The 115343-nt window shown below is 42.9% G+C and carries 104 protein-coding genes, 1 pseudogene and 2 riboswitches (1 of these 107 running past the window's edge); of the genes and pseudogenes, 83 read left to right on the top strand and 22 right to left on the bottom strand.

Annotated elements, in window-relative coordinates; all coding sequences use genetic code 11:
* The 3 genes from recA to ACWODM_RS03915 form a co-directional block, all read left to right on the top strand.
* On the top strand, window positions 1-983 hold the 3' portion of the coding sequence (gene recA, locus ACWODM_RS03925) for a recombinase RecA (protein WP_455320068.1). The gene continues 58 nt to the left of window position 1, outside the view; only the last 983 of its 1041 coding nucleotides appear in the window; its start codon lies off the left edge, out of view; the stop codon is at window positions 981-983.
* A gap of 385 nt (window positions 984-1368) precedes the next feature.
* A complete protein-coding gene (gene rny, locus ACWODM_RS03920) occupies window positions 1369-2925 on the top strand; it encodes a ribonuclease Y (RefSeq protein WP_455320067.1) in 1557 nt (518 codons plus the stop codon).
* A 313-nt stretch (window positions 2926-3238) separates the two neighbouring features.
* Window positions 3239-3514: a hypothetical protein gene (locus ACWODM_RS03915; protein WP_455320066.1), complete on the top strand. Its 276-nt coding sequence runs from the start codon at window positions 3239-3241 to the stop codon at window positions 3512-3514.
* A gap of 58 nt (window positions 3515-3572) precedes the next feature.
* Here ACWODM_RS03915 and ACWODM_RS03910 read toward each other — a convergent pair whose 3' ends face one another.
* Window positions 3573-4016 carry an Lrp/AsnC family transcriptional regulator gene (locus tag ACWODM_RS03910; RefSeq protein ID WP_455320065.1) on the bottom strand — a complete coding sequence of 148 codons (444 nt, stop codon included), beginning with the start codon at window positions 4014-4016 and terminating at the stop codon, window positions 3573-3575.
* Between the two features lie 160 nt (window positions 4017-4176).
* Here ACWODM_RS03910 and ACWODM_RS03905 point away from each other — a divergent pair, with 160 nt between their 5' ends.
* A complete protein-coding gene (locus ACWODM_RS03905) occupies window positions 4177-5523 on the top strand; it encodes an aspartate ammonia-lyase (protein ID WP_455320064.1) in 1347 nt (448 codons plus the stop codon).
* 119 nt (window positions 5524-5642) lie between these two features.
* Here ACWODM_RS03905 and treR read toward each other — a convergent pair whose 3' ends face one another.
* From treR to ACWODM_RS03890, 3 genes are read right to left on the bottom strand one after another with little or no spacing between them, the layout of a single operon-like run.
* Window positions 5643-6359, bottom strand: a complete 717-nt coding sequence (gene treR / locus ACWODM_RS03900) for a trehalose operon repressor (RefSeq protein ID WP_455320063.1) — start codon at window positions 6357-6359, stop codon at window positions 5643-5645.
* A 53-nt stretch (window positions 6360-6412) separates the two neighbouring features.
* On the bottom strand, window positions 6413-7063 hold the full coding sequence (gene pgmB / locus ACWODM_RS03895; protein WP_455320062.1) for a beta-phosphoglucomutase: 651 nt from the start codon (window positions 7061-7063) through the stop codon (window positions 6413-6415).
* Window positions 7064-7078: 15 nt separating this feature from the next.
* Entirely contained in the window at window positions 7079-9697 is a 2619-nt protein-coding gene (locus tag ACWODM_RS03890; RefSeq protein WP_455320061.1) for a glycoside hydrolase family 65 protein, read from the bottom strand.
* Window positions 9698-9998: 301 nt separating this feature from the next.
* Between ACWODM_RS03890 and treP the strand changes: the two genes are divergently transcribed.
* From treP to ACWODM_RS03795, 19 genes are all read left to right on the top strand, one after another.
* Window positions 9999-12035, top strand: coding sequence for a PTS system trehalose-specific EIIBC component (gene treP / locus ACWODM_RS03885; RefSeq protein WP_455320060.1), 2037 nt, complete (start codon window positions 9999-10001; stop codon window positions 12033-12035).
* A 240-nt stretch (window positions 12036-12275) separates the two neighbouring features.
* Entirely contained in the window at window positions 12276-14132 is a 1857-nt protein-coding gene (locus ACWODM_RS03880) for a BglG family transcription antiterminator (protein WP_455320059.1), read from the top strand.
* A gap of 15 nt (window positions 14133-14147) precedes the next feature.
* The gene (locus ACWODM_RS03875; RefSeq protein ID WP_455320058.1) at window positions 14148-15014 is read left to right on the top strand and encodes a ketose-bisphosphate aldolase; all 867 of its coding nucleotides are present in this window, start codon (window positions 14148-14150) and stop codon (window positions 15012-15014) included.
* Between the two features lie 21 nt (window positions 15015-15035).
* A complete protein-coding gene (locus tag ACWODM_RS03870; RefSeq protein WP_455320057.1) occupies window positions 15036-16937 on the top strand; it encodes a PTS fructose transporter subunit IIABC in 1902 nt (633 codons plus the stop codon).
* A 148-nt stretch (window positions 16938-17085) separates the two neighbouring features.
* Window positions 17086-17892 carry a Cof-type HAD-IIB family hydrolase gene (locus ACWODM_RS03865; RefSeq protein WP_455320056.1) on the top strand — a complete coding sequence of 269 codons (807 nt, stop codon included), beginning with the start codon at window positions 17086-17088 and terminating at the stop codon, window positions 17890-17892.
* Window positions 17893-18019: 127 nt separating this feature from the next.
* Entirely contained in the window at window positions 18020-18871 is an 852-nt protein-coding gene (ispE, locus tag ACWODM_RS03860; RefSeq protein WP_455320055.1) for a 4-(cytidine 5'-diphospho)-2-C-methyl-D-erythritol kinase, read from the top strand.
* Window positions 18872-19012: 141 nt separating this feature from the next.
* Window positions 19013-19954, top strand: coding sequence for a metal ABC transporter solute-binding protein, Zn/Mn family (locus tag ACWODM_RS03855; protein WP_455320054.1), 942 nt, complete (start codon window positions 19013-19015; stop codon window positions 19952-19954).
* Window positions 19955-19987: 33 nt separating this feature from the next.
* Window positions 19988-20668, top strand: a complete 681-nt coding sequence (locus tag ACWODM_RS03850) for a metal ABC transporter ATP-binding protein (RefSeq protein WP_455320053.1) — start codon at window positions 19988-19990, stop codon at window positions 20666-20668.
* Window positions 20641-21483, top strand: coding sequence for a metal ABC transporter permease (locus ACWODM_RS03845; RefSeq protein ID WP_455320052.1), 843 nt, complete (start codon window positions 20641-20643; stop codon window positions 21481-21483). Before ACWODM_RS03850 ends, ACWODM_RS03845 begins: the two co-directional genes overlap by 28 nt.
* A gap of 141 nt (window positions 21484-21624) precedes the next feature.
* The gene (purR, locus tag ACWODM_RS03840) at window positions 21625-22446 is read left to right on the top strand and encodes a pur operon repressor (protein WP_455320051.1); all 822 of its coding nucleotides are present in this window, start codon (window positions 21625-21627) and stop codon (window positions 22444-22446) included.
* A 369-nt stretch (window positions 22447-22815) separates the two neighbouring features.
* A complete protein-coding gene (locus tag ACWODM_RS03835) occupies window positions 22816-23646 on the top strand; it encodes a transporter substrate-binding domain-containing protein (protein ID WP_455320050.1) in 831 nt (276 codons plus the stop codon).
* Between the two features lie 17 nt (window positions 23647-23663).
* Window positions 23664-25004, top strand: coding sequence for a CapA family protein (locus ACWODM_RS03830; protein ID WP_455320049.1), 1341 nt, complete (start codon window positions 23664-23666; stop codon window positions 25002-25004).
* Window positions 25005-25017: 13 nt separating this feature from the next.
* Complete coding sequence (locus ACWODM_RS03825; protein WP_455320048.1) at window positions 25018-25776, top strand: amino acid ABC transporter permease; 759 nt, start codon at window positions 25018-25020, stop codon at window positions 25774-25776.
* A 2-nt stretch (window positions 25777-25778) separates the two neighbouring features.
* Window positions 25779-26525 carry an amino acid ABC transporter ATP-binding protein gene (locus ACWODM_RS03820; RefSeq protein ID WP_455320047.1) on the top strand — a complete coding sequence of 249 codons (747 nt, stop codon included), beginning with the start codon at window positions 25779-25781 and terminating at the stop codon, window positions 26523-26525.
* A 201-nt stretch (window positions 26526-26726) separates the two neighbouring features.
* Window positions 26727-27131, top strand: a complete 405-nt coding sequence (ndk, locus tag ACWODM_RS03815) for a nucleoside-diphosphate kinase (protein ID WP_455320046.1) — start codon at window positions 26727-26729, stop codon at window positions 27129-27131.
* A gap of 18 nt (window positions 27132-27149) precedes the next feature.
* Window positions 27150-27956, top strand: coding sequence for an SDR family oxidoreductase (locus ACWODM_RS03810; RefSeq protein ID WP_455320045.1), 807 nt, complete (start codon window positions 27150-27152; stop codon window positions 27954-27956).
* A gap of 103 nt (window positions 27957-28059) precedes the next feature.
* Window positions 28060-29433: a bifunctional UDP-N-acetylglucosamine diphosphorylase/glucosamine-1-phosphate N-acetyltransferase GlmU gene (glmU, locus tag ACWODM_RS03805; RefSeq protein WP_455320044.1), complete on the top strand. Its 1374-nt coding sequence runs from the start codon at window positions 28060-28062 to the stop codon at window positions 29431-29433.
* Window positions 29434-29548: 115 nt separating this feature from the next.
* The gene (locus ACWODM_RS03800) at window positions 29549-30529 is read left to right on the top strand and encodes a ribose-phosphate diphosphokinase (protein ID WP_455320043.1); all 981 of its coding nucleotides are present in this window, start codon (window positions 29549-29551) and stop codon (window positions 30527-30529) included.
* A gap of 220 nt (window positions 30530-30749) precedes the next feature.
* The gene (locus tag ACWODM_RS03795) at window positions 30750-31739 is read left to right on the top strand and encodes a helix-turn-helix domain-containing protein (RefSeq protein WP_455320042.1); all 990 of its coding nucleotides are present in this window, start codon (window positions 30750-30752) and stop codon (window positions 31737-31739) included.
* A gap of 85 nt (window positions 31740-31824) precedes the next feature.
* On the opposite strand, the gene ACWODM_RS03790 is transcribed toward ACWODM_RS03795, so the two are convergent.
* Window positions 31825-33699, bottom strand: coding sequence for an ABC transporter ATP-binding protein (locus ACWODM_RS03790; RefSeq protein ID WP_455320041.1), 1875 nt, complete (start codon window positions 33697-33699; stop codon window positions 31825-31827).
* Window positions 33692-35428 carry an ABC transporter ATP-binding protein gene (locus tag ACWODM_RS03785; protein ID WP_455320040.1) on the bottom strand — a complete coding sequence of 579 codons (1737 nt, stop codon included), beginning with the start codon at window positions 35426-35428 and terminating at the stop codon, window positions 33692-33694. Before ACWODM_RS03785 ends, ACWODM_RS03790 begins: the two co-directional genes overlap by 8 nt.
* A 212-nt stretch (window positions 35429-35640) precedes the next feature.
* Window positions 35641-35742: riboswitch (TPP riboswitch) on the top strand.
* A gap of 52 nt (window positions 35743-35794) precedes the next feature.
* Between ACWODM_RS03785 and thiT the strand changes: the two genes are divergently transcribed.
* From thiT to ACWODM_RS03750, 7 genes are all read left to right on the top strand, one after another.
* Window positions 35795-36382, top strand: coding sequence for an energy-coupled thiamine transporter ThiT (thiT, locus tag ACWODM_RS03780; RefSeq protein ID WP_455320039.1), 588 nt, complete (start codon window positions 35795-35797; stop codon window positions 36380-36382).
* A 66-nt stretch (window positions 36383-36448) separates the two neighbouring features.
* Window positions 36449-37129, top strand: a complete 681-nt coding sequence (gene tenA / locus ACWODM_RS03775; protein WP_455320038.1) for a thiaminase II — start codon at window positions 36449-36451, stop codon at window positions 37127-37129.
* Window positions 37116-37631 carry an energy coupling factor transporter S component ThiW gene (gene thiW, locus ACWODM_RS03770; protein WP_455320037.1) on the top strand — a complete coding sequence of 172 codons (516 nt, stop codon included), beginning with the start codon at window positions 37116-37118 and terminating at the stop codon, window positions 37629-37631. The genes tenA and thiW overlap by 14 nt, the downstream gene beginning before the upstream one ends.
* Window positions 37628-38455 carry a hydroxyethylthiazole kinase gene (locus ACWODM_RS03765; protein WP_455320036.1) on the top strand — a complete coding sequence of 276 codons (828 nt, stop codon included), beginning with the start codon at window positions 37628-37630 and terminating at the stop codon, window positions 38453-38455. The genes thiW and ACWODM_RS03765 overlap by 4 nt, the downstream gene beginning before the upstream one ends.
* Entirely contained in the window at window positions 38452-39078 is a 627-nt protein-coding gene (gene thiE, locus ACWODM_RS03760; RefSeq protein WP_455320035.1) for a thiamine phosphate synthase, read from the top strand. The genes ACWODM_RS03765 and thiE overlap by 4 nt, the downstream gene beginning before the upstream one ends.
* A gap of 1 nt (window position 39079) precedes the next feature.
* Window positions 39080-39907: a bifunctional hydroxymethylpyrimidine kinase/phosphomethylpyrimidine kinase gene (gene thiD, locus ACWODM_RS03755; RefSeq protein ID WP_455320034.1), complete on the top strand. Its 828-nt coding sequence runs from the start codon at window positions 39080-39082 to the stop codon at window positions 39905-39907.
* A gap of 225 nt (window positions 39908-40132) precedes the next feature.
* Window positions 40133-42139, top strand: a complete 2007-nt coding sequence (locus ACWODM_RS03750) for an EAL domain-containing protein (protein WP_455320033.1) — start codon at window positions 40133-40135, stop codon at window positions 42137-42139.
* 63 nt (window positions 42140-42202) lie between these two features.
* Here ACWODM_RS03750 and ACWODM_RS03745 read toward each other — a convergent pair whose 3' ends face one another.
* Complete coding sequence (locus tag ACWODM_RS03745) at window positions 42203-42991, bottom strand: hypothetical protein (protein ID WP_455320032.1); 789 nt, start codon at window positions 42989-42991, stop codon at window positions 42203-42205.
* Between the two features lie 197 nt (window positions 42992-43188).
* On the opposite strand from ACWODM_RS03745, the gene ACWODM_RS03740 reads away from it, so the two are divergent.
* The 19 genes from ACWODM_RS03740 to ACWODM_RS03650 all read left to right on the top strand — a co-directional run bounded on the left by ACWODM_RS03740 (window position 43189) and on the right by ACWODM_RS03650 (window position 64460).
* A complete protein-coding gene (locus tag ACWODM_RS03740; protein ID WP_455320031.1) occupies window positions 43189-43902 on the top strand; it encodes a class A sortase in 714 nt (237 codons plus the stop codon).
* Between the two features lie 22 nt (window positions 43903-43924).
* Complete coding sequence (locus ACWODM_RS03735) at window positions 43925-45592, top strand: patatin-like phospholipase family protein (RefSeq protein ID WP_455320030.1); 1668 nt, start codon at window positions 43925-43927, stop codon at window positions 45590-45592.
* 15 nt (window positions 45593-45607) lie between these two features.
* Entirely contained in the window at window positions 45608-45826 is a 219-nt protein-coding gene (locus ACWODM_RS03730) for a YdbC family protein (RefSeq protein ID WP_455320029.1), read from the top strand.
* A gap of 13 nt (window positions 45827-45839) precedes the next feature.
* Window positions 45840-46721, top strand: a complete 882-nt coding sequence (locus tag ACWODM_RS03725) for a YicC/YloC family endoribonuclease (RefSeq protein ID WP_455320028.1) — start codon at window positions 45840-45842, stop codon at window positions 46719-46721.
* A 129-nt stretch (window positions 46722-46850) separates the two neighbouring features.
* Window positions 46851-47465: a guanylate kinase gene (gmk, locus tag ACWODM_RS03720; RefSeq protein WP_455320027.1), complete on the top strand. Its 615-nt coding sequence runs from the start codon at window positions 46851-46853 to the stop codon at window positions 47463-47465.
* 5 nt (window positions 47466-47470) lie between these two features.
* On the top strand, window positions 47471-47776 hold the full coding sequence (rpoZ, locus tag ACWODM_RS03715) for a DNA-directed RNA polymerase subunit omega (protein WP_455320026.1): 306 nt from the start codon (window positions 47471-47473) through the stop codon (window positions 47774-47776).
* Window positions 47777-48431: 655 nt separating this feature from the next.
* Entirely contained in the window at window positions 48432-50837 is a 2406-nt protein-coding gene (gene priA, locus ACWODM_RS03710; RefSeq protein WP_455320025.1) for a primosomal protein N', read from the top strand.
* A gap of 41 nt (window positions 50838-50878) precedes the next feature.
* The gene (gene def, locus ACWODM_RS03705) at window positions 50879-51370 is read left to right on the top strand and encodes a peptide deformylase (RefSeq protein WP_455320024.1); all 492 of its coding nucleotides are present in this window, start codon (window positions 50879-50881) and stop codon (window positions 51368-51370) included.
* On the top strand, window positions 51363-52304 hold the full coding sequence (gene fmt, locus ACWODM_RS03700) for a methionyl-tRNA formyltransferase (protein ID WP_455320023.1): 942 nt from the start codon (window positions 51363-51365) through the stop codon (window positions 52302-52304). The genes def and fmt overlap by 8 nt, the downstream gene beginning before the upstream one ends.
* 1 nt (window position 52305) lies before the next feature.
* The gene (gene rsmB / locus ACWODM_RS03695; protein WP_455320022.1) at window positions 52306-53655 is read left to right on the top strand and encodes a 16S rRNA (cytosine(967)-C(5))-methyltransferase RsmB; all 1350 of its coding nucleotides are present in this window, start codon (window positions 52306-52308) and stop codon (window positions 53653-53655) included.
* A 13-nt stretch (window positions 53656-53668) separates the two neighbouring features.
* Window positions 53669-54409 (top strand): Stp1/IreP family PP2C-type Ser/Thr phosphatase, encoded by a 741-nt coding sequence (locus ACWODM_RS03690; RefSeq protein WP_455320021.1) that lies wholly within the window; start codon window positions 53669-53671, stop codon window positions 54407-54409.
* Window positions 54406-56598: a Stk1 family PASTA domain-containing Ser/Thr kinase gene (gene pknB, locus ACWODM_RS03685; protein ID WP_455320020.1), complete on the top strand. Its 2193-nt coding sequence runs from the start codon at window positions 54406-54408 to the stop codon at window positions 56596-56598. The genes ACWODM_RS03690 and pknB overlap by 4 nt, the downstream gene beginning before the upstream one ends.
* A 143-nt stretch (window positions 56599-56741) precedes the next feature.
* Window positions 56742-57221: a CtsR family transcriptional regulator gene (locus ACWODM_RS03680; protein ID WP_455320019.1), complete on the top strand. Its 480-nt coding sequence runs from the start codon at window positions 56742-56744 to the stop codon at window positions 57219-57221.
* Window positions 57222-57280: 59 nt separating this feature from the next.
* Window positions 57281-59773: an ATP-dependent Clp protease ATP-binding subunit gene (locus tag ACWODM_RS03675; protein WP_455320018.1), complete on the top strand. Its 2493-nt coding sequence runs from the start codon at window positions 57281-57283 to the stop codon at window positions 59771-59773.
* A 975-nt stretch (window positions 59774-60748) separates the two neighbouring features.
* A complete protein-coding gene (locus ACWODM_RS03670; RefSeq protein ID WP_016173834.1) occupies window positions 60749-61771 on the top strand; it encodes a uroporphyrinogen decarboxylase family protein in 1023 nt (340 codons plus the stop codon).
* Window positions 61768-62592 (top strand): MetQ/NlpA family ABC transporter substrate-binding protein, encoded by an 825-nt coding sequence (locus ACWODM_RS03665; RefSeq protein ID WP_455320017.1) that lies wholly within the window; start codon window positions 61768-61770, stop codon window positions 62590-62592. The genes ACWODM_RS03670 and ACWODM_RS03665 overlap by 4 nt, the downstream gene beginning before the upstream one ends.
* A gap of 12 nt (window positions 62593-62604) precedes the next feature.
* A complete protein-coding gene (locus tag ACWODM_RS03660; protein ID WP_455320016.1) occupies window positions 62605-63405 on the top strand; it encodes a pyrroline-5-carboxylate reductase family protein in 801 nt (266 codons plus the stop codon).
* A gap of 13 nt (window positions 63406-63418) precedes the next feature.
* Complete coding sequence (locus ACWODM_RS03655; protein WP_455320015.1) at window positions 63419-64180, top strand: VOC family protein; 762 nt, start codon at window positions 63419-63421, stop codon at window positions 64178-64180.
* 88 nt (window positions 64181-64268) lie between these two features.
* A complete protein-coding gene (locus tag ACWODM_RS03650) occupies window positions 64269-64460 on the top strand; it encodes a hypothetical protein (protein ID WP_455320014.1) in 192 nt (63 codons plus the stop codon).
* Window positions 64461-64501: 41 nt separating this feature from the next.
* On the opposite strand, the gene ACWODM_RS03645 is transcribed toward ACWODM_RS03650, so the two are convergent.
* Window positions 64502-65428 (bottom strand): sugar-binding transcriptional regulator, encoded by a 927-nt coding sequence (locus ACWODM_RS03645; RefSeq protein ID WP_455320013.1) that lies wholly within the window; start codon window positions 65426-65428, stop codon window positions 64502-64504.
* Between the two features lie 177 nt (window positions 65429-65605).
* On the opposite strand from ACWODM_RS03645, the gene ACWODM_RS03640 reads away from it, so the two are divergent.
* Genes ACWODM_RS03640 through ACWODM_RS03630 form a run of 3 tightly spaced genes read left to right on the top strand, consistent with a single transcriptional unit; the run spans window position 65606 to window position 67671 of the window.
* Window positions 65606-66307, top strand: a complete 702-nt coding sequence (locus tag ACWODM_RS03640) for a triose-phosphate isomerase (protein ID WP_455320012.1) — start codon at window positions 65606-65608, stop codon at window positions 66305-66307.
* Window positions 66304-66822: a YjbQ family protein gene (locus ACWODM_RS03635; protein WP_455320011.1), complete on the top strand. Its 519-nt coding sequence runs from the start codon at window positions 66304-66306 to the stop codon at window positions 66820-66822. Before ACWODM_RS03640 ends, ACWODM_RS03635 begins: the two co-directional genes overlap by 4 nt.
* Before the next feature lie 12 nt (window positions 66823-66834).
* A complete protein-coding gene (locus ACWODM_RS03630) occupies window positions 66835-67671 on the top strand; it encodes a class II fructose-bisphosphate aldolase (protein WP_455320010.1) in 837 nt (278 codons plus the stop codon).
* Window positions 67672-67769: 98 nt separating this feature from the next.
* Here ACWODM_RS03630 and ACWODM_RS03625 read toward each other — a convergent pair whose 3' ends face one another.
* Window positions 67770-68225 carry a DUF2188 domain-containing protein gene (locus ACWODM_RS03625; protein WP_455320009.1) on the bottom strand — a complete coding sequence of 152 codons (456 nt, stop codon included), beginning with the start codon at window positions 68223-68225 and terminating at the stop codon, window positions 67770-67772.
* Between the two features lie 171 nt (window positions 68226-68396).
* On the opposite strand from ACWODM_RS03625, the gene ACWODM_RS03620 reads away from it, so the two are divergent.
* Both ACWODM_RS03620 and ACWODM_RS03615 read left to right on the top strand, forming a co-directional pair.
* On the top strand, window positions 68397-69443 hold the full coding sequence (locus ACWODM_RS03620; protein ID WP_455320008.1) for an LLM class flavin-dependent oxidoreductase: 1047 nt from the start codon (window positions 68397-68399) through the stop codon (window positions 69441-69443).
* A gap of 1 nt (window position 69444) precedes the next feature.
* The gene (locus tag ACWODM_RS03615) at window positions 69445-70125 is read left to right on the top strand and encodes an NADPH-dependent F420 reductase (RefSeq protein WP_455320007.1); all 681 of its coding nucleotides are present in this window, start codon (window positions 69445-69447) and stop codon (window positions 70123-70125) included.
* Window positions 70126-70156: 31 nt separating this feature from the next.
* Here ACWODM_RS03615 and ACWODM_RS03610 read toward each other — a convergent pair whose 3' ends face one another.
* Complete coding sequence (locus ACWODM_RS03610) at window positions 70157-71161, bottom strand: helix-turn-helix domain-containing protein (RefSeq protein WP_455320006.1); 1005 nt, start codon at window positions 71159-71161, stop codon at window positions 70157-70159.
* A 284-nt stretch (window positions 71162-71445) separates the two neighbouring features.
* The gene (locus ACWODM_RS03605; RefSeq protein WP_455320005.1) at window positions 71446-72453 is read right to left on the bottom strand and encodes an NAD(P)/FAD-dependent oxidoreductase; all 1008 of its coding nucleotides are present in this window, start codon (window positions 72451-72453) and stop codon (window positions 71446-71448) included.
* A gap of 190 nt (window positions 72454-72643) precedes the next feature.
* Between ACWODM_RS03605 and ACWODM_RS03600 the strand changes: the two genes are divergently transcribed.
* Both ACWODM_RS03600 and ACWODM_RS03595 read left to right on the top strand, forming a co-directional pair.
* Window positions 72644-73423, top strand: coding sequence for a sulfite exporter TauE/SafE family protein (locus ACWODM_RS03600; protein WP_455320004.1), 780 nt, complete (start codon window positions 72644-72646; stop codon window positions 73421-73423).
* Window positions 73424-73606: 183 nt separating this feature from the next.
* Window positions 73607-74167 carry a hypothetical protein gene (locus ACWODM_RS03595; RefSeq protein ID WP_455320003.1) on the top strand — a complete coding sequence of 187 codons (561 nt, stop codon included), beginning with the start codon at window positions 73607-73609 and terminating at the stop codon, window positions 74165-74167.
* A gap of 238 nt (window positions 74168-74405) precedes the next feature.
* On the opposite strand, the gene ACWODM_RS03590 is transcribed toward ACWODM_RS03595, so the two are convergent.
* The 4 genes from ACWODM_RS03590 to ACWODM_RS03575 all read right to left on the bottom strand — a co-directional run bounded on the left by ACWODM_RS03590 (window position 74406) and on the right by ACWODM_RS03575 (window position 76905).
* Window positions 74406-74567 (bottom strand): hypothetical protein, encoded by a 162-nt coding sequence (locus ACWODM_RS03590; protein ID WP_455320002.1) that lies wholly within the window; start codon window positions 74565-74567, stop codon window positions 74406-74408.
* Entirely contained in the window at window positions 74564-74776 is a 213-nt protein-coding gene (locus ACWODM_RS03585) for a hypothetical protein (protein WP_455320001.1), read from the bottom strand. The genes ACWODM_RS03590 and ACWODM_RS03585 overlap by 4 nt, the downstream gene beginning before the upstream one ends.
* 80 nt (window positions 74777-74856) lie before the next feature.
* Complete coding sequence (locus tag ACWODM_RS03580; protein WP_455320000.1) at window positions 74857-75597, bottom strand: LytR/AlgR family response regulator transcription factor; 741 nt, start codon at window positions 75595-75597, stop codon at window positions 74857-74859.
* 3 nt (window positions 75598-75600) lie between these two features.
* On the bottom strand, window positions 75601-76905 hold the full coding sequence (locus ACWODM_RS03575) for a sensor histidine kinase (RefSeq protein WP_455319999.1): 1305 nt from the start codon (window positions 76903-76905) through the stop codon (window positions 75601-75603).
* Window positions 76906-77198: 293 nt separating this feature from the next.
* Between ACWODM_RS03575 and ACWODM_RS03570 the strand changes: the two genes are divergently transcribed.
* The 7 genes from ACWODM_RS03570 to ACWODM_RS03540 all read left to right on the top strand — a co-directional run bounded on the left by ACWODM_RS03570 (window position 77199) and on the right by ACWODM_RS03540 (window position 84967).
* Entirely contained in the window at window positions 77199-78953 is a 1755-nt protein-coding gene (locus ACWODM_RS03570) for a LytS/YhcK type 5TM receptor domain-containing protein (RefSeq protein WP_455319998.1), read from the top strand.
* Between the two features lie 3 nt (window positions 78954-78956).
* On the top strand, window positions 78957-79673 hold the full coding sequence (locus ACWODM_RS03565) for a LytR/AlgR family response regulator transcription factor (RefSeq protein ID WP_455319997.1): 717 nt from the start codon (window positions 78957-78959) through the stop codon (window positions 79671-79673).
* A gap of 137 nt (window positions 79674-79810) precedes the next feature.
* Window positions 79811-80230, top strand: a complete 420-nt coding sequence (gene lrgA, locus ACWODM_RS03560; RefSeq protein WP_455319996.1) for an antiholin-like murein hydrolase modulator LrgA — start codon at window positions 79811-79813, stop codon at window positions 80228-80230.
* Window positions 80227-80910: an antiholin-like protein LrgB gene (lrgB, locus tag ACWODM_RS03555; RefSeq protein WP_455319995.1), complete on the top strand. Its 684-nt coding sequence runs from the start codon at window positions 80227-80229 to the stop codon at window positions 80908-80910. Before lrgA ends, lrgB begins: the two co-directional genes overlap by 4 nt.
* 227 nt (window positions 80911-81137) lie before the next feature.
* The gene (locus tag ACWODM_RS03550) at window positions 81138-81353 is read left to right on the top strand and encodes a hypothetical protein (protein WP_455319994.1); all 216 of its coding nucleotides are present in this window, start codon (window positions 81138-81140) and stop codon (window positions 81351-81353) included.
* Window positions 81354-81406: 53 nt separating this feature from the next.
* Window positions 81407-81496, top strand: a riboswitch (guanidine-I (ykkC/yxkD leader).
* Between the two features lie 56 nt (window positions 81497-81552).
* Entirely contained in the window at window positions 81553-82227 is a 675-nt protein-coding gene (locus ACWODM_RS03545; protein ID WP_455319993.1) for a GAP family protein, read from the top strand.
* A gap of 292 nt (window positions 82228-82519) precedes the next feature.
* Window positions 82520-84967 (top strand): heavy metal translocating P-type ATPase, encoded by a 2448-nt coding sequence (locus tag ACWODM_RS03540; RefSeq protein WP_455319992.1) that lies wholly within the window; start codon window positions 82520-82522, stop codon window positions 84965-84967.
* Window positions 84968-85035: 68 nt separating this feature from the next.
* Here ACWODM_RS03540 and ACWODM_RS03535 read toward each other — a convergent pair whose 3' ends face one another.
* From ACWODM_RS03535 to ACWODM_RS03520, 4 genes are all read right to left on the bottom strand, one after another.
* Window positions 85036-85638: a TetR/AcrR family transcriptional regulator gene (locus ACWODM_RS03535; protein ID WP_455319991.1), complete on the bottom strand. Its 603-nt coding sequence runs from the start codon at window positions 85636-85638 to the stop codon at window positions 85036-85038.
* A 76-nt stretch (window positions 85639-85714) separates the two neighbouring features.
* Entirely contained in the window at window positions 85715-86389 is a 675-nt protein-coding gene (locus ACWODM_RS03530) for an ABC transporter ATP-binding protein (protein ID WP_455319990.1), read from the bottom strand.
* A 5-nt stretch (window positions 86390-86394) separates the two neighbouring features.
* Entirely contained in the window at window positions 86395-87459 is a 1065-nt protein-coding gene (locus ACWODM_RS03525; RefSeq protein ID WP_455319989.1) for an ABC transporter permease, read from the bottom strand.
* A gap of 123 nt (window positions 87460-87582) precedes the next feature.
* Complete coding sequence (locus ACWODM_RS03520; RefSeq protein ID WP_455319988.1) at window positions 87583-88053, bottom strand: GNAT family N-acetyltransferase; 471 nt, start codon at window positions 88051-88053, stop codon at window positions 87583-87585.
* Window positions 88054-88196: 143 nt separating this feature from the next.
* Between ACWODM_RS03520 and ACWODM_RS03515 the strand changes: the two genes are divergently transcribed.
* The gene (locus ACWODM_RS03515; protein ID WP_455319987.1) at window positions 88197-88892 is read left to right on the top strand and encodes a DUF554 domain-containing protein; all 696 of its coding nucleotides are present in this window, start codon (window positions 88197-88199) and stop codon (window positions 88890-88892) included.
* 60 nt (window positions 88893-88952) lie between these two features.
* Window positions 88953-89414 (top strand): TspO/MBR family protein, encoded by a 462-nt coding sequence (locus ACWODM_RS03510; protein WP_455319986.1) that lies wholly within the window; start codon window positions 88953-88955, stop codon window positions 89412-89414.
* Between the two features lie 62 nt (window positions 89415-89476).
* Here ACWODM_RS03510 and ACWODM_RS03505 read toward each other — a convergent pair whose 3' ends face one another.
* Window positions 89477-91282, bottom strand: a complete 1806-nt coding sequence (locus ACWODM_RS03505) for a M3 family oligoendopeptidase (RefSeq protein WP_455319985.1) — start codon at window positions 91280-91282, stop codon at window positions 89477-89479.
* Window positions 91283-91476: 194 nt separating this feature from the next.
* On the opposite strand from ACWODM_RS03505, the gene ACWODM_RS03500 reads away from it, so the two are divergent.
* The 6 genes from ACWODM_RS03500 (at window position 91477) to ACWODM_RS03475 (ending at window position 96159) form a co-directional block, all read left to right on the top strand.
* Window positions 91477-91980 carry a VanZ family protein gene (locus ACWODM_RS03500; RefSeq protein ID WP_455320121.1) on the top strand — a complete coding sequence of 168 codons (504 nt, stop codon included), beginning with the start codon at window positions 91477-91479 and terminating at the stop codon, window positions 91978-91980.
* 54 nt (window positions 91981-92034) lie between these two features.
* Window positions 92035-92757: a YebC/PmpR family DNA-binding transcriptional regulator gene (locus ACWODM_RS03495; protein ID WP_455319984.1), complete on the top strand. Its 723-nt coding sequence runs from the start codon at window positions 92035-92037 to the stop codon at window positions 92755-92757.
* A gap of 396 nt (window positions 92758-93153) precedes the next feature.
* Complete coding sequence (locus ACWODM_RS03490) at window positions 93154-93615, top strand: cupin domain-containing protein (protein ID WP_455319983.1); 462 nt, start codon at window positions 93154-93156, stop codon at window positions 93613-93615.
* A gap of 130 nt (window positions 93616-93745) precedes the next feature.
* On the top strand, window positions 93746-94060 hold the full coding sequence (locus ACWODM_RS03485) for a helix-turn-helix domain-containing protein (protein WP_455319982.1): 315 nt from the start codon (window positions 93746-93748) through the stop codon (window positions 94058-94060).
* Between the two features lie 191 nt (window positions 94061-94251).
* Window positions 94252-95118: a GRP family sugar transporter gene (locus ACWODM_RS03480; protein WP_455319981.1), complete on the top strand. Its 867-nt coding sequence runs from the start codon at window positions 94252-94254 to the stop codon at window positions 95116-95118.
* A 21-nt stretch (window positions 95119-95139) separates the two neighbouring features.
* Window positions 95140-96159: a Gfo/Idh/MocA family oxidoreductase gene (locus ACWODM_RS03475; protein WP_455319980.1), complete on the top strand. Its 1020-nt coding sequence runs from the start codon at window positions 95140-95142 to the stop codon at window positions 96157-96159.
* A gap of 187 nt (window positions 96160-96346) precedes the next feature.
* On the opposite strand, the gene ACWODM_RS03470 is transcribed toward ACWODM_RS03475, so the two are convergent.
* On the bottom strand, window positions 96347-97756 hold the full coding sequence (locus tag ACWODM_RS03470; protein ID WP_455319979.1) for a L,D-transpeptidase family protein: 1410 nt from the start codon (window positions 97754-97756) through the stop codon (window positions 96347-96349).
* Between the two features lie 187 nt (window positions 97757-97943).
* Window positions 97944-98927, bottom strand: a complete 984-nt coding sequence (locus tag ACWODM_RS03465; protein WP_455319978.1) for an L-lactate dehydrogenase — start codon at window positions 98925-98927, stop codon at window positions 97944-97946.
* A 333-nt stretch (window positions 98928-99260) separates the two neighbouring features.
* On the opposite strand from ACWODM_RS03465, the gene pth reads away from it, so the two are divergent.
* The 12 genes and pseudogenes from pth (at window position 99261) to lysS (ending at window position 114591) form a co-directional block, all read left to right on the top strand.
* Window positions 99261-99821: an aminoacyl-tRNA hydrolase gene (pth, locus tag ACWODM_RS03460; protein ID WP_455319977.1), complete on the top strand. Its 561-nt coding sequence runs from the start codon at window positions 99261-99263 to the stop codon at window positions 99819-99821.
* Between the two features lie 53 nt (window positions 99822-99874).
* Window positions 99875-103408 carry a transcription-repair coupling factor gene (gene mfd, locus ACWODM_RS03455; protein ID WP_455319976.1) on the top strand — a complete coding sequence of 1178 codons (3534 nt, stop codon included), beginning with the start codon at window positions 99875-99877 and terminating at the stop codon, window positions 103406-103408.
* Window positions 103409-103423: 15 nt separating this feature from the next.
* A complete protein-coding gene (locus tag ACWODM_RS03450; RefSeq protein WP_455319975.1) occupies window positions 103424-105013 on the top strand; it encodes a putative polysaccharide biosynthesis protein in 1590 nt (529 codons plus the stop codon).
* Window positions 105014-105280 carry an RNA-binding S4 domain-containing protein gene (locus ACWODM_RS03445; protein ID WP_455319974.1) on the top strand — a complete coding sequence of 89 codons (267 nt, stop codon included), beginning with the start codon at window positions 105014-105016 and terminating at the stop codon, window positions 105278-105280.
* 72 nt (window positions 105281-105352) lie between these two features.
* A complete protein-coding gene (locus ACWODM_RS03440; RefSeq protein ID WP_455319973.1) occupies window positions 105353-105790 on the top strand; it encodes an FtsB family cell division protein in 438 nt (145 codons plus the stop codon).
* Between the two features lie 192 nt (window positions 105791-105982).
* Window positions 105983-106435 carry a S1 domain-containing RNA-binding protein gene (locus ACWODM_RS03435; protein WP_455319972.1) on the top strand — a complete coding sequence of 151 codons (453 nt, stop codon included), beginning with the start codon at window positions 105983-105985 and terminating at the stop codon, window positions 106433-106435.
* A gap of 87 nt (window positions 106436-106522) precedes the next feature.
* Window positions 106523-107893, top strand: coding sequence for a tRNA lysidine(34) synthetase TilS (gene tilS / locus ACWODM_RS03430; protein WP_455319971.1), 1371 nt, complete (start codon window positions 106523-106525; stop codon window positions 107891-107893).
* Window positions 107894-108062: 169 nt separating this feature from the next.
* Window positions 108063-108611, top strand: a complete 549-nt coding sequence (hpt, locus tag ACWODM_RS03425; RefSeq protein ID WP_455319970.1) for a hypoxanthine phosphoribosyltransferase — start codon at window positions 108063-108065, stop codon at window positions 108609-108611.
* 67 nt (window positions 108612-108678) lie between these two features.
* Window positions 108679-110683: pseudogene (gene ftsH, locus ACWODM_RS03420) on the top strand (ATP-dependent zinc metalloprotease FtsH); the annotation flags it as partial.
* A gap of 222 nt (window positions 110684-110905) precedes the next feature.
* Window positions 110906-111796 (top strand): Hsp33 family molecular chaperone HslO, encoded by an 891-nt coding sequence (gene hslO / locus ACWODM_RS03415; protein ID WP_455319969.1) that lies wholly within the window; start codon window positions 110906-110908, stop codon window positions 111794-111796.
* A 1-nt stretch (window position 111797) separates the two neighbouring features.
* Complete coding sequence (gene dusB / locus ACWODM_RS03410; RefSeq protein ID WP_455319968.1) at window positions 111798-112799, top strand: tRNA dihydrouridine synthase DusB; 1002 nt, start codon at window positions 111798-111800, stop codon at window positions 112797-112799.
* Window positions 112800-113097: 298 nt separating this feature from the next.
* The gene (lysS, locus tag ACWODM_RS03405; RefSeq protein WP_455319967.1) at window positions 113098-114591 is read left to right on the top strand and encodes a lysine--tRNA ligase; all 1494 of its coding nucleotides are present in this window, start codon (window positions 113098-113100) and stop codon (window positions 114589-114591) included.
* Window positions 114592-115343 lie beyond the last annotated feature (752 nt).

The raw sequence follows: 115343 nt of genomic DNA, 5'->3' as shown, positions 1-115343 counted from the left end.
TTGGTAAAGGTGCCGTGATGAAACTTGGAGAAAAAGCAGATCAGAAGATCTCGACGATCCCAAGTGGTTCATTGGCATTGGATGTTGCATTAGGTGTGGGTGGTTTCCCACGAGGACGTATCGTTGAGGTTTACGGACCGGAGAGTTCTGGTAAAACCACGGTCGCTTTACATGCCGTAGCAGAGGTTCAAAAACAAGGCGGAACGGCTGCATTTATCGATGCGGAGCATGCGTTAGATCCTCAGTATGCAGAAAAACTAGGTGTCAATATTGATGAATTATTGCTTTCACAGCCAGATACAGGAGAACAAGGACTGGAGATCGCAGAAGCATTGGTTTCAAGTGGTGCCGTTGATATCGTTGTTATCGACTCGGTGGCAGCCTTAGTTCCTCGTGCAGAGATCGATGGAGAGATGGGTGATTCTCACGTAGGATTGCAGGCTCGTTTGATGTCTCAAGCACTACGCAAGCTTTCAGGTACGATCAACAAAACCAAAACGATCGCCTTGTTCATCAACCAAATCCGTGAAAAAATCGGTGTGATGTTTGGGAACCCTGAAACAACACCAGGTGGACGTGCCTTGAAATTCTACGCGACGGTTCGTTTAGAAGTTCGTCGTGCTGAGCAATTAAAATCGGGAACAGATATTATCGGTAACCGTACAAAGATCAAAGTAGTGAAAAACAAAGTCGCGCCACCATTCAAGATTGCGGAAGTCGATATCATGTACGGAGAAGGAATTTCTCAAGTTGGGGAATTGTTAGATATGGCTGCCGACAAAGACATCATCAATAAAAGTGGTGCATGGTATTCATATAAAGAAGAAAGAATCGGCCAAGGTCGCGAAAATGTAAAAAATTATATGAAAGATCATCCAGAAATGGTCGCAGAGGTTTCTGCTCGTGTACGTGATGCTTACGGTATCGGTACAGGCGAGACTCTTGTTGAAGAAGGTCAGGAAGAACTGCCTTTAGGTGAATAGAACACAGAGGACTCGTAACGACGGGTCCTCTTTTCTATTTAGATTGAATTGAATACACCCTTTCAAACTCAAAACAGGGAACAGTAGATCAAAATTTTAGAGACAGACTCACTTAAAAAAAGTCTAAGAATCCTGCAAGAGGGACAGGACCGGTTTGACCGCTTACCACTAGCCAAATCCTTGTTCAAAAAACAATGATAGCGCATGCGATTTTGCTGGATACTTTCTTTTTTTAAGTTGACACTCTCACTCACAAACATTAGAATAAAAATGTGTGCTATACACACATATGCAAAAGTAGGCATATTGATAATTCTATGAAGATGTACGTTTATCAAAAACTACAAATTGAAAATAAGAAAGATAGTATGGAGGTGATTCATCAATGGGACTTAACATTCTCCTCGCTATCATCGGTTTAATTGTCGGTCTTTTCGCTGGAATGTTTCTTGCAAATTCTCGTCATCAAAAAGAAATAGACGGCGCGAAAAATTCAGCAGAAGGTATTTTGTCGACTGCTAAAAAAGAAGCAGAAACTCTACGAAAAGAAGCGTTGTTAGAAGCTAAGGAAGAAAATCAGAAGTATCGGTCAGAAATTGAAAGTGAGTTGAAAGAAAACAGACTTGAATTAAAATCACAGGAAAATCGCTTACTGCAAAGAGAACAATTACTGGATCGAAAAGATGATTCTTTGGAAAAACGTGAACATTCATTGACCAACAAAGAAAACAGAGTCAGCGAAAAACAACAATTAATAGACGAGCGAGAAAAAGAAGTAGAGCATTTAATCAATCAACATCAAACAGAATTAGAACGAATTGCAGCATTATCCAGAGACGAAGCAAGAAACATTATCATGAAATCAACCGAAGAAGAGTTGAATCATGAACTAACGATCATGGTGAAAGAATCAGAACAGCGTGCCAAGGAAGAAGCAGACCGCAAGGCGAAGAACTTGCTTTCACTAGCTATCCAGCGTTGTGCCGCTGACCAAGTATCCGAAACGACAGTCTCTGTCGTTACCCTGCCAAATGATGAAATGAAAGGTCGAATCATCGGTCGAGAAGGACGGAATATTCGAACACTGGAAACATTGACAGGAATCGACTTGATCATCGATGATACGCCGGAAGCGGTGGTATTGTCAGGATTTGATCCGATTCGTCGTGAGATTGCTCGTATGACGTTAGAAAAACTGATTCAGGATGGACGGATCCATCCAGCGAGAATCGAAGAAATGGTCGAAAAATCACGGAAAGAAATGGATGAACGTATTCGTGAATACGGAGAGCAGGCAGCCTTTGAGGTTGGTGCCCACACCTTACATCCTGATTTGATCAAGATCATGGGTCGTTTGCGATTCAGAACAAGTTATGGTCAAAATGTATTGAACCATTCCATTGAGGTCGCTAAATTGACTGGAGTCCTTGCCGCAGAGATCGGTGAAGACATCCAGTTGGCCAAACGTGCAGGTTTCCTACATGATATCGGGAAAGCTCTGGATCACGAGATTGAAGGTTCTCACGTACAAATCGGTGCAGAACTTGCTGCGAAGTACAAAGAGAACGGAACCGTGATCAACGCAATTGCTTCCCACCATGGAGATACAGAAGCAACTTCCGTTATCTCTGTTCTGGTTGCTGCCGCTGATGCACTGTCGGCTGCCCGTCCAGGTGCCCGCAGTGAATCATTGGAAAACTATATTCGACGTCTGGAAAATCTGGAAAATATTTCCAACAGTTTCTCAGGAGTTGACTCTAGCTTTGCTGTCCAAGCTGGACGTGAAGTACGTGTTATGGTAAAACCGGATGAGATTTCTGATCTGGATGCGGTTCGTTTAGTTCGTGATATTCGGAAGAAGATCGAAGACGAACTGGACTATCCAGGAAATATCAAGGTCATCGTTATCCGCGAAACTCGTGCAACCGATTATGCGAAATAAAAAGCAAAAGGCACTTTCCATTTTGGAAGGTGTCTTTTTTGTGGAAAAGTAAATATATGGATATATGGATCAAAATCGTAAATATTGCAGCTGTCATTAGCGCTGGTTTTGTTAGAGAGAATCTTACAGAAAAAAGAGTCATAGCTAGTGAAGGAAGAATTGAAGATTGAAAGCTAGTTAGTGTTGCAAGTTTTCAGAAAACGACCTTCTTTTATGAGAAGGTCGAGTTTTTTTAAAAAAGCCCTTGTGAAATTTTTAATGTTATAGTACACTATTTATTGTAGTATAACAGATGAAACAGGAGGTTCTTAAAATGAGCGAAAAATTTATGAAGTATGTTGGAGAATTGATTACAGATGTGGATTATGTAGCATCAGGCTACCCGAATGATTTTTTAGAAGTCAAGATGGAGCAAGAACTGCCGTTTCGTTTTTATTGCAGTATGCAAGATGGCGATTGGGAAGAAATCAGTCATGCAGCCAGAGAACAGTTAATTGGGGAACTAAAGGATCAGAAATCAACGTACTCGAGAAGCGATCATCGCTATTACATGCTTGATTTTCATTTGGCGAGTTTAGGTGGATTATAAAAATCAGTAAAGAGAAGTAGACTCCTCATAGATTGAGTCTGCTTCTCTTTTTTTGCATTTATCTGTCTTCCTCGAAATGATAGCCTCTAGAAGGCACAGGTGTAGAAAAGACGATTTGGGTGTTGGTTCTTCCAAATTTTTGTAGCTGATTAATAAAATCATCTAACTGTCTAGTGGAAGAAAATATCACTTTGAGTAGCATTGAGTAGGGACCAGTCACACAATCGCACTCGATCACGTTGGGAATACTTTGGATAAAAGGATAAAATTCTGGTTTCTGGTGAGGTTCAATGGAAAGATGGATATAGGCTTTGATTGGCAGACCGGCTTGTTCGTAATCGATCAATGCATGATAGGATTGGATCAATTTGGCTTCTTCCAAGTGACGTAAACGCTGAGAAACAGCTGGAGCAGTAATAAATAAGGCATCGCTTAATTTTTTAATAGAGATTCGACCATTTTGCTGCAACAGATTCAATAGTTTTTTATCTAGTTCGTCCAAGTGCTTTCCTCTTTTCTGAAAAATCATTGATTTTCTTTTCTTTTCAAAGGAGACATTGGAAATTCGTTTGTAAAACAAACAAGTCGCCTTTTGAGCTAGTATACCAATTTGTTATGTGATATTTTATCACATATAAAACAAAAAGGGGCGAATGAATTTGATGAGAATTGAAAAAGATGCAATTGGAAGTATACCAATCGATGAACAGAGATACTATGGTATCCATAGTCATCGAGCAAAGGAAAACTTTGATATCAGTGGGAACAAGGTGGACTTCCTATTGATCAAACAACTTGCCCGAATCAAAGCGGCTGCAGCTGTCGCAAATGAAAAATCCGGGGGACTGTCCATAAAAAAAATCCGAGCTATTTGCTTGGCAGCCCAAGAAATCATTGATGGAAAATGGCAAGAGGAATTTTTATTGGATGCTTTTCAAGGGGGAGCAGGAACCTCAACCAATATGAATGTGAATGAAGTAATCGCCAATCGTGGACTAGAGATCATGGGGTATACCAAAGGAGATTATGAGCATTTACATCCACTGGATGATGTCAACCGTGGCCAATCAACCAATGATGTGTATCCAAGTGCTGGACGTCTAACAACGATCCTTTATTTAGAAAAATTAGAGGTGGCTGTGGAACAATTAATGATTGAACTGCAGATCAAAGCACAAGCGTATGTCTCTACGCCCAAAATGGGTCGCACCCAGCTGCAAGAAGCTGTACCAACTACTTTTGGCGCAGGATTTGCAGCTTATGCGAGTAATCTTGCTCGTTGCAAAGAACGCATTCAAGCAGTCTCGAAAGAAATGCAGCAATTGAATCTAGGGGGTACCGCGATCGGTAATGGCTTAAATGCCAATCCCGTGTATCAAACAGCGATCTATCAAGAATTGAACCAACATTATTCTGTAGACTTGAGACCAGCAGATAATTTGATTGATGCCACACAAAATGCCGATGCTTTTGCAGCTGTTTCGGGTGTATTAAAGACAGTAGCGATTTCACTGACCAAGATTTCCCATGATCTGCGCTTGCTTTCAAGTGGTCCAAGAAGCGGATTTCGTGAGCTAAACCTTGCTCCTCGACAAGCAGGTTCCTCTATTATGCCGGGGAAGGTCAATCCGGTTATTCCTGAAGTGGTGAGTCAAATCGCTTTTCAAGTAGTCGGGAACGATGCTGCGATCAGTTTAGCGGCAGCTTCAGGTGAATTGGAGCTGAATGCTTTCGAACCGGTCATCTTTCATAATTTGTTTGAGTCTTGTCAGATTTTGACGCAGGCTTGTAGCACCTTAGCCACTAAATGTATTGCCGATTTGACAGTTAATGCAGAAAAGGCAGCCAAAGATGTCGAACAAAGTACCGGCGTCGTAACAGAATTAGCTCCACTGTTAGGCTATGAAGTTGCTTGTCAACTGGTGAAAGAGGCACTGGCTGAAAATGTTACGATCGATGAGATGCTGTATCGCAAAAATCTGAGTCATTTATTGGAAAAACAAGCGTAAAAAAACGCCTCGACTACTGAAAAAAGGGAGTCGAGGTATTTTCGGGATTTGTTTCAACCAATATCAAAAAAGTAGACCCAACATCAAATCATGAATGTCGAGTCTACTTTTTGGTTTGCTTATACCTTACGTCTTCTTGCAAAATCGACAAAGCGGAATTTATCCAGCCGATGAATCGATTCGGTATATTCAAAGCAACGGGTGTCTTCCAAATAAACGAGACTGCGAACGGTGACTACGTGCTGATCTTCTGGATGAAGATCCATCAGATCGCGCAATTCTTTGTTTACAGGATCAACGGTGATCTCTTTTTGTGCATAGGCGATCTCCAGACCCAGATCATTCTCAAAATAATCATAGATGGATACCTGTGCTTTGGTTTCTGGCAATTCCGGAACGATGTCGGCGATCAAATAATCCTTATCTAAAATCACGACTTCACCATCGATGCGACGTTGACGAATCAGACGCCAGGCTTCGGCAGCGACCGGCCAGTCTGTAATGTCGTGAAGCGATGGAGAAACAGCGATCTTGCGAATCTCGACGACCTTGGTCTCACTTGGGATTTGTTGGGCATTTTGGATCTCTTTGAAACTGGTCAAACCTGAGATCGGAAAGTCAAATCGGTTCAAGTCTAAAACGATCGAGCCTTTCCCTTGTTTTTTCTGGATATAGCCGGCATCACGCAATAAATTCAAGGCTTTACGAACGGTTTCCCGGGAAACACCGTAAACTTTGATCAGTTGATTTTCGCTAGGTAACAACGTGTGTGGCGGGTATTCTTTGGCTAGGATCTTTTGTTCCAAATCTAAAAAGATTTCTTTGAATTTATTCATCAGTCAGCCTCCTCCCATCCATTATAGCGACAGGTAAGAGGGAAAGCAAACGCTTATTTTTGAATCAATTCATCCACAGAAATATCTGTTAGTTTGTTGACGATCAGGTCAGCACCATGCAACTCTTCACCGGAGTAAACCCCAACTGCATACATGTTGGCTGCTTTGATGCCATCCAGACCAGCTTGCGCATCTTCAAAACCCACTGCTTCTTCTGGTGTGATGTTGATCGCTTCAGCTGCACGGACGAAGATTTCTGGATCTGGTTTGCCTTTTTTCAGCGTAGCAGGATCCACGATTGCCTCGAAGGCATTCTTTACACCTAATTTTTCCAAGATGAAAGGCGCATTTTTAGAGGCAGAGGCAATGGCACAAGGCACGTCTTTTGTTTGAGCTTCCTCTAAAAATTCTTTGACTCCCGGTAGCAGGTCTTCAGGTGTCAGATCTTGTAAAAGCTCGACATAGTGCGTATTTTTTTGAAGGGCCAAGGCGTCTTTTTCTTCAGCAGTATAGGTGTCTGCCTTGCCGCCATGGATCAAGATACGTTCAAGAGAGGTCATTCGGTCGATGCCCTTCAATTGTTCGTTGAATTTTAGGTCGATCTCGATCCCGATTGAATCAGCCAGATCTTTCCAAGCTAGATAGTGATATTTTGCTGTGTCAGTGATCACACCGTCTAAATCAAATACAAACCCTTTTTTCATGCGTTTTCTCTCCTCTTAATAAGTGATAGTAGCTGTGCTGTTGGCTTTTAGTTCAATGTTTTTACCTTGGACTGTGACAGTCGTGTCCTGATTTGCTGTCAGGATCAAGGCTTCTTTGGTAACGTTGACACTTAAATCTGTTTCGCGGATTGTCATGTTGAAACGAATCGATTCCCAGGCTTCTGGAAGATTTGGCTCAAAGACAAGTTGTTCTTCACGAATATCCAGCCCAGCAAATGTTGTTAGTGGAATGAATAGCGTGGCTGCCATCACACCGGCATGGATTCCTTCAGCCGTCGTTCCTCCCTGAATGTCCCGATAGTCTGAGTATAAAGCTTCTTGGTACAGTTTCCAAGCCAATTCCTGATCATCGACCATTGCAGCAAGCTGTGCGTGAACGACGCGAGACAAGGTTGAACCATGAGAGGTACGTTCCAAATAATAATGTAGGTTGCGTTCAACATAATCTTCCGGCAGATCGTAGTTCAAGTCTTCTAAAATCAGCGCGACCTGTTCTTTCGAGAAATTGTAGAAGATCATTAGGCTGTCTGCTTGCTTGGCTACTTTATAAGCATCCGCAGATTCACCTTCTGCATTTAAAATGCGGTCCATACGGTAGACATTGCCATATTTTTCCTTGTAAAATTCCCAGTCAAGATCTTTCAAATCAAAATAGCCTTCAAATTGAGCGATGATCCCCTCAGCGTTGATCTCTAATTCTAGCTGGTGTTTGATTTGTGCCATTTTTTCTAAATAGCTGTCTGTCACCTGTGTTTTTTCCTGCACGCTTTGGAAAACGGCTGGTAGCTGCTGACGGAGGGCATCGATTTCTTCAAATAGCCAAACGACCATCATGTTCGTGTAGGCATTGTTTTTCAGACCACCTGTTTCAGAACCGGGATAGTTTTCATGAAATTCATCAGGTCCCATGACACGATCGATGAAGTAGCGATTCGTTGTTTCATCAAAGATTGCAGCGCTTTGCCAGAAACGAGCGATCTCCAGCATCATCTCCAAGCCATAGTTTTCCATAAAGATTTGGTCTTTGGTATTGTGCCAGTATTGCCATACATTGTAGGCGATCGCCAGTGAAACGTGACGTTGCAGTCGGCTGTGGTCTTCTTTCCATTCACCACTGATCGGATTCAAATGTAGCTCTTGAGATTGTTCGGTTCCCTCCAAGCCGGATTGCCAAGGGAACATAGCGCCTTTGTAACCAGCTTTCAAGGCATCTTTTTTCGCCATTTCTAGACGACGGTAGCGATACATCAATAATTCTTTGGCTGTTTCTGGAAAATGAATGATATAGAAAGGTAAAATAAACAGTTCATCCCAGAAAATGTGTCCGCGATAGGCTTCGCCATGTAAGCCGCGGGCAGTGACGCTGGCATCCAGATCCTTATTGCCGTTTGGCGATGCAGAAGCTAGGATGTGGAATGTATGCAGGTTCAACATTTTTTGCGACATCAAGTCGCCATCTACTTCGATCCCAGCGGTCTCCCATAGGCTTGCCCAGGCCTTTGCAGATTGTTGGTAGCTTTCTTCAAAACCCGGAAATACTTCAGCCGCGAAGTCGATAGCTGGAACAGTTTCTTCTTGGCGGTATTGATGAACTAAGACCGTTTTTTCAAAGGTATAGCTTTCTTGTTCTTCCACAGTCAGAGGTACACATTGACTGATTTTTTTGTCGGTTTTTTCTGTTTTCAGAGTCAATCCGTCATTTACGTGTAATTTTGCCTGTTGGATCACAGTGATGTTTGAAGTGTCAGTGACAGCGGTCAAACTACTGAAGGATTCCTCTGCTTGTAGATCCGTCACCTGTAGATGATCACGAGTCAAACTGCGGTAACGAGCCACATTGTAATTGTATACCGCGCCGTCAGCTTCAGAAACAAACAGGAGCTCTCCGGAAAAGTTCAATGGGGTGATCGTGTAGGCCAAATTATATTGATGGACATTGGCCATGCTAGCGATTCGTTTGGTATGAATGGCTAGCTCCTTGCCAGTTTTACTTCGAACAACGACCCAGGCTTCAAACAAACCCGTTTTTAAATCCAGACGACGTTTCATGGAGACCAGTTCATTTTGCGCAATATCAATACGTTCGTCATCAATGATCACATACATTTTTTGCAGATTCGGTGCGTTGACAAAGTCCTCGTTGTAAATCGTGCGATCTGCTACTTGAGAAGCAGCGGTGTTGTACAAACTTGCTAGATAAAGGGCAGGATAATTTTCTTCTGCGATCTCCATTTCAGGAGTGGTTCCCCGCAAACCTAAAAATCCATTGCCGACAGTTAAAAGTGATTCGACAGAATACTCGTCTTTTCCTGGAGTATAGCCATTGTAGACCACTTCCCAGGGAATGTCCGCCACTTTTTCTGCAAAATCAGCTGCTCCTACGACGAAGGGACGATTGGTTTCTTCTGTCAGATATTGACCAATTTCGATGACTTGTCCATTCAGTTCAGTGACGAACTCTTTGCTGAGTGTTCCTCCTTGAACCTCTTGTGCAATGATGGCTTCTTTCAATTGTTCCAAACATGTCGAAAGTTCCCCCTCAAAAATTGTTTCTGTCCCATTTGGCCAGTGGGCGACCCATTGTTGATCAATTGTCAGGTGTACCGTCTTCATGTCAAAAATTCCCCTTTCATCTTGTCTATACATGTACTTAGATTATAACGAAAAATGAAAGCTATTACAATGAATAACGCCATTTTTTATTTTGTTTTCTAAATGAAAAGGGTTTAATTTAAAGATTTTTGGTAAAAATAGGATGGTGAAAATGCTTGATATTATTAGGTTTTTTGGGAATTTCAACAAAAGGATTTAAAAAGATGAAATTAAAACGCTTGCAATATGGTTAGGAGCAAGTTATTATAAGTCTGTAAATAAACATGTATATACAATTTTATTTCAGAAGGGAGTAATAGTTATGGGTAAGTATCAAACAGATGCTGAAAATCTTTTGAAGTTTGTTGGGGGCAAAGAAAACATCGCAGCTGTCACTCATTGTGCGACTCGGATGCGTTTTGTTTTGAACGATCCGTCCAAAGCTGATGAGAAAGCCATTGAAAACATTTCGGCAGTAAAAGGAATGTTTACTAATGCAGGTCAGTTCCAAGTCATTATCGGAAACGATGTGTCTACTTTCTACAATGATTTTACAGCGGTTTCAGGAATTGAAGGAGTCTCTAAAGAGCAGGGAAAGGTACTGGCAAAACAAAATCAAAACGTCTTACAGCGAGTGATCGCTGTTTTAGCTGAAATTTTTACGCCATTATTACCAGCCATTATTGTCGGGGGTTTGATTTTAGGTTTCCGTAATTTGCTTGAAGGCGTACAAATTCAGGCATTGGGAGAAAAAATTGTTGAAGGTGTGCTTGAGACCAATGCAGACGGAACGCCGATTTACAACACGATCGTTGATGTTTCGCAATTTTGGTCTGGTGTGAATCATTTCTTGTGGTTACCTGGTGAAGCGATTTTCCACTTCCTACCAGTCGGGATCACTTGGAGTGTGACTCGCAAAATGGGAACAACACAGATTTTGGGGATCATTTTGGGGATCACGCTGGTATCTCCACAGCTTTTAAATGCCTATGCAGTGAATAGTACCTCTGCTGCGGATATCGCTGCCAACTGGACATGGGATTTTGGTTTTATCCAAATTGACAGAATTGGTTATCAAGCACAGGTTATTCCTGCGATGATGGCTGGCTTTACGCTCGCTTATTTGGAAAAATTCTTTAGACCAAAGATTCCAGAAGCAGTTTCGATGATTTTTGTACCATTGTTCTCACTACTGCCAGCAATTTTCTTCGCCCATACGATTTTAGGACCGATCGGCTGGAGATTAGGGACAGGTATTTCTTATATAGTGAATGCAGGTTTGGAATCACCTATTTCATGGCTGTTTAGTGCGGTGTTTGGCGCAGTTTACGCACCACTGGTTATCACGGGGCTTCATCATACCGCCATTGCGATCGATACACAGTTGATCGCAGACTTTGGTACCACGAACTTATGGCCGATGATCGCGCTCTCCAATATTGCGCAAGGGGCGGCAGTATTTGCTGTCTTGTTCCTTCATCGTCAAGACACGAAAGAAAAAGAAATCTCCTTACCATCAGGGATCTCTTCTTGGTTAGGGGTAACAGAACCGGCAATGTTCGGTATCAACTTGAAATATGTTTACCCATTTGTTGCAGCCATGATCGGTTCTGGTTTGGCAGGCATGTTCAGCAACATCACGGGAGTTCGAGCGAATGCGATCGGTGTCGGTGGTCTGCCAGGTATCCTAGCAATCAACGGAAATATCGGTGGCGGTTGGTTGGCCTTTCTTGGAGCAATGGCGATTGCGATCGTCGTACCGTTCCTTCTGACGATCTTCTTCCGCCAGCAAGGAATCTTCAATAAAATCGACCGAGTGGGTGAACAAGCAGTCACAGCGGAAGGTTTGGTGGTTGAAGATACACCGGAAGCAGTTGAGTCGACTGTTTCTGCAGAGCCTGTGACAGAAGAACTGTTCGCCACTGCAAACGGTACTGTTGTAGCAATCACGGAAGTTTCTGATCCGGTCTTTTCTCAAAAAATGATGGGTGATGGCTTTGCGGTTCGTCCAACAGATAACCACGTTTATTCACCAGTTCATGGTACGGTAACGAGTGTGTTCGACACACAACACGCGATTGGTATTTTAACACCTGGCGGAGCAGAAGTATTGGTCCACATGGGATTAGATACGGTCGAATTGCAGGGCGCACCCTTTACAGTCAAAGTAAAAGCAGGCGATAAAGTGACACCTAATACAGAAATCGCTGAAATGGATCTGGAAGCAGTCAAAGCGGCAGGAAAACAAACAGATATCTTGACCGTGTGGACGAATGCAGATAAAGTGGCCCGCTTGGAGATCAGTCACCTAGGAGAGACTACAGCGAAAAAAGCAATCGGAGAAGCAGATATCAGCTAACTTCTTTGCGATTCTTTGCAAAGAAGAGGGCACAAACAAAATATATCAAAAACGTTAGAAAGAGTGTGTGGCTCTTTTTAACGTTTTTTTAGTTTCACTGATAAAATAACATAAAAAGATTTAGTTTTAGTCAAGCGATGATAAGTAAATCAGCTATTTTTCCTAGTCCTAGGAAAAATACTTTGTATAGCGTTTACATAAAAGCTGTTTTAAACTCATAACTATCAAGGGGAGGTCATCATGAAAAAGAAACATCATCAGCTGATTAGTTATTTGAACAGTAAAAATGGCGAGTTTGTATCCTCAACTGTCCTTGCAGAAATTTTGAATGTTACAGATCGAAGTATTCGAAATTATGTAAAAGAAATCAACAGCAATCCTGCAAGTGGCATCGTCATTTCTTCATCTCCTCAAGGGTACAAGCTACGTTCGAATCATCAGAATGACGAGTATAAGAAAGGGGACGAATACGGAACAAATTTAGAAAATGAACTTTTAGAATTTCGGATCATTCAATTTTTAATGAATCAAAGGGAATATATTTCTTATGATGAAATTGCCAATATTTTTTTCTATTCCTCTCAGACGATTAGAAGTCGTGTTCAGAAGCTTACGGTCAAGATTCACGAGTTGGGTGTTGGTGTAGACATCGATACCAAAGTGTTTCGAGGAATCAAATTGGCTGGGACAGAGGTCCAAAAAAGAATTCTTTTGGAACTTTTTTTTACTAATATTTTTATCAAAAAAGAAGTGTTTCGAGATTTATTGATGAGGGAATTTAGTGAATGGCTTGAAAAACCTGTATTGAAAAAGATTTTTCATACCGTAGACAAGATCAATACAGAATTACATTTGAGTTTGGAGTTTTTGATGTATAAAAAACTCATCACGCAATTGGTAATCATCGTTCATCAGATCAATACAGGACATCAGGTTGTCATTGAGCAGGAGCAGTTGGAAAAAGTGGAAGTATTCAAGGAATTTGAAGTAGCTAAGAAGCTACAGCAAGAGTTATCTGACTGTATTTCGATGGATGACAAGGAAATCTTGTTTCTAGTCAATTATCTTATTTCTTTGCAACTGGGCTTAGGTAAGATTTCGATTGTCGGTCAAGATGAGGATATTTTGACCAAGATTCAACGAATTTTATTTGATATTGAAGAAATCTATCACGTAGAAACCTATTCCAAAAAGCGATTCCGAGAAAGCATCACCGAACATATTTATAGGATCATTCATCCTGCCTCGCAAAATATTTTGCTCTACAATCCGTATATCAAGGAAGCGAAGACGGAATACTTTTTCTCTTTCAGCATTGCGTCCAATATCGCACTAAAGCTGGAAAAAGAATTTGACTTGGAAATTCAAGACAGTGAAATTGCTTACTTGGCTTATCATATTCAGGTTATTTTAGAATCTCAGGATAAAAAGAAAATCAAGACGATTATTTTATTCAATCGCAATTATGAGCGTATCAAATTATTGGCATCAAAATTAGTTACTTATTTTGATGAATTGGAAATCGTTCGTATTGAAAAATATACCAATACCTTTCAATTTGAAGAGAAGTATCTGTATATTGGGATCGATTTGATCGATGCTGCAATCGAATTACAAAATTTTATTAATATCGGCTATAAATTTCAAAAATCTGAGATCAAAAAAATCGATTACTTTCTAGAATCACAAAATTCAATTTTAGAGAAGGTAAATATTTATCGAATCGAAGCAAATACACCGGAAACCGCAATAAAAGAATTGTTATTCAAAGATGACCAGTCACATATGCTTGAACCAATATTAAAGAGAGAAAGGATGTCTTATACGTCTATCGGTAACTTGGTAGCTATTCCCCATTCTTATCTGGACAATCAGAAGTATCAGGAAAAGATTATTATCGGTATTTTAGAGAAACCCATCTTATGGGGAGCGGAAAATGTACAGTTGATCTTGATTTATATTCCTTCCTCAGACATCCGAAGAAATGAGTACGTTTTTCAGGAATTCTATCAGAAAACCAAAGATTTAGAAGCAGTCAGAGAATTGATCAAAACCAAAAATAAACAAGAATTTATCCAGCGATGGAATACAATTTGAAAGGAAGTTTTTACTATGTTAATGAATACGAAAGAGTTACTTCAGACCGCTTATGAAAATAATTTTGCAGTAGGTTCTTTTAATGTTGCAAACAGTGAATTTGTAAAGGTAGTGATTGAGGCAGCGGAGGAACAAAATGCTCCAGCTATCATCCAGATTCATCCTAATGAGATTGAATTAGTTGGTGATGACTTTGCTAAGTATGTTGTCGAGGCTTGTAAGAATACGTTTGTACCAATCGCTATTCATCTAGATCATGGAGCAACCGTTCAAGATGTTCAGCGCGCAATCAAAAATGGTTATACCTCTGTTATGATCGATGCCTCTCATGCGAGCTTTGAAGATAACATGGCTATTACTAAAAAAATTGTTGAGTTGGCACACGCTGTAAATGTCTCTGTAGAAGCGGAATTAGGTACAATTGGTTCCAATGAAGGCAGTTCGGAAGGTGGCGCAGATCAGATTTTGTATACAGATCCGGAAGATGCGAAGACCTTTGTTGAAAATACTGGAATCGATATTCTAGCTGTAGCGATCGGGACTTCTCACGGTCAGTACAAACATCAAGGAAAACCAGAGTTGAAAATCGATTTACTGGAGGAAATCAATCAGCAGGTAGATATCCCATTGGTCTTACACGGTGGAAGTGACAATAAAGATGAAGAAATCAGCCAAACTTATCAGCATGGCGTGGCAAAAATCAATCTGTCCACAGATATGAAAAATGCTTTCTTCAAAGAAATGCGTACCTTTTTGACAGAAAATCCAGGTGCTTACGAACCAGACGTTATTATGCCAAGTGCTCGTAAAGCGGCAAAAGATCTGGTGAAACAAAAGATGGATCTGTTTGGTTCTACAGGAAAAATCAAATTTTATAGATAGTTGTCTGGGAGGAGTAGAAAAATGAAATTAGAGGATTTAATTACGTCAGATAATATTATTTTAAATTTAAAAGGTCAAAATCAGACAGAAGTCATCGATGAAATGGTTCAAAAGCTTTCAGAGAACCTTATCGTTACTGATGCTGTTGCATTCAAAGAAGCAGTTTGGAAACGGGAAAAAGAGATTTCTACGGCAATTGGAGATGGTATTGCTATCCCTCATGCACAGAGTGAAGCAGTTAAAAAACCGGCAATCATTGTAGGACGAACTCTTGTAGGAGTGGATTATGGTGGAGAGCATACTCATTTGATTTTTATGATTGCAGCGCCTAAAAATGCTTCAAATGATCATTTGACTTTGTTATCCAAGCTCTCTACTTTTTTGATCAGCGAGAATTTTCGTGCAAAATTATTGATTGCGCGTGATGAAGAAGATATTTTAACAGCAATCAAGGAACAGGAAAAACGTCAAGAAGTAACGTTGACAGATAGTACAGATAATGGAAAATACTTGGTCGGTATCACAGGCTGTATGACAGGAATCGCACATACTTACATGGCTGCAGAAGCTCTGAAAGCTGCTGCTACAAAAAGAGGGATGAAAGCAAAAATTCAGACCAATGGAGCGAATGGAGCGGAAAACGTTTTGACTCCTGCCGATGTCAATCAGGCAGACGCAATCGTTCTAGCACATGATGTCCAAGTAGACACAACAGTTTTCAAAGGGAAACGTTTTGTGGATGTTCCGGTCAAAAAAGCGATCAATGAAGCAGATCAGTTACTTGATCTTGCGCTTTCTTATCAAATAAAAAGTAATGATTCTGTGCCGGTAGAAGAGTACAGCATAGAGGAAACAAAGGAAGAGTCCAAACTAGATTTTTATAAGCATATTATGAGCGGAGTTTCTTATATGTTGCCATTCGTTGTAGTTGGCGGAATATTCATTGCGATCTCCTTTATGTTTGGTATTTATGCAGCTGATCCCAATAGTGATCAGTATAATGTGTTCGCACATTTCTTTAGTCAAGTGGGTGGAGAAGCAGCTTTTGCACTGATGGTACCAGTATTGGCTGGGTATATCGGATATAGTATTTCTAGCAAGCAGGCTTTGGCACCTGCCATGATTGGTGGGATGATGGCGACAATTGGCGGTTCAGGTTTCCTTGGTGGGATGGTTGCTGGTTTTCTAGCTGGCTTTGCAACAAAATATGTTGCTAAAATGATGGTTAAAATTCCTCGAGCCTTTCAAGGTTTGGTTTCTGTCTTGATTACCCCACTGATCAGTACACTGATTGTCGGTGCTTTTATGTTCTTTATTTTGAATACGCCGATGTCCATGTTGAATGTTTTCCTTGAAGGCTGGTTAAGCGGTCTAACAGGTACGAATGCCTTGATTCTTGGCGCGATTTTAGCAGGAATGATGGCTTCTGATATGGGTGGCCCGATCAATAAAACTGCTTCTGCTTTTGGATTGGCTATGTTTGCAGCCAATATCTTTGAACCATCAGCAGCCTTGATGGTTGGTGGTATGGTTCCGCCATTGGGAATTGCTTTGGCAACAACATTCTTTAAAAACCGATTCACCGAACAAGAAAGAGAAGCTGGAAAAGCAAGTTATGTGTTGGGAGCAAGTTTTATCACTGAAGGAGCGATTCCTTTTGCAGCAGCTGATCCAATGCGTGTGATCCCTGCAAATATCATTGGTTCAGCGATTGGTGGAGCGATCTGCATGGGCTTGAACATCAGTCTGAAGGCTCCTCATGGTGGTATTTTTGTTATTCCAATTGCAGCAAATAAGCCGTTGTTATATATCGCTTGTATCTTATTGGGATCAATCATCACCTGTTTGATCATTGGCTTTTTAAAGAAACCCTTAACAGAAGAGGAGCAAAAAGTAGCCTCTGAAACGATGAGCATTTTTTAAACAATAAAAACTAAAAGTAGGAAGCTCCGAACAAGTGTGAGCTTTCTACTTTTTTCTTTGCGAAGAGCCAGCCCTCGAAAAATTTTCCAACTTGTGTCTGTTTTCTTCCTGTGCTATCGTTTGTTTGAGAAACAAAGGGAGGGCATTCATGGTTAAATTAATTGCAGTAGATATGGACGGTACATTTTTAAATAGTCAAAAAACCTACGACAAGCAACGATTTCAGGCGATTTTTGACGAGCTGAAAAAAAGAGAGATCAAATTTGTCGTAGCTAGCGGCAATCAATATGCACAACTGGCTTCATTTTTTCCCGAAATCACAAAAGAAATCACCTTTATTGCTGAAAACGGGATGTTGATTTTAGACAAAGGTGAGATTATTTTTGAAAAACATTTTACTAAAGAAGTGATCCTTGCAGTGACTACTTATCTGAAAGAAACGTATCCAGGTATTCAGATGGTCATCAATGGATTGAAGGCTTCTTATTTAGAGCATCGAATGTCTCCAGAATTTAAAAAGCTGATTGAATTTTATTGTCCATCTTATGAAATGGTAGATGATTTGTTGGCGCTTGATTTTGAGCAGGAAAAATACATCAAATTCGTTTTAGATGTCCCGGTAGCGGAAACAGTAGCGATCTCTCAAGATCTCAGTGAGAAGTTTCCAGAAGAGATTTGTCCGGTTTCCAGTGGTCACGGCAACATCGATCTGATCGTTCCGGGAAATCACAAGGCCAATGGTCTGAGAATCTTGTCCGAGCGCTGGAAGATCGAACCGGAAGAGATGATGGCTTTTGGTGATGGTCAAAACGATTTGGCGATGCTGAAATACGTGGGACACAGCTATGCAATGTCCAATGCGGCTACTTTTGTCAAAGAGGTAGCGAAATATGAAGCACCACATAATGATGAAAGTGGTGTGCTGCAAGCGATAGAAGCCTATCTGAATGCCTAGAAAAACGCGTGATTCTTCTTTTGAAAAGCAAATTTCTTCAAAAAATCAGTATCTTCTCAGTGCCTAGACAAGTGAAATTTGCTATGATAGAAGAATACAACACGACTATTTTCAAGTAGGTGGAATTATGGAAATTATAGAGAAAGCACCAGCGAAAATCAATTTGGGCTTAGACGTTCTTTATAAACGAGAAGATGGGTATCATGAGCTTGAAATGGTTATGTCGAGTGTGGATCTAGCAGATCGTCTGACTTTTGAAACACTTCCTGAAGATAAAATCATTGTGGAGACAAATAAAGCTTTTTTGCCGATTGATAAGCGAAATAATGTCTATCAGGCAGCGGCTATTTTAAAAGAGCGCTGCGGTATCAAAGAAGGCATCAAAATTTCAATCACTAAGAATATTCCTGTGGCGGCTGGCTTAGGCGGAGGCAGTACAGATTGTGCTGCGGCGTTGAGAGGAATGAACAGATTATGGGATCTAAATCTTTCCCTAGAGGAACTTGTGGCAATGGGCATCAAAGTTGGGACAGATGTTCCTTATTGTTTATACGGTACGACCTCCTTTATCAGTGGAAAAGGCGAGATCGTCCAATCGCTTATCCCGATGCCTCAATGCTGGGTCGTTCTGGTGAAGCCGCAGATCAGTGTGTCAACGAGAAAAATTTTTCAGCAGTTGAAGGCGGAAGAATTGCCTCATCCGGATATGCGAAAGCTGTCTGAAGCTATTTTGAATCAGGATTATGCATCCATGATCCAATACATGGGGAACAATATGGAGGATGTGACGATCCCTAAGCATCCAGTCGTTCAGCAAATCAAAGATCGAATGCTCAAATATGGAGCGGATGTTGCTTTGATGAGTGGCAGTGGTCCGACGGTCTTTGCCTTGTGCCGCAAACATTCCCGTGCACAGAGGATCGTAAACGGGCTGAAAGGTTTTTGCGAGGAAGTCTATCTGGTTCGTACATTGAAATAGAAACGAAGCTGATTGCTAAAAGGAATAGCGATCGGCGTTTCTTTTTTTCTTGACGAAAGTCTCAACCTTTGATACATTATCTTTTGGTATCAAATCGTAAAGTTTACGATTTAATTAGAACGAAGAATGAGGAAGACTTATATGAAAAAATTACTTGTTGCTGGTGCAGTCCTGTTGAGCAGTCTGCTGTTAGCTGCTTGCGGTAATACGACTACAGAGGAAGAAGCATCACTGGAGGTCGTTGCGACCTTCTATCCAATGTATGAATTTACAAAAGCTGTGATCGGTGATGAAGGAGAGGTTTCTTTGCTGATTCCAGCAGGCACGGAAATGCATGATTACGAACCGAGTGCCAAAGATGTGGCACAGATCGCAGAGTCAGACGCCTTTGTTTACAATAGTCAGGAGCTTGAATCTTGGGTTGAACGCTTGGGTGACAATGTCGATCCAGAGCAGACACTCTTTATCGAAGCTGCCAGTGAAATTTCATTGATGGAGGCGGGTTCTCAGGAAGCGGATGATCATGATCATGACCACGACCACGAAGAAGAGCATCACCACAGTCATGATCCCCATGTTTGGGTCGATCCGGTAATGGCAATGACCGAAGTGGAAACGATCCGAGATCAATTAAGTGAAAAATATCCAGAGAAAAAAGCGATCTTTGAAGCAAACAGTGACGCGTATTTGGCAGAATTGGCTGCATTGGATCAGGAGTTTCGTTCTGCTTTTCAAGAGGCTGATAACAAGACCTTTGTGACTCAGCATGCGGCATTTGCTTATTTGGCAAAACAGTACGGATTGATTCAAGAATCGATTGCGGGAATCTCTTCAGAGGAAGAACCAACACCAAGCCGTCTGGCGGAGCTGAAACACTTTGTCGAGGAACATCAGGTCGAAGTGATTTACTTTGAAGAAAATGCTTCTTCCAAGGTAGCCGAAACACTGGCAAAAGAGACCGGTGTTATTTTGGAAGTTTTGAATCCTCTGGAAAGCTTGACGGATGAGCAAATCGAAGCTGGAGAAACCTATGTGAGTGTCATGCGTGAAAACTTACAGGCTTTGCAGCTAAGTATTCAATAGAAGGAATGATTGTATGAACAAGGAGGGAAGCTTGTGCATTATATAGAAGTCAAAAATTTGACGTTTTACTATGATGATGAACCGGTACTGGAAGGCGTCAATTACCATGTAGATGCCGGAGAATTTGTCATTTTGACGGGAGAAAACGGTGCAGCAAAATCAACATTAGTCCGGGCAACACTAGGCTTGTTAAAGCCAGCCAAAGGTGAAGTAGCGATCGCCAAGAAAAATAACGAAGGCAAGCGATTGAGTGTCGGCTATATACCACAGCAGATCGCCTCTTTCAATGTGGGCTTTCCAAGCACTGTATTGGAGTTGGTTCGTTCAGGACGCTACCCGAAAGATCGTTGGTTCAAAAAATTGACCCAAAGAGACCATGAACATGTCCAAAAAGCCCTAGAAGCAGTCGGTATGTGGGACATGCGTCACAAAAAAATCGGTGAACTGTCTGGTGGACAAAAACAACGAATCAGCCTGGCGCGGATTTTTGCGACAGATCCAGATTTGTTTATCCTGGATGAACCAACCACCGGGATGGACGAAGAATCTCGGAAGAATTTTTACCGTTTGCTGCGTCACAGCGCTCATCAGCATGACAAAGCGATCCTGATGATCACCCATGACCATGAGGATATCAAAGAGTATGCGGATCGTCAGATTCGTCTAGTAAGAAAGGAGGACTCTCAATGGCGTTGCTTTCATATGAGTTCATGAGACGAGCATTTTTAGCAGCGATTTTTATTGCCGGGATCGCGCCGATGCTAGGGGTCTTTCTAGTGATCCGTCGTCAGTCTTTGATGGCAGATACTTTGTCTCACGTTTCGCTGGCAGGGGTTGCATTGGGTTTTTTCCTTAATTTGAACCCAACCTTGACGACCATGCTAGTAGTGATCTTAGCAGCGATTGTTTTAGAATACTTGCGGACGATGTATCGTAGTTATTCAGAGATCTCGATCGCTATCCTGATGTCAGGGGGACTGGCTTTGGCCTTGGTACTGATGAAATTGAGCGGAGGTAACTCCTCTACCAGTATCCAGTCCTATTTGTTCGGTTCGATCGTAACGATCACAGCGGATCAAGTCGTCTTTTTAGGCATATTGTTCGCCATTACAACAGTCTTGTTCTTACTTTTCAAAAAACCGATGTATGTCTTGACCTTTGACGAAGACACGGCGCATGTCGATGGCTTACCTGTGCATTGGATGTCAATGTTGTTCAATGTTTTAACCGGTGTCGCGATCGCCGTGATGATACCAATTGCCGGTGCGTTACTGATCTCGGCAATCATGGTCTTGCCAGCAGCGATCAGCATGCGTTTAGGAAAAAGCTTTAATATCGTGATTCTGATCAGTATTGTGATTGGTCTGTTTGGCATGTTGAGTGGTCTGACCAGTTCCTTTTATCTGGACACACCACCGGGAGCCACGATCACACTCGTGTTTATTGGCTTGTTTTTACTAGTCAATCTGTTCAAACGAGGTTTAACGACAATTCAGCGTAAAAATAGAGAAAAAAACCAAAAGAAGTGAGAAACGAAAATTTCTCACTTCTTTTTTATTGAATCCTCAGAAATGACGAACAATTTCCCGGAAAAAGAAGAAAAGACTCGAAAAATGTAAGGAAAAGCTATATAATAAGGGGAAAGAATGAGGGAAAAGGAGTTGGGTTTCGTGAAGGTTCGTCGTAGTGAACGCTTGATTGATATGACTCACTATTTACTGGATCATCCGCATGAATTGATTTCATTGACTTTCTTTGCCAAACGCTATGCGTCAGCAAAATCGTCGATCAGCGAAGATCTAGCAATCATCAAGAAAACATTTAAAGAAAGAGGAACAGGCTTATTAAATACAATCCCTGGCGCTGCCGGAGGGGTTATTTTTGTGCCGATGATTTCAAAAGAGGAGGCAAAAGAATATATTCTTGCCTTGTCTGAGCGGTTGTCTGAACAGGACCGTTTGCTTCCTGGTGGCTATGTTTATTTATCTGATTTATTGGGAGAACCCGAATTGCTGCGTCAGGTCGGACGAATCATCGCTTCCAAATATTTGGGAGAAAAGATCGATGCGGTCATGACAGTGGCAACGAAAGGTGTACCGATCGCTCAAGCGGTGTCGTCCTATTTGAATGTGCCGTTTGTGATCGTTCGTCGGGATTCTAAGATCACAGAGGGTTCGACTGTCAGTGTCAATTATGTATCTGGCTCGTCTGAACGCATCGAAAAAATGGAATTGTCTAAACGCAGCCTGAAACGTGGTTCGCGTGTGCTAGTCGTGGATGACTTTATGAAGGGCGGCGGAACGATTCATGGGATGCAAGGCTTGATCGAAGAGTTTGAAGCAGAGTTAGTAGGCATCACAGTCTTTGCAGAAGCCAAATTCCGGGGAGAACGTGCAGTCAAAGACTACACTTCTTTATTGTTCGTTGAAGACGTCAATACACAGACCAAAACGATTTCTGTAGTACCAGGAAATTATTTTACAGAAGAATAGGGAATGGGGAAGATGTTACAAGTGAAATTCGCTTGTAGCATCTTTTTTATTAGCAAATAAAAAATAAATAATGAATGATAGATAAAGTGTATATGCATTTGGATCTCTGGAAACTGACAGAGCCACTGATTCAACGCTTTTTAAAAGGATTAGAAACTGAAAAAGAATCCGTATGATAGTTTTTTTCTATCATTGCAAAAATTGACATTCAATAATCCCCTAGATAAGATAGACTCTATCTATTACAATAATGGAAAAGGTAGAATCAGATACCAAGAGGTTTTATTTTAATGGGATGAAAGACAAATTTGATAGCGTTTTTCTATCACTCTATAGAATCATTGTAAGAAAATTAAAAGGAGGAAGAAAATGAAAAAATTATTTTTAACGAGTCTATTGGCAGTAGCAGGGGTGTTCTTATTAGCAGGATGTGGCAGTTCTTCGAATGAAGAAGGTGCAGCAGAAGGAAAGACAAAAATCGTTGCAGCAACAAGTGGCGTCAGTAACCCGTTTAGTTATGAAAACGACGGAACGTTGACAGGTTTTGATGTAGAAGTCTTGAGAGCTATCTTTGAAGGACTTCCGGAATATGATTTTGATATCCAAGTGACAGAGTTTGACAGTATTTTGAATGGCCTGGACAATGGACGTTATCAATTAGGAGCGAATAATTTTAGCTCAAATGAGGAACGAAAAGAAAAATATGATTTCTCTTTACCGATCATAGATAATCCTAATGTATTCGTTGTAAGAAAATCGGATGACACACTAAAATCGTTAGAGGATCTAAAAGACTATAAAGCGGTGACTGAAGTCGGTAACTCAGGTGCAACGATGTTGGAGAACTATAACAGTGAGAACCCGGATGCGCAAGCTGAGATCATCTACACGGAAGAAAATTTTGTCAAACAGTTCCAAGACATCGAAACTGGTAAATACGATGTGCGGATCATTTCACAAGTTTCTGCAGAAAAAGCCATCGAAGAGCATGGCATGACTGAATTGAAAGTCGTTCCATTTGAAGACACAACTAGAGATTCAGGAGCTTACATCTTGTTTTCAAAAGCAGCTGACGATGAGGAATTCAAAGAAAAGGTAAATGATCGTTTGAAAGAAATGTATAACGATGGCACATTGAAAAAAATCAGTGAAGAGCAACTAGGCGGAGACTTCTTACCAGATGCTTCTGTTTATGAGTAAGAGAGGAGTTTCAAGGAATGAAAATGATTTTTGCCGGAGATGCACTATTTTCAAGTAGAAACTTAAAAGAGACTATCGATGAACAAGTTTTCAAAAAGTTACAAAGTGCCGACTTTGCTTTTGCGAATGCCGAATTTGTTACACCTAAACATACCACAGCACCCGCTGCTGGGAGGGGTTATCAAACCAGTGTCCGTCCTGAAACGTTGGATGAGTTTAGTGATTTAAACATTCGTTATGTTTCTTTTGCCAACAACCATACAGGTGATTACGGTATCGAGGGATTGTTGGATACGATCGATGCAGCTAAGTCGAGAAATCTGGTTCCTTTAGGTGTGGGATATAGTCTTTCAGAAGCGAGAAAGCCAACGTTTATTGATTCGAAAGATGGACGGATTGGTATCGTAACTGTTGCTGTGACAAGAAGTGAAGTCTTTGCAGCAGCAGATGGTGGCAATGGTGTGGTCTCTCGTCCTGGGGTCAATCCATTGCGCTGGAATCGTACGTATGTGGTCTCTGAAGAAGATTTTGCTCACTTACAGGCGATCGATGAACGCATCGGTACAGCTGAAAGTATGCGGGTCGGTAAGAGGATCGAAACCTTTAAAGGGGATCCTAATAAACTGGATTTGGGTTCTTTTTTTGAAGGCTATCTGACTTTTGAAAAAGGGGAGCAGCCCGGTGTTTGTACGCATCCAAATGAAGAAGACCAGCGTGAGATCTTGCGCTATATTGAGGATGCCAAAGAACGCAGTGACTTTGTGATCGTCAATTTGCATACACATGAAGGAGAAAATGAAAACTGGTATTCTGATTATGCGCCAGCATTTATTGAAGAATTTTCTCATCTTGCAGTAGAGGCAGGAGCCAATCTAGTCGTCGGACACGGCGCTCATTTTACGCGTGGCATTGAAATCTATCAACAGGGAACAATTTTTTACAATATTGGCAGCTTGCTGATGGAATTTGAAGCAGGAGAATCGATCATTTCTCCTGAGATGTTTTCAGCTTACGGTTATGCAACTAATGAAGTAGCCTCTACTTTGCATAAGAATCGTACAAAGGATAGCGAGGGGAACTGGCAAGGGTTTTACAGTGATCCGATGTTTTCCGAGAACTTCTTTTTGGAGATTCTTTTTGACAGAGAGACAGACAGTTTTGAAACAACGTTGGTACCTATCGACTTGCAATTGACCAATGCTCGTGTCACTAAAAGAGGCTTGCCTGTATTAGCTTCTGAAAAACAAAAAGCGTCTCTTCTGAAGAGATTAAACAATATTAGTCAAGAACGTTACCAAACACAAGTCATTGAGAAAAATGGCGTGTTCTATATTGAAAAAAGCACTGCGAGGGATTAAAGGGGGCATCTAAATGGAGAAGTTATTTGATATCTCAGTTGTTTTTTCGAGTATTCCTCGATTACTAAGTTTTCTACCGATCACCTTGCAAATCACATTTATAGCCATGTTGATTGGACTGATTTTGGGACTACTCTTAGCGATCATTCGGATCAAAGAAGTCCCAGTCTTGTCTCAGTTAACAGTGGTTTTTATCTCCTTCATTCGAGGAACCCCACTGATCGTTCAGCTGTATTTGACTTATAATGGGATTCCGCTACTTTTGAGATATATCAACATGACCTATGAAACCAACTATAATATCAACAATCTGCCAGCTTTGCTGTTTGTGTTGGTAACTTTTGGTATCAACGAAGCGGCCTATAATTCAGAAACGATTCGTGCAGCACTGCTTTCTGTAAACAAAGGACAAATCGAAGCCGCAGAGTCTTTGGGGATGACTTATTTTCAAGTATTGAAACGAGTAATTTTACCAGAGGCAATGATCGTGGCTGTGCCGCCACTGGGCAATGCCTTGATCGGTCTGTTGAAAGGAACCTCCTTGGCCTTTGTTGCCGGTGTAATTGAAATGACGGCACAAGGTAGGATCATCTCCGGAGGGAATTTCCGTTTCTTCGAAGTATATCTAGCTTTAGCGATCATTTACTGGGGACTAACGATTCTCATTGAACAATTGTTACGCATACTGGAACAGAGATTTGCTATCAGCGATACCGTAGACAAAGGACGAAAACGTCATTTGTTTCGAACGACTGAAAGGGGAGATGTATAGGTATGATCAAAATAGAGCATCTTTCAAAAAAATTTCAAAAGAATGTGGTATTGGATGATATCTCATTTGATGTCAAACAAGGGGATGTTGTAGCGATTATTGGCTCTTCCGGTGCTGGGAAATCGACATTGCTGAGATCGTTGAATTATCTTGAAAAGGCAGACAGGGGAAATATCACTATCAATGATTTTCAAGTAGATTTTACCAATCTGACGAAAGAGAAGCGCTTGGAGTTACGTAAAAAGACGGCGATGGTTTTTCAGCAGTTCAATCTTTTTCAACAACGTACTGCATTGGAAAATGTCATGGAAGGATTACTGGTTGTAAAGAAATTACCCAAAGAAACCGCGAAAAAAATTGCCAAAGAACAGCTAGCAAAAGTCGGAATGAGTGATCGGGAAAGCTATTATCCCAAACATTTGTCTGGTGGACAACAACAGCGTGTAGGAATTGCTCGGGCTTTGGCAATGGAACCGGAATTGCTGTTACTGGACGAGCCTACGTCAGCCTTGGATCCAGAGTTAGTCGGAGAAGTATTACAAACGATCAAACAAACCGCTGCAACCGGACAGACAATGATTCTAGTTTCACACGAAATGCGATTCGTTAAAGAAGTCTCTACAAAGGTTCTGTTCCTTGATAAAGGAAAAATTGTAGAACAGGGAACGCCAGATGAGGTGTTCAATCATGCGAAATCAGAAAGAACCAAACAGTTTTTGAAAAGATATTATGAAACTGAAAATGAATAGTTTTAAAGCACAGAAATGCCCTTCATTGATTCTTTAGATGAGGTGGTGTTTCTTTTTTTCAGAACAGCTTTTATATCCTTGTCGTTTAAGAGAACCTACAAACGTGTGTGGCCTCCTTTGTGTCTTTTTGATTACTGGTCTATCACTACCATTGATTTTACGGTACAATCGAAGTATATCAATCGGACAGAGGTGGAGTGTATGCAGGAACAAACATTAGTCATTATCAAGCCGGATGGGGTTCAGCGACAGCTAGTCGGTAAGATTTTTCAACAATTAGAAGCAGCAAATCTGAGTTTTTCTTCTTTGAAAATGGAAACGCTGTCTAGAGAGATTCTCAAGCAGCATTATCAACATCTGACAGACAAACCGTTTTTTCCAACGCTCTTGGACTATATGACGGAAGGACCTGTCGTCTTGATGGTTGTTGAAGGCGAGCAGGCGGTAGCACGTGTCCGCCAGATCGTTGGCGCTACCGATCCTTTGAAAGCTGAGATGGGTAGCTTGCGAGCAGCTTTTGGGGTGAATCAGACCCGTAATCTGGTTCATGCTTCAGATTCAGTGGAGGCTGCCAAAGAAGAAATCCAGCGTTTTTTTGGAAAATGACAGAAAAGGAGACAATCTATGAGCCATCAAGTTTATCCCCTACAAAATAAACGGATGTTTATCACAGGTGTCAGTCGCAAACGAGGTATCGGCTATGCGATCGCTAAAAAGTGTGCCGAGTTGGGTGCTTCCTTATGTATCCAGCATTACGAGGAGCATGATGCCCGCCAGGAATGGGGCGCAGAGAGCGTAGAGGAAGTCTTTACTGAATTGAAGCAGTCACTGATAGAGGGTGCCACTTTCCAGACAGTTCACGTAAATTTTGAAAAGGACGAGGAGTTCGAACAGCTGGCTGCTTTTTTCCAACACAATGGTCCCATCGATTTTTTGGTTTGCAACCATGCGCTGTCAGGAAACGATGGCAAACTAGAAGAGATCACTGCCGAGGATCTTGACCGACATTGGCAGGTCAACACCAAATCAACGATCTTGCTTACCCAGCTTTTTGCCAAGCAGCATGATCAAAGTCGAGGGATCGGCAAAGTCATCTTTATGATCTCAGGACAAAGCCTAGGCCCGATGCCTGGTGAGATCAGCTATGCACTGGCAAAGGGAGCTTTGGCAGAAAGTGTCCAAACCTTGGCGTACAGCTTGTCCGCACAAAAAATTACCCTGAATGCCGTCAATCCCGGAGTAACAAATACAGGGTATTTGGACGAAGCAAAAGAGTGGGGCGAAAATCAACAGGTCTTTCCTTTTGGGCGTTTCAGTCAACCAGCAGATGCGGCTAACTTGATTGCTTTCCTGCTTTCCGACGAAGGCTCGTGGATCACGGGACAGATCATCAACAGCGAAGGAGGATTTCGACGAATCCCCTTTGACTAGAGTCGGTGAAAATTGGTCTAGCTGCAAATATCAAGGAATAGTTGAAAAGTTGTCACAATTGGGCTACACTAAAACAAGCAAAAAATCGAATGGAGTGAATCGTGTGAACTCACGTTATGCAATTATTTTAGCAGCAGGTAAAGGAACACGCATGAAATCAAAGCTTTACAAAGTCCTGCATCCTGTCTGCGGCAAACCGATGGTGGAGCATATCATCAATCGAGTGGAAGAAACGAAACCTGAAGAAATCGTGACGATCGTTGGTCACGGGGCAGACAAAGTGAAAGCACAGCTAGGAGAACGCAGTCAGTATGCACTACAGGCTGAACAATTAGGAACGGGTCATGCAGTGATCCAAGCAGCCGAATTCTTAAAAGGAAAACCTGGAACAACACTGGTCATCAGTGGGGATACACCTTTGCTGACTTCTGAAACACTAGACAATCTGTTTGATTACCATCAAGGAAAAGGGGCTTCTGCTACGATCTTGACTGCTCATGCAGAAGATCCAACAGGTTACGGTCGCATCCTGCGTGACCATGTAGGAATCGTGGATCGTATCGTCGAACAAAAAGATGCAACATCAGAAGAAGCACAAGTCAAAGAGATCAATACAGGAACTTATTGCTTTGACAATGAGCTACTCTTTGATGCTCTGGAAAATCTCAACACAGACAATGCGCAAGGGGAATACTATTTAACAGACATCATCGAGATCTTGAAAGCAGACGGCAAGAATGTTGCGGCTTATCAAACGCAAGATTTTGATGAATCTTTAGGAGTCAATGATCGGGTGGCTCTTGCTGAAGCTAATCGAATCATGCGGGAACGCATCAATCATCAGCACATGATCAATGGTGTGTCCTTTGTTGATCCAGCTGCGACGTATATCGATGCAGGAGTCAGAATTGGAGCCGAAACCGTAATTGAACCAGGAGTGTACATCAAAGGTGAGACCGTGATTGGGGAAAATTGTGTGATTACTGCCCAATCTCAGATCGTTGACAGCATCATCGAGGACGATGTTGTTGTTAAGTCATCGGTCGTTGAAGAAAGCGTCGTTCGTTCAGGCGCAGATGTCGGTCCTTACGCCCATTTGCGTCCAAAAGCAGAAGTATTAGAAAACGCCCATATCGGAAACTTTGTAGAAGTCAAAAATGCTGTCGTGGGTGAAGGAACGAAAGTCGGTCACTTGACCTATGTTGGCGATGCAACCCTAGGAAAAGATATCAATGTCGGATGCGGGGTCGTCTTTGTCAACTACGATGGCAAAAACAAACATCGGACCGTTGTGGGAGATCACAGTTTCATCGGTTCGTCTACGAGTATCGTTTCTCCCGTACAGATCGAAGCCAACAGCTGTATCGCCGCTGGCTCGACAATCACAGAGGATGTGCCTGAGCATGCCTTGGCAATTGCCCGTGCCAGACAGGTAAATAAAGAGAATTATGCAAAAAATTTCCCTTATAATCAATAAGTACGTCCAAATGGCTTGATTTCTTGGCGAAAAATGACTACTATTTACTAGGAAGATGATTCTAGTAGATAGTGGTCTTTTTACTAGTCGAAATGTAAAGAAAGTGGAGGTTCTCATGTCGAATCATTATTTTGATCCAAAATTAAAGATTTTTGCGCTAAATTCTAATCGTCCATTAGCGGAAAAAATTGCTGCTGCAGTAGGTGTAGAATTAGGGGAGTGTTCCGTAAAACAATTCAGTGATGGGGAAATCCAAGTCAACATTGAAGAAAGTATTCGTGGTTCACATGTGTATATCGTGCAATCAACAAGTAGTCCAGTTAATGACAACTTGATGGAGCTTTTGATCATGATCGATGCACTAAAACGTGCGAGTGCGAAAACGATCAACGTCGTAATGCCTTACTATGGCTACGCTCGTCAGGACCGTAAAGCACGCTCTCGTGAACCAATCACAGCAAAACTAGTAGCGAACATGATTGAAAAAGCCGGTGCGAATCGTATGGTCACACTCGACTTGCACGCATCACAAATTCAAGGTTTCTTTGATATCCCAGTGGATCATTTAATGGGTGCCCCATTGATCGCCAATTACTTCTTGGAAAACAAGATTCAAGGGGATGATGTAGTAGTTGTTTCTCCTGACCATGGTGGTGTAACACGTGCACGTAAATTAGCAGAATTCTTGAAAGCACCGATTGCCATTATTGACAAGCGTCGTCCACGGGCGAATGTAGCAGAAGTCATGAACATTATTGGTCAAGTTGAAGGAAAAGTATGTGTGCTGATCGATGATATCATTGACACAGCAGGTACGATCACATTAGCAGCAAATGCGTTGAAACAAGCCGGCGCGAAGAGTGTCTATGCGTCTTGTACGCATCCAGTCTTGTCTGGCCCAGCTTTAGAACGTATTTCTGATTCAGCGATTGAACGCTTGGTCGTAACAGATTCAATCAACTTGCCAGAAGAGCGTAAAATCGACAAAATTGATGAAATCAGCGTAGGTGTTTTGATGGCAGAAGCAATCAAACGTATCCATGAGAACAAACCAGTGAGTCCATTATTTGAAACAAAAGAAGCGTTTGGTAACTAAAAAAACACGCTCAATAAACCAGAGAACTTTTTTTCGACGGAAAAAGGTTCTCTGGTTTTTTCTTCTTGAAAAAGACTGGTTTTCTTTTATTAAGAGGCTTTATAATAGAGCTGATTGTAAGTGCAACTGCTAGTTGACACATTGAAAGGCGCGGAGTGATGGTAGGCAACTCACTCAGATGATAAGATTGATCCAACAAGAACATAAGGAGGATACAGAGATGATTTTTGGAGACAAGCTGATCCAGCTGCGCAAAAAAGCAGGTTGGTCACAAGAAGAATTAGCCGAACAAATGAATGTTACTAGGCAATCCGTTTCAAAATGGGAAGGAGCGCAATCTGTTCCAGAGCTTGAGAAAATCATTCGTCTTTCGGAGCTGTTTGGTGTGAGCACCGATTATTTGCTTAAGGATGAGATCGAAACTGTAGAGAGTCTGCCATCTGAAGATGTATCGACATTGAAACGAGTATCAATGGAGGAAGCCCATGCCTTTCTTATTGTAAAGGAAATCACATCGAAAACGATCGCGCTGGCCACTTTTTTATGTATTTTATCACCGCTCACCTTATTCGTATTAGGAGCGATCAGTGAAGTTCCCGAGTATGGTTTGGCAGAGAATGTAGTAGGAGGAGTCGGCATGATTTGTTTGATTCTTCTTGTCGCAATAGCGGTTGCGCTATTTATTTCAAGTGGGAGCAAAACGGCACCTTTTGAGTATCTGGAAAAAGAAGCATTTGAAACAGCGTATGGTGTGAGTGGCATGGTTAGGGAACGTAAAGCGCAATATAGCAAAACCTATACAAGAAATAATATCATTGGCGCTAGTCTTTGTATTACTGCGCTCCTGCCGCTTTTTGGCGGAGTGATAGTGAATGACCAGAATGACCTGTTGTTGGTGATCATGCTGGCGGTTTCTTTGGTGATTGCAGGAATGGGGGTTGTTTTCTTTGTTCGTAGTGGTGTCGTGTGGGCAAGCTATGAAAAGCTGTTGCAAGAGGGAGATTATACCAAAAGCAAAAAAGAAAAACAGGCTGTTGTAACGACAGTCACACTTGCCTACTGGTTGCTTGCTGTTGCGATTTATTTAGGCTACAGTCTGTCTACCAATGACTGGAGAGACGGTTGGATCGTTTGGATCATTTCAGGAGTGATTTTTCCTGCGGTCGTCGGGATCACTCAATTGCTTGGCAGAAAAAGTGAGGAGAGCTGATACTGACAGGTTTGTCTATCGAAAGACTTTGTTCATTAAACGTGAAAAAACCGCTGCAGATTGCTGCAACGGCTTTTTTATTTGCTTAATCCAATTCCAGTGCACCGGTCGCCAACTGATAGTAGACGCCTTTTTGTTGAAGCAGATCGTCATGATCGCCGCGTTCAATGATTCTTCCTTGATCCATGACCATGATCGCGTCTGAATTTTGGATAGTAGAGAGTCGGTGGGCGATCACAAAGACCGTTCGTCCTTTCATTAAAGCATCCATGCCATCTTGTACGATTCGTTCTGTCCGCGTATCGATACTAGAAGTCGCTTCGTCCAAGATCATCACCGGTGGATCGACGATGGCTGCTCGAGCGATCGCCAGCAGTTGACGCTGTCCTTGTGACAGGCCTTCGCCGTCAGCCGTGATCACAGTGTCATAACCCTGTGGTAAATGAGAGATAAAGTAATCAGCATTGGCTAGCTTGGCTGCCCGATGAACTTCTTCATCGGTGGCATCCGGTTTGCTGTAGCGAATGTTTTCACTGATCGTACCCGTGAACAGATGGGTATCTTGTAAGACGATCCCCAAAGAGCGACGCAAGGATTCTTTTTTGATTTTTTGGATATTGATTCCGTCATACAGAATCTCACCACTATTGATATCATAGAAACGATTGATCAAATTCGTGATCGTTGTTTTTCCAGCACCTGTTGCGCCGACAAAGGCAAGTTTTTCACCTGGTTTAGCAAACAGATTGATGTCGTGAAGGACTATTTTGTCCTTGCTGTAACCAAAATCGACATGATTGAAGCGAACATCGCCCGTCAATGGTGTATAAGTAAAACCAGTAGCATCTGATTGTTTCCATGCCCATTGACCGGTTGTTTCTGCACATTCAACAGGCTGTCCGCTCTCGTACCGGACATTGACCAGTGAGACGGTCCCCTCATCGCCTTCAGGTGTCTCATCCATCAATACAAAGATCCGTTCTGCACCGGCAAGTGCCATGATCACAAAATTGATCTGTTGAGAGATTTGAGAGATCGGCATGTTCAGTGAACGACTCAACTGAAGGAAAGAAGCGATCGCACCAATCGACAAGACCGCCAAACCGTTGATGCTCAACAGACCGCCGACGATCGCGATCAGGACATACTGGATATTCAGCAGGTTCATCATGACCGGCATCAAAATATTGGCATAGCCATTGGCTTTGGTGGCATCGTCTGCCAACTGTTCATTTAGGACATCGAATTGTTCGATCGTTTCCTTTTCATGATTGAAGATCTTGATGACTTTTTGTCCATGCATCATCTCATCGATAAAGCCATTCAGTTTTCCCAGAGTGGCTTGTTGTTGACCAAAATAGCGACTGCTTAATCCGCTGATTTTTCGGATCGTCAAGAACATCAAGCTGACCGAAAAAATCACGAAAATCGTCAATGGTAAACTGACCGAAAACATGGCAATAAAGACACTAACAAAGGTAACCAAAGCTTGTAGCAGTTGAGGAGCACTTTGAGAGATCATTTGACGAAGCGTGTCGATGTCATTGGTATAGTGACTCATGACATCTCCATGAGTGTGTGTATCAAAATAATTGATCGGTAAGGTCTCCATATGCTTGAACAAGTCGTCCCTGATTTTCTTTTGGACGCCTTGGGAAACATTAACCATAACCTGATTGAAAGTGATCGCAGCAATCACGCCGGCCAAATAGATACCGGCCATTTTTAAGACTGCCTGAAGCAAGCCAGAAAAATCGGGCGCGCCACTTTGCGCTAGTAAGGGTAGGGCGTAATCATCGATCACGACTTGTAGAAAGAGTGATCCCTGCACACTGGCAAAGGCTGTCAAAATAATACTGAATAGAACAATCAGTAGTTGGATCGGATATCCTTTGATTAAATAGCTTAATAAGCGACCCATCGTTTTGACGGGCTGAGTCGCAGGTTTTCTTTTACTCATAGGCTTCACCAAATCCCTTCACTTGAGAATGGTTGATTTCTTGATAAATTTGGTTGTTAGCCAGCAATTCTTCATGGGTTCCCATGCCGTTGATCCGGCCGTTCTCCATCACGATGATCTGATCGGTATTTTCAATCGAAGAGATTCGCTGGGTGATGATGAATTTAGTCGTATCAGGAATCGTTTTAAAAAATGCCTGTTGGATCAGATGATCTGTTTTGGTATCTACGGCACTAGTTGAATCATCAAGGATCAAGATTTTTGGTTTTTTCAGAAGGGCCCGAGCGATCGTCAACCGCTGCTTTTGTCCGCCGGAAACATTGCTACCGCCTTGCTCGATATAGGTATCGTAGCCTTCAGGCATTTTTTGGATAAATTCATCGGCCTGTGAGAGACGACAAGCTTCGATCAGCTCTTCATCGGTCGCTTCGGGATTCCCCCAACGAAGATTGTCTTTGATCGTTCCAGAAAATAGGACGTTGTTTTGTAAAACCATGCCGACTGCATCACGCAAAGCCTTTAGCGAGTAGTCGCGGACATCGTGTCCACCAACTTTGACACTGCCGGAGGTCACATCATATAGTCGTGGGATTAATTGAACCAAAGAGGTTTTCCCAGCCCCAGTTCCGCCAATGATTCCAACGGTTTGACCAGAAGCGATCCGAAAATCACAAGCATTTAGCACGAGCTTGTCTTGTTCGCCTGAATAACTGAAATCGACTTGGTCGAATACTACGGAGCCATCAGGGATTTCCGTCAATGGCTGCTGCGGATCGGTCAGATCGCTTTCTTCTTCAATGGCTTCAATGATTCGTTCTGCAGAAGGTCGAGAGATGATCAGCATTACAAAAACCATCGACATCATGTTCAAGGCAATCAGGATCTGGATGATATACATGAACATACTCATCAGTTGTCCTGTTGTCATCGAGCTGTCAACGATCAAGTGAGCACCGATCCACGAGATGATCAACATACAGCTGAACATCGTGAATTGCATCAGTGGTCCATTCAGTGCCACGATTCGTTCGGCTTTGGCGAAGGCTTTATAGATGCGCGCCGAGACTTTTTCAAACTTCGCGACCTCAAAATCTTCCCGAACATAGGATTTTACGATACGAATCCCTTGTAGATTTTCCTGAACCACTTGGTTTAGTCGGTCATAGATCCGAAACACATGATTGAAGGCCGGATGAGCAAATTTGATGATCAAAAATAGTCCGATGGCAAGGAAGGGGATCGCCCATAAAAAAATACCTGCCAAGTCCTGGTTGATGCGAAAGGCCATAATCAGAGAAAAGATGAACAGCAAAGGACTGCGAACCAGAATACGGATCGTCATTTGAAATGAATTTTGGACATTGTTGATATCCGTCGTCAGTCGGGTGACCAGACTGGCTGTTGAGAAACGATCAATGTTCGAAAAGGAAAAATCCTGGACATTCACAAAAATCTTGCGACGAATATTTTTAGCAAAGCCTGCTGAAGCGATTGCAGCATAGCGGGCAGAGAGCATACCAAAAATAAGGGCAAAGACAGCACAAATAACTAGAACTACGCCAATCAGCAAAATACTGCGCTGATTTCCGATGGCGATTCCTCGGTCGATGATCAGAGCCATCAATACCGGGATGATAATGTCTAAAATGACTTCCAAAGTAACAAAAAATGGGGTCATCAATGTTTCTTTTTTATAACTACCAAGATTCTTTAGTAGAGTTTGTATCACATTTTTCACACTCCTTAATGAAAGAGCCCTCGAAAGGTCTCTGTAGTAAATTGTGCGTAACTTTTGCAAAAAAGTCAATGAAAGGATCTGAATATTTTTAGAAAAATTTTCACAGGATTTTATCAATATTCAATAACAGACGTCCGACACACAAGGGTTTGCAAAACCACGAATTTGTGCTATGCTCTTTCTGTACAAACAATTAAATAGAATCTAACACAAAGGGGAGTCCATCTGGGCTGAGATTGAGTTTACTCTAAACCCTTCGTACCTGTTTCGATCATTCGAGCGTAGGAATTGTGACGAGCTGAAGTTATATAACTTCTCCTTTGTGAATTGTAAAGATTCTAAAGGAGGAGTTTTTTTATGCGTTCATCATCAACAAAAATCTGGGTGGAAGGAACGATCATAGCTGCTTTGGCAATGGTCCTGTCCTTTATTCCACTGTCTATCGGATCAAGCTTTTCGATCTCTCTAGGACAGATTCCATTGGCCGTTTATGCCTTTCGTCGCGGAACGAAACCGGCGTTGCTGGCCGCCTTTATCTGGGGGATCCTGCATTTTCCAACGGGGCAGACGTATTTCTTGAGTTTGATCCAAGTTTTGATTGAATATCCGATCGCCTTTACCTTTGCAGGTTTTACCGGATTAACTGCAGCAAAAGTTCGTCAAGCTGTTTTGGAAAAAGATCAAGGGAATGCTCAGGCGCAGATTGTAGTTGGGGTATTGATTGGTGCGATCGCCCGCTATTTCTGGCATTTTGTGGCAGGGGTCGCTTTCTGGGGTTCCTATGCCTTGTGGGGAATGAATCCAGTCATTTTCTCCGCAGTCATGAATGGAGCGAGTGGTCTGGCAACGGCTTTGGTGACAACGATCGTATTATTGACCTTGAATCGGATGTATCCGACGATCTTTATTCCCGAGGATACTAAGTCAGATTTTTCTGCGGAATAGTCGCAGCGCTTCTCTGATTGCGAGACTCCGCTGTCAGAGAAGCTTTTTATTTGAAAGGAGTATTGAATGACATTTACAAAGCTGGCAAGAACAACCGCCGCCACGTCTTGGGAAAAAAGTCTGCAGCACCCTTTTATTCAAGAACTGCAGGCAGGGACACTCTCTGACGAGCGCTTTCGCTATTATCTGTTGCAGGATCGGTACTACTTAAATCAGCTACAGGATATTTATTTGCAGATTGCTACGCAGACAGTCTTTCCCGAAGTCCGGCAGATGATGCTGACTGGCTCCGATCGTTTGATTGCAGGAGAGATCGCGATCAGAGAGACCTTTTTTAAAGAACTGGCGATCACTGAAGAAGAGATTCGACAAACAGTGATCGCGCCGGGTCCCTATCATTATGTCTCTCATATGTATCGACAGTTATCTTCCAAATCGCCAAACGCCGCCTTCGCTAGTTTGCTGCCGTGTGCTTGGTTGTATCAAGAGATTGGGTTTCATCTGAATCAGACGGGATCACCACATCCTCTGTACCAGCGTTGGATCGAGACCTGTATCACAGAAGAAAGTGTGGCGATTGTGCAGCAGGAGCAAAGATTACTCAATGCCATCTACGAAGAGACAACAAAGGAAGAACAGCAAAAAATGCTGGCTGCTTTTGTAATCAGCAGTCATATGGAGCATGAATTTTGGGAAACATCGTATCGTTTAAAAACTTGGGGGAATGAAACCTATGGGAAATCATAAATTACAAAAATTGACCTATCTTTCCATGATGATCGCGCTGGATGTCGTACTGTCACCACTTTTTCGGGTCGAAGGCATGGCACCGATGTCGAGTGTCATGAACGTATTGGCGGGTGTACTGATGGGTCCCTTTTATGCGACAGTCATGGCCTTTGTCTGCGGAGTGATCCGGATGACTTTGCTGGGGATCCCACCGCTGGCACTGACCGGAGCTGTTTTTGGTGCAGCACTGGCAGGAATCGCTTATCGTGTGCGACCAGTCGTTCCTGCTGCGATGATCGGCGAGATCTTAGGCACAGGGATCGTCGGTTCGTTACTTTCCTATCCGGTGATGGTTTGGTTTACCGGCAGCAGCCACGACTTTTATTGGCTGATGTACACGCCACGTTTTATCGGTGCGGCTTGTATCGGTTCCGTCGTTGCTTTTTTACTCTGGCAAAAAGCTAAAAATATTCCAGCGATTCGTAAAATTCAACGTTTGTTTCAAGGAGAAGAAAAATGAACAGTCAAAATTGGTCTACGTATTTTGAAGAAAACCCACTACCAGTAAATTTTTCACCATTGGTCCATTGTGTGACCAATGAGATCACCAACGAGCTGTTGGCAAACGGTCTGCTATTTATTGGAGCCAAACCGATCATGGCGGAGGATATTCGAGAGTTTCCAGCATTGTTTGAAAAAACCGACAGTCTTTTTCTAAATCTGGGCAAGCTCTCACCAGCTAAAGAAGCGGCATTGCTCGCAGCAAGTCAGCGAGCAAAACAAAAGCAAAAACCGGTGGTACTGGATATTGTAGGCGCCGCAGCTACACCTTTGCGTTTGGCGTTGGCGCAGCGTCTCGCTAAGGATCAGCCGACCGTTGTAAAAGGCAACATTTCAGAGATGCGGGCGTTTTGTGGATTGGAGACCAACAGTCGCGGGGTGGACGGCGATCGTTTGGATCAAGAGAGCAATCAGCTGTTGGAGTTGGTCGCTGACTTGCAAGAACAAGATCCAGCAAGCGTTTATTTAGCGACTGGGGTCAAAGATGTTATTGTCCATAACAAACGAGCATATCTCATGGAAAACGGCGTACCTGAGCTGGATCGTTTTACCGGCACAGGTGATTTGGTCGGTGCGCTGATCACCGCATTTTTAGGAGCAGGAATGGCACCGCTTGCGGCTACGCTACGGGGCGTCAGTTATTTGAACAGTTGCGGAGAAGTCGCCAAACAAAAGGAGCTCATGCTCGGCATGGCGGATTTTCGTCAGGAAACGATGAATCAGCTGTCTCTGCTTGATCAGCAGGCAGACTGGTGGAAAAGAGTGAAAGGAAGATGTCTATGAAAAATTATTTGTCCTTGTATTTAGTCACCAATCGCGAGAGCGAAGAAGCAGAATTTTTGCAAAGAATCCAGGAGGCTTGTCAACATGGTGTGACCTTGGTTCAGCTTCGGGAAAAAGAGTTGTCGACCCACGCATTTTATGAACTGGCAAAAAAAGTCAAAGCAATCACAGAGAGCTACCAAATTCCCTTGATCATCAATGATCGGGTGGATATTTGTTTAGCCGTAGATGCAGCCGGTGTGCATGTCGGCGATGATGAGCTCCCTGTCCAGACTGTCCGGAAATTGATCGGCGACAAATGGCTGGGCGTTTCTGCGAAAACCTTGACACGGGCACAGGAAGCTGAAGCACAGGGGGCAGATTACCTAGGTGTTGGAGCGATTTTCCCTACGCAAACCAAGGTAATCACCCAGGCAACATCGATGGAAACACTGAAAGCCATCACTGCTGGCGTTCAAATCCCTGTCGTGGCGATCGGGGGAATTACCGAGGAACGTCTTTCAGTATTTGAAGGCAGCGGAGTAGCTGGCGTGGCGGTAGTCAGTGAGATCATGAAGGCCGAATCGGTTGCTCAAAAAGTTAAGAAAATGCGTGAAAAAATTGCTGAATGGGAGGGAAAATAAAATGAAAAATACGACACCACAAGTAGTCACGATCGCTGGATCCGATTCCGGCGGTGGTGCAGGGATTCAAGCTGATCTAAAAACATTTCAGGCAAGACATGTCTTTGGTATGAGTATCGTGATCGCATTGACCGCACAGAATACCTTGGGGGTGCAGGCAAGTTTGCCGATCCCCTGTGAATTTATTGACGCTCAGTTTGCTTCACTGGCAGCCGATTTTAAGATTCAAGCAGCTAAGACCGGCATGTTGGCGGATCAGGAACATGTGGCAGCCGTCGTTAAAAATCTCAAGCAATATAACTTTGGTCCACTGGTGGTTGATCCAGTAATGATCGCCAAGGGAGGACATCCTTTGCTAGCTGAAGATGCCATCCAGCTGATCAAAGAGGAGCTGTTGCCTTTAGCAGCCGTTGTCACACCGAATCTTCCAGAAGCAGAGGTGCTGATCAGTCAGGCAATCAAAACAGAAGCCGACATGATGACTGCGGCAAAGCTTCTACAAGCGATGGGCGTAAAAAACGTGATCATCAAAGGTGGACACAAAGCAGGTGAGCATGCAGCAGATTATGTTCTGCTGGAAACGGGTGAGCGTTTTTGGATGAGCGCGCCACGGATCTTTACTGAAAATACTCATGGGACCGGGGATACCTTTTCTTCTTGCATCGTGGCAGAGTTAGCCAAAGGGGCACAGATGAGAGACGCGATCATCACAGCCAAGGCCTTTATCCAAGGAGCGATTCAAGAAGGGATCTTTGTGGGTCATGGTCATGGTCCGACCAACCATTGGGCAGCTCTGAGTGAAGATATCTACATTGAAAAGGTTGAATAGCGAGGACTCTCAAAATCTGGAAGTACTATGCATCATCTCAAGGTAAGTTTTTCTCTTGATAGGTAGAAAGCATTAGGAAGTCCGAATGTAGTATGTGATTTTATGGAGCTTCGACTGATAAAAAGAAGCGAACGCACCCCGTCATTTTTTTGCTCAAACTTTAACGATTAAAACCTGTACAAAGCGTGCTATAATAGTCTGGACAAAAGTTTATAGGGGGAAAGTATGGAGCAGATCGTTTTCAGGATACAAGGGGAGAAAATATACTTTGTTGATCGTCTGTTTTTTGAGCTTTTGGGACTCAGTGAACAGGAGATCCAAGGACAGCATTATCAGCAAGTGTTGTCTCAGTATATTTCAATTGAAGTTGCTCAGTATTTTGCTGATTTGCTGAGCGAGGGCAAACATACAGAATATAGACGCGTATTTGTGAACGATAAGGACGGTGGTGTGCTACCACTTAGTATTTTTGGTTATAGCATCCAGACGAGTCAGGGACCAGAGATTATTGGCACAATCATTGAGACCAAACAGCTGAATCAGGAGTTATTTGGTACATTGGATGACTTGTCTTACATGCAACAGGCACTCAATAGCTCAGTCATTCTGGCGATTACTGATACAGAAGGGCGAATCACCTATGCGAATCAACATTTTTGTGCGATCTCTGGCTATGAGAGCCATGAGTTGATTGGGCGTACTCACAGGATTGTTAATTCTGGTTTTCACCCCAGATCCTTTTTCAAAGAAATGTGGGAAACGATCACCCAAGGAAAGACTTGGCGTGGTGAAGTCAAAAACAAGAAGAAGGACGGTAGCTGTTATTGGGCGGATTCAACGATCGTTCCGATGTTGAATGAAAATGGACAGCCTTTCCAATATATGGCGATCCGTTACAACATTACCAATCAAAAGCAAAATGAAGAGCGGATTCGGCTGCTGGCCAACTCAGACTCGTTGACCGAATTACCTAATCGACGGATGTTTGATGAAGAATTGCTAGCGTGTATCAAGGAAGCCACAAGCAAAAAAGAAAAGTTTGGTGTGCTGTTCATCGATTTGGATAGCTTCAAATATGTCAATGATACGAAAGGACACAGTATCGGCGACCAATTACTAATCAAAGTCTCTCAAAGATTGCGGGAAATCGTCGGTGGTGCTGGGATGGTGGCACGTTTGGGTGGTGATGAATTTGCCGTGATCGTCTATTCGATAGAGAGTATCACGGAGTTGAAACGGACAGCAGAAACACTGATTGAAAAATTCAAGGCACCGTTTTATGTGTCAGACTTGACCTTACGAATGACCTGTAGTGTCGGCGTGGCGATTTTTCCAGAATCTGGAACGGACACGGAAACGATCATGAAGAGCGCCGATCTAGCGATGTATCAGGTAAAAAATACTCACAAGAACGGCTACATGTTTTCTATCAGCCTCATGAGCTCCACCAGCCAACGTCTGTTTCAGATCCAAAATAGTTTGCGAGAATCCCATTATGATGAGCAATTCCACTTAGTGTATCAGCCTAAAGTTTCTGCTACTGATGGCAAAGTGAAGGGGATGGAGGCACTACTGCGTTGGGATCACCCGGAGCTAGGCAAAATTTCACCTAGTGAATTCATCCCGATCGCAGAAGAAATTGGAATGATCAATGAAATGAACGACTGGGTGCTAGTCAGTCTCTGCAAACAGATCAATCAATGGGCATCAAAGGGTTACCAACTGCTACCGGTGGCCATCAATTTATCGGTTTCCCAGTTCGTCCATTCGAATTTTGAGATCAATTTTCTGAATACGTTGACTAAATACGGGGTAGATCCGACCTTGATCGAGGTAGAAGTCACGGAAAATATGTTTATTGACAATGAAGTGCGTGCACAAGAGATCCTAAAGACGATGAAAGACCATGGGATCAAAGTGGCACTGGATGATTTTGGGACGGGCTATTCTTCGCTGTCCTACTTGATGAAGCTGGATCTGGATATTTTAAAGATCGATAAGTCATTGATCCAAGGAATCTCGAAAAATTTCAAAGAAGAAAAAGTCGTAGCAACCGTCATTCAGCTGGGGAAAGCATTAGGCTTGAAGGTTGTGGCAGAAGGGATCGAAACCAAGCAAGAACTGGATATTTTAGTAGCCAGCGGTGTCGATGAAATTCAAGGCTTCTATTATAGTCGTCCTTTGGAGATCGCTCAAACAGAGCAACTGTTGCTCACGAAGCAACTACCTTAGTAGAAAAATAGTTAGCATAAAAACCGCAAGCAATGAACAGTCACTGTTTATTGCTTGCGGTTTTTAATAGAGACCACTTGTCAATGCAGCAAAAGCTAGGTGTTCTTCATCCAATTTTGCTTGCCAAGTTTTTTTAGTGGTGGAATAAATCAAATGCCCAACAAGGTCTTCATCTTTGAATACAGGAGCATTGATACGAAAGTGTGCGTCCCCAACAACAAAGATCGGGATCTGAAAATTGTCGTCGATGGTCACAGCCTGCTGAAAGGAAAAGATGATTCCTTCTCTCATGACCTCACGTAAAGTTTTGATCAATTCCAGGTTGATCCGTTCCACAGGCTTTGGTTTACGGAAGAAGCTACGTTTGTCATTGAGTGCTTCTAAAGTCAAATGGGTCAGCTTGTTGGATAGAATCCGATAAAATTCATCCAGATAACGGTAATAAGTGCGGGCAATGCTATCTTTAAGATCAAAAAAAACAAAGTTGTTCTGTAACTTATAAAAAAATGGTGAATGAAGATGCGTTTTTGTGTGACCAAAATATAGTAATTCGGAGATTTCTAAAGGTGTCATTTCCTTCAAGATAGCGAGATCACTGAAGTCGATCCACTTATTGTCTTCGGGGGTGCGTTCTTTACTGACGATCTGGAAATAATTTTCAACAGCCTCGCTTCCTCGAATGATCTTCATGGCTGTGTGTGGTTCAAACTCCCCCAATTCACTGGAGGGATTCAATAACAGCAGGTTTTTGGGCTGATGAACAATACCTTGATGAAAATCTTTTGCGCCAATGCCTTGCGTCAAGATTGCATTGCTCGTAGTATCGATATGTACATAAATCAAGTCGGTCATGTCCACCCGCCCTCCATGTTCAGTTTTAAGCATACCTATATTTTACAATAAAGCGATTGAAAAATCTTGTTTCTTTTCGATTAAAAAATGATTACAAAAAGCGAAAGACAAGGAAATTCTTTTTTCTGATTTTTCTCTCGTTCAGCGTTCTGTGTTATGATAAAAACAAGAAATCTCAGAAATGGAGTCAAGAGCAAATGAAGAAAAAATCACGTGTCAAAAACCTGCTGATCAATACAGGTCTACTGCTACTGTTGTTGATTGGATTAGCGCTGGTTTTCAACAATCAGATCAAGAATTTCTTGATGAAATCTAATGGAGACAGCTATGCAGTTGAACAGGTCTCTCGTGAAGAAATTGAAAACAATCTTCAGAAAGAGGCATCCTTTGATTTTGATGCGGTGGAAGCAGCCAGCTTAGAGGCTGTGCTACGGGCACAGCTGGAAAATAAAGTCTTGCCGGTCATCGGAGCGATTGCTCTTCCAAGTGTTGATATCAATCTGCCTGTTTTCAAAGGCTTAGAAAATACGGCGCTGTTATATGGAGCAGGTACGTTTCATCCCGAACAAAAAATGGGAGAAGGGAACTATGCACTGGCTAGTCACCGCATCGAGAACGCGGATATTTTGTTTTCACCTTTGCATCGAACACAGATCGGCGATAGTGTGTATCTGACCGATCTGGAAAATATCTATACCTATGAAGTGGCGGTTTCCGAACGGATCGAACCAACCAGAGTCGAAGTCGTAGAGGAAGTTCCTGACAAAAAATTAGTCACACTGATCACTTGTGGCGAGTCTGGCGGGATCACACGCTGGCTAGTGCAAGGAGAATTGAAAGAGATCATCAGCGTCAAGGATGCGGATGATCAAATGGCAGAGATCTTTAACCGACAGCAAAAAACTCTTTGATGCTTGACTGGAGGTGAACGAGGTGCAGACCGAAAAATTATTTCCATCGGATCTGATCCAAAAAAAGAAAAATTTTCAAAAAAGTCAGTTGATCGTCCCGTTGTTTGCCTCTCATTCTGAAGCTAAAAAACAGCTGAGGCAACAAATCAAACGCGGAGAAGCTTGGCTATTGACCTATCAGCAGCAACAGCTTTTCGTAGCATTTACGGAGCAGGAGGGTCTGGCAGTACTCACGAATCTATTGTATTACCCGCTCTCGGAATTCTCATGGATCCATGGCTTGAAGATGCTCGAGAATTTTTTTCGACAGCATTTTACCAAGGGAATCCTTTTACCAGTGTCCCTCGGTATTCCCACGGCAAACTGGTTGATAGAACAAGGCTATAAGCGAACGGCTGCCGGTTTTCAAAAAATCTTTGACTATCAAACAGCCTTGGTACTGGGAGGTGGTGGAGCCAAAGGAGCCTACCAAATCGGTGTTTGGCAGGCTCTGAAAAGTGAAGGAATCGCCTTTGACTGGATCACAGGTACCTCGGTAGGCGCTTTGAATGGTGCCTTGATTTTGATGGACGATGTCGACATTGCCAGAGAATTGTGGTTGACCATCAGTACAGACAAGGTACTGGCTTTTCCTGAAGCCAGTGCTACCAGCCAATCCTTGAGAGAATTGGTTCATCAAGTACGCTCTCTGGCAAGAACAGCAATCAGAGAAAACGGCGCCAGCTCCGAGCCTTTACAGAAATTACTGAGGGAAACTTTTGATGCTGAAAAGATGAAGAGGCACCCAGCAAAGCTGTTGGTTTGTGCAACGCGTTTCTCCGGACTACAAGAAGTAATTCATCCCTTTGATGTAGAGAATGGGATCAATGAACTGGACTGGCTGATCGCCTCGGCTTCTTTTTATCCGGGGATGACACCAAAGGAGATCGAACAGGAGTTATACGTTGATGGTGGTTATCGAAACAATTTGCCAATCGATGTAGCGATCGCGCAAGGAGCCTCTGAATGTATCTGTGTAGATGTCAAAGGCCCAGGAATCGTTAAAAAGACAGCAGTCCCTTTGGAAGTTGCCCGTATGGATCTAGGAACACCTTGGTCATTGGGGAATCTGCTGGTTTTTGATCGAGAACGCTCAGAAACCAATTACCGTATAGGTTATTTGGAAACAATGAAATATCTAGGACGTTTTTCAGGTTATTGGTATACCTTTACCGAGGGAAGTCCCTATCAAAAAATATGGCGCCGTTTTTTGCGTACATTAAAAACAGAACCACTTTATTTGGAGCTGATCCAACGTCCAGAGTTTTGGGAAAAAGTCGGCAAAGTCTATCAGCAGAAAGCTGCTTTGGAAGAAGGTGGACAAATCTTATTGGAGTTGATCGCTCGCGTGTTTGAAGTCGCTCCGACCCATGTCTACAATGAGGAAAGCTTTTTGGAAGAGATTCTGCAGTGTTATCGGGAAGGTAAGGGAGCGATCATCGGTAGCCTGTCGATCGGCGAATGGCTGCAGCAATATCATAATCAGCGGTTCGTTCTCTCGGAAAAAAATCAACTGACTTGGTTGTATCAGATCTTGCAGGCAAAAGAATCCTTGCCGGCAACGATCTTCACTTTGGCTCCGATCACTGCAGTGGCTGCTAGATTTTTGTATTATTTATTGAAAGAAGAGATCCACGAAATCGTTGAATAGAAAGAGGAATGAGCAATGGCAAATGAATTTTCTTATGAAATCGTTGAAGAGATCGCTGTTTTGTCGGAGAATCCGAAGGGCTGGCGTAAAGAACTGAATTTAGTTAGTTGGAATGGGCGTCCGCCTAAGTTTGATTTACGTGACTGGAGTCCGGAACATGAGAAGATGGGCAAAGGTGTTACCTTGACCAATGAAGAATTTGAAGCACTGAAGCAAACACTATTATCGATGTAAGGAGCAGGTATCCATGAAAAGTATGACGGGTTTTGGGAAAGCGATCCAGGAATCAGAAAATTACCAGATCGAAGTAGAGATGAAGAGTGTCAATCATCGTTTTTTAGATATTCAGTTACGTCATCCACGTCAGTTGAACGTCTACGAACAAGCGATTCGCCAAACGATCAAAGAGATTCTTCAGAGAGGACGGATCGAGGTGTATCTGACCTTAAAGGAAAAAGGTGACAGCAATAAAGAAGTCGTCGTCCACTGGGAGCTGATGCAGCAGCTGATCACTGATCTGCAGACTGAGGTTGAAGCACGTTTCAATGCAGAACTTGCGCCCGCAGCAATCGTGGAACGTTTGACCAGTAACGAAGACTTTATTGAGATCCGAGAGAAACAAAGCGAAGACACCTCCCTTGAACAGGCTGTCTTGTCTGCTGTTAAACAGGCTGCAGAAGCTAATGATGCTAGCCGACAAAAAGAAGGTGCCGGCATCCAACAGATCTTGGAAGAAAATCGGATCGCTTTGCAACAGAAAATCACCGAGCTGTCGAGCTTTGTCGAGCTTTATGAAGCCGATTATCGTGAACGCTTCGAGAAGAAGCTGACCGATTGGCTAGGCGGGGAAGTCGATCAGGAACGTCTACTGACAGAAATGGCGATTTTACTGGAGCGAGGCGATATTCATGAAGAACTGGACCGGATGGGCATCCACTTACATGCGATGAAAGAATTGCTACAGTCTGAGAAAACTGTCGGCAGAGAGCTGGATTTTCTGATTCAGGAGATGAACCGTGAAGTCAATACGATTGGTTCCAAATCTAGTCCGATCGAAATCAAAAATGCGGTCGTTCAGATGAAATCGATTATCGAAAAGATTCGCGAACAAGTCCAAAACGTAGAATAACAGCGATTTCTTCGGGCATTTAAATAGTTTTTTAATAAAATTCTCGTTATAATAAAGTAATTCTTGAAAGTTGCTGAAAAAAAGTGCAAAATAGACGTTAAGCAAATTGTAGAGTGAAAGGACGTCAATATGACAGAGCGAGGTTTATTAATCGTGCTATCTGGCCCTTCCGGTGTTGGTAAAGGAACAGTGCGTAAAGCGATATTTGATAGCGAAGACAATGATTTTCAATATTCTATTTCCATGACTACCCGCAACAAGCGTATCGGTGAAGTAGAGGGCGTGGATTATTATTTCCGCAGCCACGAAGAATTTGAAGGATTGATTGCTTCCGGCGAGATGCTGGAGTATGCTGAATACGTAGGAAACTACTACGGGACACCGTTGTCTTACGTCCAAAAGACATTGGATGAGGGGAAAGATGTGTTCTTAGAGATAGAAGTCCAAGGAGCGCTTCAGGTCAAAGAGAAGGTTCCTGACGGTGTGTTTATCTTTTTGACACCACCGGATCTGACAGAATTACGATCAAGGATCACGGGTCGGGGAACCGATTCTGCTGAAGTGATCGATGAACGTATGCGCATCGCCCGTGAAGAAATCGAGATGATGGCATTGTATGATTACGCCGTAGTGAATGATGAGGTCCACCAAGCTGTACAAAGAATCAAAGAAATTATTGCAAGTGAACATTTTCGCGTAGAACGCGTGATTGGAAAATACAGAAAAATGTTAGAGGAGTTGTAGAGAAAATGATGTTGAAACCTTCGATCGATTCATTATTGGATCGCGTGAATTCAAAATACTCGCTAGTTATTTTAGCTAGCAAGCGTGCGCATGAGTTAGATGCAGGCTCACAGCCTACATTAGAGAACTTCGATTCTGTCAAAAGTGTCGGACAGGCGCTAGAGGAAATTGAGTCAGAAACAGTGATCAATGATCCACATCCAGAAGTCAAACGTGCACGTTTGAAAATGGAAGCAGAAGAAAGAAAAGCACAAAAAGAGCAAGAACAAAAAGAATTAGAGCAACGTATTCGTCAAGAACAAAAACTATAAGACGCAGGGGGTCTGGACATGTTCCAGACTCTTTTCATTTGCAGAAAGTTAAAATTCCTCTGGCATACAGACAAAGCTAGACAATTTTAGTAGAATGTAGAGGAAGTCTTGTGACACAGTATAGTATAAACAAGGAAATTTCCAGCTCACCTGTCCGGAAAATGGCACTCATGGTGCAAGACCGCTTTGAGCCTCTTGCAGAGTCTCGCAGCTTTCGGCGTTCAAACCCAGAGTAGTCATCAGAAGAACACCGATGCCAACTCTGGGTAATTCATCCTCATCTTAGGTGCACGATGAGGCCTTTTCCTACCAGATGATCTTCCAATTTCAGTTTCAAACCATAACTGTTTGCTGCATTCATTATTGATCAGTTTGATTTATTCAGACAGGAACCAAAACTGGAAGGATCAGCCGCAGGAAGGCCGTTGTCGTGCCCTAAAAGAGCTGAATGAATTACTCTGAGTTGGTGAGAATCACCCTACTCAGAGTTTGAACGTCAGCAGCCGATGAAACTCTGAAAGAGGTTCCCGGCGGTCTGGCACAACAAGCGGGACTTCCGGAGGATGCTCCTGGAAGTTTCTCACTGTCTGTACTAACAGTGTTTCGCAATGGAAGAAAAATGGATGAATAGTAAAAAAAAGAAAGGGAAGATTGTATGTCATTTTTAGCAGAAGTCATCGTGGATGTACCAACAATGCAGACGGATCAGCCCTTTACTTATTACGTACCTGAGGAATTGCAGGGAGTGATTGAAGTTGGCATGCGGGTGGAGGTTCCTTTTGGGGACGGCAACCGGCATATCCAGGGCTTTGTCACGGCACTTCCTGAAGAAACGACCTTTAAAGAAGACTTGAAGCCGATCATCCGTACACTGGATCTGGCACCGGTAGTGAATAAAGAGCTGCTTCAATTAGCAGATCACATGAAAGAAACGACCTTTGCCTTCAAGATCACTTGTTTGCAGACAATGCTTCCTAGCGTGATGAAGGCAGAATATCAGAAAAAAATCCTACTGAAGGATCCGACGCATCCAATCAAAGAACAATATTTTCAAACAACCGATGAAATAGACTGGCAGGAGGCTGAGGAACAAGGAATCTTGAATCAGCTCAAAACACTACGAGAAGAAAACATCGTGGAAGTTCAGTATCTGGTGAAAAATAAAAATAAAGTCAAGACCATTCGTTATGTGAAAAGTTTGCTGACAACTGAGAATCTAGCTGACGCCCAGTCGGGAATTCGTAAAGGGGCCAAGCGGCAAGAACAGCTAGTCGCACTATTAGTAGAACATTCTGCCCAGCCCACTTCTTTTTACACGGAGCAGGGAATTTCGACAGCTGTGTTGAATCAGGGAGCTGAGAATGGTTGGTTATCATTTGAAGAAGTCGAAGCCTATCGTGATCCTTATCAGCATCGTGATTTTGAACAGACCTATGCATTAGCTCTGAACCAAGAGCAACAGCAGGCAGTCACCGCGATTCTAGAAGCAGAAGCACAACAACAATCTAGGGTCTTTCTTCTGGAAGGAATCACCGGTAGCGGTAAGACGGAGGTTTATTTGCAGACGATTGCGTCGCTTTTGAAAAAAAATAAGACAGCGATCATGCTAGTCCCTGAGATCGCTTTGACCCCGCAAATGGTCGAACGTTTTAAAAGTCGTTTTGGTGAAGCGGTGGCGGTGCTACATAGTGGCTTGTCGCAAGGTGAGAAATATGATGAATGGCGTAAGATCGAACGAGGAGAATCGCAAGTCGTTGTCGGTGCTCGTTCGGCGATCTTTGCCCCATTGAAAAATATTGGTGTGATCATTGTCGATGAGGAACATGAAGCTTCTTATAAACAGGATGAAGCTCCTCGTTATCATGCAAGAGATTTAGCAATCTGGCGAGGTGCATACCATCAGTGTCCAGTCTTACTAGGGAGTGCCACGCCCTCTTTGGAGTCACGTGCTCGTGCCCAAAAAAATGTCTATCATTTGCTCCAGCTTAGTCAACGAGCCAATCCGAACGCGAACTTGCCGAGTGTCGAAGTGATCGATTTAAAGGACGAATTTGCGCAAAAAAATACGAGCACCTTCTCTCGGGTTTTACAAGAGAAGATCGCTGATCGATTGGCAAAAAAAGAGCAGACGGTCTTATTGTTGAATCGCAGAGGCTATTCTTCCTTTGTGATGTGCCGTGACTGTGGCTATGTGCTACCCTGTCCGAACTGTGATATTTCTTTGACGCTACATATGGATACGAAAACGATGCGTTGTCATTATTGCGGACACGAGGAAGGCATCTCTCACCGCTGTCCAGACTGTGGAGGCAATAAGATTCGCTATTATGGAACCGGGACGCAAAAAGTAGAAGAAGAGCTACAACAACTGTTTCCGGAGGCTCGAATCTTACGGATGGATGTCGACACGACCCGTAAAAAAGGGGCCCATGAACGGATCCTGCAAACTTTTGGAGCAGGTAAGGCGGATATTTTATTAGGAACCCAAATGATTGCGAAAGGCTTGGATTTCCCCAATATCACCTTAGTAGGGGTATTGAATGCTGATACCGCACTGAATCTTCCGGACTTTCGTTCAAGTGAACGGACCTTTCAGCTGCTGACTCAGGTCAGTGGACGGGCAGGACGAGCAGAGAAAGCCGGCGAGGTCATTATCCAAACCTTCAATCCAGAGCATCATGCGATCGTATTGGCTCAGACACAAGATTATGAACAGTTTTACCAAAGAGAAATGTTTATCCGCCATCAAAGCGGTTATCCACCCTATTATTTTACAGTCAAGATCAACTGTAGCCATCCAGAGGAACAACTGGCTGCTAAGCGAATGTATCAGATCACCCAACAGCTGAGAGAAGTCCTCAGTCCACAAAGTATTTTGCTGGGGCCGATTCCAAGTGGTGTCGCACGAATCAAAAATCGCTACCACTATCAGTTGATCATCAAATATAAAAAAGAACCTGAATTGTCCCGTCTGTTACGTGATATCCTGGAGAGTAGTCAAAAGGATCAGCGACAAGGACTCTATGTATCGCTCGACAATGAACCATTGAATTTTATTTGACACGATGAAGAAAAATTTTAAAAGACATATAGGAGAAATTTATGCGCTATCCAATTATTATTCACCCAGATGACAAGCTGCGAAAACCTTGCGAGCCAATAACCGTCGTAACCGATGAGCTGGTTCAATTGCTCGATGACATGTATGAAACGATGATCGCCCATGACGGGATCGGGATCGCGGCACCGCAGATCGGCAAAAATATTCAAGTAGCGGTGATCGAGATCGAAGAGGGAGACCGCTTTGAATTGATCAATCCGGTGATCCTTGAAGCCAAAGGAGCTGAGGTCGATGTGGAGGGTTGCCTAAGTATCCCTCATGTCTATGGCACAGTAGAACGAGCCGATGAGGTCACCGTGCGTTACTTTGACCGTGAAGGCGAAGAGATGGAAGTCCAAGCCTTTGGTTATCTGGCAAGAGCTTTTCAGCATGAGATCGACCATTTGCAGGGACAACTATTCACCGATAAAATGATCAAAAAAATTCCAGAAGATGAACTGGAAACGTATATGGAGGAACATGCCAATGACTAAAGTTGTATTTATGGGAACCCCACAGTTTTCAGTTCCTATTTTAGAAGGACTGGTGGTAGCAGGCTACGAGGTCCAGGCAGTAGTTACTCAGCCGGATCGTCCAGTGGGGCGTAAAAGAGTCATTACCCCTACGCCTGTAAAAGAAGCTGCTTTGCGCTTGGAGATTCCTGTGCTGCAGCCGGAAAAAATCTCTGGTTCTCCTGAAATGGAGCAGATCAGAGACTTACAGCCAGAGATTATTGTGACGGCTGCTTTTGGTCAATTTTTACCAGAAAGTTTGTTGCAAGTCCCAGTTCACGGAGCCATCAATGTCCATGCCTCACTCTTACCCAAGTACCGCGGTGGGGCGCCAGTCCATTACGCGATTATGGAAGGGGATCAGGAAGCAGGCGTGACCATCATGGAAATGATCAAAAAAATGGACGCTGGTGGTATTTATTCTCAAGGAAAATTACCGATCACACGACAAGATGATGTAGGAACGATGTTTGACAAGCTAAGTTTGCTGGGGAAAGAATTATTGTTAGAAACTTTGCCTAAAATTTTGGAGGGATCGCTGAAACCGATCCCTCAAGAAGAAGCGAAGGTGACTTTTTCACCAAACATCACACGAGAGCAGGAAGCCATTGATTGGAACAAGACCGCCGAGTCAATCGATCATCAGGTTCGCGGCATGCGTCCGTGGCCGATTGCCTTTACGATGTATCAGGAGCAACGTTGGAAATTATGGGCAGTGACGCCACTGGAAGAAAAGACCGATGAGGCTCCAGGAACGATCATTCACCGAGGAAAAAAAGAATTATGGATCGCTTGCGGCGAAGGCACTGTTTTAGCGGTCAACGAATTGCAGCCAGCAGGTAAAGGTAAACAAGCGATCGCGGCCTTTTTGAACGGCTCTGGCCAACAAGTCGCAGTAGGACAGCAGGTGGGATAAAATGAAGAAAAATACGAAAAAAACGGTCCGTTATGTGGCTTTGAGAGCCTTAGAAAGAATCGATCAAGGCGGAGCTTACTCTAATCTGCTGCTACGGGAGCTGATCGAAAAAAGTCGGTTGAGCGACAAAGACAGTCGTTTACTGACGGAGCTAGTCTACGGAACCTTGAGTCGTCAAAGATTATTGGCATTTTATATTCAACCATCTATCGTGAAAGCTAAAAAAGTCGATGATTGGGTCAAACTGTTGCTGGAGCTTTCCTTGTACCAGTTGCTTTATTTGGATAAAGTACCTAGTCATGCCGTCTTGAACGAAGCCGTTGAGATTGCTAAGGCACGAGGAAATGAAGGAATCGGCAAGTTTGTTAATGGTGTTTTGCGAAACATCCAACGTCAAGGGGTACCTTCCTTAGAAACAATCAAAGATCCAATAGAACGCTTGAGTCGTGAGATCAGTCTACCGAAGTTTTTGACGAAAAAATTGGTGGCGGAGATTGGGGAAGAAGAGACACGCAAACTAGGCTTGTCTTTGTTTGAACCCAGCCATATCAGTTGTCGGGTTGATACCCGCAAGATCACTCGAGAAAAAGTGTTGGAGATCTTGGAGGAAGAAGGGATCGAAGCTCGAAAAAGTGAGGTCTCTCCTTATGGAATCATTGCTGACAGAGGATACATTGCCGGTAGTAGCTTGTTCACTTATGGCTTGATCACGATCCAGGATGAGAGCTCCATGCTAGTAGCTCCAGCTTTGCAGATCGAAGCAGATCATAAGGTATTGGATGCTTGCGCCGCTCCAGGTGGGAAAACGACACATATCGCAACGTTTTTAGATCCAGCAGTTGGTGGGAAGGTCACTGCACTGGATATCCATGCCCACAAGACAGCCTTGATCGAGGAAAATGCCAAACGTCTGCAGGTAGTCGACGTAGTTGAAACGAGAACCTTAGATGCTCGTGAAGCAGGAACTGCTTTTGCGGAAGAGTCCTTTGATCGAATCTTAGTGGATGCTCCTTGCTCAGGTATGGGTCTGATGCGTCGCAAACCGGATATCAGATACAACAAAAAACCAGAAGATTTTCAAAAGCTACCTGTTATCCAGTTAGATATTCTGGAGAGTGTCGCACCTGCTTTAAAGCCTGGCGGATTGTTGGTTTATAGTACCTGTACCTTTGCTCCGGAAGAAAATCAAGAGGTCGTCGCTGCTTTTTTGGAAAGACACTCTGATTTTTCTCTAGTAGAAGTCCCTGTGGGTAACGTGGTACAATCAAGTATCGAGAAAAACATGCTGACGATCTATCCGCAACAATATATGACAGACGGATTTTTTATTAGCTGCTTACGGAAAAAATGATGAGGTGAAGGATATGGAAATTCATTATCAGACGGATGTAGGAAAAAGGCGTAATACTAACCAGGATTACGCGTCTGTGTTTACCAACCAAAAAGGCTTTATACTGGCTTTGCTGGCTGACGGCATGGGTGGTCATCGTGCGGGCGATGTCGCTAGTCATGATACAGTGGAGGAATTGGGAAGTAAATGGCAGGCATCCGATATTGCTGATAGCGAAAAAGCTGCACAATGGCTGATCCAGCATATTCAGGAACAGAATACGACGATTTTTGAACGAGGACAAGCCAATCCTGATTTGAATGGTATGGGAACGACCTTGGAAGCTGTTGCTTTATTCGATGATCAGTTTACTTTAGCTCATGTAGGTGACAGCCGCACGTATTTGTTGCGAGACAAAGAATTGATTCAATTGACAGAGGATCATTCTCTGGTAAACATTCTGGTCAAAACCGGCGAGATCACTAAAGAGATGGCTGCCAATCATCCCCGCAGGAACGTGGTCACACGCTCGATTGGGATGCCGGGAGCGGTCGAAGTGGATGTGGTCACACATTTCTCTGCTAGCCAGGATCGTTTGATCCTTTGTTCTGATGGACTGACGAACATGGTTGATGAACAAACGATCCAAACTTATATAGAAACAAGTTCTTCCCTTGAGGAAGCAGTTCAGCGATTGATCACAGCTGCGAATGAAAATGGCGGCGTGGATAATATCACTGTCTTGTTGATAGACCTTGGAGGTGTCACTCAATGATAGAGAGCGGGAAAAAATTAAGCGGCCGTTATTTGATTTTGGGAAGTATCGGCAGTGGTGGTATGGCAAATGTATTTTTGGCGAGAGATTTGATTTTGGACCGAGAAGTGGCTGTAAAAGTTTTGCGATATGACTTTCAGGACGATAAAAATGCGATTCGTCGTTTTCAGCGGGAAGCCTTGGCGGCAACTGAGCTGGTGCATCCGAATATCGTTTCTGTCTACGATGTTGGCGAAGAAGACGGCATGCAGTATTTAGTCATGGAATATGTCAAAGGGATGGATCTGAAGCGTTACATCCAGACCAATTACCCCATGTCTTACGAGGAAGTCGTCGATATTATGCAGCAGATTCTTTCCGCTGTGGCTCTGGCACATCAGCATCGCATCATTCATCGGGACTTGAAGCCACAAAATATTTTGATGAACGAAGACGGTGTCGTGAAGATCGCTGACTTTGGGATCGCGATCGCTTTGTCTGAGACTTCAATCACACAAACCAATACGATGCTAGGTTCCGTACACTACTTGTCTCCGGAACAAGCACGAGGCAGTATGGCGACTAGTCAATCAGATATCTATGCATTAGGGATCATTTTGTATGAGATGTTAACGGGACACGTTCCCTTTGATGGCGAGTCAGCGGTAACTATCGCGTTGAAGCATTTTCAAGATGAGATCCCCTCTATTCGACCTTATAATAAGGATTTGCCGCAGTCCTTGGAAAATGTTGTGTTGAAAGCAACAGCCAAAGAGACAGCTGATCGTTACAAAACAGCGGATGAAATGCAGGAAGATCTATCGACAGCCTTGTCACCGGATCGCTTAGATGAACCCCGTTGGGAACCTCATGCATTGGTGGCAGACGAAACAAAAGTTTTGACGCCAATTACAGAGGACACACCAATGCCTACCGCATTCAAGGAAATGCCGACACCGGAACCAGAAAAAGTTACAGAGGAACCAGAAAAGCCAGTCAAGAAAAAGAAACGCAAGCGGAGACTATTTATTCTGTTACTCGTGTTGGTCGCGCTGATTGGTGCAGGTATCTACGCGCTGACTGGCAGTCGGGGAGATGTCACGATCCCGGAAGTGCATGGGATGAGTGAAGTAGACGCTCAAGCAGCTCTGGAAGAAGTTGGGTTGACTGTGGCAGAGGAGACCGAAGAAGTTCCCAGTGAAGAGATCGAAGAAGGTCTAGTCGTTCGAACCAATCCTGAAGAAGGCACCGACGTCAAAGAAGGACGAGAGATTGTTTTATATGTAAGCTCCGGTCTGGAAACGATCGAATTGAAGGATTATGTTGGGGATCAGTATGAAGATGTTGAACGAGCATTGCTGGACTTGGGCTTTTTAAGAGCGAACATTCAAAAAGACGAGGAAAGCTCAGATGAAGTTCCAGAAGGAGAAATCATCAGCCAAGATCCAGAAGAAGGAACGGAACTGGTACCTAGCACGGCTAAAGTAAGCTTTGTGGTCAGCTCTGGACCAGAAACGGTCGAGATGCCAGATCTGGGAGGGTTGACCGAGTCAGCTGCACGTTCAGCCTTGGCTAGGGCTTCACTAGGAAACAATCCTGTTGATATGGAAGAAGAGTATAGTGATCAGCCGGAAGGAACCGTAATCGGACAAAATCCGACTTCAGGGACCGATGTTTCTATAGGACGAGAAGGAACAGCAATCACGCTAACCCTCAGTCTAGGAGAAGAGCCGGAAGAAACGGCTGATGTTCCAGATGTGGTTGGCCTCACTCAGTCGGAAGCTGACAAAGAGTTGCGAGATGCTGGCTTTAGTGTAGAACTTGTGGAAGAAGAGAGTGACAGCGTAGAACAAGGGCGTGTGATCCGGACTGATCCATCAGGAGGGACCGAATTAACCAAAGGGGAAACGGTTGAAATGGTGGTTTCCACTGGTTCCACACCAACGAAGACCTTTACCGTCAATGTCCATGCTTCCTTTGATTCAAATGGCTCTTCAGAACAGGTGATCACAGTCTGGCTAGAAGATTTGAATCATTCTTCAAAAACACAGGTCGAACAGAAAGTATTGAATAGTAACAACCAGTCGGAACAGATTTCGATTTCTGTGACGATCGAAGAAGGAGAGAGTGCAACCATCTACGCTCAAAGAGCTGGCGAAGACGAAGTCAGTCAGGAAGTAACAGGTGCGACCACTCTTCAAGTACCTTAATACAAAAGCAAAATGATAAACCAAAAGATGAAATTTTGGTTTATCATTTTTTTGTGCATACATGAACCAAGCCTTCTCCTTTCCAACTCAGAAAATTTTCGGTATAATTAAGGTCAATATTAGTCAAGGGAGGTCACGTATAAATGGGTCATCAAAATACTTCTGATTTGATCGAGGCATATTTAAAGAAAATCCTTGAAGAAAGTGAAATGATAGAAATTCGTCGTGCAGAGATGGCAGATCTATTTAACTGTGTCCCTTCACAAATCAACTATGTGATCAACACTCGTTTTACCATTCAACGAGGCTATACCGTAGAAAGTAAGCGCGGCGGTGGCGGTTATATCCGGATCGAAAAAATCCAGATCGCTAATTATCATCATTTTTTAGAACAAGTGAATCAGCTCTTTGATCAAACGATCTCAGAGAGAGATGCAGCGGCAATCATTCAGAAGTTATATGAAGAAGGTATTTTATTGAAACGAGAAGGCAATTTGTTATTGACGACAATTAGTAAAGCTGTTTTAGGAAAATCCGAAGAAGAAAACAAAATACGGGCAGAGATCATGCACGGTATTTTAGAACGATTGAGCTATGAAGACAGAGAGATGCCTTCCACTTAACTCAAACAAAGAGAAACAGAACATATAAGACTTTTAATCTATTAATGGGAGTGAATGAGATGGATGAACTATTCACACAACGGGCGAAAGCTGTCTTGGCGATCGCACAAGAAGAAGCAAAATACTTTAAACATCAATCGGTAGGATCAGAACATATTTTATTGGCACTGATCATTGAGCAAAATGGGATCGCAGGTAAGACCCTGAGAGAAATGCGGGTCAATGAAAATGATATTCGTGAAGAAATTGAACATTTGACAGGCTATGGAACAATGAAAGACTATCCTACAGGTGGTTTTCTACCATATTCTCCACGAGCAAGACAAATTTTTGCCTATGCTGGCGATGAAGCCAAACGCTTAGGCGCCCAGCAGATCGGCACAGAGCATTTACTACTGGGATTGTTGCGTGACGAAGAGATCTTAGCCTCTCGTATCATGTTGAACCTAGGGATGAGTTTAGCGAAAATGCGTCAGCTGTTGAAGAAAAAAATGGGTGTCAATCAGCCGAAAAATCCCAACAATGCTGGACGTCGTCGTTCACAGCAAAATAGACAGCAAGCACCACAAGAAGGCACGCCAACACTGGATTCTTTAGCAAGAGATTTGACGAAGCTAGCTCGAGAAAAACGTTTGGATCCAGTCGTAGGACGTAGCCCAGAAGTCAAACGTCTGATTCAGATTCTTAGCCGTCGTACAAAAAATAACCCCGTTCTTGTAGGAGAACCAGGGGTTGGTAAAACAGCGATCGCTGAAGGATTGGCTCAAAAAATCGTGAACGGCGAAGTACCGAAAGAAATGCAACAAAAACGTTTGATGATGTTAGACATGGGAGCATTGGTTGCGGGGACGAAATACCGTGGCGAATTTGAAGACCGCATGAAAAAAATCATTGACGAAATCTATCAGGATGGACAGATTATCTTGTTCATTGACGAGCTGCATACACTGATTGGTGCAGGTGGAGCAGAAGGAGCGATCGATGCTTCTAACATCTTGAAACCGGCTTTGGCTCGGGGCGAACTACAAACGATCGGTGCAACGACTCTTGATGAGTATCAAAAATATATTGAAAAAGATTCCGCTTTGGAACGTCGTTTTGCCCGTGTGCAGGTCGATGAACCAACGCCTGAAGAAGCAGAAGAAATCTTAAAAGGACTACGTTCACGCTACGAAGAACATCACGGTGTTGAGATCACTGATGATGCGTTGCATGCAGCTGTTCAGCTGTCTGTTCGCTACATCAATTCACGTCAATTGCCGGATAAAGCGATTGATTTGATGGATGAGTCTGCAGCGAAGGTCCGCTTAGACAAAACGGATGAAGCCTCAGAAACGTCTGTTTTACAAGAAGAACTATTGGCACTGTCAGAAGAAAAAGAAGCGGCGATCCGCAACCAGGATTTTGAAACAGCTGCCCGCTTGCGAGTAAGAGAAAAAGAATTGCATCAACGTCTAGCAGAAGTAACCTTTGTCGAAGTCAAAGAAGCTTCTGGTTATGAAAACAGTGTCACTTCAGAAGATGTTGCTTCTGTCGTTTCACAATGGACAGGTGTACCCTTGAAGCAAATGGAGAAAAAAGAAAGCGAACGTTTGCTGGACCTGGAAAAAATCATCCATCAACGTGTCGTAGGGCAGAGTGAAGCCGTTCAGGCAGTTTCTCGTTCGATCCGCCGGGCACGAAGCGGATTGAAAGATCCAAACCGTCCAATTGGTTCCTTCATGTTCTTGGGCCCAACTGGTGTTGGTAAGACAGAACTAGCCAAAGCCTTGGCAGAAGCGATGTTCGGCAGTGAAGATGCCTTGATTCGCGTGGATATGTCAGAATTTATGGAAAAATATAGTACCAGCCGTCTAATCGGTTCTCCCCCAGGCTATGTCGGTTACGATGAGGGTGGACAGCTGACAGAAAAAGTTCGATCAAAACCTTACTCAGTTATTTTGCTGGATGAAGTAGAAAAAGCCCATCCAGATGTCTTCAATATCCTGCTACAAGTCTTGGATGACGGCTATTTGACAGATTCTAAAGGGCGTCGCGTGGACTTCCGTAACACAATTTTGATCATGACGTCAAACATCGGGGCAACAGAGCTTCGCGAAGAGAAGAATGTTGGTTTCAATGTTGTGGATGCCTCAAAAGATCATGCGGTCATGCAAAAACGGATTTTGGAAGAGTTGAAAAAAGCCTACCGTCCAGAATTTTTGAACCGGATCGATGAAACGGTCGTCTTCCGTTCACTGGATCAAAGTGAGATCCATGAGATCGTGAAGATCATGAGTCGTTCAATCATCAAGCGCTTGGCAGAACAAGATATCCAATTGAAGATCACTCCGGCTGCCTTGGATGTTATCGGTAAAGCTGGCTTCGACCCAGAATATGGGGCGCGTCCAATTCGACGAGCATTGCAAAAAGAAGTGGAAGATCGTTTGAGTGAAGCCTTGCTTTCTGGTCAGATCCATTTAGGTAATCAAGTCACGATCGGTGCTTCTAAGGGAACGATCACCTTGAATGTGAGAGAACCAAAAGAGAAGAAGGTATTACAAAACGCATAGATCCTTCAAGATCGAGACAAAGACAAATCAGTTAAATTGAGAAAATCCAAAGCAGATAGTGCGAACTTCTGCTTTGGATTTTTTGTCTTTTTAACCAGTAGACCAGGTTTTATTAGATTCGCTTCACTACACAACGAAGGCTGCTTTTGTCGACCGTGAGACAGACTTGAGCCTAAAGTCTCAAGTCTGCCAAGCTTCAAACTGAGACTAATCGCTTAAGCGACCAGTCTCAGTAATTCACATCGGCTCTTCAACACGGTGACGTCGCAGTCTTGTTGTTTCGTTCCGCTAAGATTAAAAGAAAAAATTTCTCTGGTTTTATAATCATGAAGGTGATCAACGATTGAAAGATCTGCTTTAGCACAAGGGAGAGAAAGGTTTGTGTTATTACTGCGCTTAGAATTCACATTGAAGAGTGCCAGTCCCACTCTGCCAGTCCTACTTACTAGGATCTTTAATGTGGCATTTCGATCAAACTAATATTTTGTTCTTTAGAATCTTTAATCCCTAAAAAAAAATAAACTTGAGTAGTATCAGGTTGATCTCGTAATTGAGAAAAGTTGGCTAAAAAGTGTCAGTCAATAAAACATAATTTCTAAACTTTTGACTGCTGTTTACTACATAGAAATATTGAATAGATACAGATATATCTGTAAAACTGATCTTCTGAAAGGACTGTGTGATTGGAATTAGCGATCAGTTTAAAGCAAGCGGCTTTGGAAATCCTCCATAAAAAAACAGCTTTTGAGAATCTTGTGATAGAAGAAAGGTATCAGTCGGATGATTGACACTGTCTAGCCAACTACCGTACACTGGTGCCTATATCAAAGAGAGACATGGCTAGTTGTAGACACCCTGTAAAGACGAAAACCAGTCTAGAAAGCAGGAGGAAAAAACAGCTTCAAGGGTTCGCTTGTGAGTAAGAGAGCAAGCGGTGATCCTTTTATGAAGAGATGTTTAATGAAGGAGGACCAAATGAATAAAAAGGAACGATTCAATCAGGTGCTGTCAGGAGAAGCTAGTCAGTATCCGCTAGTAAGTAGTTGGCATCATTTTTTAGAGGCAGAGTATGAGGCGGAGGCTTTGGCTGAGGCAACGATTCAATTTGCACAGGAACACGATTGGGATTGGATCAAGATCAATCCTCGCGCTGTCTATCTTGCTGAAGCATTTGGAAATGTGTACGATCCTGATGATTATCGCGACGTATTTCCCAGACAGTTACAGCAACGCATTCAAACACCCGCTGATGTGTGGCAGGTGCCGATAGTCGAGGCGGCAACTTCTGCGCCATTACAAGAGCAGTTGCAAGCGGTCAAACAGATTCGTAGTGCCTTGCCAGAGATGCCACTGGTTCAAACACTTTTTTCACCTTTGACGATCCTTTTATTTTTAACAGGAAATACTTCCTACGTGAATCAAACGATGTATGGCAGTAACGCACCTCTCGATGTGAAAAAATTACTGGAAACCGAAGGCGCAGGTGTTCATCAGGCATTGGATCATATCACAGAGACGATGATCGACTATCTCAAAGAGTTAGAGAAGAACGGGATAGATGGGGTTTTCTATGCCGTGACCGGCACCGCAAATGAAGAATTATTTGCCAAAGAAATCTTCGATGAATTTTCTTTGCCTTATGATTTGCGAGTTCTAAAGGCTGTTGCAGGCAAACGATTGCTTCATACTTGTGGCGAATTTTCTCAGCCGGAACGTTTTGATGACTACCCGGTTGACGGAATCAGTTGGGATACTTATGCAAAAGGCAATCCGGATTTGTCGGTTCCGTTAAAAAAAGTCAAGATCGGTGGTCTGGATCATCAGTTGTTTGGGCAAGATAAACGAGAAACGATTCGGCAGCAAACGGATCAGGCATTGAAGCAAATGGAGGGCGTACCCTTTTTATTGACGCCAAACTGCGCCGTGCCAGTCAACGTGACGCCGGCTGAATTACAAGATATCAAAGAAAATGTGGAGAGAAAGAGGGAAAAGAGATGAAAAAATACCTGATTGGATTAATGGGATTGTCCTTGTTTGCGTTGAGTGCTTGCGGCTCAGGAACGACCCAAGTAGAAGAGGATAAAAATATCGTTGTTGGTTTTGGTGTAGGAACCTATGAAGAGCAATTTCGACAAGGAATCTTGCCGATTTTGGAAGACCAAGGCTATAGCGTTGAGATCAAGACACTAGGACATAACAACCAGGTGAACCCAGCGATGGCAGATGGTTCGATCGATGTTAGTATCTTCCAGAGTATTGCCTACATGGAAGGAGTCAATGACGAATTGAACATTGACATGACAGCAATCGCTTTTGCACCGAGCGCTCCACAAAGTCTACACTCTGAAAGACACACCTCCTTGGAGGAAGTAAGCGATGGAACGACCGTTGCTTTGCCAGATGATCCAGTCAACCAAGAACGTGCCGTACGTATTTTAGAAGATCTTGGCTGGGTAATAGTGGATGAAGATGCGGGAACGATCGACTTTGATGTCAGCCAAGTTCATCCAGGGGATTATGATATCGACTTCAAGATTTTGGATCCGGCGCAAATCCTCGTTTCTTTACCGGATGTGGATTATGGCGTGATCAACGGAAACTATATTGCCGATTCAGACAAAAAATTGACAGACAGCTTAAAAATTGAAAATACACCGGAAGAGCATCGCATCATTGTTTCGATTTTAAAAGAAAATGAAGACACACAATGGGCCCAAGATGTCAAAGCAGCTTACGAATCACAAGAATTTGAAGACTATATTTTGTCGCAAGAAACATACGATGGCTTTATTTTTCCGGAAGCATGGGAAAATAATTAAGGGAGAAAGACGATGACTAAACGAATTCATTTTATCGGTGGTGGACAAATGGTCGAAGCGATCATCCGCCCATTATTAGCCAAACAAATCGTTTCAAAAGAACAGCTGACAGTCGCAGATATCAATACGTCACGAAATGTCTACCTGCAAGAGACCTATCAGATTCAAGCGCAGGCAGAGCAGGAGGAAGCCCTTCAGCAAGCCGACATTCTCGTGATCGGAGTTCGTCCGCAAGATGATCTGGCTGCCGTAGCTCAGGAGTTGCAGCAAAGCAAACCAGAAGCCGTGATCGTTTCGATCGTAGCGGGTGTCACGATCGAAAAATTGGAAGCCTTGCTAGGTGTTCCCCGGAGTATCGTTCGGGTCATCCCCAATACTTTGACAGACACTGGCTTAGGGTACAGTGGGGCTTCTCTCAATGAGTTGGCGAAACAGGAAGAGGTAGACTTCTTCCTGACTGGCTTTGGCAAGGTCATGTATGTGGAAGAACGTTTGATCGATGTCTTCACAGGCTATGGCGTTGCCGGTGCCAACTATGTGTATTATTTTATTGAATCTTATGCAGATGCCGGTGTGCTTGCCGGTCTGCCTAGAGAGCAGGCCTGGACGATCGCACTGGAGAACACGATTGGTGCGATCGCGATGCTGAAACAAACAGGAAAACATCCACGAGAATTATTGGACATCAATAATTCTGCTGGCGGTGTGGGCATCCATGCGCTGTACGAATTGAATGCCTCTGATTTTGCTGCCGGATTGCAGCGCAGTGTCCTGCGCGCTGTTCAGCGGACGACAGAACTAGGAGCAGAGTAAGGAGGAGAAATTGATGGCGAGTATTAAATGGGATCATACGGTACATTATGTGAATGATTTGGATCAAGCCATCCAAACCTTTCAACAAGCGGGATTGGTCGCTGCATTTGGTGGTCAGCACACAGACTGGGGCACGCACAATGCTCTGAGTTATTTTGATTTGTCTTATCTTGAATTTTTGGGAGTAGAAGATCCTGAGTTAGCCAATCAAGCAGACCCGCAGCATGTCGTGGTTCAGGATGCGGTCAAGCATTTGCCGCAAGAAGAAATCTTAAGTCGAGTGGCTTTGCGAACAGACGATATCGAAGCATTAGCAGCCCAATTAAAAGAGCGCGGCGCCGATCTTTCTGAGATCTTTGACGGGAAACGTCACGATGCCGAGGGAAATTTGATTGAGTGGCGTATGCTTTCTATCTTAGGAGATATAGACAGCTTGCCCTATCCTTTTGTTATCCAGTGGGGAGGAACAGAGGATCAACGCCGGAAACAATTAACCGAGGCGAAGGTGATCCAACAACACCCAGCCGGAGAATTGGCAATCGTACGTGCTGTTTTTGAAGTGGCTGATCCAGAAAAGGTGATTCAACAGTGGCAGCAGCTCTTTGGATTCCAGCAAGTTGAGATCAATGGAGAAGAAGCGCTTGAAGTAGGTAACCAGTCCTTTGTCTTTACCACGGGACCCGCCAATCGTCTGCAACAAATCGTTTTTGAAGGCAGTCCAGCTTTGAAAGGGAAACAGCTGACGATTGGTCAAGGAACCTATCTGTTTCAATAAAGTGTCTCAATTAGCCTCATTTGCAACAAAGGTTGGTTTTTGTTAAGGTAATAAAAAGCCCTTTGAATAAGCGATGAGGTGAAAGCAAATGATTTATCGGGACAAAAAATGGCTACTAGTGATGTATTTTTTTTATATGGCTATACTGATTGCCGGAACGTATGTATTTGGGAAACAAGCCTTGTCAGGTCGCCCCTTGTATTATTTGGTCCTGCTGTTGTTATGGTTAGGTGTAGCTAAAAATATCTGGATTCTTGAAAAAAGACGAAGAGGAAAATAAACGAACACCCTGCAAATTTTTGCAGGGTGTTCTTGCTTTGTTTACAGAACAGCAGCGATCGATGAATCGATGATCAAATGATCGATCACGTTTTTTTTCAACAATTTTTGGATACTTTCGGCTTTCTCTACACCAGAGGCAACCACGACGACTTCCGGTATTTTTGCCAGATCCTGTAGACGGATACCGATCATTTTCTGAGAGAAGTGGGTATCGACGGACTCGCCTTCTTCATCGAAAAAGGTGGTCAGCAGATCACCAACGACGTTTTTTTCTTGCATCTCTGCTCGATCATCGTCACTAAAATAACCTAATTCCTGATAAGAAGAAGATTCGATTGGATTGCCCATACTGACGATCGCCATTTCAACTTCTTTGCCTTTCTGGATGATATCCGCAATAAATTTGGATTTTTCAAAGGTTTGTTTCATCTCGACACTTTCTGCCACGGCCGGTGCATAAAAATAATCGACCTTGCAATTGTATTTTTGCGACAGGATAAAGGCAAGATGATTGGAATGAGTCTTGACATCAGAGACATCGACACCGCCAATCAGCGGCACAATGGCAAGCTGTTCAAAATTTCGATAGCTGGCGGCTTCAACGAATTCAAGAAGCGTCGTTCCCCAACCGATGCCTAGGCGTTTGATGTTGGGTAATTTGTCTTCAATAAAGGTCGCACAAAGATTGCCGACCGCTTCTTTGTTCTCGTGTGCTGAACCACTGGCTGAAGAAATCATCACAGAGTTTAGCGCATATTTTTTAGCAAGCCGATCCTGCTGTTCAAAATTCATGATCTCTGAATCTTGGATGGAGATCTTGACGATGCCACGGTTGACCGCTTCTTTCAGCATCGCTGCCACAGTCGGTCTGGAAACACCAAGCTGTTTGGCGATTTCTGTCTGATTCACGTTCTCTTTATAATAAAGCAAAGCTGCACGGACCAAGGATTTGTCACGGGAATTCATGAGGTTCACCTACTCTTACTTTTTGAGATCAAAGGTATTATAACACGAAAAGTCATTTTTACATATGGTAAATAGATTTTCATTTGCTAATAAATAGCTTGACATTCAATGATGGAAGCGTTATGCTTTTCGTATCAAATGTAAAGTTATTTTACTAATGTAAAAGGAGCTGCGGAAATGAAAATCAAGAGTCCATTTTTTTGTTTTAATCCCAAGTCGTATTTTTATGGTGAAAAGTTACTGGCATTAGCAAAAAAGGCCGATGAGCTGGCAGAGAAACTGCCACATTTGTCTGTTTTAATGACTGCTCCCTACGCTGATCTATCAACGATCGCCAACAATACGAAGCACCTTATCGTTACCGCACAGCATATGGACGGAATCGATCCTGGTAGAGGCATGGGTGCTGTATTACCGGAGTCTTTGTATCAGGCAGGTGTTCGTGCGGTCTTTTTGAATCATGCTGAGCATGCGATGACCTTTTCTGAACTGGTACAGGCAATTCGAAAAGGCAAAGAGCTAGGGATCCAAACGATCGTCTGTGCAGATTCACTGGAAGAAGCTCGCAGTATTGCTTTGTTGAAGCCAGATGTTTTGCTTTGCGAACCAACAGAGCTGATCGGAACAGGTCAGACTAGTGACGATGACTATATCCAAAAAACCAATGAAGCAGTCAAAGGGATCGATCCTGAGATCCTTGTTTTGCAGGCAGCTGGTATCAGCAGTGCAGAGGATGTTTATCGAATGATCCAAATGGGTGCTGACGGAACCGGCTGTACCAGTGGCATTACTGAGGCAGACGATCCAGAGGAAACACTGGAGCAAATGGTAATGGCGGTCAATCAGGTCTATCAAGAAAGGTTCGAGGCAGAAAAATGAAAATCGAGCATCGAACGATCGAAGTAGAATCAAATGGCAGAAGAGTCACCTATCAAGACATCACGGAAGAAGTCAAAGAGCTGATCCGAGAAGCCGGTGTCAGAGATGGCATGTGTATCGTCAGCTCACAACATACGACTTGTTCAGTCATTTTTGAAGAATATGTCCATGACAAAGATTGGAATGGCGATGAACTGCTGCAAGTGGATCTCAATCGGATTTTGGATAAAGTCATCCCGCGACAACTGACAGAGTCGGACTACTTGTACCCAGGTCCGGAACACGTAGCGTTTTTAGAAGAAATCTCCAAGCAAACACCGGAATATCCCAATGATCCGGCAACGATCTTGAATGCAGACGCTCATATTCGGGCAAGTCTGTTTGGTTCCAGCCAGACCTTGATCATCAAAGACGGGGAACCCTTGATCGGTTCGGTAGGTTATATTTATTTTATCGACTGGGATCAAAACAGAAAACGGAAGCGTAAATGTAATCTAATGATGATGGGAAATTAAGGAGGAGAAATCATGCTAGTCACATCCAAAGAATTGTTCCATCAGGCGCAAACCAACAACTATGCGATCCCAGCACCTAATTTTATTGATGTGGAATCGATGAAAGCCTATTTGGAAGTAGCGGAAGAGCTGCAGGTACCAATCATTCTGGCTTTAGCTGAATCGCATTTAGACTTGATCTCTCTGGAAGAAGCAGCCCTAAACGGAAAATATTTTGCGGAAAAGGCTTCTGTTCCGGTCGTTCTTCACTTGGATCATGGGATGACACCGGAAGTGATCAAAAAAGCAGTTGACCTAGGTTTTACCTCGGTGATGATCGATGCATCTCAAGAGGAATTTCAAGTGAATGTAGACAGAACTAAGGAGATCATCGCCTATGCACACGCGAAAGGAGTCGTTGTTGAAGCGGAGATCGGACATGTGGGTTCAGGAGAAAACTACGAAAACCACGAAGAAACCGATTCTCAATACACGACATTAGAAGATGCCTTGCGTTTTATTGAAGAAACAGCGGTTGACTCACTAGCAATTTCTATCGGTACCGCCCATGGTATTTATCAAGGGATTCCGGAAATCAACTTTGATCGCCTGCATGAAATCGCACGATCGGTCAAGACACCTTTAGTTTTGCATGGCGGTTCTTCTACAGGAGATGTCAAGCTAAAACGTTGTGCTCAGGAAGGAATCAGCAAGATCAATATTTTTTCTGATCTATTGCAGGCCGCCTATTCGAAAGTTAATGAGACAACACCGAAAGATTATTTACAGATCAAGCAGGTAGCCAAAGAAGGAATGCAAACTTGCTTGAAGCATTATTATGGTGTGTTTGAAACAGCTACACAAAAATAGAGGAAACCGAGGGGATACTTAGGTGATTCCCTCGGCACAATAAAAATCCTGAACTGGTAAACATCCGTTCAGGATTTTTTGATTGGTAGAAAAACGTATTATTTAAACTCTTTTGTTTCCTGCAGTGTGCCATCCATTTTATAGATTTTTAAGCAGCTCTGCTTGTTTTCAGCGATATCGCTTCCTCGTGCAATGGCTTCTTCTTTCGTCGCTAAACGATCACTTGCGCGCTGTGCCCCTTCAGAGAGGACGAGCCACTCTTTTTCATCGGGATCAAATTTGACCAAGACCGCAGCATTCAGTAAACGAGCTTTCTCTGGATCGTGATCATGAGAGTCTGTTTTTCTTGGATTTTTTTCATCCGCAAAGCTTTGCCGTTCTTGCTGTGTGACATTGCTGATCCATTCCTTTGCCTGACTGATGGCGATCGGGATCGCTCGGTCTTCTGGATAGTCATCTGCCAGTAAAGCATTTCCGATCTCAATGGCTTTCTTTCGGGTCAAGTCCTCCAGATTCTTCATTGAAGCGGGGTAATCCTGCATATTCCAAGGCATAAGTACGCTCCTTTCTATTCAACAAGGCATCATTGCTTCTTCTTTCAGTGTAACAAAAAATTTTTTGAATGGAAAATGAAGTCCGTTACTTACAAATAGTAAGCATATTTATTGGCTTTTTGAAAAAATCCGTTATAGTTGAAGTAAGAAGAAGAGAGAAGGAGCAAAAAAATGACGATAGATATTGAAAATTTAATATTCGGATTAGATACCTTTGGAGATATTGCGTATCATGAGGAAACCCAGGAACGAATGAGTGATGAAGAATCTTTGCGAATGATCATTGAAGAGGGAAAATTAGCGGATGAATTGGGCATTGATGTGATCGCGTTGGGCGAGCATCATCGGAAAGAATATTCGATCGCTAGTCCAGATACTGTTTTGGCAGCATTGGCGATGGTAACAAAAAATATTATACTGGGAACCGGTGTAACCGTCTTGAGTTCGGATGATCCTGTTCGTGTGTACCAACGCTTTGCAACGGTGGACGCTTTGTCAAATGGGCGTGCTCAGGTGATGCTTGGTCGTGGTTCTTTTACGGAATCTTTTCCGTTGTTTGGTTATGATCTGCGGGATTACAATGAACTATTTGAAGAAAAGGCAGCTTTATTCAATGAGTTGCTGAAAAATGAGCCGGTGAATTGGAAAGGTCGTTTTACGCAATCTCTGGACAATGTCCAGGTTTATCCTAAAATGACTAAGCGACTGGACGTTCAAGTGGGTGTTGGCGGTTCGCCGGATTCGATCATTCGAGCCGCTAAATATGGTTTTCCAGTCATGTTGGCGATCATTGGTGGGGATCCCAAACGTTTCAAATCATATATCTCCTTGTATCAGCGGGCGGCAGCTCAATTTGGTCAGCCCTTACATCCGCTGGGCATGCATTCACATGGAGTGATCGCAGATACGGATGAAGAAGCCCGCGAGATTGCTTGGAACTATGTGAAAAAATCGATGGACCAGATCGGAAGAGAACGTGGCTGGTCAGCGATGGATCGAGAACGTTTTGAATTTGAGATCGAGTCAGGTTCCTATTATGTAGGCAGTCCAGAAACGGTTGCTCGAAAGATCGCTCATGTCATGCAAGCATTGGGTGTGCAACGCTTTGATTTTGTTTATGGTGCTGGAGGGCAAATGCAAAAAGACCGTTTCCGTACGATTCAGCTGTACGGTGAAAAAGTGATCCCACGAGTCAAAGAAATTCTAAGAGGTGAATGAGATGACGAAACCAGTCTTGGGCATTTTAGGTGCAGGAAAATTAGGAACCACATTGGCACGCTTAGCTGTGGATGCCGGATATTCGGTCATCATTGCGGGATCCGGTCCAGTGGAAAAGATCGCCTTGACGATCGAAGTACTAATTCCTGGAGCGAAGGCAGCCACGGCTCAGGAAGTTAGTGAACAAGCAGACATCGTTCTGCTTGCCCTGCCTTTGGGCAAATACCAGACGATCGCAAAAGAAGGACTGACCGGAAAAATCGTCCTAGATGCCATGAATTACTGGTGGGAAGTTGACGGCAAGGACAACATGATCTCAGATATGGTTCGTTCGTCCTCTGAAGTGATTGCAGAATTTTTACCAGAAACGCAGCTTGTCAAAGCCTTCAATCATATGGGCTATCATGATCTGGATAGAGAAGCGCGCCCGGTTGGACAAGATAACCGCAAAGCGATCGCCTATGCGACCGATCATGAAGAAGCTGGTCGGATCACGGCTCAACTCATTGATGATCTTGGCTTCGATCCCTTGTTTATTGGGGAATTGCACCAAGGAATTTTATTAGAATCCGGCAGTCCTTTGTTCGGTGCTAATCTAACGAAAGAAAAATTAAAAAGAGCAGTCGCCGCTTTTCCAGAGAGTGAATTTGGTCAAAAAGTAGCAGATAGTAGAAGTCAGTGAGTCCTTGCTGACTTCTTTTTGACGAAAGAATTTAATCCTCGGATACCATCATAATATCCTCCTGATCGCGATAGTGCGTGAAGAGTTGCTGATAAAGAAAGGGCAGCTCGGGATGCTTTTTCAATAGTGTTTCGTAATCAGGCAACAGTCGACAAAAGCTTTGTGTCAACAACTGAACTTCATTCGTCACCGTGAATCCAGATAAGGACTGAAGCTCACCGGGAAACAAGGTGGCTAAACAGTGGAGCCGATGCAACTGCGGCTGTAGCTGTTTGATAGCAAATTCGCTTAACAAGGTGTGAGCGTGTAGAGCAAAAGAAAGGGTCTCATCGATTTCCATATTCGCCCATATTGGTTCCACTCCTAGTAGTTGCTTCCATAAAAAGAGCAGGCCTCGTTCATTTAATTGGAAACGGGGAGTGAAAAACTGGTTGATATTTTTCTGACAATAGTCTTGAACGAAAAAACCTTGTCGTGTTCGTTGCTCGCTGATTTCTTGGTAGCGATGAAACAAAGCAGCTGTAGAGGGAATAACGGGTGGATCAGTGATCAAGGAGAGCTGGAAAGCCAGCCAGCGAATATGAGCCTCTTCCCCTTTTAAGGCTGGCAAGTGTCTAAAGGATAGCTCCAAATCATAAGAAGCTAAAAAAACACGCAGTTGTTTGACACGTCTTTGAAAGGTGCTCATCCCAATATGTAGCTCATGTTGAGCAGTCACGGCCGTGCAGTAAGGTTTGAGCAAAAGTTTGTTGAGTAATTGAAAACTGGCACTGCGATGGAGCAAGATACTGATAAAGAGCTGGGCATGTTCTTTGGCATAAATTCCCTTGATCTGGCTATTTGCTAAATAAAAACCAACGCCGGTCGAACGGTTCAAGGGATCCTGAGTCCAGGAACGCAGGATCCGCTGTAGGGTATTCGGCGTTTTTTTTAATAGAAATGCCACTTCCTCCAGATTACGAGGATTTTTTTCCTGTAGACAGCAGAACACTTGATAAATAGTTTTGTCTTGATTTTCTAATAGTATTTTCAACATAGGTCTCACCTCACGACTAAATTATCATGAGACGATAGTTATTCAAAAAACCATCTTGGTATAAATTGCTCCATCTTGACACGCAGCAGTCCATCTTGACAGTAAGAAAGGGCAAAATAGCTGTTAAAATCAGAAAAAGCCAAAAAATATGTCAGAAATTTGGTCAAGATGACTGTCTGGCGGTCAATAAGGAAATCATTCAGCCAAGAAGCACTAAAAAATGGCTCAAAAAAAGCCTGATGAAGAATGCGATGGAAGCATTGTTTCATCAGGCTGTTCGATTCTTAAGAGATCAAGGCTTGGTTCAAAGAGTCAAACTTCTTGTTGTGGGAAGAGACCATGGCCTGCAAATGGGTTTGTGGATCAAGATAACGTTTGATTTGGTTGATACTATTCGCGGCTTCTTGAAAGGCACTGGCCAAAAGATAGAGCTTGCCTTTTGAGTATTGGATGTCTCCGGCTGCAAACAAGCCGGGAATATTGGTGACAGTCGGTTCCTGACAGGCAAAGTAAAAATCTTGCTCTTTTTCAAATGGAAAATCGAGAGTATCGAGAAAAGAGCGGTCACGGTCATGTCCATGTTGAATCAAAAGGTGATCGGTAGGCAAGATCGTTTGATCACGAAAAACGAGTGAGATCTTATGTGTGGTTCCTTCATTGATCGTTTGGATGTCAGCATTCAGTAAAAGCTGACCTCCTTGTTTTTTAAACTGAGCAACCGGGGCTTCATGTGCTTTGAGTGCTGCTCCGCGATAGGCAATAAAGACTTCTTTAGCGAATTTGAGACACTCATTGGCATAATCGACAGCGGCATCTCCACCACCAGAAACAACGATCCGTTCCCCTTTGATTTTTTGATAATCGGGAAAGGTGTAGTAAACATGAGGCGCAGCCTCTTCAGCAACGGGTGCCGTTATTTTTTTGGGTGAGACGATACCGCCACCAACTGCAAACAAGACGGTACGACAAAGATGGATCCGTCCGTGTTCATCTGTGACGTGAAAGAGTGAATCTTCTTTCGTTACTTGTATAGCTTTGGAGCCTGTAAAAAATTGGGCATCAAAGGTCGTTGCTTGATCGATCAGGTGTTGTCGAACGTTGTGCCCTTTGGTTGGTGGCAAAGCACCGACATCCCAGACGAATTTTTCGGGATAAAAATTGATTTTACCGCCTAATGCCTCTTGTGCCTCTAAAACCGTTATTTTCAAATCTCGCAGCCCGCCATAAAAGGCTGCGTACAAACCAGCGGGACCACCGCCGATAATGACTACATCAACAATTGGTTGTTTCATAGACTACCTGCTTTCTATAAAAAATCTTTCGTAGAAAAATATGTGTATGCTAGTTCAATTGAGAATGATTCTCAATGTCATTTTATAGTAGCATGTGTTCGTTTAATTTTCAATCATGGAATCGTCCGCTTTGTGGTATCTCTAGCTTTTTTACGGGAAACAGGTATGATAGAAGAGAGGAGGTGGAGACGTGAGAGCGTTGATTTATTTTTTAGTGATCGTGTTATCCAATACGGTTGGCGCAGTTTCCGGTATGGGTGGAGGCGTGATCATCAAGCCGGTTCTTGACTTCTTTGCTTTAGATACAGTCGCAGCGATCTCCTTTTATTCCACAGTCGCCGTTTTTGTGATGTCGATCGTTTCTACTGTACGGCAAATGAGCAATGGTGTGAGTATCAAAGCAAAGATTGTAGGCTGGCTTTCCTTTGGCTCGATTTTGGGAGGAATCTTAGGAAGTACCACGTTTGAGTACGTACTGACAAGTTTTGAAAGTGAAGCAACTGTCCAGCTGCTACAGATTTTTCTGACGATCATCACACTGGTTTTTGCCTTTCTTTATTCACGCTTTGACTGGAAAAATTTCGAACTACAGGGGCTTGGCTGGTATGTGCTTTGCGGTTTGCTTTTAGGATTTTTGGCTAGTTTGCTGGGAATTGGAGGCGGACCGATCAATGTTTCTTTATTGATGCTGATGTTTGCGATGCCAATCAAAGAAGCCACGGTCTATTCGATCTGTACGATTTTTTTCTCGCAGCTGTCAAAATTAGTGACGATTGCTTTTTCGACAGGCTTTGCCCGTTATGATCTGTCAATTTTGTGGTATGTAGTAGCGGCAGCCGTTTTAGGTGGGATCTTAGGAGCAGAAGCAAGCAAATTGTTCTCATCAAAATATGTGACACTGATTTTTCAGGTGATCATTCTCGTCGTTTTAGGAATCAATATTTATAATGGAATCCGTTTGTTTCTCTGAGAACAGAACCACGTCAAAACAGCTGAAAGATCGGCTGTTTTTTTGTTTTACCAGTAGTTAAATGAAAATAACACAGCGTTCAGGCATAAAAACACCGCGTTTGGGCTATTTTTGGTTTTGGAAGCACACTTTTTGATATAATGAACCACTAGATCAAAAACAGTGAGACGGAGTTGAATTTCAATGCCAGAGCGTGAGTTGTATTTGGAAAGTTATCAGTATATAGAAAGTTTTTTTGAAGAGAAGATTTTATACAGGAAGAATTTTTTTCTGGAAAATTTACTCTCACTGACACCGAAGGAAGGCAGATCTTTGCAGTGCATCGATCATTTGCCTAAAGCAATGTCCAGCAAACTCTATTTTTATGAATTCGATTACGATAGAGACTCACCGGATCAAAAATTGCGCCAGAATTATTCGCTGTATTTGGAAAAATATCGGCGAACGCTGCTGACAATTCTGGGATATGCGGAGTGTTTGTTTATCGAATCCAGCTTTTTTGATTACCAAGAAGAAAGCTTGATGAAGTTCACCGGTGAAGCCATCGATTTTCAACTGATAGATAATCTGCTACTCTCTTCTTTGAATGAAAGAAATCAGACGATCTTTTCTTTACCTGAACTGGAACTAATCCTGCAGGTAGATTCCTTGTTCGTCACGTTTCTTTCAACGAACATTGATACATTGGGAATGATCCGAGAGATTGCCATGGTCAATGGGCTGTACGTGCATCCCTCTACCTGAGAGATTGAGCCAATAAATAGAAAAACCGATCGATACGATCAGCTGCTGTAAGCTTGATTGATACCGATCGGTTTTTTAGTCGCTGTCTGAAAAGGAGAGATGTGTCAACAAAAGCAAAAACACTAGACACACGATAAATTGGAAGATAGAAAAATTCATCGTAAGATAACCTGCAACGATCATACCCACCAAAATCAGAGTCAGCAAGCCTAAAAGGAGCTTCAACTGTTTCACATCCTTAATTAGGATCACTTTTTTCAAAAGTAGTAACAAACATTAGTGTGACAAGAGAAACGATCGCACCGACCATATAAAAGAATTGATAGTCATTGTGGATCGGACTGAGAACCGACAAGAGAATAAAACCAATGGTCATCAGATACAAGAAAATACGGATCATAGGTACCAGCCGTCATAGTGGGTTTTGTACGTGTCGACTCTGACTAGCGTTTTACCATGATAGGTTTTCGGTGGGTAAGAGAGAAATCTGTATTTTGTGAATAGAGCCTGGACCTCTACGTCTGATTCGGTAACAGTATCCGCATATCCAACAGGGGCAATATTCAGCATCAAGCCAAAGAAAAAAGCAAATAAGAACAATTTTTTCATTTGAATCATCCTTTCGTTAGTTATTGGTTCAAGGGTACTACAAAAAACGGATGAAAAACCAAAAATTGCCCAAACGTTGCTTATTTTGTCCTGAACGCTTGATTTACACGTGTAATTTGACGTGTGGAAGCCCAACAAGTCTCGCCATTTTTGAAGGTCAGCAGTCGTTTTTGTCGATCTACATCCACGATATTTTGTAGATTCACCACAAAGGACTTATGGACCCGAAGAAAATGTTCTGATATTTTTTCGATTTCAGTGATTTTTCCGTAAAATTCAACGGAGCTGTTTGCCAAGTGCAAAATCAGCTTGTGGGAGTTTGGTGAGGTCTCAATAAACATGATGCTCGCCAAATCAAAGAAACGAGTCTGTGTCCCGACCTCTAGTCGAATACGCTGGACATGTTCCTTGTTTTCGGAATTGTAATGTTTATAGGCTTGGTCCAAGGCCTCTTTGACACGTTGCTCCATTTCTTCAGGTTGATCTTTGAGAATATAATCCATGGCTTCAACTTTGTATTTGAAGGTTAGCGGAGCAAGCTCTCCATGTGTGGTAATAAAAATAATTTTTCCTTCAATACAAAGATCGCGAATTTTAGCTCCCAGCTGAATCCCATCGATATCTGAGGCCAGATCGACATCTAGAAAGTAGACACCGTACGTTTTTGTATGACTTTTCAGGTAATCTAGCAGTTCGTAGGGATCATTCGTACTCAGTGTCAGCTGCATGTCATATTCCTCGATCAAGCTGTAGCGCTGGATCAACTGTTCCAAACGAGTTCTTTGGATCAGATTGTCTTCGCAAATAAATATGTCCAACATCGCTTAACCTCCTAATATCGTTATTTTTTGGGTAAAGTGTTGTGGTGTAATCTTTGTTTCCAGTAACAGGCTAGAAGATTGACTAATGAGTTCGTCTACTGTAGACAGTCCAAGACCTCGGCTTGTTCCTTTCGTGGAAAAACCTGCTGACTTCAGCTGATGCAAAGGTTCGATCGTAGGACGAACAGTATTTTGGATCAGCAATAGGATATCAGTCTCTATTTTAAGTAGTGCAACCTCCAGCTGCCCATGCTGAAGTTGCTCCAGCTCTTCGATCGCATTATCTAGTAAGATCCCAATGATTCTCACTAGAACGACTGGATCTAACTGAGGCGGTAATGAAAAGGTGTCGCTGATCTCCAACTGAACAGAGAGGCCTTTTTCCTGTGCCAACAAAAGTTTGGTCACAAAAATGCTTCGTAAGGCTGGATCGTCGATTTTTTGTAGATCATTCAATCGCAAAAAATGATCGGAAAACAAGGTACGTGTCGGTTGGATTGATTGATGATAATACGCTTTTAGACCATCAAAGTCTTCCATCTCCAAGTAGCCTTCCAAAGACGAGAGGATGTTGATGTAGTCATGACGAAATTTACGGATCTCTAGACTTTGCTTGTTCAATTCGTCGATGTAGACCTTCATCGCCTGTTGTTCGATCGTTTTCTTTTGTGCTTCAAAGCCCAAACGCTGGTTATTTACCAGAGTATAAATACTGATGATACTAATGGTGATCATGAATAAAAATAAAAGGATAAAAACTTGTACAAAGGTCGTTCCCTGAGTTTCTGTAGGACTGAGAAGAATGTACTCAAAAAAGCTATACAACTGATAACACAAGATACTGGCAAATGCCCCGTATCCTAGGAATTGACTGACTTTTTGTGAGAGTTTGGACAGTAGATATTTTTTAGCAAGAAAGCTGACCAGACCGACAATGACCAGCATTAGCAGGATGTAGCTAAAGATCCAAAGGTCATTTCCAGAACTCATAAGGTATAGAAGTAATCGGTCAGAGTAAGGGACATGAATCGCTAGAAACTGCAAAATAAAAGCTAGAGACAAAAGGAGAAAGGTTGTACCGATCAACTGCTTCCGATTGTTCATATAAGAAAAAGTCAGTAGAATCATAAACAAGAGCAATTCGTCAATAACGGAAATATAAAAGCCCAATCGTATATAACTGAGAAGTAAAAAAACCATCACAGACAGTAAAAAAGGGTTGGTTTTTTTCAACACAGGAATGCCGTCTAAGATGATAAAAGAAACGAGTAAATAGATGATGTTGGATAAAACAAGTAAATAAAACATGGATATGCCTCCTATCGCACAAATTATAGCATGTTTTATCAGTAGGATTCTTCTAAATCAACAAAAAATAAAGCGTTTCAGCTAAAAAATAGTTCTTTAACAACGATTGATTGTCGAATCCGTGTAATTATTGGTGTGAAATAGGAAATTCTTGCATAAATGACATCGAGATACGCCAAAGAAAAACAGCTGGATAGTGTAAGGATGAATGGGGAGAGCTATTAGATTGATAAAAAGTCCTGCGTACCATTTCTCAAATTTTGTAGTATAGTGAAAGAGGAGGGGGAAAGGCAATGTTGGAATTGTTTATTTTGATGATGGAGCGTGTCGGCTTGATCATTTTATTGGCTTTTTTATTATTGAATGTACCGTATTTCAAAAAAATATTATTGACACGAGAAAGATCAGCTTCCAAGGTTCGTTTGGCACTGATTTTTGGTGTATTTGCGATTATTTCTAATTTTACCGGGATTGAGATCACACAAAATGAGATCGTTCCGAGCAATATTTTAACTTATCTTAGTAGCAATGCTTCGATCGCTAATACAAGAACACTGGTGATTGGTGTTTCCGGTCTAGTGGGTGGTCCATTTGTCGGAGGATTCGTCGGCTTGATCGCAGGAATCCATCGTGTGATCCAAGGTGCGGGTTCCGGCTTCTTTTATATTCCATCTTCACTGATTGTTGGTAGTTTGTCTGGAATTATTGGGCAGCGCTTATTAACTAAGGAACATCAATTCCCCCAGGCAAAACAGTCTGCCTTGGTAGGAGCATTGATGGAAGTCATTCAAATGCTGTTCATTCTCTTTTTTAGCGGCAGCTTATTAGAAGGGTTGATGCTGGTACGTCTGATCGCCTTGCCGATGATTCTGTTAAATAGTGTGGGAACCTTTATTTTTATGTCGATTCTAATCACCACACTCAAGCAGGAGGAGCAGGCCAAAGCGGTGCAAACCCATGACGTACTTGAACTAGCCGCAGAAACACTGCCTTATTTTCGCGAAGGCTTGAACGAGCACTCCTGTCAAAAGGTAGCTCGGATCATTCAGCACTATACCAAAACCAGTGCCATCAGCATGACGGATACCCATCAGATCTTGGCGCATGTCGGTGCGGGAGATGATCATCATATCCCTGAATTGGAAGTGATCACGGAATTGTCTCGAAAGGTTTTGCATACAGGAGAGATGACGATCGCTCGCACGAGAGAAGAGGTGGGCTGTTCACATCCGGATTGCCCGCTGCAAGCAGCGATCGTGATTCCGCTCTATGCCCATCAAAAAATCGTAGGGACTTTAAAGATGTACTTTACGAATCCCGCGCAGCTGACCCATGTGGAGGAACAACTAGCAGAAGGATTGGGCACGATTTTTTCTTCTCAAATCGAGTTGGGAGAAGCCGAGCTCCAGTCCAAGCTGTTAAAAGAAGCCGAGATCAAAAGTTTACAGGCGCAAGTCAATCCCCATTTCTTTTTCAATGCGATCAACACGATCTCTGCTTTGATGCGCAAAGATGCTGAAAAAGCACGAAAACTATTGTTGCAGCTGAGCACGTATTTCCGTGGCAACCTGCAAGGGGCGATCCAAACAACGATTCCGTTGACCCAGGAACTGGATCAGGTCAATGCCTATCTTTCTTTGGAGCAAGCGCGTTTTCCTGATCGTTACCAAGTTGAATTTGATATTGAACGAGGAACAGAACAGTGCGAGCTCCCGCCTTATGCCATTCAAATTTTGGTTGAGAACACGATCAAGCATGCCTTTGCTAATCGTAAAACCAATAATCAAGTCAAGGTTGTGGCCCGACGGATCGATCGTCATATCGTGATCGATGTTTGGGATAATGGGATCGGGATTCCGGAAGAGCGCCGCAAGCTATTGGGCAAAGAACCGGTTCAATCAGAAAAAGGAACCGGCACGGCTTTAGAAAACTTAGCCCGTAGAATTTCTAATCTATACAGTGGTAGTGGGACCTTCCAAATCGAAAATCGTCCTACAGGAGGCAGTCATGTGCGTTTGGCTGTGCCTATCAGAGAAAAGAAGGTGTGAAAAATGCATGTATTGATCGTTGATGATGAACCCTTGGCCAGAGAAGAGTTAAGCTATCTGGTGTTGTGCCACCCGCAGATCACTTCAACTGCAGAAGCCGAATCTGTGGAAGAAGCGATGGAAGAAATGATGGATCAAAAGCCGGATATTCTCTTTTTGGATATCCATTTGACGGATGAAAGTGGGCTCGATCTGGCAGAGAAACTGACCCATTTGAAAAAAGCACCCTATCTGATTTTTGCAACTGCTTATGATCAGTATGCTTTCAAAGCATTTCAGGTCAATGCCAAAGACTATATCCTCAAACCTTTTGAAGAAGAAAAAGTCCATCAGGCAATAGATAAAGCGTTAAAGACGTTTTCCAAAGAGCAGCCTAAAACGCAAGCAAAGCTGGAAGCATTGCCGATTCAAGGGGAGGATCGAATCTATTTGATTGCGCCAGAGGACATTTATTTGGTCTCTGTCGAAGGACGGGAGCTACAGATCGCTGTCAAAGACCACGTCTATCGAATGTCAGGTACCTTAAATAAAATTGAACAGAAGCTGCCTTCTGAATTGTTTTTAAAGACCCATCGTAGCTTTATTTTAAATCGAACCAAAATTCAGGAGATCCAGCCGTGGTTCAACCATACGCTGCAGGTGATTTTGGAAAATGGCTCAAGAGTACCTGTCAGTCGTTCCTATGTCAAAAGCTTCAAGGACCAAGTTGGCTTGGATTGACGCAAGAACTTCCTCGTGCAAGTGAGGGAGTTCTTTTTGCATTTCGTGTCGCTATTTGTGTATTTCGAGAAAATCTCCCCTTAAAAATCCGTTTTCATCCTATACTGGGTTCATAGAAAACAAGAGGAGTGGATCTTATGGAAAAGAAAGTCTATTCATTTTTACAACAAGCATTTATTTTTGCCTTGATCATGCTACTGGCAAATGGGATCGCACGCATACTACCGATTCCTGTACCAGCATCCGTGATCGGAATGATCTTGCTGTTTGTCGGGTTATGCACCAAGCTAATCAAATTAGAACAAATCGAAAGCCTAAGCAACTCATTGTCACGGGTCATTACCTTTTTATTTGTCCCATCCGGTATCTCACTAGTCAATTCATTAGACATCATGCAGCATTATGGACTTCAGATCCTGTTCGTTATTTTGGTCGCTACACTGGCATTACTGGCAGCTACTGGCTGGACGGGTGCCTTTCTGCTACATATCAAAGACAATCGTGAACCCTCTACAGGAAGCTTCCATGCAGAGAACAAGGGAGGCGCTTCACTATGAGTCCTTATGTCGGTATTATGATTTCTTTTGTCGTGTTTGGTATTGGCGCATGGGCGTTTAAGAAGAGTAAAGGGTTCTTCCTGTTCACCCCTTTGTTCGTGGCGATGATCCTGGGTGTTCTAGTATTGAAGGTAACCGGGATTAGTTATGAAGAATACAATGAGGGTGGCAAATTCATCAGCTTCTTTTTAGAACCCGCGACAGTTGCCTTTGCGATTCCCTTATATAAAAAAAGAGACGTACTGAAAAAGTATTGGGTCGAGATCCTGACTGCATTGACGATCGGTTCCTTCGGGTCACTGATCGCTGTGGTCGCAGCAGGCAGACTGATTCAAATGCATCCGAGTATCATTGCCTCTATTTTGCCTCAGGCGGCCACAACAGCGATTGCCGTCCCAATCTCTGAGTCGGTTGGTGGCGTGGCTTCGATTACAGCTTTTACCGTGATCTTCAATGGCGTATTGACCTATGCACTGGGACGTTTGGCACTGAAATGGTTCCACATTAAACATCCAGTAGCCAAGGGGTTAGCACTTGGAGCTGCCGGCCATGCATTAGGAGTCGCTGTCGGTTTGGAAATTGGTGAAACCGAAGCTGCCATGGCAAGTATCTCTGTCATTGTAGTCGGAGTGATCACAGTCGTTGTAGTTCCAGTATTTGCAACATTGATCGGAATTTAGTAAAAAACGGACAGTCTCTTTTGAGAAGTTGTCCGTTTTTGTGTGTCTGTTGTACATATTATCGAATCAATGCTACAGTAAAAGAAAAGAAGTATCTAAAAAGGAGGCTGACAAATGAACCACGAATTTGTTCCACCAACGGCAGATACAGACAAGATACAAAGTATTCAACAGAGGCCATCCGTTTGAACGACCAAAATAGAAAGAAAATTGAGGTGCAGATAGGCATGCAGTATTGGAAAGTTCTTTTCCGAAAAATCATCTATTTGGTATTGGCATTGTCAGTGACCTATTCTCTGTTATATATTACAGGAAATACGAGCGCTGAATTTTCACTGCGGGAAATTGGCAGAACGATTCTTTACGCGCTGATTCCGTATGCGCTCGCTGTTTCTTTGCGTTTTCTATGGGACCGATATAAAGAAAGGCAGAACAGCAGGTAGGACTGCCTTTGACTTTTTACAGTGCATTTGCTATAACTAAAAGAACTTGAATAAAGAAAGTTGTCTAGGGTTCCGCAGGTTGACTGGTCTGGTCCGAGAGACAACGCGCATAGCGTACACGGTAGGAGAAAAGCCTAGGAGGAATGATTCGGAGAGGATCGTTTCCCTAGGTTTTATTTTTTTTAGGGAGTGATTGATTATGTGGGAATTATGGGCAACGACCCTTTTAACAAGCGGGTTGGATAGCTTGAACCCAATGGCGATCGGACAGCAGTTTATTTTACAAGGAATGGTTAGAAAGCCCAGAGATATCTGGTATTTTATTTTACCTACAGGTATGCTCAACTTTCTGGGAGGGGTCTTGTTCTACTTTGGTTTATCGGACCTTTTTGTTGCTGTCTTTCAAAAAATCAAAGAAGGATCGGCACCTTTTTTGGGACAGATTTATTTATTGTTGGCAGTGTTCTTCTTGTTGCTGTTTCTGATTGTGCTGTTACGAAAACCCGAGGAATCTGAGCAACAGCAAACGGTGGAAATCAAAGGAAACTTGTCTCCGTTGACGTTGATCATGCTAGGGAGCGGTGCGACACTATCCGAACTGGCGACAGCTTTTCCGTATTTTGCTTTTCTAGGTATGCTGATCAATCAGGAGCTCTCTCCAGGCTGGGTGCTTTTGTTGATGACGGTCTATAATCTGATCTATATGTCACCGTTGGTCTTGATGTTTGTCGTATATGTGAAAAAGAGAGCCTCTTTTGACCGTTTCTATCATTGGATTCAACAGCAAATGATCCGTTGGAAAAAGGTATTGGTCCCTTTGATTCTTGGTGGGATCGCGTTGTATTTCTTTTTTAAAGGACAATCAATGAACTGATTCTAACAGAAAGTCAACTGGGCACATGGGAATCAAAAACGAGATAGCTATACGCTGTAGTTGATTGTTTATTGGCGTTTATTTTGTAGAAAACAGAAATAAATTCTTTTCGTTGACAAGTGTAATCTTAAAAGTTATAGTAAGTTTATAAAATGATTACGATTGTAAACGAACAGCGTGTAGAATAGCTGATGACAAAAAATTCAGGAAAGCTTATCATAGAGTAAAGAAGTCATTGCTTGTCGAGCGTTGTCGTTCATTGATAGTAGAGAAAGACGTGAGGAGAGATAAAATGAAAGATACTTTTGCAATAGAAGGAATGACTTGTGCATCGTGTGCGCAAACGGTTGAAAAAGCGGTCCAAAAAGTTGCAGGTGTGGAGACCGCAAATGTCAACTTGGCAACAGAGAAATTAAGTGTGACTTATCAAGAAAAGGTAACGGAAGACCAAATCAAAAAAGCTGTTTCAGATGCAGGGTACAGTGTTGCTGATAACACGATCGAACAGAGCTTTACGATCGAAGGAATGACCTGTGCTTCTTGCTCACAAACGGTTGAAAAAGCGGTCAACAAAGTAGCGGGTGTCCAAACAGCTTCGGTGAATCTGGCGACAGAAAAAATGGTTGTCCATTACGATCCAGAAGTAGTCAGTGCCCAAGGGATCATGCAGGCGGTCGCGGATGCGGGTTATCAGGCAGTGGATGAAACAGATGATGAAGAAAAAGTCGACAAAAAACAACTGCACATCAAAGAGATGTGGCGACGTTTCTTCTGGTCAGCGATCTTTACTGTTCCGTTGCTTTATATAGCGATGGGACCCATGATTGGCTTGCCAGTGCCAGGTTTGATTGATCCGGTCCATTATTCGGCACGTTTTGCTGTGTTACAGCTTGTCTTGACGTTGCCGGTGGTTTACTTTGGCTTGCCGTTTTACACAGTCGGTTTCAAAGCCTTATTCAAAGGGCATCCTAATATGGATTCACTGATTGCGATCGGTACGTCTGCGGCTATTTTGCAGGGAATCGTGATGACGGTATTATTGGCAATGGGACGGGTCGTTGTGCATCATGGACACCCAGATCTTTATTTTGAATCAGCTGCGGTCATCTTGACATTGATTACTTTGGGAAAATATTTTGAAGCTGTTTCTAAAGGGAAAACGTCGGAAGCGATCAAGAAATTAATGGGGCTGGCACCGAAAACGGCTCGAATCATTCGTGAGAACGCAGAAGTGGAGATCCCGATTGAACAGGTACAAACAGGGGACATCGTAGTCGTCCGACCGGGAGACAAAATTCCAGTTGATGGAACAATCATTTCTGGAACATCCGCAGTCGATGAATCAATGATTACAGGCGAAAGTATCCCTATCGAAAAACGTGAAGGCGATGCAGTCGTTGGTGCAAGTATCAACAAAACGGGTTCCTTTCGTTTTGAAGCAACCAAAGTCGGCAAAGATACGACACTGTCTCAAATCATCAAGCTGGTAGAGGATGCACAAGGCTCAAAAGCGCCTATCGCTAAAATGGCGGATAAAGTCTCTGGTGTCTTTGTGCCGATCGTGATTGCCTTGGCGGTCTTGTCAGGTCTTGCTTGGTTATTGCTGGGGCAGGAATCCTGGGTGTTTGCTTTGAGTATCACGATTTCTGTACTGGTGATCGCTTGTCCTTGTGCCCTTGGTTTAGCAACACCAACGGCTATTATGGTCGGTACAGGTAAAGGGGCAGAAAATGGCGTCTTGATCAAAAGTGGGGATGCGCTGGAAACGACACAGAAAGTCGAGACTATCGTTTTTGATAAAACAGGGACGATCACTGAAGGTAAACCGATTGTAACGGATGTCTTGACATACAATGATTTTAGCGAAGAACAGGTTCTGCGTTTGTCGGCTTCTGCCGAAACAGGCTCTGAACATCCGTTGGGTGAAGCCATTGTTGAAGGTGCCAAAGAACGAGGCTTGTCATTGAGCGAAACGACAGCTTTTAATGCGATCCCGGGACATGGGATCGAAGTGACGGTCGAAGGACAAGACCTCTTGCTGGGCAATCAAAAACTCATGCGTGAACAAGAGATCGAACTCATGACGGCTGTCAGTGACTCCGATCGTTTAGCTTCAGAAGGAAAGACCCCTATGTTCATTGCCGCAGACAACCAACTGATCGGGATCGTCGCTGTTGCCGATACGATCAAGGAGAACAGTATCGCCGCCATCGATAAGCTACACCGTATGGGACTGCAGGTCGCGATGATCACAGGCGATAATAAACGGACCGCCGAAGCGATTGCTAAAGAAGTTGGCATTGATCGCGTCTTCAGCGAGGTACTACCCGAAGACAAAGCCAATGAAGTCAAGAAACTTCAGGAAGAAGGCTTGCACGTGGCGATGGTCGGAGACGGGATCAATGATGCTCCTGCCTTGGCTCAGGCCAATGTCGGAATCGCGATCGGTTCCGGTACGGATGTTGCTATTGAATCTGCCGATATCGTATTGATGCGCAGTGACCTGATGGATGTACCGACAGCGATCGAATTGAGTCGGGCGACCATCAAAAACATCAAGGAAAATCTGTTCTGGGCATTTGCTTACAATGTGTTAGGCATCCCAGTCGCGATGGGTGTCTTGCATCTGTTTGGTGGACCCTTGTTAAATCCGATGATCGCTGGTGCAGCGATGAGCTTTAGTTCAGTCTCGGTACTACTCAACGCTTTGCGATTAAAAGGATTCAAACCTAAAAAATAATTGTATTCAAGTGAAGCACCAAGCCTCGCTTGTTTCTAGGTAATATAAAAGCAGAGTGATGTTCGTCATCACTCTGCTTTTATGCCTTTTAACAGCCAGTTTTTTTTAAACTGGAACTCTTTGATCAATTCGTCTGTGTCCCATTGGTTCACGATACAGTCGGTAAGTGTATTCATCACTAAGGACATGACAAAATACAAGAAACGCAGTGCTTCGTCTGTAGAATCAATGGCAAATCGATTCAGCTCCAGCAACTCCAACCATTGACGAACCATTGGAGAATCCTGAGAGAGCGGTTTTCGCTTGGACATCTGCAGATCATTGCTTTGAGTCAAGAACTGAAGCATCTGCCAGTAATGGCTGTCGCGTTCAGCTTCACTGCATTGTACTAAAAAGTGCTCAATCCCTAAAAAGAAGTCTTGCTTATGCTGGGCGATCGACCGTAAGATATCACCATGAACGACCATCGAGTATTTCTTTTTGAGATAGGTATAGGCATCCTCCAGATCTTGAAAATATTTATAGAAAGCCCCGCGGGACATTTGCATGGCTTCAACGATCTCTGATACTTTCACCTGACTGACATGTCGATCATAAAAGTTATCCAAGAGAATTTCTTCAATATGCTGTTTTTTTTCTGCAGATAGGTTTTGGAAGGTTTCTTTTGGCATTTGTTTCGCCTCTTTCAATACGTTCTTCCTGTATTATACGTGCAAAGGTTTTCTTTGTCATTATTCTTTGGAGTATTTAGCTTTCTTCCAACAGTTGACCGTCCTTCATCCGATAGACACGGTCACTCCATTGGATCATGCGTTCATCGTGGGTCACCATGACAGTGGCTTTTTGTTTTTCATGAGCTTCTTTGACTAGCAACTTGACGACATCATACGCGTGGTCTGTGTCGAGACTTGCCGTCGGTTCGTCTGCTAGGATCAGACTAGGCTCGTTGAACAAGGCACGCGCGATAGCGACACGCTGACGCTCACCACCAGACAGGTCGCGAGGATAGCTATCTAGCAAGCCTTTGATATCCAGTGATTCCAACAGCTCATCTCTCCGAGTATCATCTTCTTTTCTTTTGGCAACTTTGTTTACGAGCTGGAATTGTTCTTTGACCTTCAAGAAGGGAACTAAATTAGAGCTTTGCAAAATAAATCCGATTTCTTTGAAGCGAAGATCAGCGCGTTTTTTATCGCCTAATTTTGAAAAAGAGGTGCCGTTGATCAGGATTTCTCCTGAGGTAGGGTTTTGCAATCCGCCAGAGATCGTCAGAAAGGTACTTTTTCCTGATCCTGAAGGCCCGATGATACTGACGAACTCTCCTTGTTGGACGGTAAAATCAATCCCCTTCAAAGCAGTTACTTCTGTTCGTCCATCACCAAATTTTTTGACGATTTCTTTCATTACTAAAATATCTTTCATGTTGATTAACCTCCGATAGCAGTGATTGGGTCGACTTTAGAAACAGTTCGGATCGAGAAGAGTCCGCCGAGGATCGCTACTAGCAACAAGACCAGACTATAGAGTAGCCATTGTGACCAGATGATGGCAAAAGGCATGGCTTCCGGTAGAATGAAACTAGTCAAAAATGCTAGGGTCATGGCGATCAAGGTTCCGATAGCACCCACAACAAAGGATTGAGCGATCAGTGAACGAGCAAGGAAACTATTTTTGATCCCTTGAGCTTTCATCACGCCAAAGATGGCTGTTTTTTGTAAAGTGATGACATACATAAAGATGCCGATAACGGCAGTAGCAACCACGAATAAGAAATAAACCATCGCATCTAATGTCAGATTTTGTGCAGAATAGCCTGGAATATTCTCGATCAGTTCAGGTGTGGAAAGAACCTCATACTTGTCTTGATCGTCAGTGATCGTGGCATTTTTTTGTGTGGCGATCACATTCAAAGGCTTGTCATCGTCTGAAGCAAAGGGTTGGTCACCAAACTTCATGGCTGTCCAAGTATCCAGATCAGTATAGATGACAGGAGAGACAGTGTAGAAGGTCTCTGGAAAAATACCAGTGATCGTCAGATCCTCTTCAAATTTACCAATGTTGAGAGTGTCACCGATTTGGTAGCCTTTGTCAGCTAAATTTTGAGAAATAATGATTTCGTTGGGTTCCGTATAGAGCGTACCTTCCGTCAGGTCAGGTAAAATGAAGGCGTCGTTGGTCGTGCTGAACACTACCACGTTTTGATCGGTTCCTTTGATGGCACCGCTGTGCATGCCGATCGGTGCTTTTACATCGTTAGCGACAGCTTCAAGATCCTTTCTTGTCAACTGTGAAGCGACAAGGGTTTTGTTGGCTTCTTCTGAGAGGATAATCTCCTGCGCTTGCCAATCTTCGACGCCTTTTTTGAATTCTTCTGCCAAACCTCGGGCCAGACCAGAAAGCATAAAGACGACATAAGCGATCAAGACCATAATGCCGATGATCAATCCATATCTCAACTTGGAATAACGCATTTCTTTCAATGCTAAAAACATAGTGTAGTCCTCCTAAAAATAACTCGTATGAAAGTGACAAAATGTCACTAATAATAAGTATAAACTAAAAGTAACACTTTGTCACTCGAAAAGATTTAAAAAAGACACGAGTTCGCATCTCTTTTAAAACCGTTTGATCAACCAAATATCCATCGTGTCGTGACCACTTGCTCCGAGAGGCTGATCTAAAGCTTCAAAATCATTTTTTGCATACAGCTGCAGCGCATTTGAGAGGATCGAAGAGGTTTCTAAATAGACGCCCTGATAATGTTTTTCGGCGAAGGCCAGTGCATGATCTAAGAGTAATTGTCCGTAACCCTGCTTTTTGACAGAGGGACTTAAATATAGTTTTTGGAGTTCTGCAAGATTTTCTGTAAAAGGAGCGATTCCGACACCACCGGTCACTTGTTCGTGTTCATTGACAAGTACCCAGTAGCTAGCATTCGGGAGATGCTGATAAAAATGAGACAACCGTTCTAGCTCAGGATCGAAATAAGCTGTTCCAGGCAGATTCAGTCCGACCTCCTCCAGATTTTTGCGAATGATCGCAGCGATTGGCAAATTGTCTGTTTCTTTGATTTCACGAAGATACATGGGACTCCTCCTTGAAGGTTTTTTTATAGTATAACAAGAAAAGACAACAGAAAAAGCTTTTTTAAAAAAGTGACGGGGAAATGTCAGAAAATTATGCGAATTATGCTATACTTCTCAAGAGATGTAAAGAGGAGGATCAATCGTTGTTAAGTGGTGTATTAGTCAATAGTGGAGCAATCATTGTTGGCAGTTTATTAGGAATTATTTTGAGAAATATCACGGAAGAAATGAAGGACACGGTAACGAAAGGAATCGGTTTAGGAGTTATTGTACTGGGGATCCAGATGGCGATCCAAACACGTTCCTTTATCGTGATCATTATTAGCTTGTGTATCGGTGCGATGCTAGGAGAGTGGTTTGGGATCGAAGAGGGGATGAATCGTTTGGGTTTGTTTCTAGAAACACGTTTTGCTCGTTCAGGAAGTAATTTTGCAGAAGGTTTTGTGACGGCTTCCCTGATTTTTGTGATTGGTTCCATGGGGATCATCGGTTCGATCGAGAGCGGTGTATCTAGCAGCCATGCAACCTTGTACACAAAATCGGTGATGGATGGTTTTATGTCGATCATGCTGACGGCTTCTCTGGGTGCCGGTGTCTTGTTCTCATCGATACCGATTTTTATTTATCAAGGAACGATCGTATTGGCAGCCAGTGTGTTGGTCCGCTTGATCCCCCCGGAACTGATGACCGAATTGATGGGAGAAATCAGTGCCATCGGCGGTATTATGATTTGCGGGATCGGCATCAATATTTTAAAAATCAGTTACATTCGTGTCTCAAATTTTTTGCCGGGAATTCTTATCATGATCCTGGTGATGTGTGTCCAGTACTTTCTTTAATACTTGGGATCAGGTTTCTTCGGCTTTCTATGGTAAAGTGGAAGAAAGGAGGTTTTCATTATGAAGTGGCTCATCTGGTTACTAAGTGTCATTGGGATCGAACTGACAGGGGTTGTATCAAGTTACTTTGCTGGAGATATCAGCAGTATGTATCAGGCGCTAGAAAAGCCACCTTTGTCACCACCGGGAAGTATTTTTGGGCTTATGTGGACCATTCTCTATGCGATGATGGGGACGTCACTGTTTCTGTTGATCACGTCTGAAATCAAAAAGGGGAAAGCAACGGCTATCGTATTGTTCACCCTCCAGCAGGTCCTGAATTTTTCTTGGAGTATTATTTTCTTTGGTGGGGATCATTTTTGGCTGGCAAGTGTTGTGATCGTTGTATTGATTCTATTGATCGTTGCTTGTATCAAATTTTTCCATCGGGTCAGCCCGTTAGCCAGCTATTTATTTCTTCCTTATTTACTCTGGTGCCTGTTTGCTGGCTACCTGTGTATCAGTATCGCAATTTTAAATTAAGTATTTTGCTGATGTAATAAACCGACCGCCAAACGTTCAACGCTTGGCGGTCGGTCTTTTTGTTATTGAATGTATTCTTCGGTCAGTTTCATGAATTCTTCAACGTCTTGTAAGACGATGTCGATCCCGGCTTGCCAGAAATCTGGTTGTGTCAAATCGGCTTGTAAGTGTTTTTGAGCCAATTCTTCGGTCGTCATGGAAGCTGTATCCTGTAACAGGGCAATGTACTCTTCTTCAAAGTTGGTACCTTTTTGGTTGGCATAGGCATAGATACCCATACTGAACAAATAACCGAAAGTATACGGGAAGTTGTAGAAAGGAACATTATCGATAAAGAAGTGCAGTTTTGCTGCCCAGAAATGTGGGTGATAGCTGCCTAGACTGTCCAGATAGCTTTCTTTTTGTGCTTCTAGCATCATGGCTGTGATTTGTTCTGAAGAAACCAACCCTGCTTGACGCGCTTGATAGAAATTGTTTTCAAAAATATAACGGGTATGGATATTCATGAACATAGCGATCGCATTTTGCATTTTGGCATCTAGCAAATTGATTTTTTCTTCTTTGGTGCTGGCTTCTTTCAAGGTTGCATCAGCTACGATCAATTCTGCAAAGGTACTGGCTGTTTCAGCAACGTTCATTGCGTAATCCTGATTCAAACTTGGTAAATCCCAAAGGACACTGCTGTGGAAAGCATGACCCAGTTCATGTGCTAACGTGGCTACTTCATTGACAGAATTGCTGTAAGTCATAAAGATACGTGACTCCCGGCTTTCCGGTAAGCTAGTGCAATAGCCACCCGGACGTTTGCCAGGGCGATCTTCGGCTTCGATCCAAGCTTTATCGAAGGCCATTTGGGCGAATTCAGACATTTTTGGGCTGAATTTTTTGAAGTTTTCCACGATGAAGGCTGCAGCCTCATCAAAGGAATAGGTCCGTTCTTGCATTTCTCCGAGAATGATCGGAGCGTCTTGGTCTTGCCAGTCCATCTTTTCTTTGCCGAATAATTGAGCTTTTCGCGTCAGAAAATCAACGATCGGTTGCTTGTTGGCTTGGATCGTTGCCCACATCGTATCCAGTGTTTCTTGTTTCAGACGATTGTATTCTAAGGGTTCTTTCAAATAGTTTTCGACACCGTGCAGTTTTTGAGTGGATAGGCGGAAACCATCCAAGTGATTCAAGGTATCGGCAAACATATCCGCTTTGGCACTCCAGGCGGTCTCCCATTTTTCAAACAGCTCTTGACGGACACGGACATCAGGGTCCCCCATCATTTTATTGAAGGCTTGTCCGGCTGAAAGCAAGATTTCCTGGCCGTCTTCTTGTATAAAAGGAATCTCGATGCTAGCGACGATCGTATCGTAGTGTTCGCTCCAAGCGTTGATTCCATCTAAAGCCAGCGTATTGATGATATTTTCTTCTGCTTCTGAAAGTAGCTCTTTGCCGTCTCGCCGAATTTCACCCAGGCGAAAAGCGACAGTTTTTAAAGAATCTGTGGCGATCAATTCGCCCCAGGCATCCTCGCTGATTTCAGTCAATTTTTTAGAGAAGATCGTACTTGCCAACTGATAATCAGGTAGCTTTTTGTACAAGTCTCCTGAAAGGATTTTTGCTTTGCTGTCACTGACGTCTGCCGCCAGTAATGCATTGATGAAGCTGCTGCATTGTCCAAATCCGTTGCCGATTTTTTCGGCCAGATCGAGTAGCTGGACCAGCGCTTCTGCTGTGTCTTTTGTTGGTTCCCAGGCGGTTACTGCCTGATGGTAGGCATGGATTTCTTCTGAAAGCTTAGCCATACGTTCCTGTAGTTCACTTGATTCGCTTCCTCCCGGGAAAATAGAATCCAGATCCCAGTTGATTGCATAAGTCATGAAAAGACTCCTTTCTTTTTTCGTAACTAGGTCGATCATGTCCCTTTTCTAATGGAAGGATCGACCTAGTTAGCATCGAATGCAGGCCTTATTAGAAAATTGCATTCGTAAGATCAAGTATAACATAAGAAATTTGAAAAGAGTTTCCATGCGAAACAGAAAATGCTAAGATGAGTTATTGAGGTGAAGAGATGTTGAAGAAGAGTATCAAAAACGGTAATTTTTATTTGATCGTTGGCTTTGTGATCATGGCTGTCTTGTTTTACAGTTCCTCTCAGTCCTATGAGCAGCAATCGCAGATCGATCTGTTGTCGGTCTTACTTAAAAAAGAACTGTTGAAAGACTGGATGAGCCAATTTTCATTTTTGTATGCTGGCAGTGAAATTAGCATTGAGGCCAGCGGATATTTTTCATTTGTTGAGTTTTTTATTCGTAAATTTGCTCATTTTGCTACGTATTTTTTGTTGGGAGGTAGTTTCTTTTTAGCCTTGTTCCCACGAACGAAATCTTTGGGACTGTCGGCTTTCTTTGGTTGGTTTGCCGCGACCGGTTATGCGGGGATGGATGAATTCCATCAAATGCTGACCAACGGAAGGACCCCGCTTTTTCAGGATGTGATGCTGGATTCAGCCGGTGCGTTGACAGCAGGAATTATTTGCTGGATCGTTCTGGGGATTCGCAAAAAGAGATTCATTTGAAAAATCAGATAGAACAGGTAAAATAAAAAGTAAAGGTAGAAGGAGAGGATTCTTTTGGCGGGACATAGTAAGTGGAAAAATATTCAGGGAAGAAAGAACGCACAGGATGCCAAACGGGGCAAGGTGTTCCAAAAATTATCTCGTGAAATTTACATTGCTGCAAAAAATGGTGGCGCTGATAGTACAGCGAATCCAGCATTGCGCTTAGCCTTGGACAAGGCGAAAGCAGCCAATATGCCCAATGACAATATCGATCGGGCAATCAAAAAAGCGACCAGCTCGACAGACGGGGCAAACTATGATGAAGTCACTTATGAAGGCTATGGTCCGGGCGGTGTCGCGATCTTAGTGGAGACGTTGACAGACAATCGCAACCGTACAGGAACCAATGTCCGTGTTGCATTCAGCCGAAATGGCGGAAATCTTGGGGAAACCGGTTCTGTCAGCTATATGTTTGATCGTAAAGGCTACTTGGCGATTGAACGGGAAACACTGGCGTTGGATGAAGAAGACATGCTGGAAAAGGTATTGGAAGCGGGTGGAGAAGATTTGATCACCTCACCAGAAGTCTTTGAGATCTATACGGAAGCAGAAGACTTCACTACTGTTCGTGATACCCTAGAGCAAGAATTCACACTGGCTCAGGCAGAGCTGACGATGCTTCCACAAACAACGGTGGCATTAGATGAAGCGCAACAAACACAGTTCGATCGTTTGGTCGAAAAATTGGAAGACGATGACGATGTCTCAGAAGTCTACACATCGATCGAAGAGTGAAAGACAGACTTCCTTGTTGTAATCAAGACTAGTGGTTTTAGTGAATGAGTATACGCACTTGTAAAAGTACGTAATAAAATGGAAGAAGTAATTAAAAACAGCCAAGACCTTAAAAAGGTTGGCTGTTTTGGGTTATTCTTAGAGTTACTAAATTGAAATAAAAGAAGTTAAATTTACTTACTTATCTGGGGGGGTGATTGACATTAAACCAGTAATCGAGTGGAAGCGAGAAGGGCAGATGGACTTAGAAGAATGCTTGTGAATTAGCCGAAATCAATTGTCTTCGATCTAAAGTAACAAAGTAAGAAAAAATTATGTAAGGCAATCAAGGTGAATGAATCAGAAATATGCTATTATAAAACAATAAAGATTTTGTTTAAATGGAGGATAATTCAAATGAAACAGTACTTTGTCTCAGGAGAGATTCAGCCTCATCTCAATCAAGCAAACGACCAATTGGTTTATATCAGCAAAGTTTCTGTCGCGGATCTTAATCATCCGCGGATATTGCACGCGCATCATGATTTGGTAGAAATTATTCTGATTACCGAAGGATGTGGCGATATTTTTATCGGGGATCGTTATTTTCCAATCAAAAAAGGTGATTTGATAGTATTCAATAGCATGGTTGTTCATGATGAACTTTTCAGTAGTCGGCCGGTTTCTTTGTATTGTTTAGGGCTTAAACAATTAGAACCAACTGATTTGCGGCTAAATGCGCTGATTTCTGATGATATTCAATCAATTTTTCAAACGGGACATCATTTCAAGTTACTAGAATCATGGTTTGCTTCTGCTTTTTCTCTCTTGGAAAGTGAAGTAGGGGGTTATGAGTGTTTAGCTCAAAAAAATGAGTGAGGTCATTTTAACATTTTTAAGAGAGAATATCTTTTAAAAATCGATAAAAAATGGAAAGGAAGACAATAAAATCCCTATTGTACGAGAAATCAAGCAGTATATTGATAGTCATTTTTCAGAAGATTTTAAATTGAAAGACCTCAAGGAACAGGATAAATGGCCAATCAACGAATACTATTTTGCCCATAAATTTAAAGAGTTGTATGCCTATTCACCAATTGAATATATTCAACGACGTAGGATTGGTGAGGCTCAAACAATGTTGATTAACACGGATTTATCATTGACAGCTATTGCGCTTCAGGTGGGGTTTAACAGTTCAACTTATTTTTCAACGCTATTCAAGAAAATGGTGAATATGACACCCAAAGAGTATCGAACGATGTATACTATAAAAGAGGATATCCAAGTGAAAAAGCAAGATATTGAAAAAGATTCTCGTTAAAAAAATAAAGATCGTTATTTCATGACGGTTTTTATTTTTTTATTTAGACAAGATACAAGAAACAAATATTTCCGTTTTTTCTTATAATGTGAATACAAAAACAAATAAAGTGATTTATAAGAGAATTTTTTATTTCGTTGTTGTCATAACAATCATTTGTATTTGTGAAAAAAATATAAGGAGCGGTAAATATGTGGAATATCTTATTAGGATTGGTTCCAGCACTCATGTGGGGTGTGCAACCTTTAGTTATGCAAAAAATTGGTGGTAAGGCAACCAATCAACAAATGGGGATGTCAATGGGGGCATTGATTTTTTCAATTGGGGTGATGATTTTTCATCGTCCTGATGCGTGGAGTATCAACTTAATCATCGCATCGTTGCTTTGCGGAATAGTCTGGTCTTTCGGTCAAATTAACCAAATTAAGAGTTTTCATATTATTGGTGTTTCACGAGCAATGCCTATTTCGACTGGAACACAATTAATTGGTACATCATTAGTAGGTGTTCTGTATTTCCATGAGTGGACGAGAACGATGCAATTTGTATTAGGAATTTCGGCTTTGGTCCTATTCATTTTAGGTGTTACTTTGACTGCTTTCCAAGAAAAAGCAGAGGAAGTTTCAGGGAAAGTGGATATGAAAAAGGGCGTAATTATTTTGCTAATGTCCTCTGCGGCATTTGTGCTCTATGCGGTAATTCCGCGAGTTGCAGGTATTAATGGATGGGATGCAGTGTTTCCACAAGCAATTGGAATGTTCTTAGGATCGATGCTCTTTTGTTCATTTGAAAAGAAGCCAGATACTTTTGGGAAGAAATCCTTTCAAAATATCTTAACAGGTCTCTTCTTTGCCGTAGCTAATGTCACAATGATGCTATCAAATGAAGCAAATGGTGTTGCCTTAGGATTTACACTTTCTCAAATGAATGTGATTGTATCGACTATTGGAGGCATGTTGATTTTACATGAAGTCAAGACAGCTAAAGAAACAAAATATACTTTAGGTGGGCTAATTCTTGTCGTAGCTGGTGGAATATTAATCGGGTTAACAAAATAAGAAAATTGGAGGAAACGAAAAATGAGTACAAAACAACTTCGTGTAGGTGTAATTGGCTGTGGGGCCATTGGGCGGGAACATATCCATCGTTTGATGACGGTGGTTCCTTCAGCTACAGTTGTAGCAGTTTATGATTATTTTGAAGAAGCAGCACAAAAAGTTGCTGCAGCATATGAAGGGATTGACGTATTTTCAAGTGGAGAAGCAATTATCGAAAGCGATGGAGTTGATGCCGTATTGGTTGCCACAACGGATGATACTCATGCAGGTTATGTAATGCATTGCTTAGACAACGAAAAATATGTATTCTGTGAAAAACCATTGGCTTTGACGGCACCAGAATGTACAGAGATGCTAGCCAAAGAACAAGCTATTGGCAAACGATTGATTCAAGTGGGATTTAATCGTCGTTTTGATGTTGGTTATCGAGAAATGAAGCAGGCTATTAAAGCTGGTGAAATTGGAGAACCACTAATGATTCATAGTGCGCATCGGAATATTTCTCAAGCTCCTGGATTCGAAACAAATTATGCTATTACTCGCGTTGCTATCCACGAGATTGATATTACGCGTTGGTTATTAGATGAAGAGTATGAAGAAGTTCAAGTATTAACGGTAAAACAAAGCCGTCGTACATCGGGAGATTGGTTGAATCCACAATTAATCATGTTTAAGACAGTCTCTGGTCAACGAGTTGACGTTGAAGTTCAAACAGATGGAGCCTATGCGTACGATATTCAATGTCAAGTTGTTGGAGAAGATGGCACTTTGAATTTACCAGATCCTGCTAAAGTCTGGAAACGGACCAATCAAAGCTTCTCATATTCACTAACAGATCATTGGGCAAAACGATTTATTGAGTCATATGATACAGAATTTAATGAATGGGCTGAATCAGTCATTGCAGATCGATTAGTTGGTCCAAGTGCATGGGATGGTTATGTATCTTGTGTAGTATCAGACGCCTTGATTTGTTCAAGAAAAACCGGTGTACCTGAAAAAATCGAATTGGTTGAAAAAGCAAATATTTACAGTGTTTGATTGTATCTAATGCTTTTTCGCAATGAGGAAAACGTAAAAGGGAGTTTTCCTCATTGCGAAATTTATTCTTCAAGTTGAAATTCGGTGGGAATTGTATGTTTTATACGAAATTTTAACAAGCTGATGATTATAGAAAAACAAAACCCCCAGGAAATATTGATTTCCTGGGGGTTTACTATTCATAGAATTAAATCACGAGTACGGGTGTACCGACATCAACTTTTTCAAACAAGGTAGACATGACACTTGGCGGTGTGTTCACACAACCGTGGGAACCACCTGTTTGCCAGTAATCACCACCGTAAGTTGGCTGCCATGGAGAGTCATGGATTCCAACCCCTGTCCAGTCGATCGGCATCCAGTAATCAACAGGTGTTGCATAGTTGGTTCCGTCACCGTTTGAGCCACGAAGGGTAGCATTACGCTCTTTGTTCCAAACATAAAATACCCCTGTTGGAGTGGCTGTACTTGGTTTTCCAGAAACAATGTCTGTCTCCAATACGACTTCTCCGTCGCGATAGTACCACATGTGTTGGTTCTGAAGGTCTACTTCGATATACGTACTACCGAACAGTGCGGAGCCAGAATTTGTACTTCCTTGAGAAACGGGAGAACGAGTGAAGTCCTCTCCCGCTAAGATCTCTTCAATTAAACCATCTGTCTCGTTTTCGGTAGAGATCGTCCAACTTAAAGAACCTGCTGGAACGGTCACTGTGCCTCGGCGAGTACTGTCGAACTGTGATGGATTGGTACTGGTGTTGTATTTTTCTCCAAGTTCACTCACATACTCACGAACCTTGTCGCGCTCAACATCGGCTTTGCCGTCTGAGTAAGTCAACCAGCCAGTGATCGTTTCGGTTGGGATCTGGAAGGTCTCACCATTGATCGTGTAAGAAGCGTTGACTTGCGCGATTTTATTTAATTCAGTTAATTCTTTATTTAGTTCTTCATCTTCGGAAGTAACAGTTGCTTCTTTACGATAATCTTCTAGTTCCAAGCTGTCTTGACCAGCAAGTAGCTCTTCTTTGATGGCAGCAATGATTTTTTCTGTATCCAGTTCGTCTCCGATCGTTTCAGGTGTGATCGAAAATCCATCTTCGCTTTTAGTGATCGAAGCATTTTTGGTTGGTTCACGGTCCTCATTCAATGCATCTAATTCTTCCTTTAGTGCATCAGTTTCTTGTGCAAGCTGCTCTTCATCAAAAGCAGCATCACTAAGAGTGTGATTTTTTTGTCCAGTTAGGTAAGAAGATCCCCAAAGCCACTGGTTTTGGTTGTCTTGGATTTTTTTCAAATCATCCGAGAAGTCCGCTTGCAGACCAAAGGATGTTTTATTGATTGTTTTCCACTCTTGCGCACTGTCTGTCAACGTAAATTCAGCTTGTCTGTAGCGTTCCTGAATTTTTTCATTGGCATCAGCAAGAGTCAAATCACTAACATTTATATTTTCAACAAGAGTATTTGGCAAAAACCGGTCTGTATAATGCATACTACGGTAAGAGTAACCTGCGATAATTAGCAACACGGCCACGAGTACCCCGATAATAACTTTCTGGGTCGTTTTGTTGCCTGTCGCGCGTTTGTCTGAACGAGACATAGCGATGGATCAGCTCCTCAATTTTTTCTTTCGCTGCTAAGCATTCTCTATTATAATAGCACATCTGTACGTAAAAACGAGATTTCTGCTTAAAAAAGTAAAGAAGTTGTAAATAAGTTTAAAGAAAATGAGGAAACCGGCTTGTTTCGGCTTCCTCATACTTGTTTCTATTTATTGAATGAGATGTTTATTCTGCATCTTCGGCTTCTAATTTTTCAAAAGCGGCATCCAGAATTTCTTTTAATTGTTTTGCAGAAGCGGTCATTCGATCTTTCTCACCATCTGTTAGTGGAATCTCGATCACTTGTTTGATCCCTTGAGCGTTGATGATTGCTGGTGAACCGATGTAAACATCATGTAGACCGTATTCGCCTTCCATGTAAACAGACAAAGGAAGAACCGCATTTTCATCATCTAGGATCGCTTTGGTGATACGTGCCAAAGCAACGGCGATTCCATAGAAGGTCGCGCCTTTTTTCTCAATAATTGTATAAGCTGCATCACGAACGCTGAAGAATAGATTGACCATCGCTTCTTCGTCAACTTCTGGATTGTTTTTGACCCATTCGTAAATTTGTAGACCAGCTACGTTGGCATGAGACCAAACTGGGAATTCTGAGTCACCGTGTTCACCTAGGATATAAGCATGGACATTACGTGCATCCACGTCGACCAACTGTGCGAGTGCTTGACGGAAACGAGCAGAATCTAAAGAAGTACCAGAACCGATGACACGATCTCTAGGGAAACCTGAGAATTTCCATGTAGAGTAAGTTAAGATGTCGACTGGATTAGCAGCAACTAGGAAGATACCGTTGAAACCAGAAGCAACAATCTGTGTCACTACGGAGCGATTGATTTTTAAATTTTTGTGAACTAAATCCAAACGTGTTTCACCGGGCTTTTGAGGAGCGCCAGCAGTGATCACGACAATATCAGCGTCATGCGCATCTTCATAAGAGGCAGCATAGATTTTTTTAGGTGAAGTGAAGGCTAGTGCGTGAGACAGGTCAATAGCGTCTCCTTCAGTTTTTGCTGTATTGATATCAATAATGCCGACTTCTTGGGCGATGTTTTGTGTGACTAGGGCAAATGCATAGCTAGAACCTACTGCGCCATCTCCAACAAGAATAACTTTTTGATGATCCTTTTTGTTTGTTTGTGTAGTCATCGGTGTATCAATCCTTCCAGTTTTTGTTTTAGTATTTCTTTTACATCTCTTATGTTACCATCTTTATTTCGTTTTGTCATATGATTTCTCAAATATTATAACAGTTTTCTTAACTGTTATAATTGTAAACGGATACCTCGCGAACTGTGTCGGCGAGTCCTTTACTGAGGAATAAAAGAATTTTAAAGAAATCTTCAATGAAGTCCGGAATTTTGAGCGTTGGGACAAGAATGTGCTATAATTTTAAAAAATGTGCTGGAAAACTGGACGATGAAAGAGTCGTCCAGCGTTTTGCGTGAATTTGAAAAAACCACAACAAATGGAGATAGATAGATGAAAATGATTGTTGGACTGGGAAATCCAGGAAGAAAATATGAACAAACGAAACACAATGTAGGCTTTATGGCGGTGGATCGTTTAGCCAAGCATTATTCCGCTACGTTCAAAAAAAACACCTTTGAAGCAGAAGTGGCCGATTTTTTTGTCAATGGAGAGAAAATCTTATTGGTCAAACCACAAACTTTTATGAATGAATCTGGCCGATCAGTCGGACCATTGATGACTTATTTTGGTGTTTACCCGGAAGAGCTGGTGGTCATGTATGATGATCTGGACTTGGCTTTAGGCAAGATTCGTTTGCGTCAAAAAGGTAGTGCCGGTGGACACAATGGAATGAAGAGTATTATTTCTCATTTGGACACGAAAGAATTTGACCGGATCAAGATCGGTATTGATCGCCCAAAGGCTGGCATGACGGTCGTCAATCATGTGTTAAGTCCTTTTTCAAAAGAAAATCAGCCACTGATCGAAGCGAGTATCGACAAAGCTGTTGAAGCAAGCATTGATTATATAGAAAAGAATGATTTTATCGCTACGATGAATCGCTTTAATTGAAGACATGAGCAGAAGAAAAAATAAATACCTTAGCAACAACTAGGAGGCAAGGAATGGATTTACTTACTTTAATAGAAAAAACGCCTTTCATCAAACAGTGGCATCAAGGGATGGAAGAAGGCATGCAGCGGCAACTGATTACAGGTTTGGCAGGCTCTGCAAAAACACTGGCGATTGCCAGTGCCTACCAAAAATTCCAACAGCCAACTGTTGTAGTGACAGCGAATCTGTACTATGCCAATCAGTTGGCAGAGGATTTACGTCAGGTCATTGACGAGGTCTATCTTTTTCCGGTAGACGAAGTCTTATCAGCGGAAATGGCCTTTACTTCACCTGAAGCCAAAGCAGAACGAGTACAGACCCTACATGCGATCGCCTCCAATCAAACAGGAATCTATGTTTTGCCGATCGCTGCTGTACGCAAATTTTTGCCAGTGATCAGTACGTGGAAAAGTGTGCAGCTGAGCTGGCATACTGGCGATGAGATCGATCTGGAAAATCTGCCGCAGCAATTGGTATTGATGGGCTATGAACGTCAGTCAATGATCGGCAAGCCTGGTGAATTCAGTATTCGTGGAAGTATCGTGGATATTTATCCGATAAACAGTGAATACCCGATTCGTATCGAATTGTTCGATGTTGAGATCGATTCGATGCGCTATTTTGATGTGGAGACCCAACGCTCTGTCGGTAATATAGAAGAGACTTTGATTTTGCCGACAACAGAATTGGTTTTTTCAGAGGAAAATCTGCGTCAGGGAAGTAAAAAAATGCAGGAGCTTTTGACGAAGCGCTTGTCTGTGACGAGTGATCCGACAGATAAATCATTCTTGTCAGATTATTTTGGACAGCTAATTGCTTCGTGGGAAGCCGGGATCCCTGGTGATACTGCTCATTTTTACACAGATTTGCTTTACCAGGAAAAGCAAACCATACTGGATTATTTTTCTAAAGAGACGCTTTTAATTGTTGATGATTATGCTCGAGCAATGGAGACCAATCGTGAGATCGAGCGTGAAGAAGGCGAATGGCATACACAAAAGCTGGAGGAGCTGCGAGTCTTCTCTGAGCAAGCGTTTGGCATCAAGGTCCATCAGTTGTTTCAGCAGTTGACCTTTACGACGACGTATTTTTCTTTGTTCCAAAAAGGCATGGGTAATCTGCGCTTTCAAGCGATCCACAATGCACAATACCGTCCGATGCAGCAGTTTTTTGGACAGATGGGTCTACTGAAGGTCGAAGTCGATCGTTGGGAAAAACAACAACAGACGGTCGTTTTTCTAGTAGGAACTGGAGAAAGAGCCAAAAAGCTGGAGCAGGATTTTAGAGATCACGACATTTATGCTGTGACGACTACGCCGGATCGAATCTTTGCTGGTCGTTCACAAATCGTGGCAGGGACACTGCAAAACGGCTTTGAACTACCACAGGATCGTCTGGTGATTGTAACAGAACAGGAAATGTTCCAAAAGGTCACCAAAAAACGTGCACGTCGCCAAACAGTGACCAATGCTGAGCGGTTGAAAAGCTATAATGAGTTGAAGACTGGAGATTACGTGGTCCATGCCAACCACGGGATCGGAAAATACGTTGGGATGCAGACCTTGGAAGTTGATGGTGTCCATCAGGATTACATGACCATCGTCTATCAAAATGAAGACAAGCTGTTTATTCCGGTCACCCAATTGAACTTGATCCAAAAATATGTCGCCTCAGAATCGAAGACCCCTAAAATCAATAAACTAGGCGGCAGTGAATGGGCGAAAACCAAGCGCAAAGTGTCTAGTAAGATCGAAGACATCGCGGATGATCTAATCCAGCTTTATGCCAAACGTGAGGCGGAAAGAGGTTATGCCTTTGCCCCGGATGATGGTTATCAAAAAGAATTCGAAAATGCCTTTCCTTATACTGAGACGGAGGATCAACTCCGCAGTACAACGGAGATCAAGCGTGACATGGAAAAAGAAAAGCCGATGGATCGCTTATTAGTTGGCGATGTTGGTTTTGGGAAAACGGAGGTTGCTCTGCGTGCAGCCTTTAAGGCGATCAAAGAAAGCAAGCAAGTGGCAATTCTAGTGCCGACAACGATCTTGGCACAGCAACATTACGAGACAATGGTTGATCGTTTTGAAAACTTCCCAGTCAATATTGGGTTGCTGAGTCGTTTTAGAACGAAAAAACAACAAACGGAGACCATCAAGGAAATCAAGACTGGACAAATTGATATCGTCGTTGGTACTCATCGTTTGTTGTCGCAGGATGTGGAATTTGCAGATCTAGGTTTGTTGGTGATCGATGAGGAGCAACGCTTTGGAGTCAAACATAAAGAACGTTTGAAGCAGCTACGCTCGCAGGTCGATGTTTTGACTCTGACAGCCACACCGATTCCAAGAACCTTGCATATGTCAATGTTGGGCGTGCGTGATCTGTCTGTGATCGAAACACCGCCGGAAAATCGTTATCCGATCCAAACCTATGTGATGGAAAGTAATCCAGGAGCGGTTCGTGAAGCAATCTTGCGAGAGATGGCTCGCGGTGGGCAAGTGTTTTATCTTTACAATCGGGTGGACACGATCGAGAAGAAAGTTGATGAGCTGCAGATGCTGGTTCCAGATGCTCGGATTGGCTATGCGCACGGTCAAATGACAGAGATTCAACTGGAAAATACCTTGTTTGACTTTATTGAAGGACAGTATGACGTGCTGGTCACGACTACGATCATTGAAACAGGAGTGGATATCCCGAACGCCAATACTCTTTTTGTAGAAAATGCGGATTACATGGGTCTATCTACCTTGTATCAATTGCGGGGACGTGTGGGGCGAAGCAATCGCGTTGCTTATGCCTACTTTATGTATGAACCGCAAAAAATCTTGAACGAGGTCAGCGAGAAGCGTCTACAGGCGATCAAAGATTTCACTGAACTAGGTTCAGGGTTCAAGATTGCCATGCGCGATCTTTCAATTCGTGGTGCAGGAAATCTGCTGGGAGCCCAGCAGCATGGCTTTATTGACTCGGTCGGCTTCGACATGTATTCACAAATGCTTTCAGAAGCAGTCGACCGCAAACAAGGAAAAAATACCCAGACAGAGAAATCCTCAGTGGAGATCGACTTGGGGATCGATGCCTATTTGCCATCCGAGTACATTTCCGACGAACGTCAAAAAATTGAGATCTACAAACGAATTCGCGAATTGGAAGGGATGGAGGCTTTGGACGAGCTGCAGGATGATCTGTTGGATCGATTTGGTGACTATCCAGATGAAGTGGCGAATCTGCTAGTCGTCGGGGAAATCAAGATGAACGGAGACCGTGCCTTGCTGGAAACGATCCGCAAGCATGGACCAATCACTCAGTTTGTTTTGAGCAAGGCGGGCACCAAGGCTTACTCGGTGGAACAACTATTTGAAGCCCTATCGGCAACCAAGCTGAAAGCGACACTAGGTGTGGAGAAGGAGCAAATGCAGATTAAGCTGACCGTTCCGAAAACGATGTCGGAAATGGTCTGGTTGCATGAGGTCCAGTCATTCGTCAAAGCGTTGCGCGAAGAGCGTTATCAGGAAAAGCTTCAACAAAAGCAAGGATAGAAAGAAGGAGTAGTCGTGGCTCGAAATCAAATGAAGACGATGATGCAGGGAGCTTTGGTGTTGACGATCGCTTCTTTCGTTGCAAAATTATTAAGCGCCGTGTATCGCGTACCCTTTCAAAATCTTGTGGGGGACGAAGGTTTTTACGTCTACCAACAGGTCTATCCAGTCTATGGCATCGCCATGACTTTGGCACTGTCCAGCTTCCCTCAATTTATCTCGAAGATCGTGGCCAGTCATCAGGAACCAAAAATTCGGCAACAGTTGCTGGACGAGTTGTATCCTTTAGTATCTGGACTCGCCCTTTTGCTTTGGGCCGGCACTTTCTTCTTGAGTGGTTTTTGGGCGACGATCATGGGAGATGTGGCCTTGAAGCCGCTGATCCAGGTCGTATCGTTTGCTTTTCTTTTGATCCCGCCATTGTCTTTTTACCGAGGACATTTCCAAGGGCATCTGCTGATGGTTCCCTCGGCAATTTCTCAGGTAGTTGAGCAATTTCTGCGGGTAGGGGTCATTTTGTTGGCGGCCGCCCTGTTTCGTTCGTGGCAGCTGTCGATTTATCAAGTGGGAACCTTGGCGATGGCCGGCGCTTTTGTCGGTGGAGCTGTTGCTTGGCTTCTGCTGGCTCGTTATGACAGAAACATTTTTGGAATCAAGCATCGTTTTGGGAAAATTTCTTTCAAGTCCTCGATTTCTGCTGAAATGCGTCGGCGATTTTTGATTGAAGGCAGCTTGCTCTCGATCTATAGTGGTTTACTGATCTTATTCCAGCTGATCGATTCCTTTTTTATCATCAATGCGCTGGAATTGGGTGGAGTAGCCACACAAAGTGCACGGATCGCCAAGGGAATCTATGACCGGGGACAACCTCTTGTGCAGTTGGGTCTGGTCGTAGCAACGGCCTTGAGCGCCACTTTTTTACCTGCATTGACCAAGTCTTTGATTGAAAGAAAAGGAACACAGTTTTTAGAATCAGCCAAAATCTATCTCCGCCTGACTGTCGGTTTGGCATTGGCTGCTTCGAGTGGTTTGGCTTTTCTGCTGCCGTACATCAATCGGGCACTTTTTAAAGATCAGGTAGGAAATCTCGCACTGACTTTGTTTGTATTTTCGATCGTACTGACTGCTACGATCCAAGCCTATCAGAATATCGCCCAGAGTCAGGATCGTTTTCGTGGTTCGCTAAAAGCAGCAGGATGGGGACTTTTGGTAAAGATGTTGACGACCGGGATCTTGACCGCTCTGTTTGGAACTGTTGGTGCGAGTGTGGCGACCTTGGCAGGTCTGCTAGTGATCTTAATTTACTTAGTTTCTAAAGAAAAAGCGCAGATCAACGCTTTCTGGACGGAACGTCAATTTGGTAGGAAGCTGTTGCTGTGTGCAGTCGGGATGTTACTCGGCTTATTCATTAGTTTTTATGTTCTGACAAGTCTTACAGGTCCCGTTACTCAACGTGGTCAGGCGCTTTTGTTTAGTCTGATAGGGGTAGCGATCGGTGGGACGTTCTTTATCCAGTTGGCGATCCGTCTGCGTTTGCTGACGATCCGAGAGTGGTTGTTGTTGCCTTTTGGTAAAAAAATATTGCGATTTACGGGAGGAAAATAAATGCGTTTAGATAAGTTTTTAAAAATTTCAAGAATCATCAAGCGTCGTTCTGTTGCGAAGGAAGTGGCTGACAAAGGACGGATTCAAATCAATGGAAATCTTGCGAAATCAAGTAGCTCTGTTAAGGTTGGAGACCGTCTACGCATTCAGTTTGGTCATCGGATCATGGAAGTAGAGGTCAAAGAATTGCACGAATCGACGAAAAAAGAAGATGCGGCAAAAATGTATGAAATACTATCAGAAACAAGAGTCGAAAATTTCGAGTAAATTACGTTAGACAAGCGTTTCGGTTGTTGGTATAATAAGAAAGACCGTCAAGAAAGATTGGAGCGAGTTGTTGTGAGCAAAGAAAAAAAGAACAACGTACAAATTTTAGATACCGAGTATGCCAAAAAACAGTATGCAAAGTATGCGCAACAGCATCGGCAAATCATTTTCAGGCGCCGTCGCTTGTTCGTTATTTTTGCGGTGTCACTTGTTGTCTTTGTCAGTGTAGGAATCTCCTTGTTCAATGATTATCTGCGCTTGCAAAAATTGCAGGATGTCCAGCAGGAGACGTTAGTGAAAAAGGAAGAGGTCGATCAGAAAATGACTGACCTGAACCGAGAAGTGGCCTTACTGCAAGATGAAGATTATGTCGCTAAGATCGCTCGTGACCGTTTCTTGTATTCGCTGGATGGAGAATTGATTTTCCCACTGCCGGGTAATGAAGCTGCTGCCACTACCGAAACCACGTCTAGTACAGAAGAGACTGAGACCACAGAAACATCGGAATAATCGAGGGAACAGCGTTTGTTCGAGACGATACACATTGTACCGTGCACAGCGTTCAGGAATGTCATAGAGCGTCCTGACGCGATAAGCATAAATAAAACCGTAGGAACTATGGGGCTTGCTTGGTTTTCCAAGAATCCTGCCGCTGCAGGAAGTTTTCAAGAAAGGGACAAAAATTAGGAGGAACATTTTTTTATGTCAATCGAAGTTGGAGCGAAAGTAAAAGGGAAAGTGTCAGGGATTACGAATTTTGGAGCATTTATTGATTTAGGTGGGGGAAAAACAGGACTTGTTCATATCAGTGAAGTATCAAATGGTTTTGTCAAAGACATCAACGAAGTATTAAAAGTCGGGGATGAAGTCACTGTTCTTGTTACGACAATTGGAAATGACGGGAAGATCGGCTTGTCTATCCGTAAAGCAGAAGATAAACCAAAAGAAGAAAAACGTGACTTTCCAAAAAAAGAGTTTAATCGATCAAGTCAAAAGAAATCATTCCCACGTAACAATCAAAACAATGCAGGGAACAATAAACAAGACTTCGATTCATTAATGAGTTCATTCTTAAAAGATAGTGACGATCGTTTGTCATCACTACGACGCAACACAGAAGGAAAACGCGGAGGCCGTGGTGGTCGTCGCAACTAATGACTGAATCTGAACAGGCCAAGGGGGATCAATGGAAATTGATGGCGTCTCCCCTTGCCTGTTTTTCGTTTTTGAGGAGGTAGCTGAATGCTGGTAGACAAATTGACCAATCTGATACAGGAAAAAGACTTGTGGAAACCGCAGGAACGTATTCTAGTAGCAGTTTCGACAGGTGTGGATTCGATGGTCCTCTTACATAGTTTGGAACAAATGGAATATCATCTAGGTGTCGTTTATGTCAATCATCAGCTACGTGCTGCTTCAACACAGGAAGAAGCTTTTCTGACAGATTATTGCCAGGAGCGGGGCCTCCCCTTGTATAAAACACGCTGGGAGAATCCAGCTGCAGTGGGTGTAGAGGCAGCAGCTCGAGATTTCCGCTATGCTTTTTTAAAAAAAGTCATGACTGAGCAAGGCTATGATGTCCTATTGACAGCCCATCATGCAGACGATCAGATGGAGACGATCCTGATGAAGCTAGTACGCGAAGGGAATTTTTTCAGTAGCAGCGGGATTCGTTTGACACAACCTTTTGGGCAAGGACGTTTGGTACGCCCTTTACTAGAAACAACGAAAGAAGAAATTTTGGCGTACAGTCAATCGAACAAAATTACCTATTTTGAAGATGAGACGAATACCTCGTTGGAGTTCCAACGAAATCGGCTGCGCCAGCAAGTGCTACCAGTGTTGAAAAAAGAAAATTCGCTGGCTAGTCAGCATTTTCAACAATGGTCTCAGCAGATGCTCTGGGGGCAGGAGATCATTCAGGAGCAGCAAAGAAAATGGTATCAAGAGAGTGTGACAAGAACTCGACAGGAGCTTCAGATCGCTGTGTCGTATTATCTTAGATTATCCGCAGCACAGCGCTATTTCTTTTTGCAGGGGTTGGGTCAGCAGGAATTGCCCATCAGATTGTCTGAGAAACAGCTCCAGCAGCTGATGCTACTTTTGGAAAAGCCGGTCGGTCAATGGCAAATAGATTTGTCGGATAACTGGGAAGTACAACGCGTGTACGAGCAGCTGGTCTTTCGAGAAAAACAATCGCTACCGATAATAGAACCGTTGGAAGCAACACAGCTTTCTTTAGGAGAACAGCTTTTTTTATCTGAAACAGAATGGTTAGGCTTTTTTACAGTAGGTGAGGAAAAAATTCCCGAAAAAGTCAAACTTTGGTCAGAATATCGCCAAGAATTAACGCTAAAATTTCCTAGTGATATCTGCCTGCGGAAACGTCAACCAGGCGATAAAATTGCTTTGACTCCACACCTGACCAAGAAAATCCGGCGTTTTTTCATCGATAAAAAAATTCCTCATGAAGAGCGAGAGAAAACATGGATCGTGACAAATCGTAAGGGAGAGATCCTAGGTTTGCTGCCATACGCTTTTTCCTATTTGAGTATTGCGAAAGAAACTGATAAAATACACTACGTACTTCTTTATTGCAGAAAGAGTGAATAAGAAGTGATAGAGATCAAAAATTGCATAGCTATTTTTTTATTTAATTAAAAAAATGAACCATTCGAACGATGGGGATTGCTTGAAGCTGATGAGGAGCAGGTTGTTCCAAAAAATTTGCCCAAGCGTAATTGTTCAAAATATCAGGAGTGAAAGTTGAGAGGAGAAACTTATGTTAGAGAAAGACATTGAGAAAATCTTAGTGACCAGAGAAGAGATTCAGCAACGTTGTGCAGAGTTAGGGAAAGAATTGACAAAGGATTATGCAGATAAAAATCCGTTGGTCGTTGGTGTTCTTAAAGGAGCTGTCCCTTTTATGGCAGACATCGTACGTGAAATGGATTGTTTCCTAGAACTGGATTTTATGGATGTCTCTAGTTATGGAAATGCTTTGGTTTCATCCGGAGAAGTCAAGATCGTTAAGGATCTGGATACGAATGTTGAAGGCAGAGACATGCTGATTGTTGAAGACATTATCGACAGTGGTCGTACCTTGGCTTACCTAGTAGATATGTTCAAATACCGTAAAGCAAAATCCGTACGCATCGTCACACTTTTGGATAAACCAGAAGGACGTGTCGTGGATATCGAAGCAGATTACATTGGTTTTGATGTGCCAAATGAGTTTGTTGTTGGTTATGGTTTGGACTATATCGAACAATACCGCAACCTTCCATACGTAGGGGTATTAAAACCAAGTGTATATCAAACAAAAGATTGACTATTCGCTGAAAAACTATGATACAATGTAATGGTCAAAAAAAGACAAAGTGGTAAGGAGGACCCGTATGAACAAGAAGAACAACGGAACAGTAAGAAGTACCTTGTATTATGTGCTGATTATTTTAGCAGTATTCATGGTTTTCTACTTTTTCGTAGGGAATGGTGGAAACCAAATGCCCGAAATAGAGTATTCCAAATTCACTGAACAATTGGAAGACGGCGAAATCAAAGAATTCAAAGTTCAGCCTGCAAACGGTGTGTACCGAATCGTAGGGGAATACAATAATGAACAAACAATCGATAACAACAACGGATTGCCCGTTTTAGGATCAACTGAATCAACGACGACCCGTTTTACAACAATCGTTTTACCGAACGATTCGACATTGAATGAGATCACTGCTTTAGCAGGTGAGAATTCTGTCAAAACGACCGTTGAGGAAGAATCCAGCAGTGGCATTTGGTTGTCACTGTTACTGAGTTTTCTGCCGTTAGTGATCATCATTTTCTTCTTCTACATGATGATGGGGCAACAAGGCGGCGGTGGCGGCGGTGGCGGCCGTGTGATGAACTTTGGCAAGTCGAAGGCGAAAGAAGCCGACAAAACAGCCAATCGTGTCCGCTTCTCTGATGTAGCCGGTGCAGAAGAAGAAAAACAAGAGCTTGTTGAAGTGGTGGAATTCCTGAAGGATCCCCGCCGTTTCTCTGAATTAGGTGCTCGTATCCCGGCAGGTGTTCTGTTAGAGGGACCTCCAGGAACCGGTAAAACTTTGCTTGCGAAGGCCGTTGCTGGTGAAGCAGGCGTACCTTTCTACTCGATCTCCGGATCTGATTTCGTAGAGATGTTCGTCGGAGTCGGCGCTAGCCGTGTCCGTGATTTGTTTGAAACAGCGAAGAAAAACGCTCCTGCGATCATCTTTATTGATGAGATCGATGCTGTAGGTCGCCAACGTGGTGCCGGTATGGGCGGCGGACATGACGAACGTGAACAAACCTTGAACCAGTTATTAGTTGAGATGGATGGTTTTGGTGGGAATGAAGGCGTGATCGTCATTGCTGCAACCAACCGTTCAGATGTATTGGATCCTGCATTGCTACGTCCAGGACGTTTTGACCGTCAGATCCTTGTGGGTCGACCAGATGTCAAAGGTCGTGAAGCAATCTTGCGTGTCCATGCTCGAAACAAACCGTTGTCTGATGATGTTGATTTGAAAGTCGTTGCCCAGCAAACACCAGGCTTTGCCGGTGCAGATCTGGAAAATGTCTTGAATGAAGCGGCACTGGTAGCAGCGCGCCGTAACAAGAAAAAAATCGATGCTTCGGATATCGATGAAGCTGAAGACCGTGTGATTGCCGGTCCAGCCAAGAAAGACCGCGTAATCAGTAAACGTGAACGTGAGATGGTTGCTTACCATGAAGCCGGTCATACGATCGTTGGTCTGGTCTTGAGCCGTGCCCGTATCGTTCACAAAGTAACAATTATTCCTCGTGGTCGCGCAGGTGGATACATGATCGCCTTGCCAAAAGAAGATCAAATGCTAATGACTAGAGACGATATGTTTGAACAAATCGTGGGTCTGCTCGGCGGACGTACTGCCGAAGAAATTATCTTCAACGTACAGTCAACAGGAGCGTCCAATGACTTTGAGCAAGCGACAGCGCTAGCCCGCAGCATGGTCACTGAATATGGAATGAGTGATAAACTTGGACCTGTTCAATACGAAGGCAACCATCAAGTCTTTATCGGACGTGATTATGGTCAAACCAAAGCATACTCTGAACAGGTTGCTTTTGAGATTGACCAAGAAGTTCGTAGCATCTTGATGAAAGCTCATGCGAAAGCGCGTGAGATCATTGAAGAACATCGTGAACAACACAAACTGATCGCAGAAAAACTACTAGAGGTTGAAACTTTGGATGCCAAAGCGATCAAATCATTGTTTGAAACAGGCAAGATGCCTGAAGGTTCAGAGAATGGCGGATTCCCAAGTGAAAAAGCCCAATCTTTTGAAGAAGCTAAACGTGCATTGGAAGAAAAAGATGCAGAGAAGCAAGCGGAGGATGCAAAAGAACATTTTGCGGATCTTCGTGAATCTCAAACAGACGAGTCTGAATCAGAAACAACTGAAAAATCAGATGAAAATCATTCTGAAGAATAAAGAAGCAAGGCTGTGGCAAACCTGCCACAGCCTCTTCTCTTGTCATTTTTGAACAAACAAACTGTAAAGTTGAAAAAAATTACAGATACTAGTATGATTCACTAGTAAATCAGTGAAGGAGCGAGAAAAAGCGATGAAAGATTATTTAGTAAAAGCCTTGGTTTATGGAGGCGCTGTTCGAGCGTATGCTGTCAATGCCACAGCAACAGTAGCAGAGGCACAACGTCGTCACGATACATGGAATACAGCTTCGGCTGCCTTAGGTCGTTCGTTAGTAGGGGGACTTTTGCTAGGAGCAACCGTCAAAGGTGAAGATAAAATGACTGTCAAGATTCAAGGAGACGGTCCAGCTGGTGCCATCATCATCGACAGTAATGGAAAGGGCGATGTTAAAGGTTATGTCCAAAATCCGCATATCAACTTGCCTTTGAATGAAAAAGGGAAAATCGATGTTCGAGGCGCGGTTGGAACGAACGGTGTCTTTACTGTGATCAAAGACTTGGGATTAAAAGAACCTTTTTCTGGACAGACTCCAATCGTTTCTGGAGAATTAGGGGAAGATTTTACCTATTATTTAGCAGTTTCAGAACAAGTTCCTTCAGCGGTTGGCTTGAGCGTACTGGTCGACACCGATGATTCGATCAAGACAGCTGGTGGTTTTATGTTGCAAGTCATGCCAGGAGCCAGTGAAGAGATCATTGAAACACTAGAGGAATGCTTGAAGGATCTGCCAAATGTTTCTTCTTTGTTGGATGAAGGAAAATCGCCAGAAGATATCTTAGCGGTCATTTTTGGAGAAGAACCGATCCAATTTTTGGAAGAACTACCGGTTCAATTCAACTGTGAATGTTCAAAAGAAAAATTCAGCACGGCGATCCTGACTCTGGGAACCAGTGAGATCCAAGCCATGATCGATGAAGATCATGGAGCGGAAGCGGTTTGTTCCTTCTGTGGCGAAAAATATCATTTTGACGAAGCAGAATTGAATGGTCTGATCGAAGAAATTACTGGAGGCAAGAAATAAAATGACGCATGCATGGAAAATCGGTAATGTAGAGATCCCTAATCGTGTCGTTGTTGCTCCGATGGCAGGAATCTCCAATTCGGCTTTTCGTGTCACGGTCAAAGAAGCGGGAGCCGGTATGGTCGTTTGTGAAATGATCAGTGACCAAGGGATTCAAATGCGCAACAAAAAAACATTGAGTATGTTACATATCGATGAAACGGAGCATCCGTTAAGCCTACAGATTTTTGGTGGAAACAAAGACTCTTTAGTAGAAGCAGCAGCATTTGTTGCTGAAAATACAACAGCCGACATTATCGATATCAATATGGGATGTCCGGTAAATAAAATTATTAAAGCCGAAGCTGGAGCCAAATGGCTGCTGGATCCCGACAAAGTCTATGAAATGGTTCATGCGGTCTCTTCAGCTGTTGATAAACCAGTGACCGTCAAAATGCGGATCGGTTGGGATGAAGATCATGTCTTTGCGGTACAAAACGCACAGGCTGCTGAAGCTGCAGGTGCTGGTGCGATCGCCATGCATGGTCGGACTCGTGTACAGATGTATGAAGGCAAAGCCGATTGGGATGTCTTGAAGGAAGTCAAAGACAGCATATCGATTCCTTTTATGGGTAATGGCGACGTTCGCACGCCAGAGGATGCTAAGAAGATGTTGGAACAGGTGGGCTGTGATGCAGTTATGATCGGGCGAGCAGCGCTAGGGAATCCTTGGATGATTCGCCGTACCAAGCATTATTTGGAAACAGGTGAGCTGATCGCTGAACCAACACCAAGAGAAAAAATTGCCACAGCGATCCTGCATTTTGATCGTTTGATCGATCTCAAAGGAGAAAAAGTCGCTTGTCTGGAATTTCGTCAGCATGCTGCCTACTATTTGAAGGGAATCTCACGGGCGGCAAAAGTCAAAGCGGCGATCAATCAATCTGAAAATCGTGAGACCACTGTTGGATTGTTGGAAGGATTTCTGGAAAAAATTGAAAAGCAGCCAATAAAAAGCTCTTAAGATCAAATGGCTATTTATTTATAAAGACTTTAAGTAAGCAATCACTATCCAGTGCATTGGTTTCTAGTAAGGAACAACCATTGCCATTCAATAGAGGAATTTTAATAGAAACAATTACTTTCCACACGAGTGAGTCGGTCGTATTGCTGATTTTAAGCAAGGCTTTCTCGCAATGGAGTGGCTGTGAATGGGAATGATTCTAGCGAAAAATCAAGTCGAGGGAGAACTTCGACTTGATTTTTTTTCTTAACATTGGCATTATAGAAAGGAAACATATCAGAGAACGGAGGAAGAACTCGTGACAGAGGAACGACAAACACAAGAAGAATTAAATGATCAAATGCTGGTACGTCGTCAGAAGATGGAGCAACTGCGAGAAGAGGGCATTGATCCATTTGGTCAAAGATTTGACCGTACCCATAATTCTGTCGAGTTGCATGAATTATTTGAACCACGTACAAAAGAAGAACTGAATGAAATGAATCTTACTGCTAGCATTGCAGGACGGATCGTAACCAAACGCGGAAAAGGAAAAGCTGGTTTTGCGCATTTGCAAGATCGCGAAGGCCGGATTCAAATCTATGTCCGCAAAGATGCAGTCGGCGATGAAGCCTATGACGTATTCAAGCATGCTGACTTGGGAGACTTTTTCGGCGTGACGGGTCAGATCATGAAAACAAATACTGGTGAAATTTCAGTAAAAGCCAGCGAGATCAAGATTTTATCCAAAGCTTTACGCCCATTACCGGATAAATACCATGGCTTGACAAATATCGAACAGCGCTACCGTCAGCGTTATTTAGATTTGATCAGTAACAAAGACAGCTTTGACCGTTTTACAAGACGCAGCCAGATCATCAGCGAAATTCGCCGTTATCTAGATGGTCAGGGTTACCTTGAAGTTGAAACGCCTGTTTTACATAACCAGGCAGGTGGTGCAGCAGCTCGTCCATTCATTACACATCACAATGCACTAGATATGGATCTGTATTTGCGGATCGCATTGGAATTGCACTTAAAACGTTTGATCGTTGGTGGAATGGAAAAAGTATATGAGATCGGTCGTGTTTTCCGTAACGAAGGAATCGACACTACCCACAATCCGGAATTTACAATGCTGGAATGTTATACTGCGTATACCGACTATCAAGATATCATGGATTTGACAGAAGGAATCATCCGCAATGCTGCTGAAAAAGCTTTAGGTACTGCGCATATCATTTATGATGGTCAAGAGATCGATTTGGCTTCCGATTTTAATCGTTTGCACATGGTCGATGCAGTCAAAGAAAAAACTGGCGTTGATTTCTGGAAAGAAATGTCTGTAGCTGACGCACGAGCACTAGCGAAAGAACATCATGTGGAAGTAACAGAAGCGATGAGCGTCGGTCATATCATCAATGAATTCTTTGAGACGTTCGTTGAAGAGACCTTGCAACAGCCAACCTTTGTCTATGGACATCCGGTAGAAGTTTCTCCGTTAGCCAAGAAGAATCCTGAAGATGGTCGTTTTACTGACCGTTTTGAGTTATTCATCGTCGGTCGTGAATTTGCCAATGCCTTTACAGAATTGAACGATCCTGTTGATCAAAGAGAACGTTTTGAAGCACAAGAAAAAGAACGTGAAGCAGGAAATGATGAAGCACATGGTGTGGACGAAGATTTCTTAGAAGCATTGGAATACGGTATGCCTCCAACTGGTGGTTTAGGAATCGGAATTGACCGTTTAGTGATGTTGTTGACAGATGCGCAATCTATTCGTGATGTTCTATTGTTCCCAACAATGCGTTGATTTTAAAAGTCTTTAAAAGTCGCAGATTTTTTATCTGTGGCTTTTTCTTTATCATTTAATAAAAATTGGGGAAATCGATAGAAATAGTTAAAGGAAAACGAACGATATAAACAGGTGTTGTTCCAAATAATCGGAATTGAAAAAAAGAGAAAAAAAAGCTTGTAAATTCATTGACCACAGGGGATTTACTTGGTATATTATTACTTGTCTTAATTGACGAGGGAAAGTTTTTCTTTTTCGAGAAAAAAAGATTGACCTTCGACAAAACAGATGATAGTATAACAAAGTTGCTAAATTACTGATTGGATGTTTTCGCTGATTTAACAGCAAAAAGAATTCAAAAAAGTAGTTGACAGATAACAAGTCATTTGTTAAGATAATCAAGTCGCTGAAAACAGCACATCAGAAAGTTGAAATGTTTCTGAAAAAAACTTTTATAAAGTGGTTGACATTCATTGTTCAACCTGATATGATATAAAAGTTGCTAACGCAGCACGACGTAGACCTTTGAAAACTGAACAAAGCAAGCAAACGAACCAATGTGTAGGATGCTTCTATTAGATAGAAGCAAACACAACAAAGCAAGCAGTAATGCTAGCAAACGTTATTTTTATGAGCTTAACGGTCGCAAGATCGTTTCAACTTTTTATTATGAGAGTTTGATCCTGGCTCAGGACGAACGCTGGCGGCGTGCCTAATACATGCAAGTCGAACGCTTCTTTTTCACCGAACTTCGGTTCATCGAAAAAGAG

This window comes from Enterococcus olivae (assembly GCF_053760925.1).
This window is presented reverse-complemented; position numbering and strand designations above follow the sequence as displayed.

What these genes read in the sequence shown, in the direction of transcription:
- ACWODM_RS03615 (WP_455320007.1), top strand. Translation starts at nt 69,445, where the DNA reads ATGACGAAACCAGTCTTGGGCATTTTAGGTGCAGGAAAATTAGGAACC.
- ACWODM_RS03510 (WP_455319986.1), top strand. Translation starts at nt 88,953, where the DNA reads ATGAAGTGGCTCATCTGGTTACTAAGTGTCATTGGGATCGAACTGACA.
- priA (WP_455320025.1), top strand. Translation starts at nt 48,432, where the DNA reads ATGTCATTTTTAGCAGAAGTCATCGTGGATGTACCAACAATGCAGACG.
- ACWODM_RS03530 (WP_455319990.1), bottom strand. Translation starts at nt 86,389, where the DNA reads ATGAAAGATATTTTAGTAATGAAAGAAATCGTCAAAAAATTTGGTGAT.
- ACWODM_RS03525 (WP_455319989.1), bottom strand. Translation starts at nt 87,459, where the DNA reads ATGTTTTTAGCATTGAAAGAAATGCGTTATTCCAAGTTGAGATATGGA.
- ACWODM_RS03800 (WP_455320043.1), top strand. Translation starts at nt 29,549, where the DNA reads ATGTCGAATCATTATTTTGATCCAAAATTAAAGATTTTTGCGCTAAAT.
- ACWODM_RS03605 (WP_455320005.1), bottom strand. Translation starts at nt 72,453, where the DNA reads ATGAAACAACCAATTGTTGATGTAGTCATTATCGGCGGTGGTCCCGCT.
- ACWODM_RS03750 (WP_455320033.1), top strand. Translation starts at nt 40,133, where the DNA reads ATGGAGCAGATCGTTTTCAGGATACAAGGGGAGAAAATATACTTTGTT.
- ACWODM_RS03565 (WP_455319997.1), top strand. Translation starts at nt 78,957, where the DNA reads ATGCATGTATTGATCGTTGATGATGAACCCTTGGCCAGAGAAGAGTTA.
- ACWODM_RS03820 (WP_455320047.1), top strand. Translation starts at nt 25,779, where the DNA reads ATGATCAAAATAGAGCATCTTTCAAAAAAATTTCAAAAGAATGTGGTA.
- ACWODM_RS03545 (WP_455319993.1), top strand. Translation starts at nt 81,553, where the DNA reads ATGTGGGAATTATGGGCAACGACCCTTTTAACAAGCGGGTTGGATAGC.
- pgmB (WP_455320062.1), bottom strand. Translation starts at nt 7,063, where the DNA reads ATGAAAAAAGGGTTTGTATTTGATTTAGACGGTGTGATCACTGACACA.
- ACWODM_RS03740 (WP_455320031.1), top strand. Translation starts at nt 43,189, where the DNA reads ATGAAGAAAAAATCACGTGTCAAAAACCTGCTGATCAATACAGGTCTA.
- ACWODM_RS03470 (WP_455319979.1), bottom strand. Translation starts at nt 97,756, where the DNA reads ATGTCTCGTTCAGACAAACGCGCGACAGGCAACAAAACGACCCAGAAA.
- ACWODM_RS03540 (WP_455319992.1), top strand. Translation starts at nt 82,520, where the DNA reads ATGAAAGATACTTTTGCAATAGAAGGAATGACTTGTGCATCGTGTGCG.
- lrgA (WP_455319996.1), top strand. Translation starts at nt 79,811, where the DNA reads ATGGAAAAGAAAGTCTATTCATTTTTACAACAAGCATTTATTTTTGCC.
- ACWODM_RS03765 (WP_455320036.1), top strand. Translation starts at nt 37,628, where the DNA reads ATGAACAGTCAAAATTGGTCTACGTATTTTGAAGAAAACCCACTACCA.
- ispE (WP_455320055.1), top strand. Translation starts at nt 18,020, where the DNA reads ATGGAAATTATAGAGAAAGCACCAGCGAAAATCAATTTGGGCTTAGAC.
- ACWODM_RS03660 (WP_455320016.1), top strand. Translation starts at nt 62,605, where the DNA reads ATGACTAAACGAATTCATTTTATCGGTGGTGGACAAATGGTCGAAGCG.
- ACWODM_RS03835 (WP_455320050.1), top strand. Translation starts at nt 22,816, where the DNA reads ATGAAAAAATTATTTTTAACGAGTCTATTGGCAGTAGCAGGGGTGTTC.
- thiW (WP_455320037.1), top strand. Translation starts at nt 37,116, where the DNA reads ATGGGAAATCATAAATTACAAAAATTGACCTATCTTTCCATGATGATC.
- ACWODM_RS03810 (WP_455320045.1), top strand. Translation starts at nt 27,150, where the DNA reads ATGAGCCATCAAGTTTATCCCCTACAAAATAAACGGATGTTTATCACA.
- ACWODM_RS03845 (WP_455320052.1), top strand. Translation starts at nt 20,641, where the DNA reads ATGGCGTTGCTTTCATATGAGTTCATGAGACGAGCATTTTTAGCAGCG.
- pknB (WP_455320020.1), top strand. Translation starts at nt 54,406, where the DNA reads ATGATAGAGAGCGGGAAAAAATTAAGCGGCCGTTATTTGATTTTGGGA.
- ACWODM_RS03625 (WP_455320009.1), bottom strand. Translation starts at nt 68,225, where the DNA reads ATGCCTTGGAATATGCAGGATTACCCCGCTTCAATGAAGAATCTGGAG.
- ACWODM_RS03480 (WP_455319981.1), top strand. Translation starts at nt 94,252, where the DNA reads ATGTGGAATATCTTATTAGGATTGGTTCCAGCACTCATGTGGGGTGTG.
- mfd (WP_455319976.1), top strand. Translation starts at nt 99,875, where the DNA reads ATGGATTTACTTACTTTAATAGAAAAAACGCCTTTCATCAAACAGTGG.
- ACWODM_RS03435 (WP_455319972.1), top strand. Translation starts at nt 105,983, where the DNA reads ATGTCAATCGAAGTTGGAGCGAAAGTAAAAGGGAAAGTGTCAGGGATT.
- ACWODM_RS03645 (WP_455320013.1), bottom strand. Translation starts at nt 65,428, where the DNA reads ATGAATTCCCGTGACAAATCCTTGGTCCGTGCAGCTTTGCTTTATTAT.
- ACWODM_RS03880 (WP_455320059.1), top strand. Translation starts at nt 12,276, where the DNA reads ATGAAAAAGAAACATCATCAGCTGATTAGTTATTTGAACAGTAAAAAT.
- ACWODM_RS03580 (WP_455320000.1), bottom strand. Translation starts at nt 75,597, where the DNA reads ATGTTGGACATATTTATTTGCGAAGACAATCTGATCCAAAGAACTCGT.
- lrgB (WP_455319995.1), top strand. Translation starts at nt 80,227, where the DNA reads ATGAGTCCTTATGTCGGTATTATGATTTCTTTTGTCGTGTTTGGTATT.
- ACWODM_RS03905 (WP_455320064.1), top strand. Translation starts at nt 4,177, where the DNA reads ATGAGAATTGAAAAAGATGCAATTGGAAGTATACCAATCGATGAACAG.
- ACWODM_RS03610 (WP_455320006.1), bottom strand. Translation starts at nt 71,161, where the DNA reads ATGTTGAAAATACTATTAGAAAATCAAGACAAAACTATTTATCAAGTG.
- ACWODM_RS03825 (WP_455320048.1), top strand. Translation starts at nt 25,018, where the DNA reads ATGGAGAAGTTATTTGATATCTCAGTTGTTTTTTCGAGTATTCCTCGA.
- ACWODM_RS03795 (WP_455320042.1), top strand. Translation starts at nt 30,750, where the DNA reads ATGATTTTTGGAGACAAGCTGATCCAGCTGCGCAAAAAAGCAGGTTGG.
- rny (WP_455320067.1), top strand. Translation starts at nt 1,369, where the DNA reads ATGGGACTTAACATTCTCCTCGCTATCATCGGTTTAATTGTCGGTCTT.
- pth (WP_455319977.1), top strand. Translation starts at nt 99,261, where the DNA reads ATGAAAATGATTGTTGGACTGGGAAATCCAGGAAGAAAATATGAACAA.
- tilS (WP_455319971.1), top strand. Translation starts at nt 106,523, where the DNA reads ATGCTGGTAGACAAATTGACCAATCTGATACAGGAAAAAGACTTGTGG.
- ACWODM_RS03475 (WP_455319980.1), top strand. Translation starts at nt 95,140, where the DNA reads ATGAGTACAAAACAACTTCGTGTAGGTGTAATTGGCTGTGGGGCCATT.
- ACWODM_RS03875 (WP_455320058.1), top strand. Translation starts at nt 14,148, where the DNA reads ATGTTAATGAATACGAAAGAGTTACTTCAGACCGCTTATGAAAATAAT.
- ACWODM_RS03890 (WP_455320061.1), bottom strand. Translation starts at nt 9,697, where the DNA reads ATGAAGACGGTACACCTGACAATTGATCAACAATGGGTCGCCCACTGG.
- ACWODM_RS03465 (WP_455319978.1), bottom strand. Translation starts at nt 98,927, where the DNA reads ATGACTACACAAACAAACAAAAAGGATCATCAAAAAGTTATTCTTGTT.
- thiD (WP_455320034.1), top strand. Translation starts at nt 39,080, where the DNA reads ATGAAAAATACGACACCACAAGTAGTCACGATCGCTGGATCCGATTCC.
- ACWODM_RS03505 (WP_455319985.1), bottom strand. Translation starts at nt 91,282, where the DNA reads ATGACTTATGCAATCAACTGGGATCTGGATTCTATTTTCCCGGGAGGA.
- dusB (WP_455319968.1), top strand. Translation starts at nt 111,798, where the DNA reads ATGACGCATGCATGGAAAATCGGTAATGTAGAGATCCCTAATCGTGTC.
- ACWODM_RS03855 (WP_455320054.1), top strand. Translation starts at nt 19,013, where the DNA reads ATGAAAAAATTACTTGTTGCTGGTGCAGTCCTGTTGAGCAGTCTGCTG.
- ndk (WP_455320046.1), top strand. Translation starts at nt 26,727, where the DNA reads ATGCAGGAACAAACATTAGTCATTATCAAGCCGGATGGGGTTCAGCGA.
- ACWODM_RS03675 (WP_455320018.1), top strand. Translation starts at nt 57,281, where the DNA reads ATGGATGAACTATTCACACAACGGGCGAAAGCTGTCTTGGCGATCGCA.
- ACWODM_RS03585 (WP_455320001.1), bottom strand. Translation starts at nt 74,776, where the DNA reads ATGAAAAAATTGTTCTTATTTGCTTTTTTCTTTGGCTTGATGCTGAAT.
- rsmB (WP_455320022.1), top strand. Translation starts at nt 52,306, where the DNA reads ATGAAGAAAAATACGAAAAAAACGGTCCGTTATGTGGCTTTGAGAGCC.
- hpt (WP_455319970.1), top strand. Translation starts at nt 108,063, where the DNA reads ATGTTAGAGAAAGACATTGAGAAAATCTTAGTGACCAGAGAAGAGATT.
- ACWODM_RS03445 (WP_455319974.1), top strand. Translation starts at nt 105,014, where the DNA reads ATGCGTTTAGATAAGTTTTTAAAAATTTCAAGAATCATCAAGCGTCGT.
- ACWODM_RS03690 (WP_455320021.1), top strand. Translation starts at nt 53,669, where the DNA reads ATGGAAATTCATTATCAGACGGATGTAGGAAAAAGGCGTAATACTAAC.
- gmk (WP_455320027.1), top strand. Translation starts at nt 46,851, where the DNA reads ATGACAGAGCGAGGTTTATTAATCGTGCTATCTGGCCCTTCCGGTGTT.
- ACWODM_RS03745 (WP_455320032.1), bottom strand. Translation starts at nt 42,991, where the DNA reads ATGACCGACTTGATTTATGTACATATCGATACTACGAGCAATGCAATC.
- ACWODM_RS03915 (WP_455320066.1), top strand. Translation starts at nt 3,239, where the DNA reads ATGAGCGAAAAATTTATGAAGTATGTTGGAGAATTGATTACAGATGTG.
- ACWODM_RS03870 (WP_455320057.1), top strand. Translation starts at nt 15,036, where the DNA reads ATGAAATTAGAGGATTTAATTACGTCAGATAATATTATTTTAAATTTA.
- ACWODM_RS03550 (WP_455319994.1), top strand. Translation starts at nt 81,138, where the DNA reads ATGCAGTATTGGAAAGTTCTTTTCCGAAAAATCATCTATTTGGTATTG.
- treR (WP_455320063.1), bottom strand. Translation starts at nt 6,359, where the DNA reads ATGAATAAATTCAAAGAAATCTTTTTAGATTTGGAACAAAAGATCCTA.
- ACWODM_RS03650 (WP_455320014.1), top strand. Translation starts at nt 64,269, where the DNA reads ATGATTTATCGGGACAAAAAATGGCTACTAGTGATGTATTTTTTTTAT.
- hslO (WP_455319969.1), top strand. Translation starts at nt 110,906, where the DNA reads ATGAAAGATTATTTAGTAAAAGCCTTGGTTTATGGAGGCGCTGTTCGA.
- ACWODM_RS03570 (WP_455319998.1), top strand. Translation starts at nt 77,199, where the DNA reads ATGTTGGAATTGTTTATTTTGATGATGGAGCGTGTCGGCTTGATCATT.
- ACWODM_RS03725 (WP_455320028.1), top strand. Translation starts at nt 45,840, where the DNA reads ATGAAAAGTATGACGGGTTTTGGGAAAGCGATCCAGGAATCAGAAAAT.
- treP (WP_455320060.1), top strand. Translation starts at nt 9,999, where the DNA reads ATGGGTAAGTATCAAACAGATGCTGAAAATCTTTTGAAGTTTGTTGGG.
- ACWODM_RS03630 (WP_455320010.1), top strand. Translation starts at nt 66,835, where the DNA reads ATGCTAGTCACATCCAAAGAATTGTTCCATCAGGCGCAAACCAACAAC.
- ACWODM_RS03865 (WP_455320056.1), top strand. Translation starts at nt 17,086, where the DNA reads ATGGTTAAATTAATTGCAGTAGATATGGACGGTACATTTTTAAATAGT.
- ACWODM_RS03830 (WP_455320049.1), top strand. Translation starts at nt 23,664, where the DNA reads ATGAAAATGATTTTTGCCGGAGATGCACTATTTTCAAGTAGAAACTTA.
- rpoZ (WP_455320026.1), top strand. Translation starts at nt 47,471, where the DNA reads ATGATGTTGAAACCTTCGATCGATTCATTATTGGATCGCGTGAATTCA.
- ACWODM_RS03595 (WP_455320003.1), top strand. Translation starts at nt 73,607, where the DNA reads ATGCCAGAGCGTGAGTTGTATTTGGAAAGTTATCAGTATATAGAAAGT.
- thiE (WP_455320035.1), top strand. Translation starts at nt 38,452, where the DNA reads ATGAAAAATTATTTGTCCTTGTATTTAGTCACCAATCGCGAGAGCGAA.
- ACWODM_RS03590 (WP_455320002.1), bottom strand. Translation starts at nt 74,567, where the DNA reads ATGATCCGTATTTTCTTGTATCTGATGACCATTGGTTTTATTCTCTTG.
- def (WP_455320024.1), top strand. Translation starts at nt 50,879, where the DNA reads ATGCGCTATCCAATTATTATTCACCCAGATGACAAGCTGCGAAAACCT.
- ACWODM_RS03790 (WP_455320041.1), bottom strand. Translation starts at nt 33,699, where the DNA reads ATGAGTAAAAGAAAACCTGCGACTCAGCCCGTCAAAACGATGGGTCGC.
- thiT (WP_455320039.1), top strand. Translation starts at nt 35,795, where the DNA reads ATGCGTTCATCATCAACAAAAATCTGGGTGGAAGGAACGATCATAGCT.
- fmt (WP_455320023.1), top strand. Translation starts at nt 51,363, where the DNA reads ATGACTAAAGTTGTATTTATGGGAACCCCACAGTTTTCAGTTCCTATT.
- ACWODM_RS03575 (WP_455319999.1), bottom strand. Translation starts at nt 76,905, where the DNA reads ATGTTTTATTTACTTGTTTTATCCAACATCATCTATTTACTCGTTTCT.
- ACWODM_RS03680 (WP_455320019.1), top strand. Translation starts at nt 56,742, where the DNA reads ATGGGTCATCAAAATACTTCTGATTTGATCGAGGCATATTTAAAGAAA.
- tenA (WP_455320038.1), top strand. Translation starts at nt 36,449, where the DNA reads ATGACATTTACAAAGCTGGCAAGAACAACCGCCGCCACGTCTTGGGAA.
- ACWODM_RS03670 (WP_016173834.1), top strand. Translation starts at nt 60,749, where the DNA reads ATGAATAAAAAGGAACGATTCAATCAGGTGCTGTCAGGAGAAGCTAGT.
- ACWODM_RS03635 (WP_455320011.1), top strand. Translation starts at nt 66,304, where the DNA reads ATGAAAATCGAGCATCGAACGATCGAAGTAGAATCAAATGGCAGAAGA.
- ACWODM_RS03520 (WP_455319988.1), bottom strand. Translation starts at nt 88,053, where the DNA reads ATGTATCTTCGTGAAATCAAAGAAACAGACAATTTGCCAATCGCTGCG.
- ACWODM_RS03640 (WP_455320012.1), top strand. Translation starts at nt 65,606, where the DNA reads ATGAAAATCAAGAGTCCATTTTTTTGTTTTAATCCCAAGTCGTATTTT.
- ACWODM_RS03535 (WP_455319991.1), bottom strand. Translation starts at nt 85,638, where the DNA reads ATGCCAAAAGAAACCTTCCAAAACCTATCTGCAGAAAAAAAACAGCAT.
- ACWODM_RS03490 (WP_455319983.1), top strand. Translation starts at nt 93,154, where the DNA reads ATGAAACAGTACTTTGTCTCAGGAGAGATTCAGCCTCATCTCAATCAA.
- ACWODM_RS03665 (WP_455320017.1), top strand. Translation starts at nt 61,768, where the DNA reads ATGAAAAAATACCTGATTGGATTAATGGGATTGTCCTTGTTTGCGTTG.
- ACWODM_RS03730 (WP_455320029.1), top strand. Translation starts at nt 45,608, where the DNA reads ATGGCAAATGAATTTTCTTATGAAATCGTTGAAGAGATCGCTGTTTTG.
- ACWODM_RS03655 (WP_455320015.1), top strand. Translation starts at nt 63,419, where the DNA reads ATGGCGAGTATTAAATGGGATCATACGGTACATTATGTGAATGATTTG.
- ACWODM_RS03620 (WP_455320008.1), top strand. Translation starts at nt 68,397, where the DNA reads ATGACGATAGATATTGAAAATTTAATATTCGGATTAGATACCTTTGGA.